Here is a 112919-nt window from a genome sequence, read left to right on the forward strand (position 1 = left end):
GCGCATCAGCGCCGGCGCCCGTTCGGGCTTGCCTGGCGCCTTCGAACGCGTCCGTCCGACGGTGCGGCGGTACAAGAGAACGCGACGCCTGCCCGCAGGCGTCGCGCCCCCTACACCTGGAACTCCCGGTCCACCGCCACCTGCATGCCGGTGACGAGCGCGTTGGTGTGGTTCGCCATCCCGATCACCGCCAGCAACTCGCCGTACTGCGCGTCGGTCATGCCCTTGGACCGGGCGACGGCGGTATGGGAGTGGATGCAGTAGCTGCAGCCGTTGGCGGTCGAGACCGCAATGTAGATCAGTTCCTTCGTCAGCGGATCGAGGGCGCCGTCGGCGGCCATCACCTGCTTCAGGTCGGCCCAGGTCCGCTCCAGGACCGTCGGCTGATTGGCGAGGGCACGCCAGAAATTGTTGATGAAGTCCGCGCGGCGCACCGCCCGGATGTCGTCGAACACCGCCTTGACGCGGGGATCGGCATCCGCCTCCGCGTCGGTCCAGAGCCTCACGGTCGCCATCGGCGTCCTCCTCATGTCGGGAGGCGCATGATCCGGGACGCAGGCGCGGGCGTCGAGATCAGGAGCGGCGCTCGTTGCTGGCGACCGGACGGGTGCCGGCCTCGCGGTCGGCCTCGTGCATCACCTGCCGGCAGGCCGGGCTCAGCTTCGGCTTCTCCCGCCGCAGGCAGGCGGTGATTCCCGAGACGTTCGGGATCTCGCCGGCGCACAGGCGCCAGACGTCGGGCGTGCAGGCCGCGCGCTGAGCGCTGGTGCCTTCGGCGAAGGCCGGGCTCGCGCCGCAGAGCGTCAGGGTGATCAGGCTGGTCCGGATGAACGACGTCCTCATGACAATTCCCCACAATGCGAGATCAGCATTCGGACATCGACGACTTGTGACGATCGGCTTGATTGCTGTCATGCGCCGTCTCTCTGTCCACAAGTGAATTATGACCCACGGCCGATGGGGGTCAATCGCAAGTCGACGAGAGATGAGCTGATGTCCCGTTGCAGCGTGTGCTGGAGCACGCAGGCCCTCGACATGGCACCGGACCACAGGTGCGACGGCACACGAGTGGAAGGGCGTGCGCTCGAGGGGATCGATTGAGGAACGATTGAACGGCGGCCGGAACTTGAAGCCGGCACTGGGGGGCCGCGAGACGGGTCCGGTGCCGGTGCGCCCCGGCCGAGCGAGCGCCGGCCGGGGACGGTGTGCGGGAGGTCGGCGCGGGAGGGCCGCCTCAGCCCCGCCTGGCCGCGGCGTCGAACCCGTCCGGCACGCGGCCCGAGGGCGTCGCGAGCGCGTAGGGGCCGCGGGCGAGGAAGCGCCCGGAGCCCGGCTCGGCCAGGACCTGGCCGTCGCGCACCGCGACCTCGCCACGCCGGATCGTCGTCACGGGCACGCCCTTGAGGCGCATCCCCTCCCAGGGGGTGTAGTCGATGGCGTGGTGCAGGTCGGCGTTGGTGAGGACCCGCTCGGCATCCGGGTTCCACAGCACCAGGTCGGCATCGGCCCCCGGCGCCAGCGTGCCTTTGCGGCCGGCGAGGCCGAACAGGCGGGCAGCGTTGGTCGAGGTCAGGCGCACGAAGGTCGGCAGGTCGATGCGGCCCGCCGAGACGCCCTCGGAGAACAGCACCGGCAGGCGGGTCTCGATCCCCGGCACACCGTTCGGGATGGCGTTGAAGGCCGGCATCCCGTCGGGCCGGGCCTCGGCCCCGCCCTGGCCGTAGCCGCTGCTGCCCGGATCGCGCTTGGCGGTGGCGAAGGAGAAGCCGCAATGGTCGGAGGAGACCACGTCGAGGGTGCCCTCGCGGATGCGGGCCCAGATCCGTTCCGATTCGCCCGGCGCCCGGAGAGCCGGTGAGCACACCACCTTGGCGCCCTCGAAGTTCGGCTTGGCGAGGTCGTCGGTGGAGAGGGTCAGGTATTGCGGGCAGGTCTCGCCCCAGACCTTGACGCCCCGGGCGCGGGCCCGGGCGATCTCCTCGGCCGCCTCGTCGCAGGAGACGTGGAAGACCTGGATCGGCTGGTCAACGAGTTCGGCGAGCGCGATGGCGCGGTGCGTCGCCTCGCGCTCGACCACCGGCGGCCGGGCCCAGGCGTGCTGGAGCGGGTCGGTGAGGCCGGCCTCCAGCAGGGCGCGGATGCGCCAGCCGATGGCGTCGTAATTCTCGCAATGCACCGTCACGAACGCGCCCAGCCGCCGTGCGGTCGCCAGCACCTCCAGGAACTGGCCGTCGGTGAGGCGCAGGGGATCGTAGGTCAGGAAGACCTTGAGGCTGCGGATGCCGCGGGCGACCAGCGCCGGCACCTCCCGCTCCAGCACGTCGGGCGTCGGGTCGGTGATGATCTGGTGGAAGCTGTAATCGGCGCGCGAGGCCCTGGCACGGGCCTCGTAATCGGTCGCCGTGGCGGCGATCGGGTGCCCCTTCCATTGCGGCACGAAGCAGATGAACGAAGTGGTGCCTCCGGCGAGCGCCGCGGCCGAGCCGCTGGCAAAGCTCTCCTCCTGCACGCCGCCGCCCTCGGAGGGCTCCTCGATGTGGCAATGTGGGTCGAGGCCGCCGGGCGTGACGACGAGGCCCTTGGCGTCGATCTCGTCGCGGCCGCGCCGCAGACCCCGGCCGACCGCCGCGATCATCCCATCGCGCACGCCGAGATCGCCCTCGAACACTTCTGCCGGGCCGGCGAGCGTCGCACCGCGCACCACCAGGTCGTAGTCGAAATCGTGGCTCGGCATCGCGGCTCCTCCCTCGTTGCGAGGGGTGTAGGAACCGCCCGGGAACACTGTCAATTCCGGTACCGGCCGCGATCGGCCCAGGTGCCGGGGGTCTGAGCAGGAGGCCCGCAATTCGAGCGGGGATACCGGGATCGTGCTCGCGCGGGGGGCAGCTGCCCCTGGGATGGGTTTGACAAGATTTCCCGGCCGGCGGACAAAGACGGCACCGCAGAGGTTCCGGCCGCGTTCGAGCCGACGGGGATCCCGCCGGCTCGAACGCGCGCATAAAGGCGCCCGCGGCACAGCGTGGAGGAACCCTCGATGACGATTCGGTTGGATGCCCCGAACCGGCGCGGACTGATGCTCGGCGCGGCCGCCGCCGCAGTGACGGCCGGGCTGCCGGGAGCGGCCGGCGCCAAGGCGCCGATGCTGCGCAGCCAAAGCCCCTATTACTATCGCTTCACCCTCGGCGACGCCGAGGCGACGATGGTCTCCGACGGCACCCTGCCGCTCGGCGATCCCCACGCCAACTTCCTCGGCCTCACCCCCGCCGAGATGGACGCGCAGCTCAACTCCAACTTCCTGCCGCTCTCGAACGCGGTGCTGGAGCAGAACATCCTGATCCTCAACACCGGCAGCAAGCTGGTGCTGTTCGATACCGGCATGGGCTCGCTCAAGCTGTTCGGGCCGACCACCGGCAAGCTGCTGACCACGATGCGCCAGGCCGGCATCGACCCGAAGGACATCGACGCCGTGGTGATGAGCCACGCCCATGTCGACCATTGCGGCGGCTGCGTCGCCGACGACGGCACGCCGCACTTCCCCAACGCCCAGTACTACATCTCCCAGGCCGACTTCGATTACTGGACCGATCCGGCCAAGGTGCCGGCCTCGTTCGGCGCCTTCCTCGATACGGCACGCAAGAACCTGCTGCCGATCCGCGACCGGCTGGTGTTCGTGAAGGACGGCCAGGAATTCCTGCCCGGCATCCAGGCCCTGGCGGCCCCAGGCCACAGCGTCGGCCACATGATCTTCATGATCACCTCGGGCAAGGACAGCCTCTGCTACCTCGGCGACCTGACGCACCACCCGGTGCTGCTGATGGAGAAGCCGCTCACCGAATTCGCCTACGACACCGATCCGAAGCAATCGGCCCAGACGCGGCTCAGGATGCTGACCATGCTGGCGAAGAACCGTATCCCGGTGCTGGCCTACCACTTCGCCTGGCCGGGCATCGGCCACGTCGCGGATAACGGGCAGGGCGGGTTCCGGTACTATCCGCAGGCGATGAAGATGGAGCTGTAAGGAGGTGCGGCCGGCGCGGTGAAACGCGCCGGCTCATCCCGTCAACGGCTCCGGCCGCACGACGCTCGCGGGGCCGGTGCGGTCGACGATCCAGATCGTGTGAGGGCGTGAACCTGCTTTAGACAGGACGGGCGCGCCTCACCCCGCCTTGGGCCGCGGCCCATACGACTTGAACCGCTCCATCGCCTCCGCCACCTCGGCCTCGCTCAGGATGTGCGGCCGGCCGACCTGAAGCGCCACGGCGTATTGGCGGCACAGGGTCTCGAGCTCGACCGCGAGCCACAGGGCCTTCGCGAGGCTCGGCCCGGTGGCGATCATGCCGTGATTGGCGAGCAGGCAGCAGGTGCGGTCCTCGAGCGCCTCCAGCGCCCGCTGCGACAGGTCCTCGGTGCCGAACAGGGCGTAGCCGCCGCAGCGTACGGTCGGCCCGCCGGCGGCGGCGATCATGTAATGCGCCGCCGGGATGTCCTTCCGGCACATCGCGAAGGCGGTGCAGTAGGTCGGGTGGGCGTGCACGATGGCCGCGACATCGGGGCGGGCCCGCAGGATGTCGCGGTGGAAGCGCCACTCCGAGGAGGGCGTCAGGGCGTGGTCGGCCCGGCCGTCCATGGTCATCGGCACGATGTCGTCGGGCGTCATCTGCTCGTAGGGGAGCCCGGAGGGGGTGATGAGCAGGCCGTCGCCGAACCGCACCGAGACATTGCCGGAGGTGCCCTGGTTCAGGCCCTGCTCGGCCATGCTGCGGCAGGTCGCGACGATCTCCTCGCGCAACGTCGCCTCGGTCTCAGCCATTCCGCGCCTCCGCCGGTGTCTCGGCTCCCTGCCGTGCCGTGGCGTCCTCGGCCATAGCCTCCTGCCGGCGCCCGAGCCAGAGACCATTAGCGAGCCAGGCGAGCGACAAGGGCACCGCCAGGACCGAGAGGGCCGTGGCGCTCATCCCCAGCCACCCCACGAGGCCGTAGGACCAGGCGCCGACCTGGTCGCCGAGGCGGTACACCACCGTGTCGATGAAGGCCTTGGCCTTGTAGCGATCCTCCCGCGGCAGCACGGTGAACAGCACCTCGCGCACCGGCCGGGCGATGGCGAAGTTGCCGGCCCGGCGCAGCACACCGAACACCACCACGCTGGCGATGGTGGGCGCCACCGCGAGCAGCCCGAAGCCGAGCGCGCTGACGAGCGGCAGGATCGCCAGGGTGAGCCCGACGCCGAGCCGGCGCACGATCCGCCCGGTGAGGAAGAGCTGGACGCCCAGCGTCAGCACGTTCACCGCGAGGTCGACGCTGGCGAAGAACGCCGTCTGCGACCCGCGGTCGGGGAAGCTGCGCTTCGCGATGCCGGCCTGCTCGAAGTACAGGAAGGTCGAGGTGATCGAGAACAGCAGCAGGAACAGGCAGATGCCGAGCAGGTAGGGCGAGCCGAGCACCCGGCTGATGCCGGCGAACGGGCTGCCGCCGATCGCCTGCGTCGCCGCTCCCGGCTCGCGCGACAGCGCGTCGGAGATCCGGGAGAGGCCGCGCATGCTCATGACGGCGACTTCGAGGAGCGCGGCCGCGGCGAGGAGCAGGAAGGGCGTCGGCACGTCCCGGGCCAGCACCGCCGTGAAGGCCGAGCCGGTGATGGCGCCGAGCGTCGCGCCCGCCGCGATGAAGCCGAACAGCCTTTTGCCCTGCTCGGTGTCGAAGACGTCGACGATCGTCGCCCAGAAGATCGAGACCACGAACAGGTTGAAGATCGACAGCCAGACGAAGAACACCCGGCCGATCCACACCGCCTCCTCGGGCCCGCTGCGGTAGAGGATCACCGCGAAGATCAGGATGTTGGCGGCGAAGAAGCGGTAGGTGATCGGGATGAAGCGGGCCCGCGGCAGCTTGCGCACCAGCCAGCCGAACGGCACGTTGAGCACCAGCATGCCGATCAGCGTGGCGGTGAAGAGCCAGGGCAGGTTCTCGAGCCCGCCGGCCAGCCCCATCTGGTCGCGGATCGGCCGCATCACGTAGTAGGACGAGAGCAGCGCGAAGATGTAGAGCCACGCCCAGCCCAGCGCCGGTACCTCCTCGGGCCGCACGTCGGTGAGCCGGCGCAGCCAGGCCGGCACCTTCAGGCCGGTCTGCGCCGCCTGCGCGGCGGCGCCCGGGTAGGGGCTCATTCGGCGACCCCGAAGGCCTTGCGCGCGTCCGGCGCCGTGGCATCGTGGCCGAAGCCGGGGCTGCCCATCTGGAACTTCCTCGCGGCGTCGAGGCCGCCGACCACCACCGGCTCGAAGCCGGCGTCGCGCACGAGCATCGCCGCGACCCCGAGGGCCTGCCGGTCGTCGCCGGCGATCGGCACCGCCATCGGGGCGCCGCTGCGATGCGCGTTCTGGGCGAAGAGGCGGTAATTCGCGGCGTTGAAGGCCCGCACCAGCCGGGCGCCGGCTAGGTACTTGGCCGAGGTGGCGCCGATGCCGGCGCTCTCGGCCTCCGCCGCCAGCTCGCCGTCCCGCGCCCTGGTGGCGTTGCCGGCGTCGAGCACGACCTTGTCCTTCAGGAGCCCGCGATAGGCCTGTCCGATCTCCGGATAGGCCTTGTACGGCACCGCGATCAGCACCGCGTCGCCGAAGGCGAGGGCCTGCTCGACGGAGCCGGCCCTGGCGAGCGGTCCCAGCTTCTCGACGAGGGGCTTCAGCTCCTCCGGATGGCGCGAGGCGAACATCACCGGATGGCCGGCCTTGACCCACAGGCCCCCGATGGTGCCGCCGATATTACCGCCGCCGATCACCGCGATCGGGATCTTCGCGTCCTGCGCCAAGGCATCCCGCGTGAAGGCGGGGCCGGCGGCAAGCGCCAGGGCGAAGAGTCCGGCGCGCAGCAGCGTGCGGCGATCACAGGCCATCGATGAACTCCTCCATCTTGCGGCGGGTGGCGGTGTCGGGCAGGCGGCCGCGTGCGGCGCCGAGGTTGTCCTCGACGTAGCGGACCTGCGCCGTGCCCGGCACCGGGCAGGTCACCGCCTCGTGCGACAGGACGTATTTGAGGAAGAATTGCGGCCAGGTCCTGCAGTCGAACTCTGCCGCCCAGGGCGGCAGCTCGCGGCCGCGCACCAGGTTGAACAGTCGCTCGCGGCCGAACGGCACGTTGACCATCACGGCGACGCCGCGGTCCTTCGCCAGCGGCAGGATGCGCTCGGCGGCCTGGCGGGCATCGACGGCGTAATTGACCTGGATCACGTCGAGGGTCTCGGCCTTCATCAGGGCTTCGAGGTCGCCGTACTGCTTCTCGGCCCAGGTTGTGGCGCCGAGATAGCGGATGCGCTTCCGCTCCTTCAGCTCGCGCAGGAGCGGCAGCTGCGCCTCCGGGTCGATCAGGTTGTGGACTGCGATCAGGTCGATCCGGTCGGTGCCGAGGCGGCGGAAGGACTGCTCGATCTGCGCCTGCCCCGCCTCGCGCCCCCGCGCCGCCACCTTGCTGCACAGGAAGACCTTTTCGCGAAGCCGCGTCTCGGCGAGGATCCGGCCCAGCACCTCCTCGGCCCGGCCGTAATCGGGGGCGGTGTCGATCACGGTGCCGCCCGAGGCGACGAATGTCGCCACCGTCTCGCGCAGCGGGGCCATGGCCTCCGAATCCGGCGCCACGTCGTAGCGCCGCGAGGTGCCGATGCCGATCGCCGGCACCGTCTCGCCGGTCGAGGGGATCGGGCGGCGGATCAGCCCGCGCTCTTCCGCGACGGACCGTCCCGGGAGGAGGCCCGCGGCCAAGGAGCCCGCCAGGGAGCCGGCCAGCATGGCGCGGCGGTGGAGCATCATGCGGAATCCTCTCGGCTCGTCGATCGCCGGCGCAAGACTAGGGCGCGGCGGCGCGCCTGCCCACGCCGCACCCGCACACAAGCGCTTGAGGGAAAGCGGCTGCCCGTGATGGGATGGCCCCGGGGGACGATCCCGGCGCCTGGTCGACTCGCGGGGACGGAACCGCGAGGATCGGCGCCATCTCCGATCGCCGGCGCCTCAAGACGAGGTCGCCGGCGGGATCACGCACGCCCCGTCACGAGGAGCCCGTCTTGACCACGACCCAGGATACGAATCCCCCGAACGACATGCTGCCCTACCGCCTGATCACCGGTAAGGACGACGCCAGCTTCTGCCGCCGGATCTCGGAGGCGCTGGCGCTGGGCTACCGGCTGTACGGCTCGCCCTCCTGCACCTTCAACGGCACGGACGTGATCGTGGCACAGGCGGTGGTCTGGCCGTCGGTCGTCAAGGACCGAGACTAGGGCAAGGAGAGGCGTCGCGGCGCATCGCGCGGACGAGGGCGGGATTGGATGTCGAGACCGTCCTCGATCAGCCGGTCGTAGGAGAGGTCGGCGAGGGTGCGCGCCTCGTCGATGATCCGCCACGCTCCATCGGCCAGGATCACCACCACGTCGGCGTCGCTCTCGGGCCCGGCATCGCCCCGGGCGCGGCTGCCGAACAGGGTGAGATCGAGGAGGCGCGGGCCGTCATGCCGGCGCGCATCCGCGGCGAACCGCACCAGGGCGGCGGCCGTTTCCGCGTCCGTCGGCGGACGCAGCACCTCCTCGATCGTCCTCATGCCGCCCTCCCCTACTGGCTCACCGTCCAGGTGGTCGTCCCGTCCTTGCTGTCCTTCACGGTCACCCCGAGGGCGGTGAGCGCGCCGCGGATCCGGTCGGATTCCGCCCAGTCCTTGCGGGCGCGGGCGTCCTTGCGCTCGGCGATCAGCCGCTCCACCGCCGCCGCATCGACGCCGGAGGCCGCCACCGCCGCCCGGTCGCGCTCGGACTTCGTCTGCCCGAGAAGCCCGAGCAGGCCGGCACCGGCCCTCAAGGCCGCCGGGTCGTCGAGGCGGTGGACCTCGCCGAGCGCCGCCGGGGTGTTGAGGTCGTCGAGGAGCGGTTCGAGCACGCTGTCGGGCGCGGGGCCGGGGGCCACGTCGCCGGCGGCCTCATACCAGCGGTCGAGGGTGCGGCTCGCCTCCTCCAGGCCGCGCAGGGTCCAGTCGATCGGCTGGCGATAGTGGGTGCGCAGCATGGCGAGGCGCACGACCTCGCCGGGCCAGTCCGCCAGCACCTCGCGCAGGGTGACGAAGTTGCCGAGCGACTTCGACATCTTCTCCCCCTCGACCTGCAGGAAGCCGTTGTGGAGCCAGATATTGGCCATCACCGGCGTGCCGAAGCAGCAGCGCGACTGCGCCACCTCGTTCTCGTGGTGGGGAAAGACCAGGTCGATGCCGCCGGCATGGATGTCGAAGGTCTCGCCGAGATGCTTCCAGGCCATCGCCGAGCACTCGATGTGCCAGCCCGGGCGCCCCGACGCCGCGATCCCGGCGGGCGAGGGCCAGGACGGCTCGGCCGGCTTCGAGGGCTTCCACAGCACGAAGTCGAGGGGCGAGCGCTTGTAGGGCGCGACGTCGACCCGGGCGCCGGCCTCCATCTCGTCGAGGGGGCGGCGCGACAGCGCGCCGTAATCGGGCATCGAGGGCACGTCGAACAGCACGTGGTCCTCGGCGACGTAGGCGTGGCCGGCGGCGACGAGCCGGTCGATCAGCGCCGTCATCTCGACGATGTGGTCGGTCGCCCGCGGCTCGATCATCGCCGGGGGCTGGCCCGGCACGTTCACGGTCTCCGGCATCAGGATGCCGAGGCGGCGGATGTCGTCGTGGAACTGCGCCAGCGTGCCGTCGGTGAGTTCGCGGATGGTGATGCCCCGCTCCGCCGCCCGGGCGTTGATCTTGTCGTCCACGTCCGTGACGTTGCGGGCATAGGTCACCGCCTCCGCCCCGTAGACGTGGCGCAGGAGCCGGAACAGCAGGTCGAAGACGATCAGCGGCCGGGCGTTGCCGATATGGGCGGCGTCGTAGACGGTCGGGCCGCAGGCATACATGCGCACCCGGCCCGAATCGATCGGCCGGAGCGGCTCCTTGGCCCGGGAGAGCGTGTTGTAGAGGCGCAACAGCGAGGCCATGAAACACCTGCGGGACGGGGTCGGGCCGGGCCGCCGCGTGGCGCTCCGGCCGAGGTTCTAAGTCGTTGCCGGGTCGAGGATCGGACCCGGCCTTGCCGGTCCCCGGGCGCCGCCGGAGCGGGCGACCGGGCGGCCGCCTGTTGCACGGGTGAGACGCCACGGAGGGCCGATCCGGGTTAGCCCAATTCCGCGAGCAATTCGAGACGGCAGTCGCCGCGGGTCCCAACCCCCCGCCGGACCCTGCGTAATCGGTGCACGCGCACGATGCGTAGAGAGATTGTTTACCACCCACGCCCAGTGTCGGGCCGGAGCCGGATGCCGGCGGCTCCGTTCAGAAGGTTAGCCCCATGCGTCGCTCCCTCGCCGTCCTCAGCGCCCTCGGTGTCCTGGTCTCCGTCGCCGTGCCGGCGCTGGCCGCGTCGCCGACGGCCGGCGTGGAGAAGACCTTCCTGATTCCCTCCAGCGACGGCTACGGCGTCGCCGAGTGCCTCACCACCGGCGGCGAGTGCGGCCAGGTGGTGGCGGATGCCTGGTGCGAGTCGCAAGGGTATGCCAAGTCGGCCTCGTACGGCATCGCCGCCCAGGACGAGTATACCGGCGCGATTGAGACGGCCCCGGCCGTGAAGACCTCGGACCGCCCGATCCGGATCACCTGCCGCGATTGATTTTTCCAAGGGGTAGGCCGCCCCTCTCCGCCGCAGAGGCAACGCCTGCTCCGTCCCACCCAACCTCATCCTGAGGCGCCGGAGCGAAGCGGAGGCACCTCAGGATGAGGTCATGAGTGGGCCAGGGAAGGTCAGCCAAGCCGGGCCGCGAGATATCGCGGACCGCTGATGGATGCACCTGACCCCAAGGCACGACGACCCGCTGGCGCACGCCCCGGCTTCGCCTATCTCGGTCCGTCTGGGGCAGCAGCGGAGGCGGCGGGGAGACCGGGTCATGATTCGAAGCGTCGTCGTCATCGCCGCGGCCCTGATGCCGGCGCTGGCGCTCGCCGCTCCGCGGTCCCGCGAGCCGGCACCCATCGGCCCGGTCGTCTCAGGCCCGCCCGGCTACGATTGCCGCCTCCGGACCCCGTTCGACCACGACGTCGTCGGGCCCATCCCGCGCCCGGGCGCCCGGCCGGTGCGGGCCGCGAGCGGCTGGGACGGCACCGCCTACGGCTACGGCACCGGCGGCGCCTCGGCCTCCGGTGCCGTCGCGTTTCCGGTCGACAGCGCGGCCGAGTGCGACCTCGGCGCGCTGACCTTCGGTCGCGCCGGGCTGGACATCCTGCCGCGCTGAGGCGCCTCAGGTGCCGGGCTGGCCGTGCACCGCCTTGTAGAAGAAGTCCTTCCACTCCTTCGGACGGTTCTTCAGCACGCCGGCCTTCACCAGGTGGTCGGCCTGCAGCATCGTGCCGTAGGGCGTTGTCGAGAAGACGACGCCGGGCTGCTTCATCATGCCGACGAGCTCGTCGGGCTCGAACTTCTCCTTGGTGGCCGCGAGGTAGATCTCGGCAGCCCGCTTCGGGTCGTCGCGGATGAGGGCGTTGGCCTCGTCGATGGCGGCGAGCACCGCGGCGGTGGTCTTCGGGTTCTGCTCCATGAACTTGCCGCGGCCGAACACGATGGCGTTGCTCAAGGGACCTCCGACCACGTCGTAGGAATTGAGCACGACGTGGATCTTCGGGTCCTTCAGCTCGATCTGCTGGTAGGGCGGCAGCGAGAAGTGGCTGTTGACCTCGCTGGTTCCCCCAAGCAGGGCCCCGACCGCATCGGGGTGACCGAGCTGCACGGTGATGGCGTCGAGCTTGTTGCGGCCGGCCTCGCCGAACTGGCGCTCGGCGGCGATCTGCAGCATCACGGCCTGGGCCGAGACCTTCACGGTCGGCACCGCGATCCGGTCCTTGGCCGAGAAGTCGGCCAGCCCCTTCACCGCCGGGTTGCGGGTGACGAGCATCATCGGTGCACCGGCCGAGGCCGCCAGCCCCTTCACCTCGCCCCTCGTGCGGTCCCAGGCGAGCAGCAGGTTGGTGGCGCCGCTGGTGACGAAATCGACGTTGCCGGAGATCAGCGCGTCGACCGAGGCGCCGCCGCTGGTCAGCGTGACCCAGCTCACCTTGACGTCGCCGAGGCCGGCCGACGCGACGTGCTTCTCGACCAAGCGCTGCTGCTCGGCCAGCACCATCGGCATGTAGATCAGGCCGGGCTGGCGGGTGAAGCGCACCTCGCTGGTCTCGGCTTTCGCGGGAGAGGCGGCGAGGCCGAGCGCGACGGCCAGCGCGCCGACGGCGCGCCTGAGGAACGGCATGGGCGAATGCTCCCTGGTTCTCGGCCCTTGTCCGGACGCTCGGGAAGCCGAGCGCCCGCCGGGGCCGTGTCGGGAGCCAGGGTCCGGAAATGCTCCGGACACGTCAAGCCGCGACGAAGGAAGGGGGGTGGGGGCGTCAGGCCGAGACGGAGGCGGCCTCGGCCCGGTGCTGGGCGGCCCGGGTGCGGTTCGCCACCATGCGGTCGTGCAGGCGGTTGATCGTGCGCGAGCCGGTGCTGGTGAAGGCGAAGGGCAGGATTCCGTGCACCAGGCAGGCCAGGCCCCCGGCGATCATGCGAAGGCCGAAGCCGGTGGCGACGCCCATATGTTCGAAATAGGTCTCGCCGACGGAGGCCGGATGCTCGGAGAAGGACAGCTTCGACATGGGATCCTCGGGAAGTCCTCGGGGACACTCGAAAGGCACCCTCAGGATCGCACGGCTCCCGCGCAGACGGATTGCGAAATGTCCCCGTTCCCCGCATGGTCGCGCAATGGGATTTCGCGATCTCGCGAGAGGTTGGAAAATTTTCGCGTGGACGAGTTCGACCGGAAAATCCTGTTGTGCCTGCAGGAGAATGCGGCCGAATCGCTCGAGGCGATTGCCGCCCGGGTCGGCCTGTCGGCCTCGCCGTGCTGGCGGCGAATCCAGAAGCTGGAGGCGCAAGGGGTAATCCAGCGCCGGGTGGCCCTGCTCGATCCCGACCGGATGCGGGTCGGCGTCACGGTGTTCGTCTCGGTGCGCACCAACCGGCACAATGCCGATTGGGCCGAGCGCTTCTGCGCCGCCGTGGTGACGATCCCCGAAGTGGTCGAGTTCTACCGCATGAGCGGCGAGACCGATTACCTGCTGCGCATCGTCGTGCCCGACATCGCGGCCTACGACCGGGTCTACAAGCGGCTGATCCACTCGGTCGAGCTTTACGACGTCAGTTCGGCCTTCGCGATGGAGCGGATCAAGTACACGACGGCACTGCCGGTGACTTACGCCGAGTAAGCAGCGGTCGGGCCGTGATTGCGCGGGTCTGGCTTGCGCCGGGCGCCGGTTGCTTTCCGGCCCGATCGGTTTAGCTGCGCCGGAAGGCCCCTCCCCTGCCTCGAAAGCCTCGCCGAGAAGAGCCACCATGACGACCTCCCGGACGACGCACCGTCCCCTCGTGATCGCCGCCGTGATGGCCGCGATGGCGATGGTGGCGATCGAGGCGACCATCATCTCCACGGCGATGCCGGGCATCGTCGGCGAACTCGGCGGGCTGTCGCTCTACGCCTGGGTGTTCTCCGGCTTCCTCCTGACCCAGACCGCCGCCACCATCGTGTTCGGCAAGCTCGCCGACATCCACGGAAGAAAGCCCGTGCTGCTCGCCGGCATCGCGGTCTTCCTCATCGCCTCGGTGCTCTGCGGCTTCGCCTGGTCGATGCCGGCGATGATCGCCTTCCGGCTGATCCAGGGCATCGGCGCGGGCGCCATCCAGCCGGTCTCGCTCACCATCGTGGGCGACCTCTACACCGCGCAGGAGCGCGGGCGGATCCAGGGCTTCCTCGCCAGCGTCTGGGCGGTCTCGGCGGTGGTCGGGCCGGTGGCCGGCGGCTTCATCATCGCGCATGCCTCGTGGTCGTGGATCTTCTGGATCAACCTGCCGGTCGGCCTCGTGGCGTCCGGCCTGTTCATCGCCTTCCTGCACGAGGGCGAGCGGCGCGAGCGCCGGCCGGTCGACGCGGCGGGCGCCGCCCTGTTCACCCTGACCGTCGCGGCCCTGATGGTGGCGCTGACCGAGGCCGGCGAGGCGCGCTGGTCCGTCGTGGCCGTCGCCGCCGGGCTCGGCCTCGTCGCGGCCGTGCTGCTGGCCGTCCAGGAGCGCCGGACGCCGGAGCCGGTGATCGACGCCGCGCTCTGGCGGCGCCGGCCGATCGCCGCCGCCAACGCCACCTCGCTCTTGGCCGGCATGGCGCTCATCGGGCTGACCACCTTCCTGCCGATGTACGTGCAGGGCGTGCTCGGGCAGACGCCGATCGTCGCCGGCTTGGCGCTCACCGTGATGGTGCTCGGCTGGCCGTTGGGCGCGACGCTGGCAGCGCGCAGCCTGCACCGCTTCAGCCTGCGCCGCATCCTGGTCACCGGCAGCCTGATGCTGCCGCTCGGCGCCATCGCCGTCGTGACGCTGCAGCCCGGCAGCCACCCGGTTCAGGCCGGGGCCGGCTCGCTCGTCATGGGCTTCGGCATGGGGCTGGTGAGCAACGCGTCCCTGATGCTGATCCAGGAGATCGTGCCCTGGACCCAGCGCGGCAGCGCCACCGCCTCGAACATCTTCTCGCGCAACCTCGGCAGCACGCTCGGCGCCACGGTCTTCGGCGCGGTGCTCAATCACGGGCTCGCGGCGGCGGGCAGCACCGTCACGGCGGACAGCCTGCAGCAGGCCCTGGCGGCGGGCGGCCTGCCGGGTGAGGCGGAGAGCGTGCGCTTGGTGCTGCAGCACGCCCTGCACCAGACCTTCTGGGCGGTGCTCTTGATCTCCGCGGCGGCCTTCGCCACCGCGCTTCTGGTACCGCACGTCACCCTCGGGCGCGCCCGCGAGGTGCCGGCAGAGTAGCCACCCGTCAGGAGGCGCGCGCCCGCGGATGCGCGGAGTCGAACGCGTCGAGCAGGCGGGCGGCATCGACCTTGGTGTAGACCTGCGTCGTCGCCAGGGAGGCGTGGCCGAGCAGCTCCTGGATCGCCCGCAGGTCGCCCTGGCGGCCGAGCAGGTGGCTGGCGAAGGAGTGGCGCAGGGCGTGCGGCGTCGCGGTGTCGGGCAGGCCCAGCGCCCCGCGCATCGAGGCGACGGCGAGCTGCACGATGCGCGGCGAGAGCGGACCGCCCTTGGCGCCGACGAAGAGCGGCCCGTCCGGCGGCAGGGCGTAGGGGCAGAGCTTGAGATACTCCGCCACCGCGGCCTGAACCTGGGCGATCACCGGCACGCTGCGGGTCTTCTGGCCCTTGCCGACCACCGTCACGGCGTCCGTCCCATCGACCGGTGCGTCGCGCCGCGTGAGGCCGAGCGCCTCCGAGATGCGCAGGCCCGAGCCGTAGAGGAGCGCCAGCACCGCGGCGTCCCGGGCCAGCACCCAGGGCGGCCGCTCCTCGCCGGCCCGGATGTCGGGGCTCGCCATCGCGACCGCGGCGGCCACCGGCAGCGGGCGGGGCAGGCGCCGCTCGACCTTGGGCGAGCGCACCGCGGCGAGGGCCGCGACGCTGCCGTGCCCCTCCCGGTCGAGGTGGCGGGCGAAGGAGCGCAGGCCGGCCAGCCCCCGCATCAGGCTGCGCCCGCCGACGCCCTCCTGGCGCCGCGCCGCCATGAAGCCGCGCAGGTCACGGGGCTTGAGCCGGATCAGGGCCGGGATGTCGGGATTCGTGCCCTGCCGGGCGAGATGGGCGAGGAACTGGCGCAGGTCGCGCCGATAGGCCTCGACCGTGTTGGGCGACAGCCGCCGCTCCGAGGCCAGCCCCTCGAGCCAGGTGATCGCCGCCGCCCGCACGTCGGGCGCGCCGGGCAGCAGCAGGTCGGCGGGTTCGGCGTCGGACATGGGGCCGGGCTCCGGGTCAGGGGAGGCGAGTAGGCCCCGAAGCCGGTTGACGACCGGTTGACGCGCGCCCTCGTCAGTCCTGGGTGAAGCGCAGGGTCACGCCATGGCGGGCGCTCGATCCCGGCGTCAGCAGGCGCTGCGAGTCGCGCTCGGCCAGCTCGCCGGAGAAGCCCGCCCAATCGGCGTGGCCGGTCCAGCATTCGAGGGACAGGAACGGCGCCGTCGGCCGGGTCCAGACCGCGAGATGGGGAAAATCCTCGGCGTCCAGAGCGATCGCGGCGCCGGAGGGCGCGGTGAAGCGCATCGTCCTGCTGCGGGCGTTCAGGAACACCAGGGCCTCGGTGAACATCTCCGGGTCGAGGGGCAGGGTGTCGCCCTCGAGCGGCAGCGCCCGCTCGCTGCGCACCAGCAGGCCGCCAGGCCCGACCTCCGGCACCGCCGGCCGCTCCGGCCGCTCGAAGCGCACGGCGTAGCCGCCCCCGGCGGCCCGCTCGCCGCCGGCGAAGGGCCACGGGAAGGCGGGGTGGAAGCCGAGCCCGTAGGGCAGCGGCTCGGAGCCCGGATTGTGGACCTCGCAAGCGAAGGACAGCGCGCCGTCCCGCACCGTGGCGGTGATGTCGAGGCGGAAGGCGAAGGGATAGTGCGTCCGGGTTTCCGCGGTATCGGTGAGGCGGAGCGTCACGCTCTCCTCGGCCTGCGCGACCACCGTGAAACGGCTGTCGCGGGCGAAGCCGTGCTGCGCCATCGGATAGGCGCGGCCCGCCACCGTGACGGCGCCTCCGGCGGAAGCGCCGACGACCGGGAACAGCCAGGGCGCGTGCCGGTTCCAGTGCGCCGGATCGCCCGACCACAGATACTCGGTGCCGCCGACCCGCCAGGAGACCGGCTCGGCGCCGGCGAGGGCGAGGCGGGCTGTGGTATCGCGGTGGCGGATCTCGACGGTGTCGCTCATCGGGGCCTCGTTCGGTACGAGGCCCCTGTTACCGGCTGAAGGCCGGTCCGGGAATGGCCCTCATCCCCGCCGGGCGGTGTTGCGCCGGGGCTGGCGCGGGCGCGGCGGCACGTCGGCCTCGCCGGCCAGGGCCTCGACCTGGAGGTCGGCCGGGCCGGTGCGGGGGAAGGTGTGGGCGAAGCGCTCGGCGGCACCGCCGCGGACCTCGAACTTGGTCTCGCGGTCGAAGATGCGGATCGCGCCGATCTCCTCGCGGGTCACGTCGCCCCGGCGGCACAGCATCGGCAGCAGGCGGCGCGGGTCGGCGTTGTCGCGCCGGCCGACATTGAGGCGGAACCACACGCTCGACCCGAACGGCGCGCGCGGGCCGTCCCGCGTCGTGGTCTCGCGCCGGGGCGTGACGCCGCGGCCGGTGGCGAAGCCCGGATCGGTGACCTCCTCGGGCGAGGGCATGCGGGCGCGGTAGGCCCGCACCAGGGCGGCGGCGATGTCCTCGGCCGAGCGCTGGGCGAGCAGGGACTGGGCCATCGCCCGATCCTCGTCGCTCACCTCGTCGGTGACGAGGGGATCCTGGAGCAGGCGCTCCTGGTCGAGGGCGCGGATCTCGTCGGCAGGCGGCGGGCCGGACCAGACCGGGACGACGTTCGCCCGCACCATCAGCTCCTCGGCCCGGCGGCGGCGGGACGGCGGCACGAGGAGCACGCTGATGCCCTTGCGCCCGGCCCGGCCGGTGCGGCCCGAGCGGTGCTGCATCACCTCGGCGTCGTGGGGCAATTCGGCGTGGATGACGAGGCCGAGGCCCGGCAGGTCGATGCCGCGGGCAGCGACGTCGGTGGCGACGCAGACCCGGGCGCGGCCGTCGCGCAGGGCCTGGAGGGCGGCGTTGCGCTCGCCCTGGCCGAGCTCGCCCGAGAGCGCCACCGCCTGGAAGCCGCGCTCGGTCAGCACCGCCTGGAGGTGGCGCACCGAATTGCGGGTGTTGCAGAACACGATCGCGGTGCGCGCCTCGACCTGGCGCAGGGTGTTGACCACCACGAGCTCGGTCTCCCGCGGCAGAATGCGGAAGGCGCGGTACTCGATGTCGGCGTGGCCCTTGGTCTCGCCGGCCACCGCGATGCGCATCGCGTCGCGCTGATAGGCCTCGGCGAGGGCCACGATGCCCTTCGGCAGGGTGGCGGAGAAGAGCAGCGTGCGCCGCTCGGCCGGCGTGGTGCCGAGGATGAATTCCAGGTCCTCGCGGAAGCCGAGGTCCAGCATCTCGTCGGCCTCGTCGAGCACCGCGGCGCGCAGGGCCGTCGGGTCGAGGTTGCGCCGCTCGAGGTGATCGCGCAGGCGGCCCGGCGTGCCGACCACGATGTGGGCGCCGTCGGCGAGCCAGCGGCTCTCGCGCCGCGGGTCCATGCCGCCGACGCAGGACACCACGCGGGCGCCGGCCGGGCCGTAGAGCCAGGACAGCTCGCGATGGACCTGGAGCGCCAGCTCGCGGGTCGGCGCGATCACCAGCGCCAGCGGCGCGCCGGGGGCGCCCAGGGTCTCGGCGTCGCCCAGCAGCGTGCGGGCGAGCGCGAGACCGTAGGCGACGGTCTTGCCGGAGCCGGTCTGGGCCGAGACGACGAGGTCGCGGCCTTCGGTCTCGGGCTCGAGGACGGCGGCCTGGACCGGCGTCGGGTCTTCGTAGCCGCGGCCGGACAGAGCCTGGGCGAGGGGGGCGGGCAGAGCAGGAAAAGGCACGTGGATTCGATCCCGGATGAGGCGACGCGCGGGGATCGAATCGGCTCCGGAGGCCCAAGGCTTGGTAGCACATGGCCTCGTCTGAGGGCCGGCCGCATCGGCGGCGGGCGCTCGCGGCGCGCGGGGAATCCCTACGGTCTTTTCGTGGAGGAGCGTGCGTTTACAGGGGTTCGGGCCGCAGGTCCACCCCGCGCCTCGCATGGGGGATGGGCTCCGGGGAGATGGTTCCCCTCGGGATCACGCCTCGATCATCGCGCGGATGCGCCGTGCCAGCAGGTCGACCGGGAAGGGCTTCGTGATCATCTGCATGCCGGGCGCGAGGAACCCCGCCATGGCGGCGTTCTCGGCGTAGCCGGTGATGAAGAGCACCTTGAGCCCCGGGCGGTGCTCGCGGGCGGCGTCGGCGAGCTGGCGGCCGTTGAGGCCCGGCAGGCCGACATCGGTGACGAGGAGGTCGACGCGGCCGGCCGCGCGCAGGGCCGCGAGGCCGGCCGGGCCGTCCTGCGCCTCCAGCGCCCGGTAACCGAGGTCGCGCAGCACGTCGACGATGAGGCTGCGCACCGCCGGCTCGTCCTCCACCACCAGCACGGTCTCGCCGCTGCCGGCGGCCGGGGGTTCCGCGGAAGACGGGGCCGGGCTCTCCGCCTCGGCGAGCGGACCCGTATGGCGCGGCAAGTAGAGCGCCACGGCGGTGCCGCGCCCGACCTCGGACGAGATGACCGCGTGGCCGTCGGACTGGCGGGCGAAGCCGTAGATCATCGACAGGCCGAGTCCTGTCCCCTGGCCCAAGGGCTTCGTGGTGAAGAACGGGTCGAAGGCGCGGCGCACCACCTCCGGCGGCATGCCGGTGCCGGTGTCGGTCACGGCGAGCCGGATATAGGCGCCCGGCGCCACGTCACCGTGGGCGGCGGCGAACACCGCATCGAGCTCGACGTTGCGGGTCTCGATGATGAGGCGCCCGCCCTCCGGCATCGCGTCGCGGGCATTGATCGCGAGGTTGAGGATCGCGCTCTCGAGCTGGTTGGCGTCGCAGAGCGTCGGCCACAACCCCTCGGCGAGGCGGGTCTCCAGGGTGACGGTCTCGCCGAGCGTCCGGCGCACCAGGTCCTCCAGGGAGGCGACGAGGGCGTTGGCGTCGACGGGGCGCGGATCGAGGGGCTGCCGCCGGGCGAAGGCGAGCAGCCGGTGGGTCAGCGCCGCGGCCCGGTGGGCCGAGGTCAGCGCCGCATCGATGTAGCGCTCGACGACGTCGGTGCGGCCTTGCGCCAGGCGGGTCGACAGGAGGTCGAGGGAGCCGACGATGCCGGTGAGCAGGTTGTTGAAATCATGGGCGATGCCGCCGGTCAGCTGGCCCACCGCCTCCATCTTCTGCGACTGGCGGAAGGCCTCCTCCAGCTCGCGCTGCTCGGTGACGTCGCGCCCGACCGCGTGCAGGTGCTCCTCTCCCGGCACCGCCGTCCAGGACAGGGTGCGGTAGGAGCCGTCGGCATGGCGGTAGCGGTTCTCGAACAGCAGCGTCGCCCGGCCCTCTTCGACCTGCCGCGTCTCCGTGAGGGTGCGCTCGCGGTCGTCGGGATGGACGAGGTCGAGGAAGGAGCGGCCGACGAGATCGTCGGTGTTCCAGCCGAGGACCGCGTGCCAGGCCGGGTTGAGCGCCGTGACCGTGCCGTCGAAGCGCGCGACGACCATCACGTCCTTCGACAGGCGCCACATCCGGTCGCGCTCGCGGGTGCGCGCGGCGACCTGGGCCTCCAGGGTCTCGTTGACCCGCCGCAGGGCATCCGCCGCTTCGTGCCGGACCCGGGCGAGGCGCAGGTTGGTCTCGACCCGGGCCAGGAGCTCGCGGGCCGAGAACGGCTTGATCAGGTAGTCGTCGGCTCCCGCGGCCAGGCCCTCGATGCGGGCCTCCTCGCCGGCCCGGGCGGAGAGCAGGATCACCGGGATGCCCCGGAGCGCCGGGTCGGCCCTGAGGGCCGCGAGCAGCCCGAACCCGTCGAGGCCCGGCATCATCACGTCGGAGAGGACGAGATCGGGGGCGTGGCGGCGGGCCGCCTCCAGCGCCGCGTGCCCGTCGCCCACCGCCTCGACGACGTGGCCGCTGTCGCCGAGCAGGCGCCGGACGTAAGCACGCATGTCGCTGTTGTCGTCGGCGAGCAGCACCCGGCCGGTGAGGCCGGGGGGAGCGAGGCGGGGCGCCTCGCCGAGATCGGGCGGAGCTACGGTCTCGTCGTCGAGCCAGCGCGTCGCCTCCTCGACGAAGACGTGGGAGCGGGTGGCGGTCGAGATTCCGGCCCGGGCGGCGCGGATGCGGTCCTGCGGCAGGTGGGCGTCGCCCAGGGGCACGCTCACCGTGAAGGTGCTGCCGCGACCCAAGGTGCTCTCGACCCCGACCGTGCCGCCATGCAGCCGGACCAGCTCCTGCACCAGGGCGAGACCGATGCCCGATCCCTCGAAGCTGCGCCCCTGCGCACCCTCGACCCGGTGGAAGCGCTCGAACAGCCGCGGCAGCTCGGCCGCCGGGATGCCGAGGCCGGTATCCGCCACCGAGAGCACCGCCCGGGCCCCCTCCGCCCGCAGCCGCACGGTGATCCGGCCGTCGAGCGTGAACTTGAAGGCGTTGGAGATGAGGTTGAGGACGATCTTCTCCCACATCTCCGGGTCGACGAAGGCCGGCTCCGGCAGCCCCGCGCAGTCGACGTCGAGGACGAGGCCGGCCTTGTCGGTGGCCGAGCGGAAGCTCGAGGCAAGTTCCGCGGTGAACCGGGCGAGGTCGACGGGCTCGAAGGCGGCCTGGGCCCGGCCGGCCTCGATGCGCGAGAAATCGAGGAGCGCGTTGACGAGCTTCAGGAGCCGCAGGCCGTTGCGGTGGGCCAGCTCCACCAGGCGGCTTGTATCGGGGTCGATGGTGGCCGGCGACGATTCCAGCACCTCGGTCAGTGGCCCCAGCATCAGGGTCAGGGGCGTGCGGAACTCGTGGCTGACATTGGAGAAGAACACGGTCTTCTGCCGGTCGAGCTCGGCGAAGGCCTCGGCCCGGCGCCGCTCGGCCTCGTAGGCGTTGGCGTTGGCCAAGCCCGTGGCGATCTGGCCGACGAACAGGTCGACGAAGCCTCGGTACTCGTCGTCGAGGGGCCGGTAGGGGTTGAGCCCGGCGACGAACACCCCGGCCGGACGGTCCTGGCCCTGCTGGGCGATCGGCACGACCAGGGCATGGGTGGGGGCCCGGTCCCACGGGCCGACCGGCAGGTCGGCGAAGAGGAACCCGAGCGCTCCCACCGGCACCAGAGCCGACGTCTGGCCGGCGGGGTCGAGATGGTCCATCGCCGCGGCCGCGGCTTCGCCCGCCCGCCCGGCGGCCGGGTGCTCCGGCCCGATTCCCGCCCGGGCCAGCAGGGCCGGCTCGTTGCCCGCCAAGTTGCCCGCCAAGTCACCCGCCAAGTTGCCCGCCAAGTTGCCCGCCAAGTCACCCGCCAAGTAGGCGAGCGCCACCGGCAGGTCTCGGGTGCCCTCCCCGAGGCACGCGGCGACCACCGCGCCGACCTCCGCCGCGGTGCGGGCCGCCGCCATCCCGGCGCCGAGGTCGCGCAAGCAGCGCAGGCGCCGCTCGCCGATCACCCGCTCGGTCTCCTCCGAGACCACGCAGAGCATGCCGGTCACGGTGCCGGTGTCATCCGCCAGCGGGCTGTACGAGAAGGTGTGGTAGGTCTCCTCGGTGAAGCCGCGCCGCTCCAGGAACAGCAGCAGCGCCTCGTCCCAGGTCGCCTGGCCCGTGCTCAGGACCTGGGCGATGCGCGGACCGATATCGGGCCAGATCTCGGCCCAGACCACGTCCGAGCGTGAGCCGAGCGCCCAGGCCTCCTTGACGCCGAGGGTCGGCCGGTAGGCGTCGTTGCAGAAGAAGGTGAGATCGGGTCCCCACGCCATCCACATGGCGAAGCGGGAGCCGAGCATGATCCGCACAGCCGTGGTCAGCGATTGCGGCCAGTGCTCGACCGGGCCGAGGGACGTCGCCGCCCAGTCGCGGGCCCGCAGGCGGGCACCCATCTCGCCGCCGGGAAACAGCGTCTCGTAGGCGGGGAGCGGGTTACCCGGCATGGAAGGCGTCCAGCATGCCCCGGCGATGGCACGGGCGCCGCGAAGTGTCAAAAACCAGGCATAAAGGAAGCCTCATTCCGCGGGCCGGGAGACCGCGTCTTCCGCGAGAATCCTCTGGATCCGATCTCGCGAGTCCGCGCGATGCCGAAGGGCCTGTGGATCAGGCGCCGTGCATCGCTCGCCCGGTCAGAGCCTCGCCGATCTCGGCCACGATCGCCTGCGGGGTGCCGCCGACCGAGACCACCAGGGGGTTCTCGTCGGGCGACGGTTCCTGCAAGGTGCGGAACTGGCTGTCGAGCAGGCTCGTCGGCATGAAGTGGCCGTGGCGGGCGGCCATGCGCCGGCCGATCAGTTCCCGATCTCCCTTGAGGTAGACGAGGCGCACGTCCGGACGATCCCCGACCAGGATCTCGCGATAGGCGCGCTTGAGGGCCGAGCAGGTCACGACCCCGTGCCGCCCCTCGGCGCGGACCTTGTCGATCCAGGCCGCGATGGCGGCGAGCCAGGGCCAGCGGTCCTCGTCGGTGAGGGGGGTGCCGGCCTGCATCTTCTCGACGTTGGCGGGCGGGTGGAAATCGTCGCCGTCCTCGAATTCCCAGCCGAGCCGGCCGGCGAGCAGACTCGCCACCGTGGTCTTGCCCGAACCCGCCACGCCCATCACCACGACGACCGCCGGGGGTGTCGCCTCCCCGCTTCCTGCCGCACCGTCCATTGCCGCCGGTTCTCCCACTCCGTTTGTTCGACCTATCCTCAGCCCGGCCGTCGCGTCCAGCTCTCCGCGTTCACCGCCCCCTCCGGCACCCGGCCCGCCAGGAGGGTGCGGACCTGCTCGACGGTCTCGAGGGCCTGGGCCGCCACCGCCGGGGGCGTGAGGCCGCCGACATGCGGGGTCGCCACGACCTGCGGCAAGGCGGCGAGATCGGGGCTCGGCATCTCGTCGGGCGCCCGGCCGACATCGAGGGCGGCACCGGCGAGGCGTCCGTCCCGCAGGGCCGCCGCCAGGGCGCCTTCGTCGACGAGGCTGCCCCGGGACAGGTTGAGGAGGTACGCGCCGGGCTTGCACCGCGCCAGGGCGGCGGCGTCGATGAGGTCGCGGGTCTCGGCGCTGGCGACCGCGAGGCAGACCACGTAATCGGACCGCGCCAGCAGGTCCGGAAGATCGACCTGCGCCAGACCCGGCTCCGTCACCCGGGCGTAGGGGTCGCTCACCAGCACCTCCATGCCGAGCGCGGCGAGGAGGGCGCCGAGGCGCCGGCCGATGGCGCCGTAGCCGATGATCCCGGCGGTGCTGCCCGCGAGCTGACGGCCCATGCGGACCTCCGGCGCCGCGCCGGCCCGGTAAGCGAGGACGGAGCGGGAGAGGCCGCGCGACAGGTCGATCATCATTCCGAGGGCGAGTTCGCTCACCGCGGCGACGAAGCCGGGCCGGGCCCGGGTCACCAGCACGCCGGCGGCGCTCGCCGCCGGGACATCGATGGTGCGGATGTCGACGGCGACGCGCAGGACCGCCCGCAGGCCCGGCAGGCGCTCGAACACCGCCGCCGGCACCGCGGTGGCCCGGTCGGCGACGATCAGGTCGACATCCGCGGCGGCCGCGACCAGGGCGTCGGCATCGAGCGGCGCGTCACCCTGGTGCAGGCGGACCCCGGCGACGCCCTGGAGGGCGTCGAGCGCCTCGGCGCCGTAATACTGCGCCCGGGCCTGGGGCGTGTGCGTGAGGAGGAGCTTCATCGCGCAAGCCTTCTCAGGCCGGAGCCGTCCCGGACCCGGGGCCCGGGACCACGAGGTCACATATGCAGCGCGCGCTTCTCCACCGCGAGCGCGGCTTCCTTCACCGCCTCGGTCAGGGTCGGGTGGGCGTGGCAGGTGCGGGCGATGTCCTCGGACGAAGCGCCGAACTCCATCGCCACCGCGACCTCCATGATGAGGTTGCCGGCATCGGGGCCGACGATGTGGACGCCGAGCACCCGGTCGGTGGCGGCGTCGGCCAGCACCTTCACGAAGCCGTCGGTGGTGTGGTTCACCTTGGCGCGGCCGTTCGCGGTGAACGGGAACTTGCCGATGTTGTAGGTGATCCCGTCCTTCTTCAGTTCCTCCTCGGACTTGCCGACCGAGGCGACCTCCGGCGTGGTGTAGACCACGTTCGGGATCACGCCGTAATTCACGTGGCCGGCCTTGCCGGCCAGGATCTCCGCCACCGCGACGCCCTCGTCCTCGGCCTTGTGGGCGAGCATCGGGCCGGCGATCACGTCGCCGATGGCGTAGATGCCGGTGACGTTGGTGGCGTAGCGGTCGTCGGTCTGGATCCGGCCCTTGTTGTCGAGCTGGACGCCGACGGTCTCGAGGCCGAGGCCGGCGGTGTAGGGCACCCGGCCGATCGCCACGAGCACCACGTCGGCCTCCAGCGTCTCCGACGCGCCGCCCGCGGCCGGCTCCACGGTGACCTTGGCGCCCGAGCCGGTGCGCTCGACGCCCGTGACCTTCTGCGACAGGCGGAACTGGATGCCCTGCTTCGAGAGGATGCGCTGGAACTGCTTGCCGACCTCGCCGTCCATGCCCGGCAGGATGCGGTCGAGATACTCGACCACGGTCACCTCGGCGCCCAGCCGCCGCCAGACCGAGCCGAGTTCGAGGCCGATCACGCCGGCACCGATGACGACGAGCTTGCCCGGGACCTTGGTCAGGTCGAGGGCGCCGGTGGAGGAGACCACCACCTCCTCGTCGATGGTGACGCCCGGCAGGTTGGCGACGTCAGAGCCCGTCGCGATCACGACGTTCTTGGCTTCGAGGATCTGGTTGCTGCCGTCCTCCGACTTGACCTCGACCCGGCCGGCGCCGGCGAGGCGCCCGGTGCCCTGGAAGGTCTCGACGCCGTTCTTCTTCAGGAGGAACGCGACGCCCTTGGTGTTGCCGTCGACGCCTTCCTGCTTGAACGACATCATCTTGGCCAGATCGAGCTTCGGCTCGCCGACGGTGATGCCGAGCACGGGGAAGTGCTTGGTCGCCTCCTCGAACGCCTCGGAGGCGTGGAGCAGGGCCTTCGACGGGATGCAGCCGACATTGAGGCAGGTGCCGCCATGGGTCGGGCGCTTCTCGACCACGGCGGTCTTCAGGCCGAGCTGGGCGGCGCGGAGCGCGCAGACATAGCCGCCGGGGCCGGTGCCGATGACGACGAGATCGTAGGAGGACATTCAGGACTCGCGAAGTTGGGAGCGGCGGGCCGGTGAGGCGCCGCCGCTGGGATGATGAATGGGTGTGGGGGCGGCTAGCGGCCGCCCGAGATCGTCAGGGTCGCGCCGGTGGCGTAGGAGGCCTCGTCCGAGAGGAGCCACAGCACCGCGGCCGCGACCTCGTCGGCGGTGCCGGCGCGCTTCATCGGCACCAGGGGGCTGAGCCGCGCCAGCCGGTCCGGCTGGCCGCCGCTGGCATGGATCTCGGTCTCGATCAGGCCGGGGGCGACGCCGTTGACCCGGATCCCCTCGGCGGCGACCTCGCCGGCGAGACCGGTGGTGAAGGTGTCGATGGCGCCCTTGGACGCCGCGTAATCGACGTACTGGCCCGGCGCGCCGAGGCGTGCGGCGACCGACGACAGGTTGACGATGACGCCGCCCTGACCGCCGTGGCGGGTCGACATCCGCCGCACCGCCTCGCCGGCGCACAGGAACGAGCCGATGACGTTGGTGGTCATCATCCGGTTGAGGCGGGCGAACGTCATCTCGTCGACCCGCGCCGCGTAATCGACGACGCCCGCATTGTTGACGAGACCGCCGAGGGGCCCGAGGCCGTCGGCTGCCTCGAACAGCGCCGGGATGTCGGCCTCGACGGCGACATCGCTCTTCACGGCGAGAGCTTTGCCGCCCGCCGCCGCGATCTCCTGCACCAGAGACTCGGCGGCGTCCTTGGCCGCGACGTAGGAGAAGCAGACCCGCCAGCCCGCCCGCGCCGCCCGCAAGGAGACGGCGCGGCCGATGCCGCGGCTGCCGCCGGTGACCACCAGGACCTTGTCCGTCATCATCGCGCTCCCCGATGCGAGAGGCCCCTCCCCCGGGCGGGGGAGGGGCTGGTGTCAAGCTGGCCTTAGAGATCGAGCACGAGGCGCGCCGGGTCCTCCAGGGCCTCCTTGACCCGCACCAGGAAGGTCACGGCCTCCTTCCCGTCGACGATGCGGTGATCGTAGGACAGGGCGAGGTACATCATCGGCCGCGCCTCGATCTTGCCGCCGCGCACCACCGGACGCTCCTCGATGCGGTGCATGCCGAGGATGCCCGATTGCGGTGCGTTGAGGATCGGGGTCGACATCAGCGAGCCGTAGATGCCGCCGTTGGTGATCGTGAACGTGCCGCCCTGCATGTCCTCGATCGACAGCTTGCCGTCGCGGGCCTTGCGGCCGAAGCCGGTGATGGCCTTCTCGATCCCGGCGATCGACAGCTGGTCGGCGTCGCGCACCACCGGCACGACCAGGCCCTTGTCGGTGCCGACCGCGATGCCGACGTGGTAGTAGTTCTTGTAGACGATGTCCTGGCCATCGATCTCGGCGTTCACCGCCGGCACGTCCTTGAGGGCGCCGATCACCGCCTTGGTGAAGAAGCCCATGAAGCCGAGCTTGGCGCCGTGCTTCTTCTCGAACACGTCCTTGTACTGCTGGCGCAGGGCCATCACGGCGCCCATGTCGACGTCGTTGAACGTCGTCAGCATGGCGGCGGTGTTCTGCGCGTCCTTGAGGCGCCGGGCGATGGTCTGGCGCAGCTTGGTCATGCGCACCCGCTCCTCGCGGGAGGCATCGTCCGGCGCCGACGGGGCGCGGGCGACCTGCGGGGCCGGAGCCGGAGCGGGCGAGGAGGCGCCCGACGAGATCGCCGAGAGCATGTCGCCCTTGGTCACGCGGCCGTCCTTGCCGCTGCCCTTCACCGACGACGGGTCGACGCCGGATTCCTGGGCGAGGCGCGCAACGGCCGGGCCGTTGTCGCCCGAGGCGTGGCCCTTCGGGGCGGCGTCGCCGTGGCTGCCGTAAGAAGCGGACGAGGACTTGGCGGGCGCCTCGGCGGCGGCCTTCGGGGCCTCGGCCTTGGGGGCTTCCGCCTTCGGAGCGGCCGCGCCGTTGCCGGCGCTCGCGCCGCCCTCGACGATCGAGCCGAGGAGCGCGCCGGGCTCCACCGTCTCGCCGTCCTTGGCGACGATGTCGCCGAGCTGGCCGGAGGCCGGGGCGTTGACCTCGAGGGTGACCTTGTCGGTCTCGAGCTCGACCAGCGGCTCGTCGGCCTTCACGGTGTCGCCGGGCTTCTTGAACCAGCGGCCGATCGTGGCCTCGCTCACGGACTCGCCGAGCGTCGGGACGCGGATTTCGGTGGCCATGTCTTCCGTCAGGGTTGGGGCGGTGGGGGTCCCGCCCGAAAAAGGATCAGGCGGCGCCCCGGGAGGGGCGCCGGTGAAGGGTGATCAGACCGCCAGGGCCTCGTTGAGGAAGGCCTGGAGCTGGTCGAGGTGCTTCGACATCAGGCCGACGGCGGTCGAGGCCGAGGCCGGGCGGCCGATGTAGCGCGGGCGCTTGGAGGCGGAGCCGGCCTGGTTGAGAACCCACTCGAGGTAGGGCTCGACGAAGGCCCACGAGCCCATGTTCTTGGGCTCCTCCTGACACCACACCACCTCGGCGTTGCGGAACCGGGAGATCTCGGTGGCCAGCGACTTCAGCGGGAACGGGTAGAGCTGCTCGACGCGCATCAGGTATACGTCGGAGATGCCGCGCTTTTCGCGCTCCTCGTACAGGTCGTAATAGACCTTGCCCGAGCAGAGCACGACGCGCCGGACCTTGTCGTCCTTGGGCAGCTTCACGCCGTCCTGCGCCTTCTCGGCGTCGTCCCACAGCACGCGGTGGAAGGTCGAGCCCTCGGCGATGTCGGAGAGCGGCGACACCGCCCGCTTGTGGCGCAGCAGCGACTTCGGGGTCATCAGCACCAGCGGCTTGCGGAAGTCCCGCTTCAGCTGGCGGCGCAGGATGTGGAAGTAGTTCGAGGGCGTCGTGCAGTTGGCGACCTGCATGTTGTCCTCGGCGCACATCTGCAGGTAGCGCTCGAGCCGGGCCGAGGAGTGCTCCGGACCCTGGCCCTCGTAGCCGTGCGGCAGCAGCATCACCAGGCCGGACATGCGCAGCCACTTGCGCTCGCCGGACGAGATGAACTGGTCGACCACGACCTGCGCGCCGTTGGCGAAGTCGCCGAACTGCGCCTCCCACAGCACCAGGGAGTTCGGCTCGGCCAGGGAGTAGCCGTACTCGAAGCCGAGCACCGCCTCCTCCGAGAGCATCGAGTTGATGACCTCGTAGCGGCTCTGGCCGTCCTTGATGTGGTTGAGGGGCGTGTAGCGCTCCTCGTTCTCCTGGTCGATCACCACCGAGTGGCGCTGCGAGAAGGTGCCGCGCTCGACGTCCTGGCCCGACAGGCGGACCCGGTGGCCTTCCGTGAGGAGCGAGCCGAAGGCCAGCGCCTCGGCGGTGGCCCAGTCCAGGCCCTCGCCGGTCTCGATCGCCTTGGCGCGGTTGTCGAGGAAGCGCCGGATGGTGCGGTGCAGGTGGAAGTCCTGCGGCACCGTGGTGATGGCTTTCCCGATCTCCCGCAGGGTGTCGGCCGGCACGCCGGTGCGGCCGCGGCGCGGGTCGTCCTCGTCCTCGCGCACCGCCTTCAGGCCCGACCAGCGGCCGTCGAGCCAGTCGGCCTTGTTGGCCTTGTAGGCCGTCGCGATGTCGAACTCGCTGTCGAGGGTCGCGCGGAACTCGGCCTTGCGGTCCTCCAGCTCCTTCTGGCTCACCACGCCGCTCTCGGTCAGCCGCTTGCCGTAGCTCCCAAGGGTCGAGGGGTGCTTGCGGATGATCTGGTACATCTTCGGCTGGGTGAACGCGGGCTCGTCGCCCTCGTTGTGGCCGAAGCGGCGGTAGCAGAGCATGTCGATCACCACCGGCTTGTGGAACTTCTGCCGGTACTCGGTGGCGATCTTGGCCGCGAAGGTGACAGCCTCGGGGTCGTCGCCGTTGCAGTGAAAGATCGGCGCCTCGACCATCTTCGCCACGTCGGACGGATAGGGCGAGGAGCGCGAGAAGCGCGGATCGGTGGTGAAGCCGATCTGGTTGTTGATGATGAAGTGGATCGAGCCGCCGGTGCGGTGGCCCTTCAGGCCCGACAGGCCGAGGCACTCCGCCACCACGCCCTGGCCCGCGAAGGCGGCGTCGCCGTGGATGAGGAGCGGCAGAACGTTGGTGCGCTGCTCGTCGTTCTGCTGGTCCTGCTTGGCGCGCACCTTGCCGAGCACCACCGGATCGACGATCTCCAGGTGCGACGGGTTGGCGGTCAGCGACAGGTGGACGGTGTTGCCGTCGAAGGCCCGGTCGCTCGAGGCGCCGAGGTGGTACTTGACGTCACCCGAGCCCTCGACCTCGGCAGGCGACGACGAGCCGCCCTTGAACTCGTGGAAGATCGCCCGGAACGGCTTTGACATCACGTTGGCGAGCACGTTGAGGCGGCCGCGATGGGCCATGCCGAGCACGATGTCGGTGACGCCGAGCGCACCGCCGCGCTTGATGATCTGCTCCAGCGCCGGGACCATCGCCTCCGAGCCGTCGAGGCCGAAGCGCTTGGTGCCGGTGTACTTGAGGTCGAGGAACTTCTCGAAGCCCTCGGCCTCGATCAGCTTGTTGAGGATCGCCCGCCGGCCCTGCTCGGTGAACGAGATCTCCTTGTCCTTGCCCTCGATGCGCTCCTGGATCCAGGCCTTCTCCTCCGGATCGGAGATGTGCATGAACTCGACGCCGAGGGTCTGGCAATAGGTCCGCTCCAGGATCGCGACGATCTCCCGGATGGTGCCGAATTCGAGGCCGAGCACGTTGTCGAGGAAGATCGGGCGGTCCCAATCCGACTCGGCGAAGCCGTAATGCTGCGGGTGCAGCTCCTCGTGGTCGCCGCGCGGCTGCAGGCCGAGGGGATCGAGCTTGGCGTGCAGGTGGCCGCGCATGCGGTAGGCGCGGATCAGCATGATCGCACGCACGGAATCCTTGGTCGCCTGCAGCACGTCGGCCGGGGCGACGGGCTGGCCCTTGGCCTCCTGCTTGGCCTTGATCTTCTCGCCGACGGCCTTCTCGATCGTCGCCCAGTTGCCGTCCAGCGCCGAGACGATCTCGCCATTGGCGGCGACCGGCCAGTTGGGCTTGGCCCAGGATGCGCCCTCGGCGTTCTTGACCACGATCGCGCTCTCCTCCTTCAGGCCGGAGAAGAAGCTGCGCCACTCGGGATCCACCGCGTTGGGATCCCGGGTGTAGGTCGCGTACAGCTCCTCGATGTAGTCGGCGTTGCCTCCGTAGAGGAACGAGGTTCCGAGGAGGGCGTCGTTCGCGTCCTGGCGTGCCATGGCGATCTGTCTATCCGCGCTGGTCGATCGATGCGCCGGCTTCTCTCCCTCGGTTGGGGCGGGAGGATGGCGATCCGTCGACGGTGGGGGCGCCCGAATGTCCGGGCGCCGGGATGTCTTACGAACTCAAGAGAGTTGACGTTTGCTTGCGATGTGGGTGCGGGACCTTAATCCCGCACGCCACCCCTGCCATGCGCGAGGCGAAGGGCATCGGCGTCCCGCAGGACGACTCAGCCCTTCAGGACCTCGACCAGGGTCTTGCCGAGGCGCGCCGGCGACGGCGAGACGCGGATGCCGGCCTCCTCCATCGCGGCGATCTTGTCCTCGGCGCCGCCCTTGCCGCCCGAGATGATCGCGCCGGCGTGCCCCATGCGGCGGCCGGGAGGGGCCGTGCGGCCGGCGATGAAGCCGACCATCGGCTTCTTGCGGCCGCGCTTGGCCTCGTCCTTGATGAATTGCGCCGCCTCTTCCTCGGCCGAGCCGCCGATCTCGCCGATCATCACGATCGACTCGGTCTTGTCGTCAGCGAGGAACATATCCAGCATGTCGATGAACTCGGTGCCCTTGACCGGGTCGCCGCCGATGCCGACCGCGGTGGTCTGGCCGAGGCCCTCGTTGGTGGTCTGGAACACCGCCTCGTAGGTCAGGGTGCCGGAGCGCGACACAATACCGACCGAGCCCGGGCGGAAGATGTTGGCCGGCATGATGCCGATCTTCGACTCGCCGGCGGTGACGATGCCGGGGCAGTTCGGGCCGATGAGGCGCGACTTCGAGCCCTCGAGCGAGCGCTTCACCCGCACCATGTCGAGGACGGGAATCCCTTCCGTGATGCAGACGATCAGCGGGATCTCGGCGTCGATCGCCTCGCAGATCGCGTCGGCGGCGCCCGGCGGCGGCACGTAGACCACCGAGGCGTCGGCGCCGGTGGCGTGACGCGCCTCCTTCACGGTGTCGAACACCGGCAGGCCGAGATGGGTCGCGCCGCCTTTCCCCGGCGAGGTGCCGCCGACCATCTTGGTGCCGTAGGCGATCGCCTGCTCGGAGTGGAAGGTCCCGTTCTTGCCGGTGAAGCCCTGGCAGATGACCTTGGTGTTCTTGTCGATAAGGATGGACATGCGTATCTTTCCGGCGTGCGTGTTCAGATCGGACGGAACGGGTTCACCACACGGACCGAGCCGTAGGTCTGCCCGTCGTTGAGGTCTTCGCTGTAGACGACCGGGGCACCGAGCCGCTCGGCCGCCGCGACGATCGCTGCGTCCCAGTAGTTGATCCGGTAGCGGTCGCAGATCTCGGCGGCCCGCGTGACGCTCTCGAAGGTGATGGACGCGACGTGGCGGTCTCGCAGGATTTCCATCCACGCGATCGCCTCCGCCGAAGTGAACGGCGTCTTCGACTTGCGCGTGGCGTTGTAGAAGAATTCCTGCAAGACCTGTCCTGAGATACCGAAATCCGTCTCCGCGATGAGCAGGCGGGCGCGCTCGTGTTTGCTGGGTGCCGAGAAGCGGCCGAGGGCCGCGTAGATCAGCACGTTCGTGTCGAGGAAGCAGTCAGGGCTCATAGGAGCGCGTCCTGCTCCAGACGTCGGACCCGAGGTCGCCGGTGGTGGCGTCGATCAGGGCGAGCAGACGCCGACGGTTGTCGGCGTAGGTCTCGGCCCTACCCCGGCGCCGGTCGTGGAGGGCGGCGCGGCCCTCCTCCGGCGGCTCGTCCAGCACGGCCATGAGTGCGCGGTGGCCGGGATTGTGGATCTCGATCGGAGCGAGAGCGACGAGGTCCCTGGCATGCTGCTGGAGCAGATCCTCGATCGAGGTCTGCCGCGCCCGCGCCACGCTGGCGACGCGGTCGAGGGTCGTCTCGTCGAGGTCCAGGATCACCTTCGTCATCGCTCGCTCCGATTTGTTCGGGTCGGTCCCGACGCGCCGCTTCAGCCCTTGCGCACCGCCGCGACGATCTTCTGCGCCGCGTCGTCGAGGTCGTCGGCCGGGATCACGTTGAGGCCCGAGGAGCGGATGATCTCCTTGCCCTTCTCGACGTTGGTGCCCTCGAGGCGCACCACCAGCGGGACCTGGAGGCCCACCGCCTTGACGGCCGCGATCACCCCGTTGGCGATCACGTCGCACTTCATGATGCCGCCGAAGATGTTGACCAGGATGCCCTTCACGTTCGGGTCGGCGGTGATGATCTTGAAGGCCGCGGTGACCTTCTCCTCCGAGGCGCCGCCGCCGACATCGAGGAAGTTCGCCGGCTCCTCGCCGTAAAGCTTGATGATGTCCAGGGTCGCCATCGCGAGGCCGGCGCCGTTCACCATGCAGCCGATGGTGCCGTCGAGGGCGATGTAGGCCAGGTCGTACTTCGAGGCCTCGATCTCCTTCTCGTCCTCCTCGGTGATGTCGCGCAGCTGCACGATCTCCGGGTGACGGTAGAGGCTGTTCGAGTCGAAAGAGATCTTGGCGTCCAGGCACTTCAGGTGCCCGTCCTTGGTGACGATGAGCGGGTTGATCTCGAGCATGCTCATATCCTTGGCGGTGAACGCCTTGTAGAGCTTAGCTGTGAGGTCCTCCGCCTCCTTGGCGAGCGGGCCGGTCAGGCCGAGCGCCTTCGCGACCGCGCGGCCGTGATGCGCCATCACACCGGTAGCCGGATCGACCGAGAAGGTGATGATCTTCTCGGGGGTGTCGTGGGCGACCTGCTCGATGTCCATGCCGCCCTCGGTCGAGACCACGAAGGCGACCTTGCCGGTCTCGCGGTCGACGAGCATCGACAGGTAGAACTCGGTCTCGATGTCCGAGCCGTCCTCGATGTAGAGGCGGTTGACCTGCTTGCCGGCCTCGCCGGTCTGCACCGTCACGAGGGTGCGGCCGAGCATCTGCTCGGAGAAGGCCTTGACCTCCTCGACCGACTTGGCGAGGCGCACGCCGCCCTTCTCGCCGGCCTCGGCCTCCTTGAACTTGCCCTTGCCGCGCCCGCCGGCGTGGATCTGGGACTTCACGACCCAGAGCGGGCCACCCAGCTCGTTGGCGGCGGCCTCGGCCTCGGAGGCCTTGAAGATGGCGCGGCCGTTCGAGACCGGCAGGCCGAACTCCTTGAGGACGGCCTTGGCTTGATACTCGTGGATGTTCATGGGGCGACAAGCTTTCTTTGATCGGGCGGGGCAGGCGAAGGCGGCGCGGAGAGCCCCGCGCCGCCGATCAGGCCTTACGCCAGCGCGCCGTTGATGCCCTTGCAGGCCTCGACCAGGCCCTTCACGGAATTGACCGACTTCTCGAACATCGCCTTCTCCTCGCCGGAGAACTCGACCTCGACGATGCGCTCGACGCCGTTCTCGCCGATCACGATCGGCACGCCGATGAACAGGCCGTCGACGCCGTACTGGCCGGTGAGGTGGGCCGCGCAGGGCAGGACCCGCTTCTTGTCCTTGAGGTAGCTCTCGGCCATGGCGATGGCCGAGGCCGCCGGGGCGTAGAAGGCCGAGCCGGTCTTGAGCAGGTTGACGATCTCGCCGCCGCCCTTGCGGGTCCGCTCGACCATCGCGTCGAGCTTCTCCTGGGTGGTCCAGCCCATCTTGACGAGGTCGGGCAGCGGCACGCCGGCCACCGTCGAGTAGCGCACCAGCGGCACCATGTCGTCGCCGTGGCCGCCGAGCACGAAGGCGGTGACGTCCTCGACCGAGACCTGGAACTCCTCGGCCAGGAAGTGGCGGAAGCGGGCCGAGTCGAGCACGCCGGCCATGCCGACGATCTTCTTCGGGTCGAGGCCCGAGAACTTCTGCAGCGCCCACACCATCGCGTCGAGCGGATTGGTGATGCAGATCACGAAGGCGTTCGGGGCGTGGGTCTTGATGCCGGTACCGACCGCTTCCATCACCTTCAGGTTGATGCCGATCAGGTCGTCGCGGCTCATGCCGGGCTTGCGCGGCACGCCGGCGGTGACGATCACCACGTCGGCCCCGGCGATCGCCGCATAGTCGCTGGCGCCGCTGTACTTGGCGTCGAAGCCGTCGACCGGAGCCGACTCGGCGATGTCGAGGCCCTTGCCCTGGGGCACGCCATCGGCGATGTCGAACAGCACGACGTCGCCCAGCTCCTTGAGGCCGGCGAGGTGCGCGAGCGTGCCGCCGATCTGTCCAGCGCCGATGAGCGCGATCTTCTTGCGTGCCATGTGAGAACCGATCCTTCGCGGTATGGTGGAACCGTCGGGGGCCGGGGTCCGCTCGCGAGGAGCCCGCGCCGGCGGTTGCCTCTTTGGCGAAAAAAGCCGGGGCCGACAACCCGAAGGCCTTGCGCGTCGCGCCGAGGCGCTGCCAAGGCCGCGCTCACGGCACGTCATGCGATCTGGATTTATCTTCCAAATCAGTGACTTGTCTTGGTGGCCAACCGTGCGTTACATTTTCGCCAGTTTGTCAGCGACCTACAGGGTCCCGATGCGCAGGATCCGCAGCATCGCCCGGATGACCGCGCCGAGGCGAGCTTCGATCAGGTCGCGGGGCACCTCGGCGTCGAGCTGGATCGAGACCGGGTGCAGGAAGCGGTGGCTGGTGTCGAAGATGAAGGCGATGCCGCGCTCGCGGTCGCGCAGCGAGAAGGTGCCGGCATTCATCCCCTCCTCGATCACCCGCTCGACCAGCTGGCGCAGGCGGCCGCGATGGCGCCGGGCGATCGGCCGGGATTCGACCGTCGCGTCGCGGTGGACCGCGAACAGATGCGGGTCCCGCGCCAGGACCTCGCGCTGCATCGAGGCGAGCGCCAGGAGCAGGCGTTCGAGCTTGTCGTCGGCGGGGTCCGGCGCGTCCGCGATGGCGCCGAGCTCGGCCTCGACCTCGCGCAGCCAGCGGCCCGCCACCGCGTCGACGAGCGCGGTCTTCGAGGGAAAGTAGCGGTAGACGTTGGCATGCGTCATGCCCGCCTCGGCCGCGACCCCGACGACCGTGACCTGCCGGTGCCCGAGGCGGCGCAGGTGGTCGGCTGCGATCGCGAGCAGCCGGGCATCGGCGGAGGGCGGTGCCGGCCGGGCGCGGGAACTCGGGCCGACGGTGAATGGCCCGTCCGCCGGGTGCGTCTCGTCGCGGGACTGGGCGCCGGAGCGGCTGCGGGGCATGGGACTCGGAACGGTTCAGACCGGTGGCGCGACGATCCCGCCAGGGTAGCGGCACGATGCCCGCGGGAGAAGCCCCGCCAGAGCGCCGCACAGCCGCAGTCTCAGACCCGGTAGCGCCGGTGCAGACTCGACACCACGTCCTCGGCGAGACCCAGGCGCTCGGCGAGATATGCCAGATACAGCTGGTTGACCCTGCGACGCTGGTCGACGGCGAGCAGCGAGGCGACGTAGGCGTAAGCGCCGAGATCGGCATCCTGGATCGCGTCGAGGAGGTCGCCCAGCGCCAGGGGCGCCGCGAGCGCCTTGTCGAGGCGCTGGCGCTCGGCCTCCGCGGCGCTGATCCGGGCGAGCGCGTCGCGCACCGGCGCCGGGTCCTGCCGGCGCCCCTGCGCCAGGAAGGCCGCCGCCATCGCCTGGATGACGAGGTCGCGCTGGGCCGGCTCCAGCACCCGGAGGTTCAGGGTGAGCGGCACCAGGGTCTGGTGGCGGTTCTGCAGGAAGGCGTGCAGCACCTTCTGGCCCAAGGCCTCGGTCAACACCGCATCCGCGCGGCCGGCCCGCCGGTCGCGCCGCGAGGCCCGGGCCGGGGCGGTCTCCGGCTCCTCGACCTCGTCCGGCGCGTCGCGCCCGAAGGCGCGGGTGAGGAAGGCGAAACTCATGCGAGGTCTCGATTGGGCAATTCCGCACCAACGTGCGATCGCGCGGCAAGCTCCGCCGCCGGCTCATCCCACGGCGATCGGGCGCAGGACCGGCACGTCGAAATAGACCCGGTCGAGAGCGATCTCGAACTCCACGGCCTCGAACCGCAGGACGTGGTCCGGTGCGGTGAGCACGTCGCTCACCCAGCCCTCCGGCTCGCGCCGATCATGCTCCACCCGCATCTGATCCTGATAGACGAGGACGAAGTGCCGGAGCGTCGGCAGGGACTTATAGAAGGAGAGCTTGTAGAAGGAGAGCTTGGGCCCGCGGTCGCGATCCATGGTGCTCGGCGACAGCACCTCGACGATCACCAGCGGGTCGGTGACGAAGGTTCGATTCTGCCGCGGCCCGCAGCGCACGTCGATGTCGGGCTTGGGCTTGTCCCGGCCGCGCCCATCATAATCGCGCAGCACCCGCATCCCGCCCCGGTAGCTGCGGCAGCCTTGGGCATCCATCGCGAGCTTCAGCGGCGCGCCGAGATTGCCGGCGATCTGCTCGTGGTTCTCCGTCGGGTTCGTCATCATGACGATGCCGCCGTCGACGAGTTCCCAGTCGTGCTCGTCCTGCTGGGCGTCGACGAAGCGGTCGAACTCGGCGACGGTCAGCCGGCCGGAACGAGGGACGCGGTCTTCCATGACCGGCTCCTTCGGGGCGGCACCGAGCCTAAACGGGGCCACCGTGCACGCAAAGGCGCGAGCTCAAGCAAACTCTTCACGCCCGCCGCCCTGGGCAGAGCCCCGCACCACCCAATCTAGGGAGGCTCGCGACCCCGCATCAGGATCACCTCCCGGCATGACACGCCCCCGCCCCTCCGCCCGGAGGGCCCGCGCATGACCCTCGACCAGGGCCTCGCCTTCGGCCTCATCGGGGTCACCGTCCTGCTCTTCATCTGGGGGCGGCTGCCCTACGACCTGGTGGCGCTCCTCTCCCTCGTCGCCGGGGTGGCGCTCGGGCTGGTGCCGGCCTCGAAGGCGTTCGACGGCTTCGCCGACGACGTGGTGATCATCGTGGCGAGCGCGCTGGTGATCTCGGCGGCGGTGTCCCGCTCGGGCGTCGTGGAGAGCGCGATGCGCCCGCTCCTGCCCTACTTGCGAAAACCCCGCCAGCAGGTGCCGGCATTGGCCGGCGCCGTGATGGGGCTCTCGGTCTTCACCAAGAACATCGGCGCGCTCGCGATCTTCATGCCGGTGGCGCTCCAGCTCGGGCGCAAGACCGGCACGCCGGCCTCGATGCTGCTGATGCCGATGTCCTTCGCCTCGCTGATCGGCGGCCTCGTCACGCTGGTCGGCACCTCGACCAACATCATCGTCGCCAAGGTGCGGGCCGACGTCACCGGCCAGCCGTTCGGGATGTTCGACTTCACCCCCGTCGGCCTCGGCCTCGCGGTGGCGGGCCTCGCCTTCCTGTCGGTCGGCTACCGGCTGCTGCCGCGCGACCGGCGCCCGGCGGGGTCGCTCGCCGCGGCCTTCCGGATCGAGGCCTACACGACCGAGGCCTGCCTCTCCGCGGAGTCGCCCCTCGTCGGCGCCACGGTGGGCGAACTGGAAGCCTTGGGCGACGGCGACGTCACGGTGGCGACGGTCATCCGCGAGCGCTTCCGCCGCTACGTGCCGGGGCCGGACTGGCGGCTTGCCGTCGGCGACATCCTGCTGCTGGACGGCGAGCCGGAGGATCTGGAGCGCCTGGTGGCACGCGCCAAGCTCACCCTCGTCGGCACGCAAGCCGCCGGGGGCGAGGTCACGGTGATCGAGGCGGTGATCCCGGACGGCTCGGCCCTCGCCGGCACCACCGCCGCCGGGGCCGACCTCGCCGGGCGCTACGGCACGGCCTTGCTCGCGGTCAGCCGCAGCGGCGCGGCGATCACCCGGCGCATCGGCAGCGTGCGCCTGCGGGCCGGCGACGTGGTGGTCCTGCGCGCCGAATCGGAGCGGCTGGCCGACGTCCTGTCCGAGTTCGGCCTCCTGCCGCTCGCCGAGCGCAAGCTGGCGCTGGGCCACAGCCGGCGCAGCTACATCCCGATCGCGGTGCTGGCCGGCGCCATGGCCCTTATCGCGCTCCACGTCGTGCCGGTGGCGATGGCGTTCTTCGGCGCCGCGGTGCTGCTTCTCGTGCTGCGGGTCATGACCATGCACGAGGCCTACGAGACCATCGAATGGCCGGTGATCGTGCTGCTCGGCGCCCTGATCCCGGTGAGCGACGCGGTGCGCACCACCGGCGGCACCGACCTGATCGCCAGCACCCTGTCGGGGCTGATGCAGACGGTGCCGCCGATTCTGGCGATCGGCCTGCTCCTGATCGCCGCCATGGCGGTGACGCCGTTCCTCAACAACGCCGCGACGGTGCTGGTGATGGGACCGATCGGCGCCAGCCTGGCGGTCAAGCTCGGGCTCAACCCGGACCCGTTCCTGATGGCGGTGTCGGTCGGCGCGGCCTGCGACTTCCTCACCCCGATCGGCCACCAGTGCAACACCCTGGTGATGGGCCCGGGCGGCTACCGCTTCGGCGATTACGCCCGCCTCGGCCTGCCGCTCTCGATCATGGTGATCGTGGTCGGCACGCTGCTGATCAGCCTGTTCTGGCCGGTGGCGCCGCGCTGAGGCGGGGCCGGTCCCTCAAGAAACCGACTCCTCAAGGGATTGTGCGTCCGTGACACCGTGTCGCCACGTCACCGAATCGTGTCGCCCTGGGCGGGGCGATACAGAAGCGGCATGACGGCGATCTGGTTCATCTTCGCGCTCATGACCGGCCTGGCGGTGCTCGCCCTGCTCTGGCCGATGTCGCGCCGCCCGGCGCTGGCGACCGTGCCGGAGGGCGAGGCACGGATCGCCACCGAGACCGGGTTCTACCGCGACCAGCTGCGCGAGATCGACCGCGACGCCGCCCGCGGGCTGCTCGCCGCGCCGGAGGCCGAGGCCGCCCGGGCCGAGGCGGCGCGCCGCCTGCTGCGGGCGAGCCGCGAGCCCGGCCGCACCGCCGGGGCGATGGGCGAGCCGGCCCTGCGCCGACGTCGCGCGGCCTCCGCCTTCGCCCTCTCGACGGTGCCGCTCGTCGCGCTCCTCGTCTACGGGATGTACGGCTCGCCGGACCTGCCGGCCCAGCCCCAGGCCGAGCGCCTGGCCCATGCGCGGGCGGCCGGCAACGACCTCGCGGCGGCAGTGGCGCAGATCGAGGCTCATCTCGCCAAGGCGCCGGAGGACGGCCGCGGCTGGACGGTGCTGGCTCCGGTCTACCTGCGCCTCGGCCGCACCGAAGACGCGATCAAGGCCTACGAGAACTCGTTGCGGATCCTCGGCGAGGATGCCGGGCGGCTCGCCGATTACGGCGAGGCCCTGGTGGCGGCGAGCGACGGGGTCGTCTCCTCGAAGGCCCGCGACGCCTTCGAGCGGGCGCTCAGGCAGGATGCCAGGGCGGTCAAGCCGCAATTCTACTTCGCCCGCGCCGCCGAGCAGGACGGCGACCGCGACAAGGCCCGCGCCCGCTACGCGGCGCTCGCCAGTGCCGCTCCGCCCGAGGCGCCCTGGCTGCCGATGGTGCGCGATAGCCTCGCCCGCCTCGACGGCACCGCGCCACCTCCCCCCAGCAAGCCCGCCATGGGTGAGGAGCAGCGCAGCATGGTCCGCGGCATGGTCGAAGGGCTGGCGCAACGCCTCGCCGCGCAGGGCGGCACGCCGGAGGAATGGGCCAGGCTGGTGCGCTCCTATGGCGTGCTGGGCGAGCGGCCGAAGGCGGAGGAAACCCTGGCGCAGGCGCGGGCCGCGCTCGGGAGCGATGCCGGCAAGCGCGCGCCGGTGGAAGAGGTGGCGCGGGAGATGGGTCTGGGAGCCGCGACGGCGGCAGCGCCGTGAGGATCGCGACGGCCGAGCGCCTGACCCCTCCCCCACAGAGGGGGAGGGGTCAGGCGCTCGGCCGTCGCGGACCCGCCGGGCAGGCTCTGCTATAGAATGACAATCAACAGAGCCGGCCCCGGTGCCGGCCACCCCCGGGAGACGCCATCCATGACGCCCGCGACCCCCTTCCCCTATCGCCGGCCTTGAGACCCGCACCATGACGCGCCGGCGCCGCCGTTCCGTCCTCATCCTCGTCTGCGGCGCCGTGCTGGCGGCGGCCCTCGGGCTCGTCCTCACGGCGATGCGCGACACGATCGTGTTCTTCCGTTCGCCCACCGAGGTGGCGGGCCAGAAGGTCGCGCCCGGCACCCGCTTCCGCCTCGGCGGGCTGGTCGAGGCCGGCTCGCTCAAGCGCGAGGCCGACGGCAAGGTGGCGTTCGCCGTCACCGATACCGGCTCGACCGTGCAGGTGCGCTACCGCGGCCTGCTGCCCGACCTCTTCCGCGAGGGTCAGGGTGTGGTGACCGAGGGCGTGCTGGAACCCGACGGCGTGTTCCGCGCCGACACGGTGCTGGCCAAGCACGACGAGACCTACATGCCCCGCGAGGTCGCCGACGCCCTCAAGGCCCAGGGGCGCTGGCAGGAAGGCACCGGCAAGCCCGGGCAAGGCTCATCCGGGCAAGGCTCATCCGGGCAAGCGCAATCCGAGCCCGTCTCCCGCACCGCCGTCCAATAGTCCCGCCCCGTGCGGCGGAAGGTCTGGGCGGCGCTGGAATGGAACCGGACTAAGGTGACGCCGCGATCCGCCGCGGCGGGACGCCGGGTCGGGGGAGCCGTCGGCCGATCTCCCGTCGCGATGGACTTCACGCTCACCGAAAGGTCGTCCCGTTGCTGATCGAGGTTGGTCACTACGCCCTCGCCCTGGCGCTCGCCCTGTCGCTGACGCAGATGGTGATGCCGGTCTGGGCGAGCCGCACCGGCGACCCGGTCCTGCGCAGCATCACGGTGCCGGCAGCGCTCGCCACTTTCGCGTGCATCGCCTTCGCGTTCGGCGCGCTGACCTATGCCCACGTAACCTCGGACTTCTCGGTCCAGAACGTCGTCGAGAACTCGCACTCGATGAAGCCGCTGATCTACAAGATCTCCGGCGTCTGGGGGAACCACGAGGGCTCGATGCTGCTCTGGGTGCTGATCCTGGCGCTGTTCGGCGCCGTGGTGGCGCTCGCCCGCAATTCCGTGCCGCCGATCCTGCGCGCCAACACGCTCGGCGTGCAGGCCGCGATCACCGCGGTGTTCCTGCTCTTCATCCTGGTCACCTCGAACCCGTTTTCCCGGCTCAACCCGGCGCCGGTCGAGGGCCGCGACCTCAACCCGCTCCTTCAGGATCCCGGCCTCGCGATCCATCCGCCGCTGCTCTATCTGGGCTATGTCGGCTTCTCGATCAGCTTCGCCTTCGCCATCGCGGCGCTGATCGAGGGCCGGATCGACGCGGCCTGGGCCCGAGCGGTGCGGCCCTGGACGCTGGCGGCCTGGTGCTTCCTCACCGTCGGCATCGCCATGGGGTCGTACTGGGCCTATTACGAGCTCGGCTGGGGCGGCTGGTGGTTCTGGGACCCGGTCGAGAACGCCTCGCTGATGCCCTGGCTCGCCGGCACGGCGCTCGTCCACTCCACCGTCGTGATGGAGAAGCGCGACGCCCTCAAGGTCTGGACGGTGCTCCTGGCCATCCTGACCTTCTCGCTGTCGCTGCTCGGCACCTTCCTGGTGCGCTCCGGCGTGCTCACCTCGGTCCACACCTTCGCCACCGATCCGACGCGCGGCACCTTCATCCTCGGCATCCTGGTGCTGTTCATCGGCGGCTCGCTGGCGCTCTACGCCTGGCGCGCGCCCACCTTGCGCCAGGGCGGCCTGTTCGCGCCGATCTCCCGCGAGGGCGCGCTGGTGATGAACAACCTGTTCCTGTCGGCGGCCTGCGCCACGGTGCTGGTCGGCACGCTCTATCCCCTGGCGCTGGAATCGCTGACGGGGGAGAAGATCTCGGTCGGGCCGCCCTTCTTCAACCTGACCTTCCTGCCGCTCGCCGTGCCGCTGCTCCTCGTCGTGCCGTTCGGCCAGACGCTGGCGTGGAAGCGCGGCGACCTCGCGGCGGCGAGCCAGCGGTTGTTCATCGGCTTCGCCCTCGCGCTCGCCATCACGCTTCTCGCCATCGCCGTCACCTGGGGCGGGCCGGTCGGCGCGCCCCTCGGCATCGGGCTCGGCGCCTACCTGATCCTGGGCGCCGCCCTCGAGATCGTCACCCGGGCGCGGGGCAAGACTGTCGGCCTGTCGCTGCGCCGGGCCGCCGGCCTGCCGCGCTCGGCCTGGGGCACGGCGCTGGCGCATGCCGGCGTCGGCATCACGGTGATCGGCATCGCGGCCCAGGCCTGGAGCGTCGAGTCGCTCGCCACCATCCAGCGTGGCGGGGAGCTGCGCGCCGGCCCCTACGTCGCGGTGCTCGAAGGCGTCCTGCCCCGCACCGGGCCGAACTACACCGAGACCGTGGCCCACCTGACAATCCGTGAGGGCGGCGACCCGGTCGGCGTGATCGAGCCGGGCAAGCGCTTCTACGCCTCGCGCAACATGTCGGTGAGCGAGGCGGGCCTGCTCACCCTCGGGGTGAGCCAGGTCTATGCCAGCGTCGGCGAGACCGGGACCGACGGCAGCGTCGGCATCCGCCTGTACTACAAGCCCCTGGTGCTGCTGATCTGGCTCGGCGCCGTGGTGATGGCGCTCGGCGGCGGCCTCTCCCTCACCGACCGGCGCTTCCGCGTCGGCGCCCCGGCCCTGCGGCCGGCCGTCCGCGATACCGCCGGCCCGGTGCCGCCCCACTCGGTCCCTGCAGAGTAGGACGATCAGTAGTCCCGATGCGCGCCCTCCGCTCCATCCTCCTCGCCTTGGCTCTGCTGGCGCCTGTCGCCGCCGGTGCCGTCCAGCCCGAGGAGGTGATGAAGGACCCGACCCTCGAGAGGCGGGCCCGGGCGATCTCGTCCGGCCTACGCTGCCTCGTCTGCCAGAACCAGTCGATCGACGATTCCGACGCGCCGCTCGCCCGCGACCTGCGGCTGATCGTACGCGAGCGCCTGCGCCAGGGCGACGACGACGACGCGGTGCTGCACTACGTGGTGCAGCGCTACGGCGAGTTCGTGCTGCTGCGCCCGGTGGTCGCCTGGCACACCGCCCTGCTCTGGCTGACCCCGGTCCTGGTGGTCGGCCTCGGCGGCCTCGCCCTCTTCGCCGCCTCCCGCCGTCGGAAGGCCACCCCGCCCCGGGCCCTCTCGGCCGCCGAGGAAGCGGCGGTCGCCGACCTGGTGCGCCGGGCCGAATCGCGGTGAGCGGCAGCCTCACCGACATCCCCGGGATCCGCGTCGGCCACGCCGAGGAGACGAGAGCGCTGTCCGGCGTCACCGCGATCGTCTTCGACGCAGCCACGGTCGCGGCGGTCGATATCCGCGGCGGCGGGCCGGGCACCCGGGAGACCGACCTCCTCGATCCCGAGCGCACGGTGCCGGGGGTCGATGCCCTCGTGCTGTCCGGCGGCTCGGTCTTCGGGCTCGACGCCGCCGCCGGCGTCACCGCCTGGCTCGCCGAGACCGGCCGCGGCTTCGCGGTCGGCCCGGCGCGGGTGCCGATCGTGCCGGCGGCGATCCTGTTCGACCTGCTCAACGGCGGCGACAAGGAATGGGGCCGGTACCCGCCCTACCGCGACCTCGGCTACGCCGCGGCAGCCGCGGCCAGCGCCGGTCCGGTGGCGATGGGCTCGGTCGGGGCCGGGCTCGGGGCGCGGACCGCGAACCTCAAGGGCGGCCTCGGCAGCGCGTCGGCCACGGTCGAGGGCACGGGCGCCCGCGTCGCCGCCCTGGTGGCGGTGAACGCGCTCGGGCGTGTCACGGTGGGGGACGGCCCGCATTTCTGGGCCGCACCCTTCGAGGAGGGCGCCGAGTTCGGCGGCCTGGGGCCGGCGCCGACGACCCCGCCCGACGCCTTCGCTTGGCCGGCAAAGCCGATGCCCAGCGCCAACACGACGCTCGCGGTGGTCGCGACCGATGCCCGCCTGACCAAGGCCGAGGCCCGCCGCCTCGCCGTGATGGCGCAGGACGGCCTCGCCCGGTCGATCGTGCCGGCCCACACCCCTCTCGACGGCGACCTCGTCTTTGCCGCGGCGACCGGCGCCGTGCCGCTCGCCGATCCGGTCGGCGACCTCGCGCGGCTGGGTGATGCGGCGGCGCGGGTGCTGGCGCGGGCAGTGGCTCTGGGCGTGCACCGGGCGAGCGCCCTGCCGGTGGCGGGGGCGCAAGCCGCGTGGCGGGATCGGTTCGGAGATTGACGGGTCGTCCCACACCAACCCCAAACCCCTCCCCTTCCCCGGATCGCCTTCCGATATCGACGGGCGCCCGTTCCCGAGCGTCCGCCCACCCCTCAGAACCGGTACCGCAGCCCCGCCGTATGGAACCCGGTGCGGCGCAGGGGGCCACGGTTGCGCATAGCCGCGTCGCCGCGCGCGGTGCGCCGTGGCAGAAGCCTCGTGCGATCAACGGAGACGGCGGACCTGTGAGCTACCTGGTGGTCTTTCTCGGAGCCGGTCTCGGTGGGGCCCTGCGCCACGGCATCAACCTCTGGGCGGCGCGGGCGGGCAGCGGCTTCCCGTTCGGCACCATGCTGATCAACATCGTCGGCTCGATCATGATGGGAGTGCTCACCGGCTGGTTCGCCGCCCGGGGCGGGGGGCCGCAGGCCCTGCGGCTCTTCCTCACCACCGGGATCCTCGGCGGCTTCACCACCTTCTCCACCTTCTCGCTCGAGGCATTCCTGCTCTGGGAGCGCGGCGCGCATGCGGCGGCGCTGACTTACGTCGCGGTGTCGGTGGCGGCCGGCATCGCAGGCGTCGCGGTGAGCCTCCTGGTGCTGCGCCAGCTCGCGTGAGGCGGACGCCGCCGCAACCCGCGCGGGTTGACAAGCGGGGGGATCGGAGGCGGAGTCCGCCGTAAGATGAGCGACATCGCCCCCCGTCCAGAGGCCGAGAAGCCCCGCATCGCCATCACCTACTGCACCCAGTGCAACTGGCTGCTGCGGGCGGGCTGGATGGCGCAGGAGCTGCTCTCCACGTTCCGCGACGGCCTCGGCGAGGTGGCGCTGATTCCATCGACCGGCGGCGCCTTCGCGATCACCTGCGACGACGCCGTGATCTGGGAGCGCAAGCGCGACGGCGGATTTCCCGACATCAAGACCCTCAAGCAGCGGGTGCGCGACCGGATCGAGCCCGGCCGCGACCTCGGCCACATCGACAGGGCCTGACGCCTTGACCCTATCGCGTCGCCCGCGCGCCGCCAGGATCCTGCGCCAGGACGATCCCATGAGGACCGTGCCAAGGACCCTGCCAAGGACCCAGCCAAGGACCCAGCCAAGGACCCTGCCATGATCCGCCGCCGGCTCAACGCCCTGCGGCGGGACGGGCTGTCGACGCAGGTCTACCTGGTCGCCCTGGCGATCGCCCTGATCGGGCCGGGCCTGCTGTTCACCGCCGTGCTGCTCGGCCGCTACGCTGCCCTGGAGCGGATCCGCTTCGAGCAGGACGCCCGCGAGAGCGTGCGCGGCATCGCGCTCAGCGTCGACCGCGACATCGCCGGGCTGGTCTCGGTGCTGCAGACCCTCGCGGCCTCGCCACGCCTGCGCCAGGACGGCCTCGGCGGGTTCGAGACACAGGCCCGGGCCGTGACGGAGGCGACGGGCCTCCACCTCTCGCTGCGTCTGCGGGACGGGACCCAGCTGGCCAACACCGCCCTGCCCCCCGGCGCGCCGCTGCCGCAGGACCCGCATCCCGAGGATGCCGCAGTGCTGGCGACGAAGCAGCCGGTGATCGGCGGCGTCCGGGCGGGTGCGCCCGGGCGACCGCCGACCTACGACGTGGCGGTGCCGGTGATGATCGAGGGGGCGCCGGCCTACCTGCTCAGCGTCACGGTGCCGGTGGCGCGGCTGCACCAGATCCTGGTCCAGGATCTCGCGCCGGGCTGGACCACCGGGATCATCGACCGCAACGGCCTCCTGCTCGCCCGCTCGGAGGATCATGCCAGCCTCGCCGGCCAGCCGATGCAGGCCGCGTTGCGGGGCCACCCGACCGGCGCCGCCGACATCTGGGAGGGGATCGACCGGCGTCGGCGGCCGGTCCTCTACGTCGAGACCACCGCGAAGGCGGCGGGCTGGACCGTCGGCGCCAGCATTCCCAAGCAGCAGGTCGAGGCGCCGTTGCGCCACTGGGTCGTGGCCTTCGGCGGGTTCGGGCTCCTGGCGCTGGCGGTGTCCTCCATCCTGGCGGTGAAGCTCTGGGCGCGGGTCGCCGAGCCCCTGCGCCAGCTCGCGCAAGCGGGCGGGGCGCTCGCCGCGGGCCAGCCGGTGCCGCGGGTCTCGACGCCGATCCGCGAGATCCGCCAGCTCGCCGACACCCTGGCCGACGCCTCGCAGAGCCTGCGCCGGCGCATCGCCGAGCGCGACCAGGCGCTGAGCCAGCAGAGCCGCAGCCTCGCCGCCCTGCGCGAGAGCGAGGCGCGCTTCCGCCACATGGCCGATTCCGCTCCGGCCCTGATCTGGATGACCGACGGCACGGGCGAGGTGACCTTCGTCAACCTGCACTACGGTTACCTGTTCGGCCGCTCGACCGAGACGCTGACCGGGGGCCGCTGGCGCGAGATCGTCCACCCGGACGACCTTCCCGGCTTCGAGGCGGCGTTCGAGAGCGCTTTTGCCGCCCGCACGCCGTTCCGCCGCGCGACCCGGGTGATCGACCGGCACGGGGCGACGCGCTGGATCCTGTGCGAGGGCGTGGCCCGCCTCGACGATCACGGCCGCTTCCTCGGCTATACCGGCTGCAACGTCGACATCACCGAAGCCAAGGACGCCGAGACCGCCCTGCGCGAGGGCGAGGAGCGCCTGCGGCTGGCGCTCGCCGCCGGGCGGCTCGGCACCTGGGAGATCGACCTCGCCTCCGGGCAGCACCGCCTCTCGGCCCGCTCGGCCGAGATCTTCGGGCAAGCCCCCCTCTCGCACGAGGCCTGGACCCGCACCGTGCATCCGGAGGACCGGACCCGGATCGAGGCGGCGCTCCACGCCCTGCTGGCGGGCGAGGCCGAGTACCGCACCGAGTTCCGGATTCGGCCGAACGACACCCAGGGGCGCTGGGTCAGCGCCCGCTGGGTCAGCGCCCAGGCGATCGTTCAGCGCGATGCCGGCGGCCGGGCGCGCCGGGTGATCGGCATCCACCAGGAGGTGACCGAGCGCAAGCGGGCCGAGGAGCACCTGCGCCTGCTGGTGCACGAGCTGAACCACCGGGTGAAGAACACGCTGGCCACCGTGCAGTCGATCGCGATGCAGAGCCTGCGCGGCCTCGACGGGCCGCAGGCCGCCGCTGCCAGATCGGCCTTCGAGGCGCGGCTGATCGCGCTCGCGCGCGTCCACGACGTGCTCACCCGCGAGAGCTGGGAAGGGGCGGAGCTGGCCGAGGTGGTGAAGGACGCGCTCGCCCCCCTCGACGGGCCGGGCGCACCCTCGCGCTTCGCGATCGGCGGCCCGACCCTGCTCCTGCCGCCCCGCATCGCGCTCTCGATCGCCATGGCCCTGCACGAACTCGCCACCAACGCGGTCAAGTACGGCGCCCTCTCGGTGCCGGCGGGTCAGGTCACCCTGTCGTGGAGCGTCGCGGAGGGGCGGCTCGCCTTGCGCTGGCAGGAGCGCGGCGGGCCGCCGGTCGTCCCCCCGACCCGCACCGGCTTCGGCTCCCGCCTGATCGAGCGCAGCCTCGCCCGCGAACTCGACGGCACGGTGAGCCTGAGCTTCCCGCCGGAGGGCGTGGTCTGCACCATCGTGGCGCCGCTGGCCGAGCCGGGCGAGGTCCGGTCGGAATCACGGGAGGAGAGCGCCGCCGCGCCGGCCCGTCGCCGGGCGGCAGGGCATTCGTGAGCCGAGATCGCGGGCGGAAGTAGGCCGGCTGGTCGATGGCGACTGGGGAACGTCGTCCCATATCGCCGGGAGCCGAGGGCCCGTCCGCGCCCGGCGCCGGACGGACCCGCCGATGACGCCAGATCCGACGCCAAGCCCCTCGGCCCGCCGGCCGCTCCACGCCCGGCTCGGTCCCGTGCGCGGCCGGGCGGGGTTGACCACCGCCGGGGCGGCCCTGCTGCTGCTGGTCGGGTCCGCCAACGGGCTGCTGCTGGCCTGGCAGAGCAGCGTCCAACACCGCATCACCCACACGCTGTCGGTCGACCGGACCCTGATGCAGGTGCTGGCCGATCTCCTCGACAGCGAGACCGGGCAGCGCGGCTACCTCCTGACCGGCGATCCGGCCTTCCTGGTGCCGTACACCGCCGGACAGGCGCGGATCGCCGCCGAGCTGCCGGTGCTGGAGGGGGAGCTGCGCACCTCCCCGATCCAGGAGACCCGCCTCGCCTCCTTGCGCCCCGCCATCGCCCGCAAGTTCGCCGAGCTCGACCGGACGCTCGCTCTCGACCGTGCCGGCGACCGCGACGGGGCACTGGCCCTGGTACGGGCCGGCGAGGGCAAGGCGGAGATGGACGAGATCCGCCGGATCATCGAGTCGATGCGCGCCCAGGAAGACGAGCTGCTGATGGGCTACCAGCAGCACGCCCACCGGATCGAGGCGATGGTCGGGATTGGCAGCGTCGTGTCGGTCGGCATCATGGCCTTGCTCGCGGTCCTCGCCTTGAGGGAGGCGATGCGGCGGGCGGCCCTGTCGCGCTTCCTGCCGGCCGAGCTGGCGCCGCTGCTCGAGCGCGGCGGCAGCCTGGAGCAGGGCGGCGGCCTGCGGCTCGGCGAGCGGCGGCACGCGGCCATCGCCTTCGTCGACATGCGCGGATCCACTACGATCGCCGAGCGGGCCGACCCCGAGACGGTGGCGATCCTGGTCACGGGGTTCCGCCGCTGCGTCGCCCAGGCCGCCCGGGAAACCGGCGGCGTGATCGACAAGTTCATGGGCGACGGCGCCTTGGTGGTGTTCGGCGTGCCGGAGGCGCGCACGGATGCCGCCGCGCAAGCACTCGCCTTCGCGGAACGGCTGGAGGGGCTGGTGGCCGAGTGGAACGCGGGCTCGGCGCAAGCCCCCGTGCGGATCGGCATTGGGGTGCATTGCGGCGAGGTGTTCGTCGGCGTGGTCGGCGATGACGATCGGCTCGAATTCACCGTGCTCGGCGACGCGGTCAACGTCGCGGCCCGGCTCGAGCAGGCAACCAAGACCTTCGGGACCACCACCCTGGCGTCGCAAGCCGCACTCGACGCGGCGCGAGTCTCCGGCCCTGAATGGCGAGAGGTCAGCCGCTCGCCCCTGCGCGGCCGGCAGGAGGCGTTCCCGATCTACGGCCGGGCGGCCTGAGAGCTGTTCGAGAACGAGGCGGACGAAAACGGCGCGGGAAGGGGGTAGCGGTCCCGGCCGGCCTCTGCTATCGCAGCCGCCCCGGCCGGGTCGGCTCGAAGACGATCCGGCGGTGGAAGGCGCACCAGCTCTTGCCGTCCTGCACCGGCGCACCGCAGCAAACCGCACGGTCGTTCGGTTCGCCGATGATGAACTTGCACACGAAAGCGCCCGATTGGGCGAAGGGAACCCGGAGACTCGGAGAGGGCTCCTCGACGGCGTCTGCGGTCACGATATGCGACATGCGCACGAGCTGGTTCATCGGGTACTGACTCGCTGGCCTTGCGTCACCCTCGACCAGAAGGGCGCCGGGCCGGTTCGTGGCGGGCAGGTCCGTCACCGGATTCTCCACCCATGAGATCCGCGCCCTGAGACCCGTACGCACACGCGTCGCAGGGGCAGCGGTGATGACCTGAATTTGGGGTTGCGTCTCGCAGAACGCAAGCCCCCTAAGCATTTACGTGTGGTTTTCGACAGCCCGGACGGGTCCGGGACCGCGGCGGCCCGCCCCCTGGGGCGTCATCGACTTGCCATCCACCCATCCTATCCTTGGCTGACCCCTGCCGCCGTGAGTCCGCCATGTCCGACGCCGCCCTCATCCCCGACCATGCCGACGCGGCGCCTGGTCACGCCCGCCCCGGTCCGCGGCTCGACCACGGCGTGCACCCGGCGGCGGCGATCGGCTTCCTGGTCGTGCTGGCCGCGGGTCTGGCCTATGGCGGCACCAACCTCGTCGCCGACATGCACCGGGCCGGCCAGCCGCCGCTCGCCATCGGGGCCTTCGCGCTGCTCGGCCTCGCCCTCCTGATCGCGCTAGCCTTCGAGTTCGTGAACGGCTTCCACGACACCGCCAACGCGGTGGCGACCGTGATCTACACCCATTCGATGCCGCCCCTCGTCGCGGTGATCTGGTCGGGCGCGTTCAACTTCCTCGGCGTCATGGCCTCGACCGGGGCGGTGGCCTACAGCGTCGTGACGCTGCTGCCGGTGGAGCTGATCCTCCAGGTCGGCTCAGGCGCGGGCTACGCGATGATCTTCGCGCTCCTGCTCGCGGCGATCGTGTGGAACCTCGGCACCTGGGCGCTCGGCCTGCCGAACTCCTCCTCGCACGCGCTGATCGGCTCGGTGATCGGCGTCGGCCTCGCCAACCAGCTGATGGCACCGGGTCACGCCGCCTCCGGCGTCGCCTGGGGGCAGGCGGCGACCGTGCTCGAATCGCTGCTGTTCAGCCCCGTCGTCGGCTTCCTCTGCGCCGCCGGCCTGCTCCTCGTGCTCAAGCGCGTCGTGCGCCGGCCCGACCTCTACCGGGCGCCCGAGGGCGAGGCGGCGCCGCCGCTCTGGATCCGCGGCCTCCTGATCCTGACCTGCACTGGCGTGTCCTTCGCGCACGGTGGCAATGACGGCCAGAAGGGGATGGGACTGATCATGCTGATCCTGATCGGCGCCGCCCCCACGGCCTATGCGCTCAACCGCACCATGCCGGATTCGAGCACCCCGGCCTTCGTGCAGGGCTCGCAGGGAGCAAGCCGTGTCTTCCGCGACCATGCCGGCTCCGCCGACGTGCCGGACGCCGCCAGGGCCCGGGCCAAGGTCGGGGAGGCCCTGAAGGCGGAGGCGCCGGCCAAGGCCCTCGCCGCGCCGGAGGCCTTCGCGGCGCTCGCCGGCCTCGCGGACGACATCGCAACCCAAGTCAAGAATTACGGCGCCATCCGGCACGTGCCGGCGGAGGCGACGCCGAACCTGCGCAACGACATGTACCTCGCCAGCGACGCGGTGCGCCTGCTCACCGGCGACACATCGCCGTTCAGCGATGCCGAGAAGACGACGCTCAAGGACTATCAGCGCACCCTCGACGACGGCACCCGCTACATCCCGACCTGGGTCAAGGTCGTGGTCGCCCTGGCGCTCGGCCTCGGCACGATGGTGGGCTGGAAGCGGATCGTCGTCACGGTCGGCGAGCGCATCGGCAAGCAGCACCTCACCTACGCGCAAGGCGCCTCCGCCGAGGCGGTGGCCGCCGGCACGATCGGGCTCGCCGAGGCCTACGGGATGCCGGTCTCGACCACCCACATCCTGTCGAGCGGCGTCGCCGGCACGATGTGGGCCAACGGCACCGGCCTGCAGATGGCGACGGTGCGCAACCTGGCGCTGGCCTGGATCCTGACCCTGCCGGCAGCGATCACGCTGGCGGGCGGGCTGTACTGGGGGCTGCGACAGGTGTTCTGAGGCGCCCCGGACTGGCAACCCGTCCCCCGTCGGTGTAACCGCCCCGGGCGGGCGCCTTTCGGTCCGCGCCAGGGACCCGCCATGCGCTTCCTCGTGACAGGCACGGCCGGCTTCATCGGCTTCCATCTCGCCCGGCGCCTGCTCCGGGCCGGGCACGAGGTCGTGGGGGTCGACGGGCTGACCGACTACTACGACGTCGCCCTGAAGCGGGCCCGGCTGGCGCAGCTCGAGAGCCTGCCCGGCTTCTCGTCCCACGCCTTCCTTCTGGAGGAGCCCGGCGCCTTCATGAGCCTCATGGCCGAGGCGGGCCCCGAGGTGGTGGTGCATCTCGCCGCCCAGGCGGGGGTGCGCTACAGCCTGGAGCACCCGGAAGCCTACGTCTCGGGCAACGTGGTGGGCACCTTTCAGGTGCTGGAGGGATGCCGGGCGCATCCGGTGCGCCACCTGCTCTTTGCCTCGACCTCCTCGGCCTATGGCGGCAACCGGACGGTGCCGTTCCGCGAGACCGACCGGGCGGTGTGGCCGCTCACCATCTACGCCGCCTCGAAGCTCGCCGGCGAGGCGATGGCGCATTCCTACGCCCATCTGTGGACGATCCCGACGACCGCGTTCCGGTTCTTCACCGTCTACGGGCCGTGGGGCCGGCCCGACATGGCTTTGTTCCTGTTCACCCGGAAGATCCTGGCCGGCGAGCCGATCGAGGTCTACGACCACGGCCGGGCGGTGCGCGACTTCACCTACATCGACGACCTCGTCGAGAGCATCAGCCGGCTGATCGACGCCCCCCCTCCCCTGCCCGGCACCGGCCCCGTCTCGGCCGCCGATACTCTGAGCCCGGTCGCGCCCTACCGGATGGTCAATATCGGCGGCGGACGGCCGGTGAGCGTGGCGGCGATGCTCGACGCCCTGGAGGACGCTCTCGGCCGGAAGGCCGTTCGCCACCTGCGCGACCTGCCGCCCGGCGACGTCGAGCGAACGGAAGCGAGCACCGACCTCCTGCGCGACCTCGTCGGCTACGTGCCGGCGACGCCGCTCGCGGCCGGGATCCCGGCCTTCGTCGCCTGGTACCGGGAGCATTACCGCACGGGAGCGTGATCGCCGGCTTGTCATGGGGGCCGTGACAATGCTCAATTCCCCCATGCCCCGCAGCCTCGATCCCGAGACCGTGCCCGCCCCCGACGCGGCGCCGCGCCAGACCCGGCGCTACGCTCAGAAGCGCGACGCGATCCTCCACGCCGCCGCCGCCCTGATCAACGAGGCCGGCGTGAAGGGCACGACGCTCGCCGACGTCGCCCGCAGCGTCGGGCTGATGACGAACAGCGTGACCTATTATTACCGCCGCAAGGAGGATCTGGCGGCGGCCTGCTTCCTGCACACGATCGGGGTGCTCGACGGGCTGGTGGCGCGGGCCGAGGCGGCGCCCGACGGGCCGGCGCGGCTCGCGCTCCTCCTCGACCTCGCGGTCGCCCACCGGGCCGCCATGGCGGCGGGCGAGGAGCCGGACATCGCCGTGCTCCACGACGTGCGGGCCCTGCCGGCGCCCCAGGCCGAGAGCGTGTTCGCCGCCTACAACGCGCTCTTCCGCCGCTTGCGCGGCCTGTTCGACGAGGACGGCCTCGACCGGCAGGACCGCAACGCCCGCACCCACCTGCTGCTCTCGGTGCTGCACTCGACCCGGCTGTGGATCGGCCGCTACGAGCCGCGGGACTATGCCCGGGCCGGCGCCCGGATGGCCGACCTCCTCACCCGCGGCATGGCGGCGCCGGGCTCGGAGTGGTGCCCGGCCCTCCTGCCCGAACAGGCGCCGCCGGAGGAGAGCGAGGTCTCGCCGGAGGCGTTCTTGCGCGCCGCCACGATCCTCATCAACCAGCAGGGCTATCGCGGCGCCTCCGTCGAGAAGATCTCCGGCCTCCTCAAGGTCACCAAGGGCTCGTTCTACCATCACAACGACAACAAGGACGACCTCGTCGCCAACTGCTTCTCCCGCAGCTTCGCGCAGATCCGGGCGGTGCAGGACGCGGCGGACACCCGCGGCGGGAGCGGCTGGGACCGGATCTGCACCGCCTCGGCGACCCTGGTGCGCAGCCAGCTGGGGCCCGGCGGGCCGCTCCTGCGCGTCACCGCCTTCAGCGCGCTGCCCGAGGCCCTGCGCACCGAGACGCGGCGCACCATGAACCGCCTGACCGAGCGCTTCGGCTTCTGCCTCGTCGATGGCATGGCCGACGGCTCGGTGCGGCCGCTCGATGCCGGCATCGCGGCCCAGCTCGTCTCCAGCATGGTGAACGCCGCCGCCGAACTGCCGGCCTGGGTGCCGGGCGTCACGCCGGACACGGCAGCCGACCTCTACGCCCGGCCGCTGTTCCTGGGACTGTTCGCGCCGGCGGCGCGGTGATCTACCCCGCCGCCGAGAGGCAGATCCGCCGCGTCACCCGCCACGAGGCCGCGAAGGCCGGCACCGGCAGGAACTCGAACCGCGAGTGGAAGTTGTGGGCGCCGGTGAAGTAGTTCGGCGTCGGCAGGCCGCGGGCCGAGAGGGCCGCGCCGTCGGTGCCGCCGCGCATCGGGATCTGTCTTGGCGCGATGCCTTCCGCGGCGAGCGCGGCGAACAGCAGGTCGACCGAGCGGCGATCGTCGCCGAGGCTGTCGTGGATGTTGCCGTAGGTGTCGGTGATCCGGCACTCCACCCGGCCGGTCGGGTAGAGCGCGGCGATCTCCTCCGTCACCGCGTGCAGGCGCGCCTTGCGGGCGGCGAAACTGTCCTTGTCGAAGTCGCGGATCATCGCCTGCAGGCGCGCCTCGCCGGAATGGGCCTGGAGGCCGTTGAACCAGATGTAGCCCTCGCGCCCTTCCGTGTTCTCCGGCGTCTCGGCCCGGTCGAACCGGCCGATGAAGTCGTGCGCCATCAGGAGCGGGTTCACCATCACGCCCTTGGCCGACATCGGATGCGCGCTCACACCGGTGAACACGATCTCGGCGCCGGCCGCGTTGAAGGTCTCGATCACCACCTCGCCCAGCGCGCAGGCATCGATCGTGTAGGCGAAGTCGCAAGGGAGACGCGCGAGGTCGAGAGCCTTGGCGCCGCGCAGGCCGATCTCCTCGTCGGGCACGAAGGCGACCCAGATGTCGCCGTGCGGGTCGTCGGGGGTCAGGGTCGCGAGCAGCGTCATGAGGACGGCGATCGCCGCCTTGTTGTCGGCTCCGAGCACGCTGGTCCCGTCGCCGACGATCACGTCCTCGCCGGTATACGGCACGATCTCCGGATGCTCGGCGACGCGCAGCCAGATGTCCTGGTCGCGGTTGAGGCGGAGGTCGTGGCCGTCGAAGCGCAGCACCTGCGGGCGGATCTCGGCGGAGAGCCCGACATCGACGGTGTCGAGATGGGCGACGAAGCCGATCGGCGGCGCGTCGGGCCGGGTGCCGGCTTTCCGCGCCGTGAGGATCGCGTGTTCGTCGAGCACCACGTCGGAGAGGCCGAGGCCGCGGAGTTCTCCGGCCAGGAGCTCGGCCAGGGCGCGCTGGCCCGGCGTGCTCGGCAGGGTGGTGGCGCGGGCGTCGCTCTGGCTCGCCACCGCGAGGTAGCGGAAGAAGCGCTCGACCAGCTGGGCCCGGATGCCCGCCTCGTCCGCCATGTCGCCGTTCGCCATGTCGCGAGGTCCCCTCATCAGCTCAGCGCCACCGCGAAACCGCGCTGCACCGCCGGGCGCGCCATCAGCGCCTCGTACCAGCGCCGCACGTTCGGGTAATCGGCGAGGTCGACCCGGTGCCGGGCGTGGCGCCAGGCCCAACCGAGGATGGCGAAGTCGGCGATCGAGAGGTCGCCCGCGACGAACTCACCCTCGGCCAGCCGCCTGTCGAGCACGCCGTAGAGCCGGCGCGTCTCCTTCTGGTAGCGCTCGAGCCCGTAGGCGCGGTTCGTCTCGTCGACGGTGAGGAAGTGGTGGACCTGGCCCGGCATCGGCCCGAAGCCGCCCATCTGCCACATCAGCCATTCCATCGCCTGGACCCGGCCGCGCCCGCCCGCCGGCAGGAAGCGCCCGGTCTTCTCGGCGAGGTAGATCAGGATCGCGCCGGATTCGAACACGGAGATCGGCGCGCCGTCCGGTCCCTCCGCATCGACGATCGCCGGGATGCGGTTGTTCGGGCTGATGGCGAGGAAGGCCGGCTCGAACTGCCGGCCCTTGGTGATGTCCACCGGCTCGACCCGGTAGGTCAGCCCCATCTCCTCCAGCGCGACGCTGATCTTGCGGCCGTTCGGCGTGTCCCAGGCGTAGAGCTGGATCATGATGCTCTCCCTTCCGGTGCGGGCCGGACCGTAGAGCGCTTCGGCCGCGGAGTCGCGCCGGTTCTGCGGGGAGCGGATCACGGCTGGTCCGCTCCTGGAGCATGCGGGACCGGCCAGGACAGGAGGCGCTGGATTTCCCCTTTCCTTGCGGGGGAGACGAGAAGCGACGGGAGACCCGTCCGGCAGATCACCCGCCATGGCCCGGCATCGGTGGGGCGGTCATCCCCGCCCGCCCCACCCCGGCGCCATCAATAGCCGATAGCGCCGCGCTTGAAGCCGAAGCCCGGGACCTCGCAACCGCAGGACGAGTTGAGGGGCGCCGGACGGGTCGGGCAGTTGCCGCGGGCGGTGACACAGACCCGGCCGATGCGGCCGCCGCCATACTCGCCGCGGTAGCGCGGCCGGTCGTAATCGTCACGGCGGTAGCGCGGGCGGTCGTAATCGTAGCGCTCCTCGTAGCGGCGGCGCGGACGGTCGTCGTCGTAGCCGTAGCCGTACTGCGCGAAGGCGGGCGCGACGCCGAGGCCGAGGGTCAGGGCGGACAGGGCGGCGGTCATCACGGTTCTCACGGATCTCTCCTCACGGTTCGGACGGTGTGTCGGACCTTGTCTCACCGGTCACGCTAGGCGGTCCGACATGAACGCCGGCTGAGGCGAATCGGTGCCGTTGCGACAGGCGACCTCGCGCGGAATCGCGGGTTCCCGCCATCGATCGGGCAAAGGTTGTCGTCGGCAGGGGGCGTCGCTACCTACCCTTGGTATCAATCCGACAGCATGGGCCGCGCCGCTCGCAGGCGACCGGCCCCAAGCACAGGGACGCCGACAGTGAAGGACGCGGAGATGGAGCTCCTGAAGCTCGCTGCCCTCGACGCCGACGATCTCGCGGTCATCTCGACCCACCTTCAGGATGCGGTCCTGCGGACCGGAGACCTCGCCTACCTGCCCCGGGAGCGCCGCTTCGCCTTGGTGGCGCGGCGCTTCGACTGGGAGTGCCCGGACGGCGCCCCGCCACGACGGCGGCTGACCGGCCTGCACTTCGACCGGGTGCTCACTGTCCGCTGCCGCAACATCTCGCGCGACGAGCCGGACCGCCCGCTCGAACTCCTCGCCATCACCTTCGAGCCCGGCGAGGCGCCGTCCGGCACCGCGACCCTGGTCTTCTCCGGCGGCGGCGCCATCCGGCTCGAGCTCGAATGCATCGAGGCGGCGATGAAGGATCTCGGCCCGGTCTGGCAGGCCGAGAGCAAGCCGGTCCACGCCTCCCTCGACATGCCCCTCGACGCGGCCTGAATTTTTTGGCAGTCGGCGGGTCTCAATCGCGATCCTTTGCCCCGCCGACCACGAGACCGGACCCCGCATGCAGCGCCTCGATTCCCGCGATCCCGATTTCGAGGCGCAGTTCGCCCGCCTGCTCTCGGTCAAGCGCGAGGTGGCCGAGGACGTCGACACGGCAGTGCGCGACATCATCCGGGACGTGGTCGAGACCGGCGACGCTGCGCTGATCGACTATACCCGCCGCTTCGACCGGCTCGACCTGAGCCCCGAGACCATCCAGGTGTCGCCCGAGGAGATCGAGGCCGCGGTAGCGGCCTGCTCGTCGGACGCCCTCGACGCCCTGGTGCTCGCCAAGGACCGGATCGAGACCTATCACCGCGCCCAGGTGCCGGCGGACCACCGCGAGACCGACGCGCTCGGCGTCACCCTCGGCTGGCGCTGGACCGCGCTCGAATCGGTCGGCCTCTACGTGCCGGGGGGCACCGCGAGCTATCCCTCTTCGGTGCTGATGAACGCGGTTCCGGCCAAGGTCGCGGGCGTGCCGCGCCTCGCCATGGTGGTGCCGACGCCGGACGGGGTCACCAACCCGCTGGTGCTCGCCGCCGCGAAGCTCGCCGGCGTCGACGAGGTCTTTCGGGTCGGCGGTGCTCAGGCGGTGGCGGCGCTCGCCTACGGCACGGCCATCATCCGCCCGGTCGCCAAGATCGTCGGCCCGGGCAACGCCTACGTGGCGGCGGCCAAGCGGCGGGTGTTCGGCCAGGTCGGCATCGACATGATCGCCGGCCCCTCCGAGGTGCTGATCCTCGCCGATTCCTCCGCCAACCCGGACTGGGTCGCGGCCGACCTGCTCGCCCAGGCCGAGCACGACACCGCCGCCCAGGCGATCCTGGTCACCGACAGCGACGCGCTGGCCGACGCGGTGGCAGCGGCGGTGGACGGGCAGCTCAGGACCCTGCCGCGGACCGAGATCGCGACAGTGAGCTGGCGCGATTACGGCGCCATCGTGCGGGTCGAGCGCCTCGCCGACGCGATCCCGCTGGTCGACCGGCTGGCGCCCGAGCATCTCGAGATCGAATCGGCGGACGCTGAGGATCTCGCGGCGCGGGTGCGCAATGCCGGGGCGATCTTCCTCGGCGCCCACACGCCGGAGGCGATCGGCGACTATGTCGGCGGCCCCAACCACGTCCTGCCGACCGCCCGCTCGGCCCGGTTCTCCTCCGGCCTCGGCGTGCTCGATTTCATGAAGCGGACCTCGCTCCTCTCCTGCACCCCCGAGGCCCTGCGGGCGCTCGGCCCCGCGGCCGTGGCGCTCGGGCGCTCGGAAGGGCTGGAGGGCCATGCCCGCTCGGTGGCGATCCGGCTGAACCTTTAAGGGGCTGGATCACCCAACGTCCGGCTTGTGCGGAGGATCGCGCTCGCCTCTGCTGCACGCCCCGAGAAACGCGCGTTCACGACCCGCAAGAGGTGACCCGATGGCGAGCGACGCTCCCGATCCGCGACAGCGCCTGGCGGCGGTGACGCTCGATGAGGATTCGATCGGGCGCGGCAACCCCGACCAGGAGCACGAGCGCGCCATCGCGATCTACGACATCCTGGAATCGAACAGCTTTCGCGTGGCCAACCACGAGGGCGGGCCCTACGCCCTGGCGCTCGGCCTCGTGGAGAACAAGCTGTCCTTCGCGATCTCCACCGCCGACGGCCAGCCCGTGATGACCCATCTCCTGTCGCTGACGCCGTTCCGCGGCGTGATCCGCGACTACGAGATGATCTGCGACAGCTACTTCAAGGCGATCCGCACCGCCTCGCCGAGCCAGATCGAGGCGATCGACATGGGCCGGCGCGGAGTCCACAACGAGGCCTCCGAGCTGCTGCGCCAGCGCCTGGAGGGCAAGGTGGAGATCGACCACGACACCGCCCGCCGGCTGTTCACCCTGATCTTCGCCCTGCACTGGAAGGGCTGACCCGGTGTCCGGAAGCCCCCTTCCGGACAGCGCCGCTCCCGCCGGGGCCGACCCGTCGAAGCCGGATCCGGCGAAACCCGAGCCGCCTAAGCCGGGCAAGCGGGTGCAGTCGGTGCTGTTCGTCTGCAACTTCAACGCGGTGCGCTCGGCCTGCGCCGAGGCCCTGGCCCGGCACTATTTCGGCAAGTCGGTCTACGTGCAATCCGCCGGCGTGCGCAGCGGCGAGCCCACCGACCCGTTCATGGTCTCGGCCCTCGACGAGATCGGCATCGACGCCTCGCGCCACCGCCCCCGCACCCTGGAAGAACTGGAGGAGTGGGAAGGCCTGAACTTCGACCTGATCGTCTCCCTGTCGCCGGAAGCTCACCACGCGGCGCTGGAACTGACCCGCACGGTGGCGGCCGATGTCGAATACTGGCCGACCCCGGATCCAACGGTGTCGCAAGGGTCGCGCGAGCAGCGCCTCGACGCGTATCGCGACGTGCGCGATGGTTTGGGGTTTCGGATCCGGCAGCGGTTGCGGTGAGGGCGCTGGCCTTCCTCAAGACATTTCGATCCTTCGCTTTTTCCCACTCTCGACCTCATCCTGAGGTGTGAGGTCGAAGGTTGGATGAAGCTGCTCGGAAGGATCGGTCGGCTGTCAGAGCCCCAACGCCCGCCCGACCGCCACGACCCCCAATCCCGCTAGCACCGCCGCCAGCTCGAACCGGGTCAGCGCCATCACGCCGGCCGCCGTCACGAGGCCGAGCAGGCCCGGCAGGCCGGCGGAGAGGCCGGTGGGGAGCGCGGTCGCCACCACGATCGAGCCCGGCAGGGCGCGCAGGCCCCGCTCGACCCGGGGGGTGAGGCGCACCCGGCTCATCAGCACCACGCCGGACGCCCGGCAGAGATAGGTGACGAGGGCGAGCGCCAGGATGGCGATCCAGGGACCGGCGGGCCCGGCGAGGAGCGCGTCGATCATCGCGCAGCCCCGTCATCGACGAGGAGGCCGGTGACGAGTCCCGCCGCGGCGCCCGCCGCGATGAAGGCGTAGCCCGGCACCAGGCGCTGCACCAGGAGCGCCACGAGGCCGGAGGCGAGCCAGGGCAGGGCCGGCCGCACCCCGCGCCAGAGCGGCGCCAGCATCGCGGCGAAGAAAACCGGCAGGATCATGTCGAGGGCGTAGGCCCGGGGCTGGGTCACCAGGGCGCCGGCGAGGTGGCCGGCCGCCGTCGAGGCGACCCAGAGCGGCCACAGGCCGATGCCGGAGCCGAACAGCACGCCGAGATCGCGGCCGCCCTCCTGGCGGTGTCGCACGCCGATGAGCCAGCTCGCATCGACGAGCACGAACAGCGTCATCGCCGTGCGCCAGAGCGGCGTGCCGCGCATCCAGGGCTGGATCGTGGCGCCCATCAGGATCATGCGGGCGTTGATGAGGCCGGTGACCGTCATCGCGGCGAGGAGCGTGCTGAGCGTCCAGGGCTGGCCCCACACCTCGAGGGTCACCATCTGGGCCGAGCCGGCATAGACGAGAGCGCTGGCGCCGACGGCCTCCGCCAGGCTCACGCCGCGCTGGGCCGCCGCGGCCCCAAAGGCCGCGCCGAACACCGCGATGCTGGGCCAGAGCGGCAGGCTGAGCCGGATGCCCGTGAGGATGCCGGCCCGGGTGAACGGCGCGGCGGACGCGTGGGACATGAGAGCGGAAAGCGGATCGGGAGCGAGAGCCTCGTCTGTTGCTCCCCGGTCCGGCGGGCGTCAATCCACGGCCGTGCCTGCCAGGGTTGCGGGATCCGCGACCGCACAGGCCGACGTCAAGGTTGACGAAACCTGACCACGACGCATCGACCAGGCGTTTCCACGTGAAACAGCCGCGCTTCCCGCCTCACCGCGGCAGCGGCATCACGATGATGACCTGACGTTCACGCCCGGTCTCGGTGACGGTGGCGGCGGCGTGCAGGTCGTAGGCGAGCATCCGCTCCAGCATCTCGCCGCGCAGGGTCCCGCCGCTGCTCTCCATCGTCGCGTCGCGCCTCGCGCGCTCGCGCCAGATCAGGGCGAGATGGGTCGGCGTCGTGGTCCAGGTCGCGGCGATGCGGTCGTGGCCGTCGAGCACCGCACTCAGCACCAATTCGTGCAGGGCGAGCCCGAGCTTCTCGGCGACCTCGACCGGCAGTCGCACCGGCGGGCCGGTGAGCTCGCTCGGCTCGGGCAGGGCGTGGGCGGACAATTCGTCCCGGATCAGCACCTCGAGGGCGACGCCGGCCAGGGGCTGGCGCGAGACTTCGGCCTGGATGCGGGCCATCGCGGCCAGGCGATCGTCGACATAGGCCACCACGTCGTCGGCCGTCACCGCCGTGTCGGCGACGCGACGCACGATGCCGCGGATCACCGCGAGGTTGTTGCGGCCCTGGCGCTGCAGCTCGTGGATCAGGCGCGTCTGCGCCTCGCGCATCAGGTGCAGGGCGTGGATGTCGGTCGAGGAGCCGAACCAGGTGGTCGGCCGGCCGTCGCCGTCGCGCCAGGGGGTGGCCCGGGTGGAGAACCAGAGGTAGAGGTTGCCCTCGGTCCCGTCCGTCGGCTGGCGATGCAGGCGGTGCTCGATCGCCAGGTGACCGCGCCGGGACGCTGCCTGCCACGCCTGACGCGTGCGCTCGCGGTCTTCCGGATGCACGGCATCGAGCCAGCCGTGGCCGCAGCTGCGGCCGGGGCTCTGCCCGGTGAAGGCAGCCCATTGCGGGCTGGCCCAGATCCAGTCGCCGAGCGGATTTGATTGCCAGACGAGGTGCGGGATGCTTTCGACCATCCGTTGGAAGTCGGGCTCCGCCCCCACCGGTGCCGCGTCGGCCTCGAGCCGATCGGCCTCACGCCTCATTGGAATCGAGGTGCCGCCCTTCGCGGCCCAGATGGAGGTAGTTCGGGTTGAACTGCACCGCCCGCTGCAGCGCCTCGAGCCGGTGGATGGTGAGCTCGCGGCCGCGCAAGGAGATCAGCCCGACGCTGCGCAGCTCCTGCAACGTGCGGTTCACATGCACCACCGACAGTCCGATCGTGTCGGCGATCTCGGCCTGTGTCAGGGGCAGCTCGCAAGTATTGCCCTGGGTGAGTCCGACGGCGCGCAACCTCACATAGAGTTCGCAGAGCAGATGGCCGAGGCGCTCGAAGGCGGTGCGCTGACCGATATTCACCGTCCACTCGCGCTGGATCGCCGCCGCCACCAGAGATTCCCAGCACAAGGCCTGCGAGAGCCGAGCGTGGCCGGAGGTGAGCTGGCGCATGGTCTCCGTGGGGATCTCGGCCAGGGTCACGGCGGTGACGGTGCCGATCGAGTGGTCCATCTCGCGCAGGACCGAGACATTCTGGTCGCACAGATCGCCCGGCAGCAGATAGGCGATGATCTGGCGGCGACCGTCCTCGAGAGTCTTGTATCGGCAGGCCCAACCGTCGAGAATCAGGTTCACGCCTTGCGGAAGATCGCCTTCGTGGACGATATCGTCCCGCGAGCGGATGCGGCGCGTACGCTGGCGCGACGCCTGATCGAGCGCGTGTTTGTCATCGTTGGACAAACTCGTGAAGTGCTCGAGCTTGCGAATGAGAAACTCAGCCAAAGCGCCCCGCCATGCCACTTAGGTCTCAAGGTAGCACATTTATGCTCATAGTTTCGTAACATAAGTTAATTTCGCCCTACAGGTGAAACTGTTTTAGAGTAGCTATTGTTTGTTTGTCCCCAATCATCGCCAGCTACCGCACCGGATGGACATAGCGGTAGGGTCACATGCGGCGCCTGCACGGACCGCGGTGATCCCGTCGATATTGATGTCCCGGGGCGGCGCGCAGAGTGTTGCGGTCTCACAACATCGGGTTCGGAAGTGGAAGCTCGACCACAGAGCGGGGATTGTGATCCGCGTCCGGATGGGCAGTTTTGGCGACGAGGGCGGCTCCAGAGGCTTGAGGCTGCGATGATGTCACGGGCGATGCACGATCGACCCGGCGGGCCGGTTCCCGCCATCCTGCCCCCGGTCCAGCGGACCGGCGACGCGGGCCGCATGGCCGCATGCCTGGCTGCGTCCTTGGCCCCCGGTCTGCACGCCGCGTTCGACGGCTGCCTGGCCGAGGCGCTGCCGACGGACCTCGCCGATCTCCTGGGGCGGCTCGACCGTCCCGGAAGCTCGCAGAAGCCGGGATCCTCGCGCGACCGCGACGCGGCCGCGCGAGGATCCCGCAACCCCGATTCCTTCAAGCGTTCGTAGAGTTCCCATGAGCGAAATCGCCGCCGAAACCAACCGCATCGTCGCCTTCCCGCAGGCCGTGGCCGCGGCCCCCGTCGACGAGAACACCGCCTCGATGATCGAGGTGCTGCAGGAGCAGTTGCGCCTCGCCCGCGAGGGCAAGCTGCGTTCCGTGGCAGTGGTATCGGTCTCCTCCGACGGTGGAGCGATCGGCACGCAATGGTCCTGCACCCACGGCGACATCACCAGCCTGATCGGCAAGCTGACGGTGCTGACCCACGACATGATGGCCGCCCGCAAGTGACCACCCGGGCAAGTGACCACCCGGGCAAGTGACCACCCGCGAGTGACCGCAGTCCGAGGGGCCATCCTCCGCTCGTAGCGGCTTTCGGGACAGCCCCGTCCCCGGCGATCAGCCGCGAAGATGGTCCGGCGGCCGCGCCCGCTTCAGCCGCGGCTGAGCCTCCGGGCGTTGGCCTGGACCTTGCGGCGATAATCTCGCACTACCCGCTCGGCCGTGCCGCCGGTGGCGAGCGTCATCGCGGCTTCCGCTGCGGCCTCCAGCTTCTCCGTCACCATGCGCTGCGCCTCGGCCTGGGCCGCTGCGCCGCCGCACGAGAGCTTGGCCAGCCGCAGGGCGACGACCGTCTGGGCCTCGAGCCCGAGGCGAACCGTGTCGAAGCCGAGGCGCAGCCAGGAATCGTACATCGCGAGATGTCTCCGAGATCGGACCGTTGAGAGGAGGATCGGTCGCCCGGCGGACGAACGCCGCAACGGCCGAGGTGTTTCAGGTCGGAGACCGGGAAACCGTCAGGGAATCGCACCCTGCGGCAGCACGAGACCGCCGGGCGTCCGGGAGGGCGCGCCGTCGGGTGCCGCGGCCTTCTCGCGCCTGGGCTTGGCAGCCCGCTTGGGTGCCGTCTTCGGCGCATCGGCGGAAGGGTCGGCCCCCTCCGCCTGGAGCCCGTCCGCATTCGGCAAATCCGTTCTGGAGGACTCGGTCTTGGACGACTCGGTCTTCGCCGCCTTCGGGGCACCTTTGCGGGCGGTGGGGACGGGCTTCGGCGCTTTCGGCTCGGCCACCTTCGGGGCATCGCCGCAGGCCTGAAACTTGAGTTCGGCCAGGACCTGGCCGCCGTCGTCGGCGAGGATGCGCAGGGTCGGCGGCAGGGTGTCGGGGCTCCCGGCCCACTGGATCGTCGCGCCGTTCTGCGCCTCCAGGGCGGCCGGCGAGGGACCGCGGCGCAGGCCCGACAGGTCGGGGCCGTAGGCGGTCGCGAGCTTGTTGCGGATCACCACCTGCAGCACCTGCACGGTCTCGGGCGAGAGTGGCCGCAGCGGGTTGCTCCACGTCATGGTCCCCTGACGGGTGACCCACAGGCGAAACCCCTTCCCGCCCCCGAACTCGGCGGCCTGCGGCGCCGGACAGGCGGGCGCCGTCTCTCCGGGAGCCGCACGGGCAGGGACGGCCAAGGGAACGGCCAAGGGAACGGCCAAGGAGGAAGCCGAGAGGGCGGCCATGAGGATGGCCTGCACCGCGGCACGCTTCACCGGGATTCTCCGTCACGCTTGGAAGAGTCGAACTTGGAAGGATCGAACTTGGAAGGGCCGGTCGCGCGGGCGCCTGGCTCGGGCAGGCCGGGCTCTGCCGGGTCGTGATCGATGGTCATGCCGCCCCGCTGGCGGAAGCGCGGCGCCTCGGGCGCCTCCAGCCGCTCGGGGAAGGCGCGCTGCGCCGCCGGCTGGCGCGCCGCCTCCTCGAGCAGGCCGGCGAGGTCCTCGTCGAAGTCGCGAAACAGCTCGTCGCCCCGATCCTCCAGCTCCTGCTCATGCGGGAGCCGCAGGGACGGATTGCGGGCGCGGCCATGCGCGAACACGAACACCAGGCCGGCGAATACCAGGGCTGCCACGGCAGCCAGAATCACGATCATCTCCATCGTGATGCCAGCCTTAGAGCATTTCCGGCGGCATGTCCGGTCGCGCATGCGATCGCGGAGGTCCGCGCCGTTCCGTTCTGACGTAGCGTCAGGCCGGCAGGTAGCCCGCCTCGCGCAGGCCCGCCTCGATGGCGACGAGCAGGGCGCCCTCCGGCGGCGCCTCGGGCACCTCCTCGGTCCCGTCGTCGCGAGTCGTCCGCACCGGGGTGCGCTCCCCGATCAGCGCGGCGGGCAGGGTGGCTCCGACGAGGGTGGTGGCCGCGTTCAGGGCGGTTCCGATCGACATCATGGCGCGCTGCTCCGCGAGTCGGCATCTCCAGGTCGGTCAGTATGAGGTGTTAACATAATCTTAACCATTGCGCAGTCGGTGCCGGGTGCGCTTCCGGCCCGGGCTGTGTCTTCACGGCCGCAACGGGTCGCGCGGCGGCTCGCCACACGGGAGTGCCCGCACCGGGCAGGGTTCGCGACAATCGTCGCCGGTTCTGCGACAAAACCCTGCGACATGACAGAAACTCAAGCGGACGAAGCGTTGGCTCGCCAGCGCAACTCTGCTTAGAGCGTGGCTTGTGCGCAGCGGAACGCTCCTTGCGTCACGGCCCTTTGGCGCGAGCCCGCGCGCCGCTCGATCCGGACGGTGATCCGGCCACAGGACGAAGCGACCCGATGGACAGGCTCCAAGGAACCGACACCCGAGGCTCCGACACCCGGGGCTCCGGCCCGCACGCCGCAGCTTCGCTCGAGGCGGACCTGCTCGGGCTGGTCGAGGAGGCGCGCCGCCAGGCGAGCCAGGACCCGTTTCGCAACCCCGTCCTGACCGTGGCGCTGGCGATCAGTCGCCTGTTCGACCGGGGCGAGATCGACGAGGACGACTTGGGCGGCCTGTTCGTGCGCCTGCGCGCAGAGGCGCTGGAGGCGCGGGCGGCACGGCTGCGGGCCTATCTGGGCCTCGGATCCGAGCCGGACTCGTCCGCCGCGATCGAGGCCGTGGCGGCGGCGGCCCTCGGCGACCCGGAGATGGTGTTCGAGGCCGCCCGCACCCGGGTCGAGCGCACGCGCTTTGCCGCGGTCTTCACCGCCCACCCGACCTTCGGGATGCCGAAGGCGGTGGCGCGCCTCCTGGCCGAGGCCGCCTCCGAGCCCGACCCGGCGGCGCGGCAGGCGCCGGTCGCGGCCGCAGCCGCGCTCTCCGCCCGGGCCGACCCGGTGATCACCCTCAACGACGAGTTCGACCAGGCCCGCCACGCGGTCCAGCACGGCCGCGCCGCCCTCGACGGGCTGAACGAGGCCCTCCTGCTGGCCGCCCGCGAGCGCTGGCCGGATCGCTGGAGCGAGCTCGTCCCGAAGCCCGTCGTCATCGCCTCATGGGTCGGCTGCGACACCGACGGGCGCACCGATATCGGTTGGTGGGACACCCTGCGCTACCGGCTCGAGTCGAAGCGCACCCAGTTCGACCGGGTGCTGGCGCAATTGCCCGACGATCCGGCCGCGGCGCCCGCCCGGCGGCTCGCCGAGGAGGCGAGAGCGGCCGTCCTGCGCCAGCTCGCCGTGGCGCCGACGCTCGGCGACCAGCCGGGGCTCGAGGCGGTGCACCGCTTCGCGCTCGCCCTCATCATCGAGCGCGACCGGGCCCAGACCGAGGCCGGCCCCCTCCTCGCCCTCCTCGACCGGGCGATCACGGACGCCGCCGACGACACGGCGCGCCTGAAGCTCTGCGTCCTGCGGGCGGGCTGCGCCGCGCACGGGCTGCAGAACGGCCTGCCGCATTTCCGGCTCAATGCCAGCCAGGTCCACAACGCCGTGCGCCGGGCCCTCGACCAGGACGGCGACCCGACCGATCCGGCCCAGCGCCGCTCGCACCTCGCCTCGATCAACGCCCTCCTCGACGCGGTCGCGGCGGTGCCGGTGGATTTCGGGGCGCTCGCCGCCGAGCGGGCCTCGGCCGCCCGGCTGATGATGACGATCGCCCAGATCCTCAAGCACGTCGACGGCACCCACCCGGTCCGCTTCCTGATCGCCGAGACCGAGACCGGCTACACGCTGCTGGCCGCACTCTGGCTCGCGCAGCATTTCGGCATCGGCGACAAGGTCGAGATCACCCCCCTGTTCGAGACGGCGTCCGCGCTCGAACAGGGCGTGCACGTGATCGAGGATGCGCTGCGCTCGCCCCATTGGCGCGCCTATCTCAAGCGCACCGGGCGCCTGGTGGTGCAGTTCGGCTACTCGGATTCGGGCCGCTACGTCGGCCAGCTCGCCGCCACCTTCTGGATCGAGCGCCTGCGCTTCCGCATCACCGAGCTGATGGCGGCACACGACCTCACCGACATCGAGCTGGTGATCTTCGACACCCACGGCGAGTCGATCGGCCGCGGCGCCCATCCGACGAGCCTCGCCGACCGCCTGGCCTACCTCGCCCCCGACCACGCGCGGCGGCGCAACCGCGAGGCCGGGATCCGCACCAGCCTCGAATCGAGCTTCCAGGGCAGCGACGGCTACCTGATGTTCGGCACCAGGACCCTGGCCGAGGCCACGGTGGCGCGCATCGGCGAGCACATCTACAGCCGGCTCCAGCCGGCTCCGGACCCGATCTACGCCGAGGCCGACTTCGCCACCGAGTTCTTCACCGGCGTGCGCCAGGACATGGAGACCCTGGTCAACGATCCGGGCTACGCGGCGCTGCTGGGCACCTTCGGGCCGAACCTCATCGACCGCACCGGCTCGCGCCCGGTGGCGCGGCAATCGGACGGCGGCGGACCCGTCGCCATCACCCATCCGCGCCAGATGCGGGCGATCCCCAACAACGCGATCCTGCAGCAGCTCGGCTTCCTGGCGAACAGCCTTCACGGCGTCGGACGGGCTGCCGGCCGGGCGCCCGACCTGTTCGTCGAGATGCGCGAGCGCTCCGAGCGCTTCGCCCGCGCCTTCCGGCTGGTGCAGGAGGCCACCGCCGTCGGCGATCTCGACGTCTTGCGCGCCTATATCGACACCCTCGACCCCTCGGTCTGGCTGGAGCGGGCGCGGCGTGCGACGCGGGACGGGCGGCGGGAGGAGATCGTCGCGGTCGCCGCCGCCCTCGACCGGCTCAACCTGGCTCCCCACCTGCGCCGCTTGTTCGGCCGGCTGACCCGCGACCACCTGATGCTGCACATGGTCGCCCCCGACCTGCCGGGGATGACGCCGCGGCTCGCGCTCCTGCACGCCCTGCGCCTGGCGTTGATCCACCGGATCTGGTTCCTGGCTGTGCACATCCCCGGCTTCCGGCCGCAGAACGGCATCACCCGCGAGATGCTGATCGAGCGCATTCTGCGCCTTGACGTCGAGAGCTGCCTCAAGCTCCTCGACGACATCTTCCCGGTGACGCCGGACCCGACGCTCGGCCTCAATTTCGGCGAGCCGGCGGGCCCGCGCGACGTCGGCACCTACGAGGCCGAGCACCGCACCCTGTTCGCGCCGATCCGCCGCCTGTTCGTCCTCGTGCGCGAGATCAGCGGCATGATCCAGCACGAGGTCGGGGCGTTCGGCTGAGCGAGGGGGAGGCAGCGGGTTCCAGGTGACGTGGGACTGTCCGGGGAAAGAAGTGGCACTGGTCTCCCCTCTCCAGGCGATGCCGGGCTCGCCCGGTATCGCTGCAAGGTGTGGGAGAGGGGCCGTGGCGATCGAAGATCGCACGTGAGGGTGGCGACGGTTCTGGGTGAAACCCCGAACGTCCCGCTGCCAGCACGACGTTGAGAGCCTCACACTGAAGCGCGCCACCCTCGCGCGATCTTCGATCGCTCCTACCCCTCTCCCACACCTTGCAACGATACCGGGCGAGCCCGGCATCGCCTGGAGAGGGGATCCCGCGCTTGATCTTTCAAAGAGCTTTTCCCCCGGACAGCCCTGCCACCTGCGGGGGGAGGAGTGATCCCGCGCCTCGTTCTTCCCCCGTAGGGCTCGGCGAGCATCGGAAAGAATTCCTGTCGATCGGGCCGAGTCGCCCGCGACTGGGCGTGGCTCTTGACGTAATGTCAGGCGGGATGAACCTGAGAGCCGCGCAGCCATGGGCCCGACCGACGATAGGCTCCGCTGCCTCGACGGCAGACTCGGCGAGGCGGCCCTCGATCCGTCGCGCTGGAGTGCCGTGCTCGCGGAGGTCTCCAACCTGGTCGGTGGCGACGGCGCGATGCTGCTGCAGAGCCATCGCCGGACGCCCGGCGTCCCCTGCACCCCCGAGGTCGACGCACTGGTCGCCGAGTATTTCGGGCAGGGCTGGCACGTGAACGACCTGCGGACCCGCGCCGTGTCCCGGGTGATGCGGGGCGAGGTCGTCACGGACCACGACATCCTCACGCGCGAGGAGATGGCCCGCGCCCCGTTCTACAACGACCTGCTGCGGCCGCACGGCTACCACTGGTTCGCGGTCGCGGGCTTCCGGGCCGGGGCGGAGCACTGGGCCGTGTCGGTGCAGCGCAGGACGCGTCGCGGCCCGTTCGAGGCGGCGCAGGTGCAGCCGCTGGCCGGCCTGATGCCGCGGCTCGGGCAGGCCGCCGCCCTGTCCGAGGCCCTCGGCCGCGCGGCCCTCGACGGCACTCTGCGCGGGCTCGATCAGGTCGCCCAGGCAGCGCTCGCCCTCGACGGGGCCGGCCGGGTGATCGGCGTCAACAGGCGGGCCGAGGCCGTGTTCGACGCCGCGTTCCGGGTCGGCGACGGCGCCTTGCGGATCGCCGATCCGCGGGCCCGGGACGAGATGGCGGGCCTGATCGAGGCATTGTCCCCGCGTCGCGCAACCCCGGCCGGCCCGATCCTGGTGCCGCGGCGCGACCGCCGGCCCCTGATCCTGCGCGTCCTGCCGTTGATCGAGGCCGCCCGCTCACCGTTCCTCGGCGCCCGCGCGCTCCTCCTCGTCACCGATCTCGAGGCGGAGCGGCGGCCCGATCCGGCCCTGCTGGCGCCCGTCTTCGGCCTCACCGCGGCGGAGGCGCGGCTCGCCGCCCTCCTGGCCGGCGGCGCCTCCCTGGACGAGGCCGCCGAGGCGCTCGGCATCGCGGTCGAGACTGCGCGCAGCCAGATCAAGGCGGTCTTCGCCAAGACCGGTACCGGCCGGCAGGGCGCCCTGGTGGCGCTCCTCGGCGCGCCGGGCCTGCGATGAGGCCGACGGTCGTCTTCAACGACCGTCGGCCTCATCAGGGCTTGGCCCAGATCCCGAGCTTGCCCGCGCGCGCGTGGCGCTCGGCCTCGACGAGGTCCGGCGTCGCCTCGGCGGTGGCGCGGCCGCCGCCGTTGTAGAGTACCACCTCGGAGAGGTCGTGCCCGTCGACGGTGCAGATCCAGGCAGTCTTCGCCGGGCTGGGCTGGCAGTTCACCGGGCGTCCGCCGAGATAGCCCGAGAGGTCGCTGGCCTGCGCGCCCCTGGCCGATTCGACGCCGTAGAGGCGCAGGGTCCGACCGCCGAGCCGCAGGGTCGCGGTATCGAGCACCTCGGCGACGCCGGCGAGCGGACCGGCCGCCTCCGGCACCAGGGCGCCGGTCTCGACCGGCTCGCGCTTCGTCTCGGCCGGCTTCGATTCCGCCGTTACCGGTGCGGGCTTCTTCTCGGCCGGCCTGGCCTCCGCGGGCTTCGCCTCGACGGTCCGCGCATCGGCGGGCTTGCCCTGACCAGCCCCTTGGCGGATCCCCTGTGCGGGTGCCTGCGCGACAGCGGCCTCGCGGGCGGGCTCCTCGCCGCCGCGGAGCACCACGTAGCCGATGCCCAGCACGGCGAGCCCTCCGAGGGCGGCATAGGCCGGGCGGCGGGACGAACCGCGACCGGGCAGCGGCTGCGGCCGGGCGAGGCCAGGCTTCAACCCCTCGCCGGGCGGCGGCGGCACTACGACAGGGGACACCGGCGCGGCGGCCGGGGCCTCCGGCTCTCGCACCGGCCGGCGCAGGCGCGCGGTAAGCCCGGCCAGGGCGTCCCGCAGGCGCGAGGCGCGGGCGGGGCGGGAGGGCGGCTCGGGTGCGGCTGCGGGCTTCACCACGATCCAGTCCCGCGGGGCCTCCGCCGGGGCCGGGGCGGCGGGCGGTTGGAACAGGGTGGGGTGCTGGCGGCGCAGCTCGTCGACGAGATCGGCCAAGGTCAGGGGCAAGGCCTCGCCCTCGACGGTGCGGGTGCGCGGGCGCCCGTCCCGGTCGACGATCTGGTAGCCCGGCGGCGCGTCGAGGCGGCGGATCGCGGATTCCACCAGGAGTTCGAGGGTGCGACGGGCCACCGCGACGGGGCGCTGCCGGTCGATCTCGGCCCGGATCAGCGCCTGCAACTGCTCACGCGAGGTCATGTCCGCATCGTGTCCCATCACCCCCGGCCGCGGGGTCTGCCTGAGCCGCCCGCCCCTTCGGCGGGCGCTCGCCCTCTTCATCTAGGTCCTGACCGGCGCCCTGTCACAGGGCTGCGGATCCTCAGCGGCTCGCCACCGCGTCGCGGTGCACGACCCGGCTGTTCTCGGACACGATCACCGGGCGCCCGCCGGCGAAGCTCACCGCGAGTTCCAGGTCGACGGTGCCCTGCGAGCGCACGCCGCGATCGGGGCTGAAGGCCGAGAAATCGACCGTGGCCTGGACCCGGCAGGTGGCGAGCCCGGCATTGCAGGCGGTGCGCAGGGAATCCGGCCGCGGCCGGTAGCGGCGCTCGGGCCAGCGCTGCACGAAGCGGCGCTTCTCGGACATCAGGCTGGCGAGGCTCATCGGCCGGCCGTGGAAGACGACCCGATCGCCGTAGAAGCCCGGCGCCGCCGCGAGGGCCGCTCCGTTGGACCCCGAGATCGACGCCAGGTAGTCGCGGGCGAGGCGCTGCGACGCCACGGCCCAGTCGCGCACCTGCCCGTCCGAGACGGCGATGGGGGCGGGGGCGGGGGCGGGAATCTGAACGGGGAGCGGGCGCTCGTCCCGGGCGAGCCGCGCAGCGCGGCGGGCCGCCGTCGCGGCGTGGAGCCCGCTGCGGGCCGGCCGGCGCGCCTCCTCGGCGACCCGGCGCGGGGTGTGGGCCTTCGGCGCCTCGGCCCGGGCGGCCGGGGCGAATCTAGGTGCGGGGGCTGGGGGGGTGCGGGCCGGAGCGGGGTCCTTGGCAGCGGGGCTCTGGGCGGTCCGGTTGGGCGGATCGACCCAGCCCTGCGCCAGGGCGGCCGGGGACAGGAGGATCGTCAGGCCGAGGCCGAGCAGGGCGGCCGACGGGCGGGAGAGGCTGAACCGAAGGGAACGGAGCATGGGGGCGGCACCCGGGGGGAGGAGCACGATCGGGCAAATGACTACAAGCGAGTGAACGTTCGTCGCCGCGGTTACGGTTCCATTGCGGGCCCGGCGCCCTCCCCGCTACCCACGTTCCCCACACCCTCGAAGCACCATCGGGCGGCAGGTCTCGCAGGCAGCAGGTCTCGCAGGCGGCAGGTCTCGCGCCAAGGAAACCCCCGGGGACCTTGCCAAGCGCGGCCGCGACCCCACCTCATGGGCTCCCCGGGTCCGGGCCCCTCTGGCGGTTCGAGGCGTCGACCGCGATGTCGGACCCCTTCGCTGCCTTTGTGCTGACGCGGCACGATCGCACTGGAGGGCCCGCAGCCTTGCGCGTCATCCCGACTCCGTTCCCCTTCCTCCGTGCCGGAGGCGCCGATGTCCGGCGCTGAGGCGACCCGGCGGGCCCTGCTCGTCGTCAACAAGAAGGCCCGCAACGGCGGCCTCGACCTCGAGGCCGTGAAGGGCGTGCTGCGCCGCGGCGGCATCGAGCCGGTGGATCCGCCGCCGGACGAGAGCGACTGCAAGGCGCTGATCCACGCCCATGCCGCCACCTGCGACATGGTGATCCTGGGCGGCGGCGACGGCACCCTCAACGCCGCCGCCCAGGCGCTGGCCGAGGCGCAGCTGCCGCTGGGCATCCTGCCGCTCGGCACCGCCAACGACCTCGCCCGCAGCCTCGGCCTGCCCGCCGACCCGCTGGAGGCGGCGGAGGTGATCGCCACGGTGCCGGCCCGGCCGATCGACCTCGGCTGCGTCAACGGCCACTACTTCTTCAACGTCGCCAGCATCGGCTTCTCGGCCGATCTCGCCGGCGAGCTGACGGCGGACCTCAAGCGCCGCCTCGGCACGATCGGCTACGGCGTGGCGGCCTTCCGGCTGCTGCGCCGGGCGCGGCCGTTCACGGTCTATATCGAGCATGACGGCACGGTGGAGACCGTGCGCACCATCCAGGTCTCTGTCGGCAACGGCCGCCATTACGGCGGCGGCATGACGGTGGAGGAGAACGCCACCGTCGATGACGGCCTGCTGAACTTCTACAGCCTGGAGGTCGCCCATTGGTGGCGGCTTCTCGCCCTGCTGCCGGCCCTGCGCCGGGGCACGCAAGGAAAGGCCGCCGACGTGCGGGCCTTCCAGACCACCGAGGTGGTGCTGCGCACCAAGAAGCCGCGCCCGGTCAACACCGACGGCGAATTGACGACCTACACCCCCGCCCATGTCCGGGTGCTGCCGAAGGCCGTTCAGGTCCACGCGCCGCCGCTGTCGGCGCCGGCCCGCCCCTCGATCTTCCCATAAGGAGGACCGTCCGTCGTGGAGTCCCTCGTTCAGCTCGCCGCCGACCCGACGGCCTGGGCCGCCCTCGCGACCCTCGTCGTGATGGAGGTCGTGCTCGGTATCGACAACCTGATCTTCATCTCGATCATCACCAACAAGCTGCCGGTGGAGCAGCAGTCGCGGGCCCGGCGCATCGGCATCGGCCTCGCCCTCATCCTGCGCCTCGCGCTGCTCGGCACCGTGGCCTACATCGTCCACCTGACCCAGCCGGTCTTCGAGATCTTCGGCAAGGGCCTGTCCTGGCGCGACATGATCCTGATCGCCGGCGGCCTGTTCCTGCTCTGGAAGGCCACCAAGGAGATCCACCACAGCCTCGACCCGGACCCGCAGGAGAAGACCGGCGGCGGCGCCTCCCTCGGCTTCACCGCGGCGATCGGCCAGATCCTGATCCTCGACCTGGTCTTCTCGATCGACAGCATCATCACGGCGGTCGGCATGACCGAGCACGTGCCGATCATGGTGATCGCGGTCCTCGCCGCGGTGACCGTGATGCTGCTCGCCGCCGATCCCCTGTCGCGCTTCATCGCCGCCAACCCGACGGTGGTGATGCTGGCCCTCGGCTTCCTCATCATGATCGGCATGACGCTGATCGCGGAAGGCTTCGGAGCCCACGTGCCGAAGGGTTACGTCTACACCGCCATGGCCTTCTCGGCCGGCGTCGAGGTGCTCAACATCCTCGGCCGGCGGGCGCGGCAAGCCAAGCGCAAGGCGGCGTGACGCCTGTCATTCCGGTGCTCTGACGGCAGCGCCCGATCGTGATGCGGTCGGGCGCTGTTTTCGTTTGGGGTGTCTGCGTCGCCATTCGACTCTGATACGCCCGTCCTTTCCCGGACGAGTGCAGCGAAGCGGAAGGAGATCCGGGATCCAGGAGAGAAGTGCCGCGAAGCGGCTCTGAATGGTGCAACGTTGCAGACATACGGACGCTTCGCGCCATTCCATGCTGGATCCCGGATCTCCTTCCACTTCGTTTCAATCATCCAGGAAAGTGTGGCGGCTGACGAGAAGCGATCTGTGTGTTCGGACCGGATCCGCTCCCAACGGACCCCGTCCTACCCGAGATCGATCCGAAAGCACGCCCCCGGCCCTTCCTCCGCCACGACGCCTATGCGCCAGCCGTGCAGTTCGGCGATGCGCCGGCAGATGCTGAGTCCTAGGCCGACACCGTTCGGCGCGCCCCCGTTCGGCACCCGGGCGAAGGTCTCGAAGATCGCCTCGTGGAAGCTGGGCGGCACGCCGATCCCGGTGTCGCGCACGGTGATCCGGCCCGGCTCCCCGGGCCAGGCCCGGACCTCGATCCGCAACGGCCGCTCCGGCTCGCGGTAGCGGATACTGTTGGCGATGAGGTTCTGAAACAGGTTGGTCAGGAGCGCCGGAACGCCGTTCACCACCGGCAGCTTTCCGACATCGAGGTCGGCCGAGGCGGCGCGCAGGTCGAGGTCGAGGTTGCGGGCCGCGTCCGTGACCACCCGGCCGAGATCGACCGGCGCGAAGGTGTGGCTCTCGGCACTCAGGCGGGCATAGTCGAGCAGCCCCGTGGTCATCCGGTTGAGGCGGGCGGCGCAGCCCTCGATCGTGTCGAGGCTGTCGCGCACGATCGGTCCCGCCCCGTCGCCAAGGGTAGTGCGCAGGATGCCGGTGAAGGCCGCGATCTGGCGCAAGGGCGCGCGCAGGTCGTGCGCAGCAACGGAGGCAAAGTCGCGCAGGTTGCGGTTCATCCGCTCCAGCTCGCGCGAGGCGGCGATGATCTTCTCCTCCAAGAGGCGCTGCTCGCGGCGCTGCTGGAGCACCCAATGGTCGATCGGCCGGTCGACCTGGTCGACGGTGGTGAGCACCGCGTGCTCGCGGCGGCCCGCCTCCCACGAGATCGCGACGTCGCAGCGCGGGGCGCCGCTCACCATGGCGAGGCGGATGCCGGGCAGCACGATCGGGTCAGGTGCGGTCCGCTGCTGGGCGCGCATGTCCTCCTCGAGACCCGACAGGATCGGGCTGTCGAAGGCGGAGCGCCCGGGCTCGGGCAGCCAGTCGCTCAACGAACCGGTGCGGCCGCGAATGCGGCCGTCGGGATCGAGCGCCGCGACGCCGACGAGTCCGGCCTCGAGAAGGTGGGCCAGGGTGCGGGAGAGGTCTGCTCCGGCCGGGAGCGCGAGGGCGGCGCGCATGGCGCTTACAGGCTCCGGCGCTCGATCGTGGCGGCGAGCTCGGCGAACAGGCCGGCGACCCCGTGCCCGGTGCGGGCGCTCGCGAGCGCGACGACGTCGGCGCCCCGTGCCCGGGCGAGGAGGTCGGGCGGCGGCCCCGAGCCGGGCTCGCCGGATATCCCGGCCGCTTCTCTGGCGACGAGGTCGCTCTTGTTCAGCACCGCGGCGCAGGGGCGGCCCGGCAGCGCCTCGCGGAACCCTGAGATCAGCGCCGCCATCTGGTCGAGGGAGGCCGGCCGCGTGACGTCGGCGACGATGAGCGCCCCGCTCGCCCCCTTGAGATAGACGGTGCGGAAGATGCTGAGGCCGAAATCGCCGTCGGTGTCCCACAGGACCAGCGGCATGGGTTTGCCCCCGCCCTGCAGCGGGGCGGTCGTGGTGTAGATGTCGACCCCGATCGTCGCCTTGTAGCTGGTCTCGAACCGGCCGAAGGCGAGCCGGTTGGCGAGCGAGGTCTTGCCCACGCCGATCGCCCCCAGGATCATGATCTTGCGCGCCGCCACGAGGTTACTCCGCGCTGTAGGCGAGCTCGAACACGACGCGCCGGTTGCCGGTGACCCGCTCGTCCGTGATCGGGAATGGCGGGCGCGAATTGACGACGACGAGGCGGGCGCGGGGGATGCCGCGGCGCTCCAGATCGGCGGTGATGCGGTCGGCGCGCAGCCGCGCCGCCTCGAGGTTGGCCCGGACGGTCCCGGTGCCGTCGGCGTAGCCGACGATGCGCAGGCGCGCGCCCTCGACCGCCGCCAGCGCCGCGGCGAGCGTCGCGAGGTCGCGCTCGGCGGCGGCCGGATCGCGGTAGGTCGCGTCGGGCCCGAAGAAGATCGCCGTGCGCTTGACCGCGTCCTCGAGCCGCTGCAGCGGCGTGTCGGTGCGGGCCTCGAGCCGCGCCACGGCCTCCTTCGGCGCGAGCGTCGGCAACGTCGCCTCGACCGCGCCGGTGCGGGTCTCGAGGGTGCCCAGCCGCGCCCGGGCCTCGTTCACCGATCCCTCGACGGCATCGGTGCGCCGGTCGAGAGTCGCGACCGCCTCGCGCCCCGGGGCGCCATCGGAGGCCACGGCGATCCGGGCGGCGACCGGCCAGGCCGGGAACGAGGCGGCGAGGCGGTCGCGCAAGGCGGCGGCGGCCTCGCGGGTCGGCAGCACGCCGGTCGCCCGGATCACGCCGGCCTCGCGGTCGAAGGCGAGCTGGAGGGGAGAGTCGCGCAGGTCCGGCGCGTCCTCGATGGCTGCCAGCGCCGTGGCCTCGGCGGCGCGCTGCCGGGCCGACAGCACGGCCCCGGTCGTCCAGGCGGCGAGCGCCAGGGCCACCAGCCCGCCGGCGACCGCCACCGGTCGCACGCGCCGGGGCGGAGGGGCGAGGCGCGCGGCGATCGCCCGGTGGAGCGCGGCGAGCGGGGTGGCGTGATCGGCTCCGCCGTTCGCCGCGTCCCGGGTCTCGTCTCTCGTCTCGTCTCCGTGCAGGACCGCATCGAGGAAGGGCAGGAATTCGGCATCGACGACGCCGGCGAGCCGCCCGGCGCCGCGGCCGGCCTCGGTGAGGCCTGCCACGATCAGGAGGGGCGAGACCCGCAGCAGCACGGTGCGGCCGCCGAAATCGAGGGAGCGCAACTCGCCGTTGACGTCGCTCAGCGCCTGGCCGGCGAACTCGACGATGGCGGTGACGAGGCCGCCGATCAGGTGGAGCTGGCCGTCCGGATCGGCCTCGGGCTGCCCGTCGCGGTCGGTGGTGGCGAGCACCGCGCCGGTGCTGCGGTCGATCAGGATCAGGCGCTCGAGCCGCCCCTGCGCCAGCTCGGCCAGCACCAGGGCGGCGTAGGATTGGCCGGTCAGCAAGGCCTTCAGGCGCAGCCACATCCGGCGCGGCCAGCGGATCAGGATGCCGTTGATCTCGTCGGTGAGCTGGCGGAAGGCTGCCGCGACCGCCGCCGCCACCATGCGCCCGGCGATGGGGTAGAGCGTCTCGACCATCAGGTCGCGGGATTCGGCGATCTCGCGCCGGATGCCGGCGACGACGAGAGGAGCGATCACCTCGGTCAGCGCGCGGTGGTTCTCGATCTCGACGACCTTGAGGGCGACCACCAGGCTGTCGGCGACCGCGCGGCAGAACCGGTCCTCGGAGCCGACCCGCCGGTCGAGCCGTGCCAGCTCGGCCTGCAGGCCGGCGAGGTCGCGGTGCTCGTCGCGCAGCAGCAGCAGCTTCAGGTCGCGGAAGGCCGGATCCTCGGCCGGCGCCGCTCTCATCCCGGCTCGGGCCCGCGCTTCACGGGTTGCGGTCGGCCAGGGCGGAGATCTGCCGGCCCATCTCGGTCACCGCGCCGCCGATCGCCCGCACGGCGTTGCTCTGCTCCATCCGCAGCGACAGGGCGAGGGCGTCGATCGACTTCTGCATGTCGTTGAAGCGCTGAACCATGCGCTGCTCGAGGTCGGTCATCGCCTCGCGCAGATCCTCGACCCGGCGGCCCTGCGAGCGCATCGCGTTGCCGTAGAGGAGCTCGCGCACCTTCTCGATCGTGTTCGAGGCGTCGGTCGGGGCCGGTTCCATGGTGGTCTGCTCGCTGCCCGGTCCGGCGTTGAGGTAGGTGATCTGGCCGTTCATCGGTCGCATCTCCCGGTCTGGACGATGGTGAGGCCGGGCCTCCCGTAGCGGGTCGGCTCGGCGGAAGGAGAGCGGAAGGCGCGCGGGCCAAGCACGCCCAGGATCGCGGCCTCGAACGCCTCGCCGGTGAGGCTGGCCTTGTCGAGGAAGCGCACGGCGCCGGCGCTCCCGCACATCTCGCGCACGTCCGGCATGCTGAGCCCGGTCAGCACGATCGCCGGCAGGCCGGGCATCCGCGCGCCGAGCTCGGCGAGGAAGCGCAGGCTCGATTCGCAGCCGAGCCAGAAATCGAGGATCGCGAGGTCGATCCGCTCGTGGTCGACGTGCTCGCGCGCCTCGGCGGTGGAGCGGGCCCGCAGCACGCGCATGTCGAGCATCCGGAAACCGGCCGCCTGCAGGGCGATCAGCTTGGCATCGACGTCGTCATCTTCGAGAAGAAGCGCGTTGATCGTGCGCGCCTGGGAGAGTCCACATCCGCCTTCATGTCGGACAGCACGCATGGAACAGTCATCCAACCCGGCAAGCCGGATTTCAAGTCTTTGAAAGCAGCTTCGGTCACCCGATCAGCGTTGAGACAAGTGATAACGATTCGGCCACGAAAATCAACGACTCGTTATCGTTGCGGCAATGATACGTCAATATCGAGCAAGCCCAGTTGCGAGCAATTTATCGACTTGAGATTGAAGATCCGCCTCGGGCGAGACCGGCGGGCCGCGGGCGGCCCCGGACAAGCGCATGACCCAACGTCATAATTCCGGAATAAAGTCCTGCATCGTCCGCAGCTGTGGCCTCATGGCAACGGTGCCGCCTTCTCGCGGGCGCAGGCCGCTGGCTCGGGCGCCGGTCCCGACGGCGCGGTGGCGAACTCGGCCCGGGCACGGTCGAGGTCGGCCCGGAAGGCGGGATCGCCGACGAGGGCGGCGAACAGGGCGCTTCCGGCGAGGCGGCCGGCCTCGACGTCGCTTGCCCAGTGCACCCCGCAGACGATCCGGCTCTCGCCGTAGATCCGGCCGCGGTCGAGGAGCGCCGTGGCGCGCTCCCGCATCAGGGCGGCGAGGACGAGGCCGAAGGTCCAGCCCTCGGTGGCGTGGCCGGAGGGATAGGCGAAGCTCTTGTCCAGGGCCTCGGTGCGGTCGACGCAGAGAGGGGCGTCGTTGCCGAGATGCGGCCGGAGACGGGCGAAGTGCGCCTTCGCATCGCGCACCACCGTCACCACGTCGCGGCGGGTGCGGGCGAGGAGCGCGGCCAAAGCCGGCAGGCGGGTGGGATCGAGCTGCCGGCCGGCGGCGCAGGAGAAGTCGCCGAGAAGGGCGCCGACGCCGGAGGGGACGTCGGCGGTGGCGAGATGCCAGCGCGGCGAACCGGCGAGGGCCCGGGTCGCCGCGTAGGCCGCCGCATCGGCGTCGTGCCCGGCGCTGCCGGGCTTCGGTGGCGGGGGCAGGATCGCGCCGGCGTCGAGGGCGCCCGGCTTCAGGTAGGGCTGGGGCGCCGGCTCGGCCGCGGCGATGCTCGCAGCGAGCGCCAGGCAGAGGGCGAGCGGCGCCCACATCGCCTCATGCCTCCGCCGAGAGGATCGCGGCCGCGACTGCCTCGGGGCATTCCTCGTGGGCGGCGAGCGCCCCCGGGATCGCGACGGCGCGCACGAGGCCGGCCTCGGCCAGCGCCGTCATCTCGGCGCCGGAGCGGCGCGGCGCGCCCTTCGGCTGCAGCATCGTCACCGGCGGCAGGTCCGGGCCGAACAGGGCGTGGAAGTCCTCGCGGGTCCAGACCGGGTCGAGGCCGCCGGTGACGAAGGCGGCGGTGCCGAAGCGGGCCCGGGGCTGATGCGTCACCCGCCGCTTCTCGGCCAGCAGCGCCGGGGTGACCCGGGCCGGATCGGCATAGACGTGGGCCTGCATCATCCGGGACACGACCGGCGTGCTGACGTTGAGCCGGTAGAGCAGGTTGCCGAAGACCGGCGCCTCGACCGCCCGGCGCAGGCGCCCGAAGAACGGCCGGCGCTCCTCGCCCATCGCGGTCGGCAGCGGGCCGCGCCAGGTCGGCGCCACGAGGACCAGCCGCCGGAAGGTGCCGGGATGCCTGGCCGCCGCGGCGACGAGGTAGCCGGCCGCGTGGCCGGCCGCGACTCCGAGCGCGTAGGGGCCGGGCTCCTGCGCCAGGAGGGCGTCGAGGAAGGCGTGGAGCGTGTCGGGGGCGAGCGCCACCCGCGCCCGGGGTTGCGCGCCGAAGCCGGGCCAGTCCGGCACCAGGCAGCGATGGCGGGCGGACAACCGCGTCGCCAGGGGCCGCATCTCCTCGCGGGTGGCGATGGAGGACAGGGCCGGGAGCAGCAGGGCCGGCGGGCCGGCGCCGATCCGGTCCACCGGCAGGCTCAAGGCACGCCCGGCCAGGGTGAAGGAGAGGGTCTGCGTCTCGATGCCCGCCATCACGTGCTCCCTCAGAACGGCTTCACCACCACCAGGATCACGATGAGGATCATCAGGAGCGTCGGCACCTCGTTGAGCACCCGGTAGAATTTGGGGCTGCGGGTGTTGCGGTCGGCGGCGAAGTCCTTGACCATCCGCGACAGCCAGCCGTGGATGCCGCTCATCGCGAGCACCAGGGCGAACTTGGCGTGCATCCAGCCCTGGGTGTAGGCGCCGCTCATCACCGCGAGCGCGATGCCCAAGATCCAGGTGGCGATCATCCCCGGCAGCATGATCGCCTTGGCGAGCCGCCGCTCCATCACCTTGAAGGTCTCGCCCTGGGGCGACCCCGCCGGCAGCGCCGCGTGATAGACGAATAGCCGCGGCAGATAGAGCATCGCCGCCATCCAGGCGATGAGCGAGATGATGTGGGCGGCCTTGATCCAGAGATACACGGTGAGATTGTCCCTGTCGGAGGATTTTGGATCGTTTGATTCAGATCATCCACCTGCGGCCTCATCCCTCGGGGCTGTGCGGTCGAAGATCACGCAGCCCCGAGGGAGGGATCCCGATGCCGCCGCGATCCCTGGACGCCTCCTTCGAGGCCTCCGCTTCGCTCCGGCACCTCAGGACGAGGTCGCGCGTGGGATCGCCGGGATCACGAATGGCGGAAGCGTCTCCGCATCGCACCAAACCGCGCTACCCCCGCAACCGTGCCAGCATCCTCTCGACATGGGCGATCGGCGTCTGCGGGGTGATGCCGTGGCCGAGGTTGAAGATGTGGGGCGTGCCGGCGGTGGCCTTGAGGATGGCATCCACGGCCGCGTCCAGGGCCTCGCCGCCGCCGATCAGGGTTTCGGGGTGGAGGTTGCCCTGCGTGATGACCGAGGCCGGCAGGCGGGCGCGCAGGGCGCCCAGATCCACCGCCCAGTCGACCCCGACCGCGTCGGCGCCGGTCTCCTCCGCCACGCGGGCGTGGCCCTCGAGGCCCGACCCGCGGGCGAAGACGATGATCCTGGCGCCGGGCACGCGGGCGCGGATGCCGGACACCATCCGGGCGATCGGTTGGAAGCTCCAGCGCGCGAGCGCGTCGCCGGCCTCCCCCCCCGGCACGTCCGGCAGGCTGCCGGCATGGCTCTCGAAGATCTGCACCGCGTCGGCGCCGGCCTCGAACTGGCGCACCAGGTACTCGGTCGAGACCGCGACCAGCCGGTCGATCAGCGCGTCGAGGAGGGCAGGGTCGCGGGCGGCGAGCGCCCGGGCCGGCGCGAGGTCCGGGGTACCGCGCCCGCCGATCATGTAGCTCGCCACGGTCCAGGGCGCGCCGCAGAAGCCGAGCAGCGTGGTCTCAGGTGGCAGTTCCGCCCGCAGGCGCCCGACGGTCTCGAAGACGGGGTTGAGGTGGCGCATCACCCGCGGGTCGCCCGCCTCGATCAGCGCATCGAATTCGGGCCGGCCAGCCAGCGGGTCGAGGCGGGGCCCCTCCCCTTCCACGAAGCGCACGTCCTGGCCGAGCGCATGGGGCACCACCAGGATGTCGGAGAACAGGATCGCCGCCTCGAAGCCGAAGCGGCGGATCGGCTGCAGGGTGACCTCGGTGGCGAAGTCAGGGTTGTAGCACAGGTCGAGGAACGAGCCGGCCTCGGCCCGCACCGCCCGGTATTCCGGCAGGTAGCGGCCGGCCTGGCGCATCATCCAGGCGGGAGGCGGCGACAGCGCCTCGCCGTTCAGCACCCGCAGGAGCGGCCGCTCCGCGCCTTCCCGTCCGGCTCCCGCGGTCCCGCCCATGCTCTCCCCCTCGAAAACCGAAAATCTTGAAGCTTGCGCCACGCCGGTGGCCCGCTTCCCTATGCCGAGAACCGCCTCTCCGCGCCAGCCCGGCGCGTGGTCGCGACCCCCGGCGATGGCCGTCCCCACCCAGGCTCCTGAAAAGAAAAGAGAGATTCTAGGAATCTGTTTTTTCTATTGGGGGCAGGCGTCGCGGGGCTCCAGCGGCATCCACAGCCCGTCCCCACCGCCAGTGCGTTAAGAGGCCTTTAACAGATTTGCTCCATTGTCGAAGGATCACGAGAGTCGCGAGGGGCTTGGGCCTCGCGGGACTCGCATCGGCGGTCCCACGTCCCGGATTCTCCCACGGGCGGCCCGCCACGAGTGTTAACGGCCGGCCTGTTGAGGCGCGGAGCCGTTAACCCACACCCCTCGCGCCTGGACCTGGCTTCGCCGGCGCATTATCCACACTCATCGACTCCGCGCGACCGATCGGTGGACGACCCGCCGGACGCCGGAGTCGGGTGTGTCAGCCGCGCCCGCGGCGAGCCCGGGGAGCCCGCGTGGTCCGCAGCTACTTCCACCTCCACCTCGTGTCGGATTCCACCGGCGAGACCCTGATCAACGTCGGCCGCGCGGCGGCGGCGCAGTACGAGGGGGTCTCGGCGATCGAGCACGTCTATCCCCTCGTGCGCTCCGGCACGCAGCTCGAACGGGTGATCAACGAGATCGAGCAGGCTCCCGGCATCGTGCTCTACACCCTGGTCGGGCGCGAGCTGACCGAGCGGCTGGAGGAGGCCTGCCGGGCCACCGGCTCGCCGCTCCTCTCGGTGCTGGAGCCGGTGCACCGGCTGCTGCAATCCTATCTCGGCACCCACTCCACGGCGCGGCCGGGTGCGCAGCACATGCTGAACGCGGAGTACTTCAAGCGCATCGACGCGATGAACTTCACGCTCGCCCACGACGACGGCAACCTGCCGCACGACCTCAACGAGGCGGACGTGATCCTGCTCGGGGTGAGCCGCACCTCGAAGACGCCGACGGCGATCTATCTCGCCAATCGCGGCCTGAAGACCACCAACATCCCGCTGATCCCCGGGGTGCCGCCGCCGCCGGTGCTGGAGACCCTGCGCCTGCCCCTCATCGTCGGGCTGATCGCCTCGCCGGAGCGGATCGTGCAGATCCGCCAGAACCGCCTGCTCAGCCTCAAGGCCGACGATTCCTCCTCCTATGTCGACCGCGACTCGGTGGCGAACGAGATCGCCTCGTCGCGCCGGCTCTTCGCCCGCAACCGCTGGCCGGTGATCGACGTCACGCGGCGCTCGATCGAGGAGACGGCGGCGGCGATCGTCGATCTCCACCGCGAGCACCGGCTGAAGTTCATCGCCGACTAGACGACGATGCCGCACGCTTCCTCCCTCTGGCGCGGCCTCGCGCCGCTCCTCCTCGCCTCGACCAGCCCGACGCGGCGCGCGCTGCTCGACGCCGCAGGGCTCACCGTGGAGACCCGGGCGCCGGGCGTCGACGAGCGCGCCGTCGAGGCCGAGGCGGCGGGCCTGCCGCCCGCGCAACTCGCCGAGCGCCTGGCCGCCGCCAAGGCGGCGGCGGTCGCCGCGCGGGCGCCGGACCGGGTGGTGATCGGGGCCGACCAGGTGCTCGACCTCGACGGCGCGGTCTTCCACAAGCCCGCCGACCGGGCGGGGGCGGCCGCCCATCTCGCGCGGCTGCAGGGGCGCACCCACGCCCTGCACTCCGCCGTGGCGCTGGCCGTCGGCGGCGCGGTGGTCGACCGCTTCGTGGCGACCGCGCGGCTCGCGATGCGGCCCCTCGGCGAGGCCGGGATCGCGGCCTATCTCGACGCCGCCGGGCCCGCCGTCACCGGCAGCGTCGGCGCCTACCAGCTCGAGGGCATCGGCATCCACCTGTTCGACCGCATCGAGGGCGACCACTCGACCATCCTGGGCCTGCCGCTCCTGCCCCTGCTCGCGCGGTTGCGCGGGCGGGGATTGCTGGCGTTCTGAGACGACTTCGCGATGACGACCCCGTACCCCAGAGCCTTCGTGGTGGGCCACCCGATCGCCCATTCCCGCTCGCCGCTGATCCACGGCCACTGGCTCGCCGAGCACGGCCTGCCGGGGCGTTACGAGCGCATCGACGTCCATCCCGATGCCTTCCCGAACTTCGTCCGCAGCCTTCGGGCCGAGGGCTGGGTGGGCGGCAACGTCACCATCCCGCACAAGGAGGCGGCCTTCCGTCTGAGTCAGGTGCTGACGCCCAGGGCGGAGCGAATCGGCGCCGTCAACACGCTGTGGTTCGAGGACGGGCGCCTGCACGGCGACAACACCGACGCACCGGGCTTCCTCGCCCATCTCGATGCCAGCCTCGGCGCCGGCTGGCCGGAGGCGACGGGCCTCGCGGGCGGGCGCGCCACCCTGGTGCTCGGGGCCGGCGGGGCGGCCCGCGCCATCCTGGTCGGCCTGCTCGAACGCGGCCTGGACCGCCTGATCGTGGCGAACCGCAGCGCCGAGCGGGCCGAGGGCCTGACCGCCCTCGATCCGGCCCGGATCACCGCCATTCCCTGGGATTCGGTGCCGGCCCGCCTTCCCGCCACCGGGCTCCTCGTCAACACAACCGCCCTCGGCATGGCGGGCCAGGACCCGCTCACCCTCGACCTCGCGCCCCTGCCGGGCGAGGCGGCGGTGGCCGACATCGTCTACGTGCCGCTGGAGACGCCCCTGCTCGCCGCCGCCCGCGCCCGGGGTCTCGCGGCGGTCGACGGGCTCGGCATGCTGCTGCACCAAGCGGTGCCGGGCTTCTTCCGCTGGTTCGGTCGGACGCCCGAGGTCACCCCTTCTCTCCGCGCCCGCATCGTCGCCGATCTCGGGGGACACGGGTGAGCCGGCCCTTCATCCTCGGCCTCACCGGCTCGATCGGCATGGGCAAGAGTGCCACGGCGGCGATGTTCCGCGCGCGTCGTGTGCCGGTCCACGACGCCGATGCCTGCGTGCACGCCCTCTACGGTTCGGGGGGAGCCGCCGCGGCGGCCATCGGTGAGGCCTTCCCTGGCACGCTGGCCCCCGACGGGTCGGTCGACCGCGCCGCCCTGCGCAACACCGTGCTTGGCGACCCCGAGCGCCTGCGCCTCCTCGAATCCCTGGTCCATCCGCTGGTGGCCCGAGCGCGGGACGACTTCCTGGCCGCCCATGCGGCGGCGCCCCTCGTCGTGCTCGACGTTCCGCTGCTGTTCGAGACCGGCGGCGAGGCGGGGTGCGACGCCGTCGCGGTGGTCACCGCTCCGCCCGAGGTGCAGCGCGCCCGGGTGCTCGCCCGGCCGGGCATGACCGAGGAAACCTTCGCGCAGATCCTCGCCAAGCAGATGCCCGACGCCGAGAAGCGCCGCCGTGCCGACCATCTGATCGAGACCGACCGCGGCTTCCCCGAGGCCGAGGCGCAGGTCGACGCGATCATCGCCGCCGTGGCAGCGGGGCGGGCCGGTTAACGCTTCGTCGCTACACCGGTCGGAAGACCTTTCTCCAGGGAGCCGCACGATGCTGCGCGAGATCGTCCTCGACACCGAGACCACCGGCACCGAGGCCAAGACCGACCGGCTGATCGAGATCGGCGGGATCGAGCTCCTCAACCACATCCCGTCCGGCCGCGAGTTCCACCGCTATATCAACCCGCAGCGGCCGGTGTCGGAGGGGGCGTTCCGGGTCCACGGCCTGTCCGACGCGTTCCTGGCCGACAAGCCACTCTTCGCGCAGATCCTGCCCGACTTCCTGGAGTTCTGCGGCGACGCCACCCTGGTGATCCACAACGCCGCCTTCGACGTCGGCTTCCTCAACGCCGAGTACGCCCGCCTCGGCGACAAGGCCCCGCCGGCGATCGAACTCGCGGGCGTCGTCGACACCCTGGCGCTCGCCCGCCGCAAGCATCCGGGCGCGGCCAACAACCTCGACGCGCTCTGCTCGCGCTACGGCATCGACAATTCCCGCCGCACCAAGCACGGCGCGCTCCTCGACGCGCAGATCCTCGCCGAGGTCTATATCGAGCTGCTCGGCGGCAAGCAGACGACCCTCGGCCTGACGGTGGAGGGCACTACCGGCCCGGCCGGTCCCAGCTTGCGGGCCGCGCCGATCGAGCACGGCCCCCGCCCGACCCGCAGCCGCCTCACCGACGCCGAGCGCGCGGCGCATGCTGCATTTGCGGCGGGGCTGGGGGAGAAGGCGATCTGGCGGGATTACAGAGGGGAAGAGGTGGCGGGCTGACCCCTGCCTGGAGGACGCGCGACCCTACGCGATGCCGGCGCGGCGCTTGTCCCCGCGAGACTCCCGATAGATGGCTGCTCGCCATGGCAGCGCCCGCACGGCGGGAGCCTCGTGAGCTGCACTTATTCCGCGATCGCCTGGTCCGCCGCCTCGCGGACGCCGTGCTGGTCGACGTCGCGCGCATTCGCGGCTCGCAAGTCGCGTTCCAGCACCTCGATCTTCTCGTTGAGCGCGCGGATCTCGTCCTGCGCCGCGGCCAGGCGTTGCCGGGCTTCGGCGATCAGGAGAAAGTCCTCCGTCCTGTCGCTCCTGTTCGCGACCTCGTCGGAGCCGAGCGTCCTGACATTGTAGGACGTGAAGCCGTTCGAGAGGCGCTCGCCCGGAGTCGCCAGCTCCGGCGGGCATTTCTGGAAAATCGCGACGTAGTCGTTCCAATTGTCATTCTTCCGGCCGGCGGTGAAGCTCTCGATCAGCGTGCACGGCAGGCCGTTGGCATTCGCCCAGTCCGACAGCGCGAGACCGGCCTCGGGATAGAAACGCCAACAATCGATGGGATACGAATGGTAATCGCCATTGGACGGTGAGCTGATGTAGATATATCCGCCGTTCTTCGTGACTCGGATTAGTTCGAGGAACGTTTTCCAGAAAAACTTGTCGTGCTCCATCTGCGAGCTCGACAGCACGATGTCGGCGAAGCCGTCCCGCAGCGGCAGCGGCTTGAGCGGATCGATCACCAGATCCACGCTCTTGCCGTGCTCGACGTCCAGGCCAAGGTAGACGTCGCCCGCATCGATGTGGTCCCGCAGGCTTCCGTTGACATCCATGCTGCCGATCTCGACGACGACGCAGGGATGTCGTTTGATATATTCGCGAATGAAAGCTCCGCCGATTTCATAAGCCGTATCGTGCATGAGAAAGCCGCCGTAACGCCGAGAGATACGCGTAGGTTAATGAATTACGTGATCCATAACCCCGGCGCAAAGCGATCCTGGATTGTCGACCGAGGATTTTTTGCCCGTCTACGTTGTGTCATCACCCAGCATGCGGAAGGGCCGGTGCCGCCGGAGGGAGCGGCGGCACCGGCCCGGGTATCGTCGTCCTACTCCGCCGCCTTCATGTAGCTCTCCACCGGCGGGCAGGCGCAGACGAGGTTGCGGTCGCCGTAGGCATTGTCCACCCGGTTGACCGGCGGCCAGTACTTGTCGACCCGGAAGGCGCCGGCCGGGAAGCAGGCCGCCTCGCGGGAATAAGGCCGCTCCCACGGGCCGATCAGGTCTTCCACCGTGTGGGGGGCGTTCTTGAGCGGGTTGTCGGCCCGGTCCATCCGGCCCTCCTCGATCGCCCGGATCTCGTCCCGGATCGCCAGCATGGCGTCGCAGAAGCGGTCGATCTCGCCCTTGGTCTCGGACTCGGTCGGCTCGATCATCAGGGTGCCGGCCACCGGCCAGCTCATCGTCGGCGGGTGGAAGCCGCAATCGATCAGCCGCTTGGCGATGTCCTCGACGCTGATTCCGGCGCTCTTCATCAGCGGGCGGGCGTCGATGATGCACTCATGCGCCACCCGGCCGTGGGTGCCGGTGTAGAGCACCTCGTAGGCGCCGGCGAGGCGCTTGGCGATGTAGTTGGCGTTGAGGATCGCGATGCGGGTGGCCTGCGTCAGTCCGCGCCCGCCCATCAGCAGGCAGTAGCTCCAGGAGATCGGCAGGATCGCGGCGGAGCCGTACGGCGCGGCCGAGACCGAGAACTCGCGCCCGTCGGTCTCCGGGTGGCCGGGGAGGAACGGGATCAGGTGCGCCTTGACGCCGATCGGCCCCATGCCGGGCCCGCCGCCGCCATGCGGGATGCAGAAGGTCTTGTGCAGGTTGATGTGGCTGACATCCGCCCCGATGTCCCCCGGCCGGGCGAGGCCGACGAGGGCGTTGAGGTTGGCGCCGTCGAGATAGACCTGGCCGCCATGGGCGTGGGTGATGTCGCAGATCTCCCGCACCGCCTCCTCGAACACCCCGTGAGTGGACGGGTAGGTGATCATGCAGGCGGCGAGGTTGGCCCCGTGTTTCTCGGCCTTGGCGCGGAAGTCGGCCACGTCGACGTTGCCGTTGCGGTCGGCGCCGACCACCACCACGGTCATGCCGCACATCTGCGCCGAGGCCGGGTTGGTGCCGTGGGCCGAGGATGGGATCAGGCAGACCGTGCGGTGACCCTCGCCGCGCGAGAGGTGGTAGGCGCGGATCGCCAGCAGGCCGGCATACTCGCCCTGCGCGCCGGAATTCGGCTGCATCGAGATCGCCGCGTAGCCGGTGATGTCGGCGAGCTTCTGCGAGAGATCGGCGATCATCTCGGCGTAGCCCTCGGCCTGGTCCTTCGGCGCGAAGGGGTGCAGCTCCGAGAATTCCGGCCACGAGATCGGCAGCATCTCGGCGGTCGCGTTGAGCTTCATCGTGCAGGAGCCCAGCGGGATCATCGCCCGGTCGAGGGCGAGGTCCCGATCGGCGAGGCGGCGCATGTAGCGCGTCATCTCGCTCTCGGCCCGGTTCATGTGGAAGATCGGGTGGGTCAGGTACTCGGAGGTGCGCACGAGGTCCGCCGGCAGCCGCGGCTCGGGCCAGGACTCGCCGTAGGTCAGCGCGTCGCCCCCGAAGGCGCGCCACACCGCCTCGATGATGTCGGGCCGGGTGCGCTCGTCGACCGTGATGCCGATGCGGTCGCTGCCGACCTTGCGCAGGTTGATCCCGTTGGCGACGGCGTTCTTCAGGATCACGCCCTGGAACGGCCCGACCGTGACGGTGATCGTGTCGAAGAAGGCGTCCGGATGCGTCTCGAAGCCGAGCTGGTTGAGGCCCGCGGCGAGCCGCGTCGCGTCGCGGTGGATGCGCATCGCGATTGCCTTGAGCCCGCGCGGCCCGTGGAACACCGCGTACATCGAGGCGATGACCGCGAGCAGCACCTGGCTGGTGCAGATGTTCGAGGTCGCCTTCTCGCGCCGGATGTGCTGCTCGCGGGTCTGGAGTGAGAGCCGGTAGGCGCGGTTGCCGCGGGAATCGACCGAGACGCCGACGATGCGCCCGGGCAGCGAGCGCTTGTGGGCGTCCCGCGTCGCCATGTAGGCGGCGTGCGGACCGCCGTACCCCATCGGCACGCCGAAGCGCTGCATCGAGCCGACCGCGATGTCGGCCCCCATCTCGCCCGGCGGCTTGAGGACGGTGAGCGCCAGCGGATCGGCCGCCACCACCGCGATGGCGCCGGCGTCATGCAGCTTGGCGATCACGTCGGTGAAGTCGTGGGCCGCGCCCTCGACGCCCGGATACTGGAAGATCGCGCCGAAGACTGACGCGGGGTCGAGGTCGGTGAAGGGGTCGCCGACGACGATGCGCCAGCCGAACGGCTCGGCCCGGGTCTTCAGCACCGCGATCGTCTGCGGCAGGCACTGCGCGTCGACGAAGAAGGTGTCGGATTTCGCGCTGGCGATTCGGCGCGCCATGCCCATCGCCTCGGCGGCGGCGGTCGCCTCGTCGAGGAGCGAGGCGTTGGCGATGTCGAGCCCGGTCAGGTCGCTGACGCAGGTCTGGAAATTGAGCAGAGCCTCGAGCCGGCCCTGGCTGATCTCGGGCTGGTAGGGCGAGTAGGCCGTGTACCAGGCCGGGTTCTCGAAGATGTTGCGCTGGATCGCCGGCGGCATCGTGGTGCCGTGGTAGCCCTGGCCGATCAGCGAGGTCAGCAGCTTGTTCTTGTTGGCGGTGGCGCGCAGGCGCTCGATCGCCCGCCGCTCCGACAGGGCGGCGCCGAACTCGGTCGCTTCCTTCTGCCGGATCCCCGCCGGCAGGGTCTCGTCGATCAGGGCGTCGAGGCTCGGGGCACCGACCACCTCCAGCATGCGGGCGATCTCGTCCACCGACGGGCCGATATGGCGGCGGTTGGCGAAGTCGTAGGGGTCGTACTTGTCCATCGGCATGGAGGGGGTGCCCTGGTCGGAGCCGTGCGATGCGGCTCGAATGCGAATGGCGGAGCTCATCGAACTCCGCCCGTCGAGAGTGTCAGACGATGTCAGCCCAGGAAGGCGCGGTAGGCCGCCTCGTCCATCAGCCCGTCGAGCTGGGACGGATCGCTGAGGCGGACGCGGTAGAGCCAGCCGGTGCCCTGCGGATCGGTGCCGACGCTCTCCGGGCTGCTCACCGCGGCCTCGTTGACCTCGGTCACCTCGCCATCGACCGGCGCGTAGACGTCGGAGGCCGCCTTGACCGATTCCACCACCGCGGCGGCGGCGCCCTTGGTCAGCGTGGCGCCGACCTTCGGCAGCTCGACGAAGACGAGGTCGCCGAGCTGCTCGGCGGCGTGGTCGGTGATCCCCACCGTCGCCACGTCGCCCTCCAGGCGCAGCCACTCGTGCTCGTCGGTATATTTCAGCATGAAGACCATCCTCTTGATCAGGAACGCTTGAAGCCGGCGGGCCGAAACGGCAGCGGCACCACCGCGCAGGGCAGGCGCTGGCCGCGCACCTCGGCGAAGACGGAGGTGCCGGGCACCGCGAGCGCGCTCGGCAGCACCCCCATGGCGATCGGCCCTTCCAGGCTCGGCCCGAAGCCGCCGGAGGTCACCCGGCCGACCGCCTCGGTCGCCTCGGCGGAGTCGTAGAGCGCCGCACCCGCCCGCACCGGGGTGCGCCCCTCCGGCCGCAGGCCCACCCGGAGGCGCGCCGGCCCCTCCGCTACCTCGGCCAGGATGCGCTCGGCGCCCGGAAAGCCGCCGGCCCGGGCGCCGCCGAGACGCCGCACCTTCGGGATCGCCCAGGACAGGCCGGCCTCGACCGGCGAGGTCTCGTGGTCGATGTCCGAGCCGTGCAGGCACAGGCCCGCTTCGAGCCGCAGGGAATCGCGGGCGCCAAGGCCGATCGGCTTCACCTCCGGATCCGCCAGCAACGCGCGGGCGAGCGCCACGGCGGACTCGGCCGGCAGCGCGATCTCGAACCCGTCCTCGCCGGTATAGCCGGAACGGACGACCACGCCCTCCTCGCCCGCGAACGCGATTCCGCGCGCATCCATGAAGCGCATCTCGGCGACCACCGGCAGGTGGCGGGCGAGTGCCGCTTCCGCGCCCGGGCCCTGGAGCGCGATCAGCGCCCGGTCGACCGGCTCGACGATGCACTCGGTGCCGATCGCATCGAGCAGGTGGGCGAGGCCGGCGGCCTTGTTGGCGGCGTTGACGATCAGCAGGTAATGGTCGCCGAGGTTCGCGAGCATCAGGTCGTCGAGGATGCCGCCGCCCTGGGTGGTCAGGAAGCCGTAGCGCTGGCGCCCCACACCGAGGCCGACGACATCGATGGGCAGCACCGTCTCGAGGGCGCCGGCGGCGTCGGCGAGATCGCCGGAGCGAGGCCGCACGGCGATCTGGCCCATATGCGAGACGTCGAACAGCCCGGCCGCCTTGCGGGTGTGCAGGTGCTCCTTGAGCAGCCCGAGCGGATATTGCAGCGGCATCATGTAGCCGGCGAAGGGCACCATCCGGGCGCCGACCTCCTGGTGCAGCGCGTGCAGGGGGGTCTGGAGCAGGGTGAGGCCGGAGGCCGTGTCGGCGGTCATCGGAGCTGAGGTTCCCGAGCGCGTCCGGACGCAAGCGGGCCGGCGACCCCGTTTCCCTGGCCGAGATGGCTTCGACGAGGGGAGAGCGACGGGAAGGCCGGCCCCGCACGGCCCGACTTCGGCCGGGACCATAGGACAAAGGTGCCATTGACGCTACCCGGTGGACGGTGAGGGCACGCGTGGCGTCCGATGGATCAGAGCGGGCGACGCAGCCCGGCGAGTGCGGCAAGAACGACCGCGTGCGACCGCTCCCGCGAAAATGTTTTGCGCCGACGGCCGAAGTGGCGGCAAACGAAGCAGCATCTGCCGCGACCGGGGGATTATCCTGGCGCCATCAATGGGAGGACGTCAGGCCATGAGCGCGAGCGCCAAGCCGATCCCGGCCGTGCCGGTCAACGAGAACGATCGCCCGAACGGGCAAGGAAACGGTCAAGCCATTCTGGGCCCCCGCGGGGTGGCCGATCCGGATCCGGCCGAGACCGCGGACTGGCTCGCCTCGCTCGAGTCAGTGCTCCACCACGGTGGCGCGGCCCGGGCCCGCTTCCTGCTCGACCGGCTGGAGCAGAAGGCGCGGGAGATCGGCGTCGTCGAGGAGGCGCCGCCCTACTCGCCCTACCGCAACACGATTCCTCTCGAGAAGCAGCCGCCCTATCCGGGCGATCTCGGAGTCGAGGAGCGCCTGACCTCGATCATGCGCTGGAACGCGCTCGCCATGGTGGTGCGGGCCAACATGGCCTATGGCGAACTCGGCGGCCACGTCGCGAGCTACGCCTCGGCGGCCGAGATCTTCGAGCTCGGCTTCAACCACTTCTTCCAGGCCGGCGACGCCTCGGGTGCAGGCGCCGACCTCGTGTTCTTCCAGCCGCACTCGGCGCCCGGCGTCTATGCCCGCGCCTTCCTGGAGGGGCGGCTCTCCGAGACCAACCTGAAGCATTACCGCCAGGAGATCGCCGGCGAGGGCCTGTGCTCCTACCCCCATCCCTGGCTGATGCCGGAATTCTGGCAGGTGCCGACCGGCTCGATGGGCATCGGGCCGATGAACGCGATCTACCAGGCGCGCTTCATGCGCTACCTCAGCGACCGCGGCCTCGCGGACACCGCCGGCCAGCACGTCTGGGGCGTGTTCGGCGACGGCGAGATGGACGAGCCGGAATCGATCGGCGCCCTCACCCTGGCGGCCCGCGAAAAACTCGACAACGTCACCTTCGTCATCAACTGCAACCTGCAGCGCCTCGACGGGCCGGTGCGCGGCAACGGCCAGATCATCCAGGAGCTGGAGAGCGTCTTCCGCGGCGCCGGCTGGAACGTCGTCAAGGTGCTGTGGGGCTCGGAATGGGACGCGATCTTCGCCCGCGACACCAACCACGCTCTCTTGCGCCGCTTCGCCGCCACGGTCGACGGCAAGTACCAGACGCTGGGGGCCAAGGACGGCGCCTACAACCTCGCCCACTTCTTCGGCGAGGACGAGGAGGTGCGGGCGCTTGTCTCCCACATGTCGGATGCCGACGTCGACAAGCTCAAGCGCGGCGGCCACGATTTCCGCAAGCTCTACGCGGCCTTCGCCGCCGCCAAGGCGACCAAGGGCCGCCCGACCGTGATCCTGGCCAAGACCAAGAAGGGCTACGGCATGGGCGGCGCCGGCGAGTCGCGCATGACCGCCCATCAGGCGAAGAAGCTCGACACCGACGCCCTCAAGGCATTCCGTGATCGCTTCGCCCTGCCGCTCACCGACGCGCAGGTCGAGCGTCTGGAATTCTACAAGCCCGATGAGAACAGCCGCGAGCTGCGCTACCTGCGCGAGCGCCGTGAGGCGTTGGGCGGCTTCCTGCCCAAGCGTCGGCGAACCGCTGCTCATGTGAGCGTGCCCGACCTCTCGACCTATGCGGGTTTCGCGCTCGAAGCCGACGGCAAGGAGATGTCGACCACCACCGCGGCGGTGCGGCTGTTCAGCAGCCTGATCAAGCACAAGGAGCTGGGCCCGCGCGTCGTGCCGATCGTCGCCGACGAGGCGCGCACCTTCGGCATGGCCAACCTGTTCCGGCAGGTCGGCATCTACTCGCCGCTCGGCCAGCTCTACGAGCCGGAGGATGCCGGCTCGATGCTCTACTACAAGGAGTCCCGCGACGGGCAACTGCTCGAGGAGGGCATCACGGAGGCCGGCGCGATCTCGTCCTGGGCGGCGGCCGCGACCTCCTACAGCGTCCACGGCCTCGCGATGCTGCCGTTCTACATCTACTACTCGATGTTCGGCTTCCAGCGCGTCGGCGACCTGATCTGGGCGGCGGCGGACCAGCGCGCCCGCGGCTTCCTGATCGGCGCCACCGCCGGCCGCACCACGCTCGGCGGCGAGGGCCTGCAGCATCAGGACGGGTCGAGCCACCTCGTCGCCGCGACGATCCCCAACTGCCGCGCCTACGACCCGGCCTTCACCTACGAGATGGCGGTGATCCTCGACCACGGCGCCCGCGACATGATGGAGCGCGACATCGATGCGTTCTACTACGTCACGGCGATGAACGAGAATTACGCCCAGCCGTCGATGCCGGAGGGCGTACGCGACGGGATCATCCGCGGGATGTATCGTTTCGCCGGCTACGGAAATGGTGAGCCGGCTATTCGTCTTCTCGGCTCGGGGGCGATCCTGCCCGAGGTCGTCGCCGCCGCGAGGCTGCTCGCCGAGGAATGGGGCATCGCGGCCGAGGTCCACAGCGTCACGAGCTTCAGTGAACTCGCCCGCGAGGTCCGCGAGGTCGAGCGCGCGAACCGCCTGAACCCGGGCTTGCCGCAGCGGCGCAGCCTGGTCGAGGAGTCGCTGTCCGGTTCCGCTCCGGTGGTCGCCGCCACCGACTACGTCCGGGCTTACCCGCAACTGATCGCGACCGCGATCCAGGCCCGCTACGTGACGCTCGGCACCGATGGCTTCGGCCGCAGCGACACCCGCAATGCGCTCCGCGCCTTCTTCGAGGTCGACCGGCACCACGTCGCCGTGGCGGCGCTGGCGGCGCTGGCCGACGAGGGCAAGCTCGATCGGGAGAAGGTGGCGGAGGCGGTCGCGCGCTACGGCATCTCCTCGAACCGTCCGGCGCCCTGGACGGTGTGAGGATCATCTATCGAGGTGTGCGGGCGCTTCTTCACAGGACGCCCTCTCCTCTCCCGCGTGCGGGTGCCGCCGTTCCGAGTGAAGCGAGAGGCCGTCGCGCGACAGTGCGACGGCCTTCCATTTGACCAGTAGATCGTCGCCGAGCGCATTTCGGCGAAGCCAGTACCTGGATCGTCGCGCGGCCTGGCGGAGGCTCACGGCCCGGTCGGACCGATCCGGGAACGGCTTTGCCGTACATTGTCAGCGGTGAGCCTTCCGATCTGAAAATCCCGCAACGTCAATATTTTAGCGATTTTACGAAGGCTCGCGACAGCCCAGATCCCTGATGTTTTGTAGCGTATGCGCTACATGGATACATGCCTAGGATCCAAGAGACCGATGAGGGACACGCGTGGGCCGCGAAAGTGGCGGCGTCGGGAGACCGCGGACTTAAGCACACCCCTCCCGCCCCACCCACGGGATTGACGCCCCCCGCGAGACGAGGCCTGATCCCCTCAAAGCCGGCACGCGAAGCACCGGCCCCGAGGGAGACGCACGGGATGGCGCGAGGCGCGGAGCAGGCCGTGGCGCGGAGCGTCACGAGGACCGGCCTCGACGGAAAGGCGCCCGACGACCCGGTGCGCGCGCGGCTCCACGCCCTGCGGACCGGCCTGGAGGCGGGGCTGATCGGCGCCTCCGGTCTCGTCGAGCGGCTGCTGATCGGGCTCCTCACCGGCGGCCACCTGCTGATCGAGGGCGCGCCGGGCCTCGCCAAGACCCGGGCGGTCAAGCGCCTCGCCGAGGGGCTCGACACGGGCTTCGCCCGCATCCAGTGCACCCCCGACCTGATGCCCGCCGACCTCACCGGCACCACGGTCTGGCGGCCCGACGGTGGCCGGTTCGAGTTCCTGGCCGGCCCGCTCTTCCACTCATTGGTGCTCGTCGACGAGGTCAACCGGGCGCCGCCCAAGGTACAGTCGGCCCTGCTCGAGGCGATGGCCGAGCAGCAGGTCACGGTGGCGGGCACCACCCACCCGCTGCCCGATCCGTTCATGGTGGTGGCGACCCAGAACCCGATCGAGCATGCCGGCACCTTCCCGCTGCCGGAGGCGCAGCTCGACCGGTTCCTCCTCCACGTCGTCGTCGAGATGCCGGACGAGGCGTCCGAGCGCCGCATCCTCGACCTCGTCGAGGGCGAGATGAATCAGGAGGCCGCCGCGATGCCGGTGCGCCTGACGGTCGACGAGCTGCGCGCCGCCCGCGCGGCGGCGCTCAAGACCCACGTCTCGCCGGCTCTCAAGGATTTCCTGGTCCGCCTCGTCGCCGCCACCCGCGGCGGGCCGGCGGCGCCGGACTTGCGCGGCGCCATCGAGCACCCGGTCTCGCCCCGCGGGACCCTGGCCTTGATGCTCGCCGGCAAGGCTCGGGCCTACCTGCACGGGCGCGACCACGTGGTTCCGGACGACGTCGTGGCACTCGCCGGCGACGCGCTGGCCCACCGCCTCGCCCTGACCTGGCGCGCTGCGGCGGAAGGGCAGACCGCCCGCGCCCTGGTGGCCGGCCTGCTCGACCGGGTGCATCCGCTCTGAGGACGTCCTTCACCGTGGCACGCCCGCTGCCTGAGTCCGACCCGCTCGCACAGCCCGGCATCGCCCTTGAGGCCGGAGCGCTCATGGGCCTGCGCCACCTTGCCCGCCGCGGCGCCGGGGCGACGACGAAAGCACGCTCGGGGCTGCCCGGCGGCATCGTCACGCGGCGGCGCGGGCGTGGCACCGAGCCCGATGACGTGCGGCTCTGGGCCGAGGGCGACGACGTGCGCCACATCGACCGCAATGCCACCGCCCGCACCGGCACGCTGCACGTGCGTACCCACCACGATGAGCGCGACCGCGCCGTGGTGCTGCTCGCCGATTTCCGGCCCTCGATGCTGTTCGGCACCCGCCGCGCCCTGCGCTCGGTCGCGGCCGCGGAGGCGCTGGCGCTGCTCGGCTGGCGCATTGCCGGCGACGGCGGCCGGGTCGGCCTCTGCGTCGCCGCGCCCGAGCCGGTGGCCCTTCCGCCGCGGGGCGGGGGGCGCGGCATGGCGGCCCTGTGCCAGGGCCTCGCCCGGGCGCACGAGGCGGCCCTCGCGGCCCCGCCCCATGCCGACCCGCTCCATGCCGACCCGCCCCTGGGCCCAACCCTGGAGCGGGCGCGGGCGCTGCTGCCGGCGGGCGGTCACCTGGTGCTGGCGAGCGCCCTCGACGCACCCGGCGACGGCTTCGCCGAGAGCGTGGCAGCGCTCGCCGAGCGGATCTCCCTCAGCCTGATCCTGGTGAGCGACCCCTTCGAGCGCGCCGCGCCGCCCGGCCTCTACCCCTATGCCACCCCGGATGGCCGCCGCGGCACGGCCCGGATCGGCCGGACGCGGCCGACGCCAGTGGACCGCCTGGCGGCCTATACCCGCCTGGGCCTCGCGGGTCTCCGCCTCGACACCGAACTGGGACCGGAAGGGTTCGCCCCCCTGATGGAGCGGCTCGATGCCGTGCTGTGAGGAGGCACGAGCAGCCCTCGCGGGCCTTCGCGGCCTGCATGCCCCGCCCGATCCGGAGCTGGTCCGGCCCGAGATCCTGGTCGCCGTCGCGATCGGCCTGGCGCTGGCCGGCCTCGCGGCTTGGCTCCTGCCCCGATGGCGCGCCCGCCCGATCCGCCGGGCGGCGCTCGCCGAACTCGCCGCCGCCCGCGCCCTGCCGCCGGACGAGCGCCGCGTCGCCCTCGCCCGCTTGAGCCTGCGACTCGCCCGCAGCCTCGGGGTCGAGGGACCGGCGGGGCTCGACGCGGCCTTGCGCACCGATTTCTTCGGACATGGTCCCGGCCGGGCGCTGACCGAGAACCTCTACGCTCCGGGTCCCGCCCCCGATCTCGCCGGGGCGGAAGCGGGCCTCGCCCGGCTCCTCGCCCGTTTGCGGGCTTAGACCATGGCCGGCTTCGCCTCCCTCGATTTCGCGGCGCCTCTCGCCGGCCTGCTCCTGCCGCTGCCGCTCCTCGCCGCCCGCTTCCTGCCACCGCTGTCGGGCGGCAGCGGAGCGCTCGCGGTACCGCCCTCCCTCGTCGCCGGACTCGATCGCGGCGGGCCGCTCGCCGTCGGCGCCCGGGGGAGCGCGGCCCTGACCTGGCTGCTCTGGGTCTCGCTCGTCGCGGCCCTCGCCGGCCCGCGGCTGGTGCTGCCCGGCGCCGCCCTGCCGGCCTCAGGGAGGGACATCGTTCTCGCCCTCGACCTCTCCGGCAGCATGGAGCGGATCGATTTTTCCCTCGACGGACGCACCACCTCGCGGCTCGCGGCGGTCAAGCGCGTCGGGGCCGAATTCATCCGCCGCCGGGCCGGCGACCGGGTCGGCCTCGTGATCTTCGCCGACCAGGCCGACGTAGCGGCGGCTCCCTCCTTCGACACGCGGGCGGTCGCGCGGGCGCTGGAGGAGGCGCAGATCGGCCTCGTCGGCCGCTCGACCGGCATCGGCGACGGGCTCGGCCTCGCCCTGAAGCGCCTCGACGCTCTGCCGGGCCCGTCCAAGGTGGTGGTCCTGCTCTCCGACGGCGCCAACAATGCCGGCCAGACCACGCCGCGGGACGTGGCCCTGCTCGCCCGCGACCTCGGCATCCGGGTCCACACCATCGCGCTCGGTCCCCGCGACCTCGCCGACGCGAACGGCGAGCAGGACGTGGTCGATTCGGAGGCCCTGCGCGACGTGGCGACGACGAGCGGCGGCCGCTTCTTCCGGGTGCGCACCACCGAGGATCTCGCCGGCGTGGCCGACTCGATCGATGCCCTGGAGGGCGGGCGCGATCGGGCTCCGCCGGTCCCCTTGCGCCGCGATCTCTGGCCGTGGCCGGGCGGGGTGGCGCTCCTCTCGGCCCTCGCCCTCCTGCTGACCCGGAGGGCGGCGTGACCGAGGCCTTCACCCTGCTCCGTCCCTGGTGGCTCCTCGCCCTGCCGCTCCTCGGGCTCCTGGCGTGGCGCGCCGCCCACCGCTCCGCCCCCTTGGGCGACTGGGTCAGGGCGGTGGAGCCGCACCTGATGGCCGCGCTCGCGGCCCGCGGCGCGGTGCGGCCGGGGCGCCGCGTCGGGCAGGGGCTGCTGGTCGTGGCGAGCGCCCTCGTCGCCCTCGGCCTCGCCGGCCCGGCGCGGGAGCGCCGCGACGTGGCGGGGTTCCGCAACCTCGACGCCACGGTCATCGCGCTCGACCTGTCGCGCTCGGTCGCAGAGGGCGGGCGCCTCGGCGAGGCGCGGGCGCTGGCGCAAGCGCTGGCCGAGGCCGCCGGCACCAGGGCGGTCGCCGTCATCGCCTATGCGGGCGACGCCTACCTCGTCGCGACGCCGACCACCGACCGCGACTCCTTGAGCACGATCCTGTTCGCGCTGGACGGCGCCACCGTGCCGGATCGCGGCAGCCACCCGGCTCGCGCCCTGGCGCTCGCCCGCCGGACGCTCGCCGAGGGTGCGGTGGTGACCGGCGACGTGGTGCTGGTGAGCGACGGCGGCGGCCTCGGCGCCGCCACCTCCCGCGAGGCGGCGGCGCTCCGGGAAGAGGGCCACCGGCTGCACACCGTGCTGGTGCCGGGCCCCGCCCTGCCGCCCGAGGCGCCGCGGCCGGATAGCAGCGGGCTGTCCCGCCTCGCGACCCTCGGCGGCGGCAGTGCCGGCAGCCTCGACGCGCCGGGCCCGGTCCTGGCGGCGATCTCCGAGACGGTCGCCCGCCACCTGGCGGACGGCGGCTACACGGTGCTGGCCTGGCAGGATCTCGGCCGCTGGCTCGCCGGTCTCGCATTGCTGCCGGTCCTGCTGCTCTTCCGGCGGAGCGCCTGATGCGGATGCTCCTCTTCGCGGCCGGGGGCCTCGCCCTCGCGGGGCTGATCGTGGAGCCCGCCGCCCTCGCCCGCCTCCTCCTCGGGGCTGGCCTGCCGGGGCTGGCGGCCCGCGTCAGCGACGATCCAGCCTGGCGCGGCACCGCCCTCTACGCGGCCGGCCGCTACGCCGAGGCCGCCGAGGCCTTCGCGGGCTCTCCCTACAACCGGGGCAACGCACTGGCGCTGGCCGGAGACCTCAAGGGGGCACTCGCAGCCTACGACGCCGCACTCGCCCGCGACCCGGCGGACGAGGACGCCAAGGCCAACCGCGAGCTGGTGGCCCGCCTCCTCGATACGCCCGACGCCCCCGGCGGCCGCACCGCCGGCGAGGCCAATGCCCAGGCCGACGCCGCCACCCGCTACGCCACCAAGACCGAATCCGATGCGAACGACGCCGGCACCGCCTCCACCGGCGACGGTCTCGCCGGCCACCGCGAGGCCTCCTCGGCCGCCGATTCGCCGGGCAACTCGAAGGCTGCCCGCACCGGCCGGGCCGAGCAGCGGGCGGTCGATCCCGGCCGCGGCCAGGCGCGCGGCTCGGCCAGCGATGCGGAGGGCGGCGGGCGCCAGGGCGGCGGCAATGCCAGCGTGGCCGAGGTGGTGGAGCGCGAGGTGCGCCGGGTCTCGAAGAGCTTCGAGGCGCGGGAGATCCGCCCCGACCGGCACTGGCTCGCGACCCTGACCGACGATCCCGGCCGCTTCGTCGCCTTGCGGATCCGCGCCGAGCAGAGCCGCCGGCGCGAGGCCGGCACCGCCGTGCAGCCGGGGAGCAATCCATGGTGAGATGGTGTCTCGTCGCCCTGGTTCTGGCCGCGACGCCCGCTTTCGCCCTGGAAGACGGTGACCTCAGCCTGACCGTCACGGCCGAGGTTCCAGGCGGTGCCGCACCGTACCCGCGCGAGATGGTGCTCCTGCGCATCCGCGGCACCTACCGGGCGCAGATCGCTCTGGAGGATCTGCGTCAGCCGAGCCTGCCGCATTTCGGCTGGACCCAGCTCGGCCGCGACCGCTGGTTCCGCACCACGATCCAGGGCCAGGAGGCGCGCGGCTTCGAACGCACCGTGGCGGTGTTTCCGCAAGGGCCCGGCCACTTCGTCGTCGACCCCTTCTTGCACCGCCTGACGATCGTCGACGGCGGCGAGCGCCGTCTGATCGAGGTGCGCTCGAACCCGGTGCCGATCGCGGTCGCCGCCTGGCAGGGCCCGGGCGGGCCGGACGCGCCCGAGCCCTGGTGGCTGCCGGCGGAAGACCTGACGATCACCGACGTCTGGGAACCCGAGCCCGAGACCCTGAAGCTCGGTGAGCCGGCCCGGCGCACCGTGACGCTGGAGGCCCGGGGGCTCACCGCCGACGCCCTGCCGCCGCGACCGGTCTTGCGCACCCGCGGCATCCTCACCTTCGCCGGGCCGGTCGAGCGCCAGACCCGCATCACCCCGGCGGGCCCGGTGGCCCGGGTGACCTATCGCTGGGACGTGCGCCCGGGCGTGCCGGAGCCGATCACCCTGTCGGCGATTGCCATTCCGTGGTTCGATACCAGGGCACGGGTGATGCGCGGGGCCGAGATCCCGGCCCGCATCGTCGGCGCCCGCGCCGCGAGGACCGCGGAGGAAGCGCCCCCTCCCCCGGCCTCGCCCTGGCGGGCGCTCGCCGCGGGGCTCGCGGCCTTCGGGCTCGGCTTGAGCGCCTGGGGCGTCTCCCGCCGCCGCGAGGCGCCGGCTGCCCCGGCCCTGCGGGCGCTCGCCCGGGCCGCCCGGCGGCGCGACGCGCGCGGGTTCCACGCCGCCCTTGACCACGCCGCCCGTCGCGATCCCGGCCTCGCGGCGGCCTGGCGTGCCGATCCGAGCCTCGGCCCGCGCCTCGCCGCCCTCGACGCGGCGTTGTTCGGCCAGGGCGATGCCCCGGTGCCGGACCTGGCCGGCCTCGCCCGGGACCTCCGAACAATCCGGCCGCCCGCTGCGGTGCCGGACAGCCTCGCTCCCCTCGACGGCCCGCGCCCGGCGATGCGCTGACGGTCCGAGGACATGCTTCGCGCCCGGTTGCCTCGGCCGGCATCGACCCTGCATACCGCCGGCTCGAAGCCTTGCAGGGTCGCGACCACCATGACCGAGACCACCCCCCGCCTCGGCGCCCGCGTGATGGCGCTGATCGACGACCTCGCCCGCCACACCGACGAGCCCGGCCGGCTGACCCGGCTCTACCTCTCGCCGGCCCACCGGGCGACGGCGGAGGCGGTGCTCGGCCTGATGCGGGAAGCGGGGCTCGCAGCGCGGATCGATGCCGCCGGCAGCGTGGTCGGGCGGATGGAGGGACGGGAGCCGGGGCTGCCGGCCCTGGTGCTCGGCTCGCATATCGACAGCGTGGTCGATGCCGGGCGCTACGACGGCCCCCTCGGGGTGGCGGCGGGGCTGGTGGTGGCGGAGGAAGTGCGCGCCCGCGGCCTCGCGCTCCCCTTCGCCCTGGAGGTGGTGGCCTTCGGCGACGAGGAGAACGTGCGTTTCCCGACCTCGCTCTCGACCTCGAAGGCCTGGGCCGGGCAGTACAAGTCCGAGTGGCTGGAGGGCCGCGACGCCGCCGGCACGACCTTGCGCGAGGCGCTGACCCAGTTCGGCGGCGATCCGGACGGCATCCCGGCCCTCGCCCGCTCACCGGCTGAGATCGCCGGCTACCTCGAGGTCCATATCGAGCAGGGACCGGCGCTGGAAGCGGCGGCGCAGCCGGTCGGCGTGGTCTCAGGCATCGTCGGGCTCACCCGGGCGCGCTGCGCCGTGACCGGCGAGGCCAACCACGCCGGCACCGTGCCGATGGGCATGCGCCGGGACGCGCTCGCCGCCGCCGCCGAGATGGCGCTCGCGGTCGAGCACCTGGGCGAGGCCGTGCCGGGGGCGGTCGCGACGGTGGGGGCCCTGTCGGTGGCGCCTGGGGCCGTCAACGTGATCCCGGGCCGGATCGATTTCAGCCTCGACCTGCGCGCGCCGGAGGATGCCGACCGTCACAGCCTGTTCGCGGCGATCCAGGTCGAGTGCCGGACGATCGCACAGCGGCGCGCGGTCGGCTTCACCTGCGAGACCTACATGGACAACGCGGCGGTCGCCCTCGATCCGGGGTTCCAGGCCGCTTTCGACCGGGCGGCGCGGCACCTCGGCCACGCGCCCCTGCGGCTGCCCTCCGGCGCCACCCACGACGCGGTCGCGATGGCGGCCCTCGGTCCCTCCGCGATGCTGTTCGTGCGCTGCCGCCGCGGCATCAGCCATAACCCAGCCGAATCGATCACCCTGGAGGATGCCGACGCGGCGACGCGGGTGCTTCTCGGCACGGTGCTCGATCTCGCCGGCCTGACCCATTGAGCGAGACGAGACAAGATCGATGCAGCAGGACGAACAGACGGCCGACATCGTGGTGGTCGGCGGCGGGATCGTGGGCCTGTCCTCCGCCATCGCCCTGAAGGATCGCGGGCAGGACGTGGTCCTGTGCGACCCCGGCGAGGCCCGGGCGCGCACCTCCTACGGCAATGCCGGCGTGGTCAGCCGCGGCTCGATCTTCCCGATGTCGAGCCCCGCCCTGTGGGGCAAGCTGCCGGCCTACCTCCGCAACGCCGATCCAGGCCTTCGCTTACGCCACCGCCACCTGCTGCGGGTGATGCCCTGGGCGGCGCATTTCCTGGCGAGCGCCCGTGCGTCGGCCTGGCGCCGCGCCGCCGACGCGCTGGCCCCGCTCACCAACGCCGCCTATCCGGAGCACCGGCGCCTCGCCGACCGGGCCGGCGTGCCGCACCTCCTGCGCGAATGCGGCTGGGTGAAGCTCTACCGCACGGAAGCGGCCTTCGCGGGTGCAGCCCTGGAGCGCGAGATCTTGAGTCGGCACGGCGTTCCGTTCGAGATCGTCGAGGGACCGGCGATCCAGGCGCTCGAGCCCGCCCTGATCCGCCCCTTCGCCCGGGCGATGCTGCTGCCGGAGACCGGCGCCGTCGGGGATCCCGGTGGTCTCGTCGAGGCTGCCGAGCGGCTGTTCGCCGGCCTCGGCGGCCGCACCGTACGCACCACCGTGAGCCGCCTGGAGCCTCAGGCCGATGGCTGGCGCGTCGTCCATCCGGGCGGCACCATCCGGGCGCGCCAGGTGGTGCTGGCGACGGGGGCGGCGGCGAACGAGCTCGCCCGGCTCCTCGGCTACCGCTTCGCCTTCGCGGCCGAGCGCGGTTACCACCGGCATTACGCGCTCCAGCCCGGCAGCCCGGCCCTCACCCGCCCAATCTACGACACCGGTGCCGCCTCGATCCTGTCGCCGATGGGCGAGGGACGGGTGCGGGTGCTCTCCGGCGTCGAGGTCGCGGACCGCCACGCGCCTCCGGATTACGGACAGATCGAGGCGGCGGCCCGGGAAGCCGCCGGCACCGTGCGCCTCGGCCAGCCCCTCGACAACCGGCCCTGGCTCGGCTCGCGCCCCTCGACCCCCGACGGCCTGCCGGTGATCGGGCCGGCGCCCCGCCACCCCGGCCTGATCTTCGCCTTCGGCCACGGCCATATCGGCCTCTCGACCGGCCCGATCACCGGCCAGCTCGTCGCCGACCTCGCCACCGGCCGCGCGCCGGCGGTGCCGGTGGCGCCGTTCGCGCCGGAGCGGCTGCTGGGCTTGCCGCGGCTTTAGGTCGGCGCGGCGCTGTACCCGGTCGCGGACGATGGGCCGCTCGACGGACTTCAAGCACGATGCCGGTCATGCAGAAGGATGTTGAGCGAAGCGATCGTTGACCTGCTCCGCAGACCTGAGAACCCCCATCGTCATCCCGGGGCCGCGCAGCGGAGCCCGGGATGACGCGGTGAGACGTGAACGCGTCAGCGCATCCTGCCGACGGCCGTCGTCAGACCGGCTCGCCGAACCCGTACAGGCGCGCCGGATTCGCGACCAGCACCCGGTGCCGGTCGGCCTCGTCCGGCACCCACTCGGCCAGGAGGTCGAGGAGGTCGCCGACATTCATCATCGGCCCCCAATGCGAGACGTGCGGCCAGTCCGAGCCCCAGACGCAGCGCTCCGGACCTGCGTCGTGCAGGGCGCGGGCGAAGGGCACCGTGTCGGCGAAAGGAGGGCCGGCGACGGAGTTGCGGTAGGCGCCCGAGAGCTTGACCCAGGCGCCGTCGCGCACGAGCGAGACCAGGGTGCGGAAGCCCTCGTCCTCGACCCCGCAGGAGGTCGGGAAATGGCCCATATGGTCGATGCAGAACGGCACCGGCAGCCGGCTCAGGCGTCCGGCCAGCGGCGGCAGGCTGCGGGCATCGATCAGGAATTGCAGGTGCCAGCCCATCTCGCGGCAGAGCGCACCGTAGGCCTCCACCGCCTCGAAGCCGACCCCGCCGCCATAGAGCACGTTGAGACGCAAGCCCACGACGCCGGCCTCCTTCAGCGCCGCCAGCTCCGCCTCGGGCAGGCCCAAGGGGATGACCGCGATGCCGCGCAGGCGCCGCGGATGCGCCCGCAGGGTCTCCAGCATCAGCCGGTTGTCGGTGCCGTGGACGCTGACCTGGATCAGCACCCCGTGGGTCATGCCGGTGGCGTCGAGCATGCCGAGATAGGCCGCCGGCGTCGCCTCCGGCGGGGTGTAGCTGCGCGTCGCCACGAAGGGATAGGCCGGGGGCAGCCCGATCACGTGGGCGTGGGTGTCGACCGCGCCCGCCGGGACGGCGAAGCGGGTGGGCCCGCGCGGATGCGGGGCGGGCCCGGGACAGTCGCGGATCTCAGGCATCGGCGTGCAGCACCTTTCCGCGGGTTTCAGGAAGAGCGTAGGCGGTGAGGAAGAACACCCCGTAGGCGATGGCGGCGAAGATCGCGATGGCACTCGCCAGGCTCATGCCGGCCGAGAGGTAGCCGACGAGGGCCGGAAACAGCGCACCGATGCCGCGGCCGAAATTGTAGCAGAAGCCCTGGCCCGAGCCGCGCAGGCGCGTCGGGTAGAGCTCGGTCAGGAAGGCGCCCATGCCCGAGAAGTAGCCCGAGGCGAAGAAGCCGAGGGGAAAGCCCAGCACCCACAGCACCGCGTTCGAGAGCGGCAGCTGCGTGTAGACCAGGACCACCGCGATGGCGCCGAGTGAGAAGATCAGGAACAGCGGCCGCCGTCCGAGGCGGTCGGCGAGCCAGGCACCGGCGAGATAGCCGGCGAAGGAGCCGACGATCAGGGCGGCGAGGTAGCCGGTCGACGAGACGATCGACAGGCCGCGCTCGGTGGTGAGGAAGCGCGGCAGCCAGGTGGTGATGGCGTAGTAGCCGCCCTGGCAGCCCGCCGACATCAGCGAGGCGAGCAGCGTGGTGCGCAGGAGCGGGCCGGAGAAGATCTCCCAGATGGCCGGGCTGTCGCCGGCGGCCTTGGCGCGGGCCCGGGTCTCGGCGGCGACCTTCGGCTCCTCGACGTAGCGGCGCAGGTAGAAGACGAGGAGGGCGGGCGCGGCGCCGATCACGAACATCCAGCGCCAGGCGGTCTCCGGCGGCAGGACCGAGAACAGGACGGCCTGGGCCAGCACCGCCATGCCCCAGCCGATCGCCCAGCCCGACTGGACCGAGCCGACGGCGCGGCCGCGATACTGCGCCCGGATGGTCTCGCCCATCAGCACCGCTCCGGCTGCCCACTCGCCGCCGAAGCCGAGGCCGAGCAGCGCCCGGGCGATCAGCAGCTGGGAGAAGTCCTGCGCGAAGGCGCAGACCAGCGAGAAGAACGAGAACCACAGGATGGTGATCTGCAGCGTCAGCACCCGGCCGATCCGGTCGGCGAGGTAGCCGGCGAGCCAGCCGCCGAGCGCCGAGGCCAGCAGCGTCACGGTGGCGGCGAGGCCCGCGGTGCCGGCGTCCACGCTCCACAGCTTGATGATCGTGCCGATCACCAGCGGGTAGATCATGAAGTCCATGCCGTCGAGGGCCCAGCCGGCGGCGCAGGCCCAGAAGGTGTGGCGCTCGGGCGGGGTCATGTCGCGGTAGAAGGCGGTGAGGCTGGCATCCTCCACCGCCACCGCATCGCTGGCGGGCGTTGGCATCGGGTCGCTCCCTGGAACCATTGTTAGATCTTGCGGGCCGCAAAGGCCCGGGCGGGAGCAAGCACGATTTGCCGGCCTCTGCCACCGCATCCCGGCGGGATCGCCCTGAAAAAGCCGGCTAAGGAGATGGTTTCCCGAGGAAAACTCTGTTCCGCGGCGTCACTCTGCGAAGCGGATGCCGATCTCGCAGCCGTGCTGGCGCACCACCTCGCAGGAGCGCTCCGGCTGGCCCTCGGCGTGCAGCACGATCCGGGGCGTCAGCCGGATCGGGCGCTCGAGCGCGAGCTTGGCGCCGGACTTGGAGAGGTTGAGCACGAGGCAGGGCATCGTCTCCACCGGCCCAGATCCCGGCGGCAGCACGACCCGGCCGGACAAGGAGGTGCGCACCCGCTCGTCGACCCTCCGCTCCTCGATGCCGACCATCCACTCGTCGAGGCTGCCGGCGATCTCGGCCACGCCCGCGGCCGTCGTCTGGACGTTGGTGCTGACCTCGCCGGTGGTGCTGCGCTGGTGCTCGCTCGCCGCCGCCGTCTCGGCGATGAAGCCCTGGACGGCGTCGACTGCGCCGCTGATCGAGCCCAAAGCCTCGGCGACCTCGTGCGACACGGTCTGCATGGCGGAGATCTCGCCCGAGATCCGGCCGGTCGCCGCGCTGGCCTGGCCGGCGAGGTTCTTCACCTCCGCCGCCACCACGGCGAAGCCGCGGCCGGCCACACCCGCCCGCGCCGCCTCGATCGTGGCGTTGAGCGCCAGCAGGTTGATCTGCTCGGCGATCGTCGTGATCGCCTCGACGACGCCGTTCATCGCCTGGGCGGCCGCGTCGAGGCGCGTGGTGGCGGCGCCCGCCACGTCCACCCGCTCCTGGATCTCGCCGACGGCCTGACGGGACTGCCCCATTCGGGTCGCGATCGACACCGAGGTCCGGTGCATCTCCTCGGAGGCCTCCGCCACCGCCTGGACGCGGGTCAGGGTCCGCTCGGCCGCCGCGATCGCCCGCGCCCGCACGCTCATGCTGTGGGTGACGTCGGTGGCGAACTTGATCACCTTGCAGGGGCGCCCGTTGAGGTCGAGGACGGGCGTGTAGGTGGCCTGGATCCACACCTCCCGGCCGCCCTTGCCGAGGCGCTGGTAGACGGCGGACGCGTAGCGCCCGGCGCGCAAGGACTCCCAGAACTCGGCGTAGCTCTGGCTCTCGGCGTAGTCGGGGGAGACGAACAGGCGGTGGTGACGGCCGAGGATCTCGTCGAGGCCGTAGCCCATCGCCTTCAGGAAATGGCCGTTGGCATCGAGGATGGTGCCGTCCATGTCGAACTCGATCACCGCCTGCGAGCGGAGCGCCGCCTCGATCTTGCCGGCGGTGTCGGCGGCGTGCTGCTTGGCGGCGGTGATGTCGGAGGCGTACTTGACGATTCTGAGCGTGCGCCCGGCCGCGTCGAGGATCGGGTTGTAGGTCGCCTGGATCCAGATGTCGGTGCCGTCCTTCGCCCGCCGCCTGAACTCGCCCGTCTGGTACTCGCCGCGGGCGAGCCGGGCCCAGAAGGCGCGGTATTCCGCGCCGTCGGCCTCGTCCCCGGTCACGAACAGGCGGTGATGGCGACCGACGATCTCGTCCAGGCCGTAGCCCAGCACCGCGAGGAAATGTGGGTTGGCGTCGAGGATCGTTCCGTCGGGAGCGAAGTGGATCACCGCCTGCGAGCGGTTGATCGCGGTGATCTGGCCGGCCGCGTCCGCCGCCGCCTGCTTCTCGGCGGTGATGTCGAGGGCGAACTTCACGATCCGGACCGGCCGGCCGCGGGCATCGAGCACCGGATTGTAGCTGGCGCGGATCCAGACCTCGCGCCCGCCCTTGGCCAGGCGCCGGTACTCGGCGCTCTGGAACTCGCCCCGGCGCAGCGACGCCCAGAACGCCTCGTAGGCGGGGTCCGCCGCCTCGGACTGATCGACGAACAGGCGGTGGTGGCGCCCGCGCACCTCGTCGAGGCGGTAGCCCATCAGCCGGAGGAAATTCTCGTTCGCCTCGATCAGCGTCCCGTCGAGCCCGAAGGTCACGGTGGCCTGGGAGCGCTCGATGGCATCGAGCTTGGCGGCAGTGCTGGAGCGGCGCGCGGAGGCGAACATGTTGTGTCCCAGACGATCGTGGGCCTTTCGCCCCTTGAAGCACGGCGCCGTTAACGCCCCCTAACGCTGTGTAATCCCGTGTCAGAGGGCCGCAGGATCCCGCGTCTCACGGCCGGGCCAGCATCTCGCGGATGCACAGGGCCAGAGCCTCGACCGCGAAGGGTTTCGTCAGCACCTGCATGCCGGGCTCGAACTGCCCGGTGCCGAGCGCCGCGGTCTCGGCGTAGCCGGTGATGAACAGCACCTTCAGGCCGGGCCGCAGCGCGCGGCCGGCATCGGCCATCTGGCGCCCGTTCATGCCGCCGGGCAGGCCGACATCGGTGACGACAAGGTCGATGCGCACGTCCGATTGCAGCACCGTGAGGCCGGCCACGCCGTCGGCCGCCTCGATCGCCGTGTAGCCGAGATCCTCCAGCACCTCGGTCACCAGCATGCGCACGGTCGGCTCGTCGTCGACGATCAGCACCGTCTCGCCCCGTTCCGCCCGGGGCGCCTCCGCGAGGGTCGCGTGCGCAGCCTCCGTCTCGCAGGCGCCGTGGTGGCGCGGCAGGGTGATGCACACCCGGGTGCCGCGGCCGACCTCCGAGGCGATCCGCACCTGCCCGCCCGATTGCTGGGTGAAGCCGTAGATCATCGACAGGCCGAGGCCGGTGCCCTGGCCGATCGGCTTGGTGGTGAAGAACGGCTCGAACACCCGGGCGATCACCTCGGGCGCCATGCCGGTGCCGGTATCGGTCACGCAGAGCGACAGGTAGTCGCCGGGCGGGATGTCGTGGGCGCGCGCCGCCGCCGCGTCGAGGCGCAGGTTCGCGGTCTCGATCGCGATGCGCCCGCCTTCCGGCATCGCGTCGCGGGCATTGAGGCAGAGGTTGAGGAGCGCGTTCTCGAGCTGCGGCGGGTCGACGAGGACGGTCCAGAGGTCGGGGGCGCCCTCGACCGCGATCTCGATCGCCGGCCCGACGGTGCGCCGGATCAGCTCCTCCATCCCGGCCACCAGGTGGTTGACGTCGGTAGGCCTCGGGGCGAGCGTCTGGCGGCGCGAGAAGGCGAGGAGCCGGTGCGTGAGCGCGGCGGCACGCCTGGCGGCTCCCTGCGCGGCCGCCATGTAGCGGTCGACATCCTTGAGCCGTCCCTGGCCGATGCGGGTCTGCATCAGCTCCAGCGAGCCCGAGATGCCGGCGAGCAGGTTGTTGAAGTCGTGGGCGATGCCGCCCGTCAACTGGCCCACCGCCTCCATCTTCTGCGACTGGCGCAGCGCCGCCTCGGCCCGCATCAGCTCGGCGGTGCGCTCGGCCACCTGCTGCTCCAGCGTCTCGGTCAGCGCCCGCAGCATCGTGGTGGCGCGGTCGCGCTCCGCCTCGACGGCGCGGCGCTCGTCCACGTCGATGAGCACGCCCGGGAAGCTCAGCGGCGTGCCGTCGGGCGCGTGGTCGACCCGCCCATTCGCCTCGAGCCAGTAATACTGACCGTCGGCGCGCCGGGTGCGGTACTGGTGGGCATAGGCGCCGCCGCGGATCACCACCGCGTCGATCGCCGCGATCAGCCCGGCCCGATCGTCGGGATGCACCGTCTCGATCACCTGCTCCAGGCTCAGACCCTCGCGGCCGAGCTTCGGATCGAGGCCGAAGCTGCGGGCGAAGGCCTCGTCGATGGTGAAGCGGTCGTTCGGCAGGTCCCAGAACCAGGTGCCGATGATCGCGCCGGCCGCGAGCGCGAGCTGGACCCGCTCGATGTTCTCCCGGGCGATCGCCTCGCTCTCCCGCAGGCGCTGCGCCGCGATCACCTGGGCGGTGGTCTCGTTGGTGAGAATGAACAAGCCGGCGACGCGCCCCTCGCCGTCGACGACTCGCGAGTAGGAGAAGGTCCACCAGGTCTCGGCCTCGCCCCGGTCGGTGCCGAGCTTCCACGGGAGGTCGACGAAGCGCCGGCTGCGGCCCGCGAAGGCGTCCTCGATGATGGGCCTGGCCTGCTCCCAGCCATCGGCCCAGACCCGGTCGAAGCGCTCGCCCATCGCCCAGTCGAGCCGGGGGCCGAGCAGCGGGAAATAGGTCTCGTTGAAGAAGAAATGCAGGTCCGGCCCCCAGGCCAGGATCATGCTCTCGGGCGAGTTCAGCACCAGGCTGAGCGCCGTGCGCAGGGCCTCCGGCCAGGTCTCTGGAGGCCCGAGCGGGTGACCGGACCAGTCGCGCGCACGGATCATCGCGGCCGCGCGGCCGCCGCCGGCCAGGAACGGAAGGGGGTCACTCATCGGCGTGGCGGCGGGCTCACCTTGTGGGGGTTCACCTTGTGGGGGTTCATTTGGGTAAGGTCGGGCCCGCACCGCGGCGACACTGCCCCGGCGGGTCCCGACATTCGGTCCGGGCACCGCGCGGCGCCCGTGGCGCAGGGGAAGCACCGGCCCGGACGATTCGCATCTTATGGCCCGAAGCGGCCGATTCGGCAAAGCCGTTCGGCGCCTTCCGCGGGCATCTGCCCGGCCATGGCGGACCGGCCGCGCTTTT

104 protein-coding genes are annotated in these 112919 nt (G+C 71.7%); 44 read left to right on the top strand and 60 right to left on the bottom strand.

Annotated features, from left to right (window positions below; all coding sequences use genetic code 11):
• Nucleotides 1-110 precede the first annotated feature (110 nt).
• The 3 genes from MFF64_RS06595 to hydA all read right to left on the bottom strand — a co-directional run bounded on the left by MFF64_RS06595 (nt 111) and on the right by hydA (nt 2734).
• On the bottom strand, nt 111-515 hold the full coding sequence (locus tag MFF64_RS06595) for a carboxymuconolactone decarboxylase family protein (protein ID WP_099905523.1): 405 nt from the start codon (nt 513-515) through the stop codon (nt 111-113).
• Nucleotides 516-573: 58 nt separating this feature from the next.
• Complete coding sequence (locus MFF64_RS06600) at nt 574-843, bottom strand: hypothetical protein (protein ID WP_099905525.1); 270 nt, start codon at nt 841-843, stop codon at nt 574-576.
• Between the two features lie 391 nt (nt 844-1234).
• Nucleotides 1235-2734: a dihydropyrimidinase gene (gene hydA / locus MFF64_RS06605; protein WP_099905527.1), complete on the bottom strand. Its 1500-nt coding sequence runs from the start codon at nt 2732-2734 to the stop codon at nt 1235-1237.
• A gap of 300 nt (nt 2735-3034) precedes the next feature.
• Here hydA and MFF64_RS06610 point away from each other — a divergent pair, with 300 nt between their 5' ends.
• Nucleotides 3035-4018 (top strand): MBL fold metallo-hydrolase, encoded by a 984-nt coding sequence (locus MFF64_RS06610; RefSeq protein ID WP_238190154.1) that lies wholly within the window; start codon nt 3035-3037, stop codon nt 4016-4018.
• Between the two features lie 138 nt (nt 4019-4156).
• Here MFF64_RS06610 and MFF64_RS06615 read toward each other — a convergent pair whose 3' ends face one another.
• From MFF64_RS06615 to MFF64_RS06630, 4 genes are read right to left on the bottom strand one after another with little or no spacing between them, the layout of a single operon-like run.
• Complete coding sequence (locus tag MFF64_RS06615) at nt 4157-4810, bottom strand: class II aldolase/adducin family protein (protein ID WP_099901397.1); 654 nt, start codon at nt 4808-4810, stop codon at nt 4157-4159.
• Nucleotides 4803-6164, bottom strand: coding sequence for an NTP/NDP exchange transporter (locus tag MFF64_RS06620; RefSeq protein ID WP_238190156.1), 1362 nt, complete (start codon nt 6162-6164; stop codon nt 4803-4805). Before MFF64_RS06620 ends, MFF64_RS06615 begins: the two co-directional genes overlap by 8 nt.
• Entirely contained in the window at nt 6161-6889 is a 729-nt protein-coding gene (locus tag MFF64_RS06625) for an NADPH-dependent F420 reductase (protein ID WP_099905929.1), read from the bottom strand. The genes MFF64_RS06620 and MFF64_RS06625 overlap by 4 nt, the downstream gene beginning before the upstream one ends.
• Nucleotides 6879-7799, bottom strand: coding sequence for an aldo/keto reductase (locus MFF64_RS06630; protein ID WP_099905931.1), 921 nt, complete (start codon nt 7797-7799; stop codon nt 6879-6881). The genes MFF64_RS06625 and MFF64_RS06630 overlap by 11 nt, the downstream gene beginning before the upstream one ends.
• A 251-nt stretch (nt 7800-8050) precedes the next feature.
• On the opposite strand from MFF64_RS06630, the gene MFF64_RS06635 reads away from it, so the two are divergent.
• Nucleotides 8051-8263, top strand: coding sequence for a DUF1737 domain-containing protein (locus tag MFF64_RS06635; RefSeq protein ID WP_425324398.1), 213 nt, complete (start codon nt 8051-8053; stop codon nt 8261-8263).
• On the opposite strand, the gene MFF64_RS06640 is transcribed toward MFF64_RS06635, so the two are convergent.
• Entirely contained in the window at nt 8260-8580 is a 321-nt protein-coding gene (locus MFF64_RS06640; RefSeq protein ID WP_099905933.1) for a nucleotidyltransferase domain-containing protein, read from the bottom strand. The genes MFF64_RS06635 and MFF64_RS06640 overlap by 4 nt on opposite strands.
• Nucleotides 8581-8591: 11 nt before the next feature.
• Nucleotides 8592-9971 (bottom strand): cysteine--tRNA ligase, encoded by a 1380-nt coding sequence (gene cysS / locus MFF64_RS06645; RefSeq protein ID WP_099905935.1) that lies wholly within the window; start codon nt 9969-9971, stop codon nt 8592-8594.
• Between the two features lie 347 nt (nt 9972-10318).
• On the opposite strand from cysS, the gene MFF64_RS06650 reads away from it, so the two are divergent.
• A complete protein-coding gene (locus tag MFF64_RS06650; protein WP_099905937.1) occupies nt 10319-10636 on the top strand; it encodes a hypothetical protein in 318 nt (105 codons plus the stop codon).
• Between the two features lie 274 nt (nt 10637-10910).
• Complete coding sequence (locus tag MFF64_RS06655) at nt 10911-11255, top strand: hypothetical protein (RefSeq protein ID WP_099905939.1); 345 nt, start codon at nt 10911-10913, stop codon at nt 11253-11255.
• Between the two features lie 6 nt (nt 11256-11261).
• On the opposite strand, the gene MFF64_RS06660 is transcribed toward MFF64_RS06655, so the two are convergent.
• Entirely contained in the window at nt 11262-12263 is a 1002-nt protein-coding gene (locus tag MFF64_RS06660; RefSeq protein WP_099905941.1) for an ABC transporter substrate-binding protein, read from the bottom strand.
• Nucleotides 12264-12399: 136 nt separating this feature from the next.
• Entirely contained in the window at nt 12400-12648 is a 249-nt protein-coding gene (locus tag MFF64_RS06665; RefSeq protein ID WP_099902507.1) for a DUF6356 family protein, read from the bottom strand.
• Nucleotides 12649-12795: 147 nt separating this feature from the next.
• Between MFF64_RS06665 and MFF64_RS06670 the strand changes: the two genes are divergently transcribed.
• Both MFF64_RS06670 and MFF64_RS06675 read left to right on the top strand, forming a co-directional pair.
• Nucleotides 12796-13257 carry an Lrp/AsnC family transcriptional regulator gene (locus tag MFF64_RS06670; protein ID WP_099902505.1) on the top strand — a complete coding sequence of 154 codons (462 nt, stop codon included), beginning with the start codon at nt 12796-12798 and terminating at the stop codon, nt 13255-13257.
• Between the two features lie 127 nt (nt 13258-13384).
• Nucleotides 13385-14848 carry an MDR family MFS transporter gene (locus tag MFF64_RS06675; protein ID WP_099902503.1) on the top strand — a complete coding sequence of 488 codons (1464 nt, stop codon included), beginning with the start codon at nt 13385-13387 and terminating at the stop codon, nt 14846-14848.
• 7 nt (nt 14849-14855) lie between these two features.
• Here the strand turns inward: MFF64_RS06675 and MFF64_RS06680 are convergent, their stop codons facing one another.
• The 18 genes from MFF64_RS06680 to MFF64_RS06770 form a co-directional block, all read right to left on the bottom strand.
• On the bottom strand, nt 14856-15821 hold the full coding sequence (locus MFF64_RS06680) for a tyrosine recombinase XerC (protein ID WP_238190159.1): 966 nt from the start codon (nt 15819-15821) through the stop codon (nt 14856-14858).
• Nucleotides 15822-15894: 73 nt separating this feature from the next.
• Entirely contained in the window at nt 15895-16773 is an 879-nt protein-coding gene (locus MFF64_RS06685) for an aldose 1-epimerase family protein (protein WP_099901579.1), read from the bottom strand.
• Between the two features lie 60 nt (nt 16774-16833).
• Nucleotides 16834-18504: a DEAD/DEAH box helicase gene (locus MFF64_RS06690; RefSeq protein WP_238190161.1), complete on the bottom strand. Its 1671-nt coding sequence runs from the start codon at nt 18502-18504 to the stop codon at nt 16834-16836.
• Nucleotides 18505-18741: 237 nt separating this feature from the next.
• Nucleotides 18742-22599, bottom strand: a complete 3858-nt coding sequence (locus tag MFF64_RS06695) for a response regulator (protein WP_099908637.1) — start codon at nt 22597-22599, stop codon at nt 18742-18744.
• Between the two features lie 160 nt (nt 22600-22759).
• Nucleotides 22760-23311 carry a gluconokinase gene (locus MFF64_RS06705; RefSeq protein WP_099908635.1) on the bottom strand — a complete coding sequence of 184 codons (552 nt, stop codon included), beginning with the start codon at nt 23309-23311 and terminating at the stop codon, nt 22760-22762.
• A 38-nt stretch (nt 23312-23349) separates the two neighbouring features.
• Nucleotides 23350-24330, bottom strand: a complete 981-nt coding sequence (locus MFF64_RS06710) for an NAD(P)-dependent oxidoreductase (protein WP_099908633.1) — start codon at nt 24328-24330, stop codon at nt 23350-23352.
• Nucleotides 24331-24386: 56 nt separating this feature from the next.
• The gene (gene lpdA, locus MFF64_RS06715) at nt 24387-25790 is read right to left on the bottom strand and encodes a dihydrolipoyl dehydrogenase (RefSeq protein ID WP_099908631.1); all 1404 of its coding nucleotides are present in this window, start codon (nt 25788-25790) and stop codon (nt 24387-24389) included.
• A gap of 74 nt (nt 25791-25864) precedes the next feature.
• Entirely contained in the window at nt 25865-26611 is a 747-nt protein-coding gene (locus tag MFF64_RS06720; RefSeq protein ID WP_099908640.1) for an SDR family oxidoreductase, read from the bottom strand.
• A gap of 65 nt (nt 26612-26676) precedes the next feature.
• On the bottom strand, nt 26677-27951 hold the full coding sequence (gene odhB, locus MFF64_RS06725; RefSeq protein WP_099908629.1) for a 2-oxoglutarate dehydrogenase complex dihydrolipoyllysine-residue succinyltransferase: 1275 nt from the start codon (nt 27949-27951) through the stop codon (nt 26677-26679).
• An 84-nt stretch (nt 27952-28035) separates the two neighbouring features.
• Entirely contained in the window at nt 28036-30990 is a 2955-nt protein-coding gene (locus tag MFF64_RS06730; protein ID WP_099908627.1) for a 2-oxoglutarate dehydrogenase E1 component, read from the bottom strand.
• 230 nt (nt 30991-31220) lie between these two features.
• Entirely contained in the window at nt 31221-32105 is an 885-nt protein-coding gene (gene sucD / locus MFF64_RS06735; protein ID WP_099908625.1) for a succinate--CoA ligase subunit alpha, read from the bottom strand.
• Nucleotides 32106-32128: 23 nt separating this feature from the next.
• Nucleotides 32129-32548, bottom strand: coding sequence for a PIN domain-containing protein (locus MFF64_RS06740; protein WP_099908623.1), 420 nt, complete (start codon nt 32546-32548; stop codon nt 32129-32131).
• A complete protein-coding gene (locus MFF64_RS06745) occupies nt 32538-32873 on the bottom strand; it encodes a hypothetical protein (protein ID WP_099908621.1) in 336 nt (111 codons plus the stop codon). Before MFF64_RS06745 ends, MFF64_RS06740 begins: the two co-directional genes overlap by 11 nt.
• Before the next feature lie 41 nt (nt 32874-32914).
• Nucleotides 32915-34111, bottom strand: coding sequence for an ADP-forming succinate--CoA ligase subunit beta (gene sucC / locus MFF64_RS06750; protein WP_099908619.1), 1197 nt, complete (start codon nt 34109-34111; stop codon nt 32915-32917).
• A 74-nt stretch (nt 34112-34185) separates the two neighbouring features.
• Nucleotides 34186-35148 carry a malate dehydrogenase gene (gene mdh, locus MFF64_RS06755; RefSeq protein WP_099908617.1) on the bottom strand — a complete coding sequence of 321 codons (963 nt, stop codon included), beginning with the start codon at nt 35146-35148 and terminating at the stop codon, nt 34186-34188.
• Between the two features lie 249 nt (nt 35149-35397).
• Nucleotides 35398-36084: a TetR/AcrR family transcriptional regulator gene (locus MFF64_RS06760; RefSeq protein ID WP_238190163.1), complete on the bottom strand. Its 687-nt coding sequence runs from the start codon at nt 36082-36084 to the stop codon at nt 35398-35400.
• Nucleotides 36085-36185: 101 nt separating this feature from the next.
• Nucleotides 36186-36743 (bottom strand): DUF533 domain-containing protein, encoded by a 558-nt coding sequence (locus tag MFF64_RS06765; RefSeq protein WP_238190165.1) that lies wholly within the window; start codon nt 36741-36743, stop codon nt 36186-36188.
• A 63-nt stretch (nt 36744-36806) separates the two neighbouring features.
• The gene (locus tag MFF64_RS06770) at nt 36807-37418 is read right to left on the bottom strand and encodes a Uma2 family endonuclease (protein ID WP_238190167.1); all 612 of its coding nucleotides are present in this window, start codon (nt 37416-37418) and stop codon (nt 36807-36809) included.
• A gap of 195 nt (nt 37419-37613) precedes the next feature.
• Here MFF64_RS06770 and MFF64_RS06775 point away from each other — a divergent pair, with 195 nt between their 5' ends.
• From MFF64_RS06775 to MFF64_RS06820, 10 genes are all read left to right on the top strand, one after another.
• Complete coding sequence (locus MFF64_RS06775; protein ID WP_099904325.1) at nt 37614-39380, top strand: SLC13 family permease; 1767 nt, start codon at nt 37614-37616, stop codon at nt 39378-39380.
• A 111-nt stretch (nt 39381-39491) separates the two neighbouring features.
• Nucleotides 39492-40628 (top strand): c-type cytochrome biogenesis protein CcmI, encoded by a 1137-nt coding sequence (gene ccmI, locus MFF64_RS06780; RefSeq protein WP_099904327.1) that lies wholly within the window; start codon nt 39492-39494, stop codon nt 40626-40628.
• 199 nt (nt 40629-40827) lie between these two features.
• The gene (gene ccmE / locus MFF64_RS06785) at nt 40828-41346 is read left to right on the top strand and encodes a cytochrome c maturation protein CcmE (RefSeq protein WP_238190169.1); all 519 of its coding nucleotides are present in this window, start codon (nt 40828-40830) and stop codon (nt 41344-41346) included.
• 152 nt (nt 41347-41498) lie between these two features.
• Nucleotides 41499-43496, top strand: a complete 1998-nt coding sequence (locus MFF64_RS06790) for a heme lyase CcmF/NrfE family subunit (RefSeq protein ID WP_238190171.1) — start codon at nt 41499-41501, stop codon at nt 43494-43496.
• A gap of 17 nt (nt 43497-43513) precedes the next feature.
• Nucleotides 43514-43981 (top strand): cytochrome c-type biogenesis protein, encoded by a 468-nt coding sequence (locus tag MFF64_RS06795; RefSeq protein WP_099901083.1) that lies wholly within the window; start codon nt 43514-43516, stop codon nt 43979-43981.
• Nucleotides 43978-44973, top strand: a complete 996-nt coding sequence (locus MFF64_RS06800) for a P1 family peptidase (protein ID WP_238190173.1) — start codon at nt 43978-43980, stop codon at nt 44971-44973. The genes MFF64_RS06795 and MFF64_RS06800 overlap by 4 nt, the downstream gene beginning before the upstream one ends.
• Nucleotides 44974-45197: 224 nt before the next feature.
• Nucleotides 45198-45569: a fluoride efflux transporter CrcB gene (gene crcB, locus MFF64_RS06805; protein ID WP_099903862.1), complete on the top strand. Its 372-nt coding sequence runs from the start codon at nt 45198-45200 to the stop codon at nt 45567-45569.
• A 66-nt stretch (nt 45570-45635) separates the two neighbouring features.
• Nucleotides 45636-45941 carry an Rdx family protein gene (locus MFF64_RS06810; protein WP_099903864.1) on the top strand — a complete coding sequence of 102 codons (306 nt, stop codon included), beginning with the start codon at nt 45636-45638 and terminating at the stop codon, nt 45939-45941.
• Between the two features lie 120 nt (nt 45942-46061).
• Nucleotides 46062-48596, top strand: a complete 2535-nt coding sequence (locus tag MFF64_RS06815; protein WP_238190175.1) for a sensor histidine kinase — start codon at nt 46062-46064, stop codon at nt 48594-48596.
• Between the two features lie 112 nt (nt 48597-48708).
• Entirely contained in the window at nt 48709-50022 is a 1314-nt protein-coding gene (locus tag MFF64_RS06820) for an adenylate/guanylate cyclase domain-containing protein (RefSeq protein ID WP_238190176.1), read from the top strand.
• 67 nt (nt 50023-50089) lie between these two features.
• Here MFF64_RS06820 and MFF64_RS38135 read toward each other — a convergent pair whose 3' ends face one another.
• Nucleotides 50090-50518 (bottom strand): GcrA family cell cycle regulator, encoded by a 429-nt coding sequence (locus MFF64_RS38135; RefSeq protein ID WP_342352954.1) that lies wholly within the window; start codon nt 50516-50518, stop codon nt 50090-50092.
• A 122-nt stretch (nt 50519-50640) separates the two neighbouring features.
• Here MFF64_RS38135 and MFF64_RS06830 point away from each other — a divergent pair, with 122 nt between their 5' ends.
• The 3 genes from MFF64_RS06830 (at nt 50641) to MFF64_RS06840 (ending at nt 54679) form a co-directional block, all read left to right on the top strand.
• On the top strand, nt 50641-52287 hold the full coding sequence (locus MFF64_RS06830) for an inorganic phosphate transporter (RefSeq protein WP_099903263.1): 1647 nt from the start codon (nt 50641-50643) through the stop codon (nt 52285-52287).
• An 81-nt stretch (nt 52288-52368) separates the two neighbouring features.
• Nucleotides 52369-53382, top strand: a complete 1014-nt coding sequence (locus tag MFF64_RS06835) for an NAD-dependent epimerase/dehydratase family protein (RefSeq protein WP_238190178.1) — start codon at nt 52369-52371, stop codon at nt 53380-53382.
• 28 nt (nt 53383-53410) lie between these two features.
• Complete coding sequence (locus MFF64_RS06840) at nt 53411-54679, top strand: TetR/AcrR family transcriptional regulator (RefSeq protein WP_238190180.1); 1269 nt, start codon at nt 53411-53413, stop codon at nt 54677-54679.
• 1 nt (nt 54680) lies between these two features.
• Here the strand turns inward: MFF64_RS06840 and pepT are convergent, their stop codons facing one another.
• From pepT to MFF64_RS06855, 3 genes are all read right to left on the bottom strand, one after another.
• The gene (gene pepT, locus MFF64_RS06845; protein ID WP_238190182.1) at nt 54681-55931 is read right to left on the bottom strand and encodes a peptidase T; all 1251 of its coding nucleotides are present in this window, start codon (nt 55929-55931) and stop codon (nt 54681-54683) included.
• A gap of 17 nt (nt 55932-55948) precedes the next feature.
• On the bottom strand, nt 55949-56569 hold the full coding sequence (locus tag MFF64_RS06850) for a glutathione S-transferase family protein (protein ID WP_425324378.1): 621 nt from the start codon (nt 56567-56569) through the stop codon (nt 55949-55951).
• 248 nt (nt 56570-56817) lie between these two features.
• Nucleotides 56818-57138 (bottom strand): hypothetical protein, encoded by a 321-nt coding sequence (locus MFF64_RS06855; RefSeq protein ID WP_309296444.1) that lies wholly within the window; start codon nt 57136-57138, stop codon nt 56818-56820.
• Nucleotides 57139-57408: 270 nt separating this feature from the next.
• Between MFF64_RS06855 and MFF64_RS06860 the strand changes: the two genes are divergently transcribed.
• The 4 genes from MFF64_RS06860 (at nt 57409) to MFF64_RS06875 (ending at nt 60330) form a co-directional block, all read left to right on the top strand.
• Nucleotides 57409-57858: a DUF2948 family protein gene (locus tag MFF64_RS06860; protein WP_165795757.1), complete on the top strand. Its 450-nt coding sequence runs from the start codon at nt 57409-57411 to the stop codon at nt 57856-57858.
• Between the two features lie 67 nt (nt 57859-57925).
• Nucleotides 57926-59215 carry a histidinol dehydrogenase gene (gene hisD, locus MFF64_RS06865; protein WP_238190184.1) on the top strand — a complete coding sequence of 430 codons (1290 nt, stop codon included), beginning with the start codon at nt 57926-57928 and terminating at the stop codon, nt 59213-59215.
• 100 nt (nt 59216-59315) lie between these two features.
• Nucleotides 59316-59804, top strand: coding sequence for a UPF0262 family protein (locus MFF64_RS06870; RefSeq protein WP_099903247.1), 489 nt, complete (start codon nt 59316-59318; stop codon nt 59802-59804).
• Between the two features lie 103 nt (nt 59805-59907).
• A complete protein-coding gene (locus MFF64_RS06875; RefSeq protein ID WP_099903245.1) occupies nt 59908-60330 on the top strand; it encodes an arsenate-mycothiol transferase ArsC in 423 nt (140 codons plus the stop codon).
• Nucleotides 60331-60444: 114 nt separating this feature from the next.
• Here MFF64_RS06875 and MFF64_RS06880 read toward each other — a convergent pair whose 3' ends face one another.
• The 4 genes from MFF64_RS06880 to MFF64_RS06895 form a co-directional block, all read right to left on the bottom strand.
• Nucleotides 60445-60765, bottom strand: a complete 321-nt coding sequence (locus tag MFF64_RS06880) for an AzlD family protein (RefSeq protein WP_099903243.1) — start codon at nt 60763-60765, stop codon at nt 60445-60447.
• Nucleotides 60762-61478 carry an AzlC family ABC transporter permease gene (locus MFF64_RS06885; protein ID WP_099903240.1) on the bottom strand — a complete coding sequence of 239 codons (717 nt, stop codon included), beginning with the start codon at nt 61476-61478 and terminating at the stop codon, nt 60762-60764. Before MFF64_RS06885 ends, MFF64_RS06880 begins: the two co-directional genes overlap by 4 nt.
• Nucleotides 61479-61665: 187 nt before the next feature.
• Complete coding sequence (locus MFF64_RS06890; RefSeq protein WP_238190187.1) at nt 61666-62586, bottom strand: PAS domain-containing protein; 921 nt, start codon at nt 62584-62586, stop codon at nt 61666-61668.
• A 58-nt stretch (nt 62587-62644) separates the two neighbouring features.
• The gene (locus MFF64_RS06895) at nt 62645-63388 is read right to left on the bottom strand and encodes a Crp/Fnr family transcriptional regulator (protein ID WP_099899522.1); all 744 of its coding nucleotides are present in this window, start codon (nt 63386-63388) and stop codon (nt 62645-62647) included.
• A 366-nt stretch (nt 63389-63754) separates the two neighbouring features.
• On the opposite strand from MFF64_RS06895, the gene MFF64_RS06900 reads away from it, so the two are divergent.
• Nucleotides 63755-64030 carry a hypothetical protein gene (locus tag MFF64_RS06900; RefSeq protein ID WP_099899524.1) on the top strand — a complete coding sequence of 92 codons (276 nt, stop codon included), beginning with the start codon at nt 63755-63757 and terminating at the stop codon, nt 64028-64030.
• A gap of 7 nt (nt 64031-64037) precedes the next feature.
• Entirely contained in the window at nt 64038-64313 is a 276-nt protein-coding gene (locus MFF64_RS06905; RefSeq protein ID WP_099899526.1) for a hypothetical protein, read from the top strand.
• A gap of 143 nt (nt 64314-64456) precedes the next feature.
• Here the strand turns inward: MFF64_RS06905 and MFF64_RS06910 are convergent, their stop codons facing one another.
• The 4 genes from MFF64_RS06910 to MFF64_RS06925 form a co-directional block, all read right to left on the bottom strand.
• A complete protein-coding gene (locus MFF64_RS06910) occupies nt 64457-64717 on the bottom strand; it encodes a hypothetical protein (protein ID WP_099899528.1) in 261 nt (86 codons plus the stop codon).
• 102 nt (nt 64718-64819) lie between these two features.
• Nucleotides 64820-65365: a hypothetical protein gene (locus tag MFF64_RS06915; RefSeq protein WP_207767864.1), complete on the bottom strand. Its 546-nt coding sequence runs from the start codon at nt 65363-65365 to the stop codon at nt 64820-64822.
• Nucleotides 65366-65556: 191 nt separating this feature from the next.
• Nucleotides 65557-65946: a hypothetical protein gene (locus MFF64_RS06920; RefSeq protein ID WP_099899530.1), complete on the bottom strand. Its 390-nt coding sequence runs from the start codon at nt 65944-65946 to the stop codon at nt 65557-65559.
• Nucleotides 65947-66034: 88 nt separating this feature from the next.
• Nucleotides 66035-66235, bottom strand: a complete 201-nt coding sequence (locus MFF64_RS06925) for a hypothetical protein (RefSeq protein ID WP_099899532.1) — start codon at nt 66233-66235, stop codon at nt 66035-66037.
• Nucleotides 66236-66609: 374 nt separating this feature from the next.
• Here MFF64_RS06925 and MFF64_RS06930 point away from each other — a divergent pair, with 374 nt between their 5' ends.
• Both MFF64_RS06930 and MFF64_RS06935 read left to right on the top strand, forming a co-directional pair.
• Nucleotides 66610-69468 (top strand): phosphoenolpyruvate carboxylase, encoded by a 2859-nt coding sequence (locus tag MFF64_RS06930; protein ID WP_238190189.1) that lies wholly within the window; start codon nt 66610-66612, stop codon nt 69466-69468.
• A 514-nt stretch (nt 69469-69982) separates the two neighbouring features.
• Nucleotides 69983-71071, top strand: a complete 1089-nt coding sequence (locus MFF64_RS06935; protein ID WP_099899534.1) for a helix-turn-helix transcriptional regulator — start codon at nt 69983-69985, stop codon at nt 71069-71071.
• A 34-nt stretch (nt 71072-71105) separates the two neighbouring features.
• Here the strand turns inward: MFF64_RS06935 and MFF64_RS06940 are convergent, their stop codons facing one another.
• On the bottom strand, nt 71106-72236 hold the full coding sequence (locus tag MFF64_RS06940; protein ID WP_099899535.1) for a thermonuclease family protein: 1131 nt from the start codon (nt 72234-72236) through the stop codon (nt 71106-71108).
• 121 nt (nt 72237-72357) lie between these two features.
• Nucleotides 72358-73161: a hypothetical protein gene (locus MFF64_RS06945; RefSeq protein WP_099899537.1), complete on the bottom strand. Its 804-nt coding sequence runs from the start codon at nt 73159-73161 to the stop codon at nt 72358-72360.
• A gap of 399 nt (nt 73162-73560) precedes the next feature.
• On the opposite strand from MFF64_RS06945, the gene MFF64_RS06950 reads away from it, so the two are divergent.
• Together MFF64_RS06950 and MFF64_RS06955 are read left to right on the top strand one after the other, a co-directional pair.
• Nucleotides 73561-74478, top strand: a complete 918-nt coding sequence (locus MFF64_RS06950) for a lipid kinase (protein WP_238190191.1) — start codon at nt 73561-73563, stop codon at nt 74476-74478.
• Nucleotides 74479-74493: 15 nt separating this feature from the next.
• A complete protein-coding gene (locus MFF64_RS06955) occupies nt 74494-75234 on the top strand; it encodes a TerC family protein (protein WP_238190193.1) in 741 nt (246 codons plus the stop codon).
• Between the two features lie 332 nt (nt 75235-75566).
• On the opposite strand, the gene MFF64_RS06960 is transcribed toward MFF64_RS06955, so the two are convergent.
• The 9 genes from MFF64_RS06960 to hemE all read right to left on the bottom strand — a co-directional run bounded on the left by MFF64_RS06960 (nt 75567) and on the right by hemE (nt 83507).
• Entirely contained in the window at nt 75567-76676 is a 1110-nt protein-coding gene (locus MFF64_RS06960; protein ID WP_099902286.1) for a sensor histidine kinase, read from the bottom strand.
• A 5-nt stretch (nt 76677-76681) separates the two neighbouring features.
• Nucleotides 76682-77218: a Rab family GTPase gene (locus MFF64_RS06965; RefSeq protein WP_238190195.1), complete on the bottom strand. Its 537-nt coding sequence runs from the start codon at nt 77216-77218 to the stop codon at nt 76682-76684.
• Nucleotides 77219-77222: 4 nt separating this feature from the next.
• A complete protein-coding gene (locus tag MFF64_RS06970; protein WP_238190197.1) occupies nt 77223-78959 on the bottom strand; it encodes an OmpA family protein in 1737 nt (578 codons plus the stop codon).
• Between the two features lie 19 nt (nt 78960-78978).
• Entirely contained in the window at nt 78979-79314 is a 336-nt protein-coding gene (locus MFF64_RS06975; protein ID WP_238190199.1) for a hypothetical protein, read from the bottom strand.
• A complete protein-coding gene (locus tag MFF64_RS06980) occupies nt 79311-79814 on the bottom strand; it encodes a response regulator (protein WP_238190201.1) in 504 nt (167 codons plus the stop codon). The genes MFF64_RS06975 and MFF64_RS06980 overlap by 4 nt, the downstream gene beginning before the upstream one ends.
• A gap of 290 nt (nt 79815-80104) precedes the next feature.
• Nucleotides 80105-80863 (bottom strand): acid phosphatase, encoded by a 759-nt coding sequence (locus MFF64_RS06985; RefSeq protein ID WP_099904115.1) that lies wholly within the window; start codon nt 80861-80863, stop codon nt 80105-80107.
• A gap of 4 nt (nt 80864-80867) precedes the next feature.
• Nucleotides 80868-81731: an alpha/beta hydrolase gene (locus MFF64_RS06990; RefSeq protein ID WP_099904121.1), complete on the bottom strand. Its 864-nt coding sequence runs from the start codon at nt 81729-81731 to the stop codon at nt 80868-80870.
• A gap of 20 nt (nt 81732-81751) precedes the next feature.
• On the bottom strand, nt 81752-82174 hold the full coding sequence (gene hemJ / locus MFF64_RS06995) for a protoporphyrinogen oxidase HemJ (RefSeq protein ID WP_099904117.1): 423 nt from the start codon (nt 82172-82174) through the stop codon (nt 81752-81754).
• Between the two features lie 244 nt (nt 82175-82418).
• The gene (gene hemE, locus MFF64_RS07000) at nt 82419-83507 is read right to left on the bottom strand and encodes a uroporphyrinogen decarboxylase (protein WP_099904119.1); all 1089 of its coding nucleotides are present in this window, start codon (nt 83505-83507) and stop codon (nt 82419-82421) included.
• Nucleotides 83508-84049: 542 nt separating this feature from the next.
• On the opposite strand from hemE, the gene MFF64_RS07005 reads away from it, so the two are divergent.
• From MFF64_RS07005 to dnaQ, 5 genes are read left to right on the top strand one after another with little or no spacing between them, the layout of a single operon-like run.
• On the top strand, nt 84050-84880 hold the full coding sequence (locus MFF64_RS07005; protein WP_099901386.1) for a pyruvate, water dikinase regulatory protein: 831 nt from the start codon (nt 84050-84052) through the stop codon (nt 84878-84880).
• 6 nt (nt 84881-84886) lie between these two features.
• Entirely contained in the window at nt 84887-85507 is a 621-nt protein-coding gene (locus MFF64_RS07010; protein WP_238190204.1) for a Maf family nucleotide pyrophosphatase, read from the top strand.
• A 12-nt stretch (nt 85508-85519) separates the two neighbouring features.
• Nucleotides 85520-86383 (top strand): shikimate dehydrogenase, encoded by an 864-nt coding sequence (locus MFF64_RS07015; RefSeq protein ID WP_099900863.1) that lies wholly within the window; start codon nt 85520-85522, stop codon nt 86381-86383.
• Complete coding sequence (gene coaE / locus MFF64_RS07020; RefSeq protein ID WP_238190214.1) at nt 86380-86985, top strand: dephospho-CoA kinase; 606 nt, start codon at nt 86380-86382, stop codon at nt 86983-86985. Before MFF64_RS07015 ends, coaE begins: the two co-directional genes overlap by 4 nt.
• A gap of 49 nt (nt 86986-87034) precedes the next feature.
• A complete protein-coding gene (gene dnaQ, locus MFF64_RS07025; RefSeq protein ID WP_099899592.1) occupies nt 87035-87754 on the top strand; it encodes a DNA polymerase III subunit epsilon in 720 nt (239 codons plus the stop codon).
• A 122-nt stretch (nt 87755-87876) separates the two neighbouring features.
• On the opposite strand, the gene MFF64_RS07030 is transcribed toward dnaQ, so the two are convergent.
• The 4 genes from MFF64_RS07030 to gcvT all read right to left on the bottom strand — a co-directional run bounded on the left by MFF64_RS07030 (nt 87877) and on the right by gcvT (nt 93327).
• On the bottom strand, nt 87877-88665 hold the full coding sequence (locus tag MFF64_RS07030; protein ID WP_133123011.1) for a methyltransferase domain-containing protein: 789 nt from the start codon (nt 88663-88665) through the stop codon (nt 87877-87879).
• 188 nt (nt 88666-88853) lie between these two features.
• Nucleotides 88854-91703, bottom strand: coding sequence for an aminomethyl-transferring glycine dehydrogenase (gcvP, locus tag MFF64_RS07035; RefSeq protein WP_238190339.1), 2850 nt, complete (start codon nt 91701-91703; stop codon nt 88854-88856).
• Nucleotides 91704-91795: 92 nt separating this feature from the next.
• Complete coding sequence (gcvH, locus tag MFF64_RS07040; RefSeq protein ID WP_099899600.1) at nt 91796-92158, bottom strand: glycine cleavage system protein GcvH; 363 nt, start codon at nt 92156-92158, stop codon at nt 91796-91798.
• 17 nt (nt 92159-92175) lie between these two features.
• On the bottom strand, nt 92176-93327 hold the full coding sequence (gene gcvT / locus MFF64_RS07045; RefSeq protein ID WP_099899596.1) for a glycine cleavage system aminomethyltransferase GcvT: 1152 nt from the start codon (nt 93325-93327) through the stop codon (nt 92176-92178).
• 355 nt (nt 93328-93682) lie between these two features.
• Between gcvT and mdeB the strand changes: the two genes are divergently transcribed.
• The 10 genes from mdeB (at nt 93683) to MFF64_RS07095 (ending at nt 105931) form a co-directional block, all read left to right on the top strand.
• Nucleotides 93683-96427, top strand: coding sequence for an alpha-ketoglutarate dehydrogenase (gene mdeB / locus MFF64_RS07050; RefSeq protein WP_099899598.1), 2745 nt, complete (start codon nt 93683-93685; stop codon nt 96425-96427).
• A gap of 539 nt (nt 96428-96966) precedes the next feature.
• Nucleotides 96967-97995 (top strand): AAA family ATPase, encoded by a 1029-nt coding sequence (locus MFF64_RS07055; RefSeq protein WP_238190216.1) that lies wholly within the window; start codon nt 96967-96969, stop codon nt 97993-97995.
• Nucleotides 97996-98078: 83 nt separating this feature from the next.
• The gene (locus tag MFF64_RS07060; RefSeq protein WP_099901430.1) at nt 98079-98939 is read left to right on the top strand and encodes a DUF58 domain-containing protein; all 861 of its coding nucleotides are present in this window, start codon (nt 98079-98081) and stop codon (nt 98937-98939) included.
• Nucleotides 98926-99360, top strand: coding sequence for a DUF4381 family protein (locus MFF64_RS07065; RefSeq protein WP_099901432.1), 435 nt, complete (start codon nt 98926-98928; stop codon nt 99358-99360). The genes MFF64_RS07060 and MFF64_RS07065 overlap by 14 nt, the downstream gene beginning before the upstream one ends.
• 3 nt (nt 99361-99363) lie before the next feature.
• Nucleotides 99364-100332, top strand: a complete 969-nt coding sequence (locus tag MFF64_RS07070) for a VWA domain-containing protein (protein ID WP_238190219.1) — start codon at nt 99364-99366, stop codon at nt 100330-100332.
• The gene (locus MFF64_RS07075; protein WP_099906754.1) at nt 100329-101249 is read left to right on the top strand and encodes a VWA domain-containing protein; all 921 of its coding nucleotides are present in this window, start codon (nt 100329-100331) and stop codon (nt 101247-101249) included. Before MFF64_RS07070 ends, MFF64_RS07075 begins: the two co-directional genes overlap by 4 nt.
• Nucleotides 101249-102073, top strand: coding sequence for a hypothetical protein (locus tag MFF64_RS07080; RefSeq protein WP_238190221.1), 825 nt, complete (start codon nt 101249-101251; stop codon nt 102071-102073). The genes MFF64_RS07075 and MFF64_RS07080 overlap by 1 nt, the downstream gene beginning before the upstream one ends.
• Nucleotides 102067-103299: a BatD family protein gene (locus MFF64_RS07085; RefSeq protein ID WP_099906751.1), complete on the top strand. Its 1233-nt coding sequence runs from the start codon at nt 102067-102069 to the stop codon at nt 103297-103299. Before MFF64_RS07080 ends, MFF64_RS07085 begins: the two co-directional genes overlap by 7 nt.
• Before the next feature lie 90 nt (nt 103300-103389).
• The gene (locus MFF64_RS07090; protein ID WP_099906749.1) at nt 103390-104634 is read left to right on the top strand and encodes an allantoate amidohydrolase; all 1245 of its coding nucleotides are present in this window, start codon (nt 103390-103392) and stop codon (nt 104632-104634) included.
• A 19-nt stretch (nt 104635-104653) separates the two neighbouring features.
• On the top strand, nt 104654-105931 hold the full coding sequence (locus MFF64_RS07095; protein WP_099906747.1) for an NAD(P)/FAD-dependent oxidoreductase: 1278 nt from the start codon (nt 104654-104656) through the stop codon (nt 105929-105931).
• Nucleotides 105932-106142: 211 nt separating this feature from the next.
• Here the strand turns inward: MFF64_RS07095 and MFF64_RS07100 are convergent, their stop codons facing one another.
• The 4 genes from MFF64_RS07100 to MFF64_RS07115 form a co-directional block, all read right to left on the bottom strand.
• On the bottom strand, nt 106143-107021 hold the full coding sequence (locus tag MFF64_RS07100; protein ID WP_099906744.1) for an amidohydrolase family protein: 879 nt from the start codon (nt 107019-107021) through the stop codon (nt 106143-106145).
• Nucleotides 107014-108300: an MFS transporter gene (locus tag MFF64_RS07105; RefSeq protein WP_238190223.1), complete on the bottom strand. Its 1287-nt coding sequence runs from the start codon at nt 108298-108300 to the stop codon at nt 107014-107016. The genes MFF64_RS07100 and MFF64_RS07105 overlap by 8 nt, the downstream gene beginning before the upstream one ends.
• Nucleotides 108301-108459: 159 nt before the next feature.
• Entirely contained in the window at nt 108460-110418 is a 1959-nt protein-coding gene (locus MFF64_RS07110) for a PAS domain-containing methyl-accepting chemotaxis protein (protein ID WP_099903636.1), read from the bottom strand.
• Nucleotides 110419-110524: 106 nt separating this feature from the next.
• The gene (locus tag MFF64_RS07115; protein ID WP_238190225.1) at nt 110525-112666 is read right to left on the bottom strand and encodes a hybrid sensor histidine kinase/response regulator; all 2142 of its coding nucleotides are present in this window, start codon (nt 112664-112666) and stop codon (nt 110525-110527) included.
• Nucleotides 112667-112919: the final 253 nt, after the last annotated feature.

The sequence above is a fragment of the Methylobacterium frigidaeris genome, assembly GCF_022179185.1.
Classification (GTDB): Bacteria; Pseudomonadota; Alphaproteobacteria; order Rhizobiales; family Beijerinckiaceae; genus Methylobacterium; species Methylobacterium frigidaeris.

Coding starts and splice junctions, on each gene's coding strand:
- MFF64_RS06640 (WP_099905933.1), bottom strand. CDS start 8,580: ATGAGGACGATCGAGGAGGTGCTGCGTCCGCCGACGGACGCGGAAACG.
- MFF64_RS06630 (WP_099905931.1), bottom strand. CDS start 7,799: ATGATGCTCCACCGCCGCGCCATGCTGGCCGGCTCCCTGGCGGGCTCC.
- MFF64_RS06745 (WP_099908621.1), bottom strand. CDS start 32,873: ATGACGAAGGTGATCCTGGACCTCGACGAGACGACCCTCGACCGCGTC.
- MFF64_RS07085 (WP_099906751.1), top strand. CDS start 102,067: ATGGTGAGATGGTGTCTCGTCGCCCTGGTTCTGGCCGCGACGCCCGCT.
- MFF64_RS06915 (WP_207767864.1), bottom strand. CDS start 65,365: ATGACGTGGAGCAACCCGCTGCGGCCACTCTCGCCCGAGACCGTGCAG.
- ccmI (WP_099904327.1), top strand. CDS start 39,492: ATGACGGCGATCTGGTTCATCTTCGCGCTCATGACCGGCCTGGCGGTG.
- MFF64_RS06920 (WP_099899530.1), bottom strand. CDS start 65,946: ATGGAGATGATCGTGATTCTGGCTGCCGTGGCAGCCCTGGTATTCGCC.
- MFF64_RS06925 (WP_099899532.1), bottom strand. CDS start 66,235: ATGATGTCGATCGGAACCGCCCTGAACGCGGCCACCACCCTCGTCGGA.
- mdeB (WP_099899598.1), top strand. CDS start 93,683: ATGAGCGCGAGCGCCAAGCCGATCCCGGCCGTGCCGGTCAACGAGAAC.
- odhB (WP_099908629.1), bottom strand. CDS start 27,951: ATGGCCACCGAAATCCGCGTCCCGACGCTCGGCGAGTCCGTGAGCGAG.
- MFF64_RS06625 (WP_099905929.1), bottom strand. CDS start 6,889: ATGGCCTGTGATCGCCGCACGCTGCTGCGCGCCGGACTCTTCGCCCTG.
- MFF64_RS07030 (WP_133123011.1), bottom strand. CDS start 88,665: ATGCACGATACGGCTTATGAAATCGGCGGAGCTTTCATTCGCGAATAT.
- MFF64_RS06765 (WP_238190165.1), bottom strand. CDS start 36,743: ATGAGTTTCGCCTTCCTCACCCGCGCCTTCGGGCGCGACGCGCCGGAC.
- gcvH (WP_099899600.1), bottom strand. CDS start 92,158: ATGCTGAAATATACCGACGAGCACGAGTGGCTGCGCCTGGAGGGCGAC.
- MFF64_RS06815 (WP_238190175.1), top strand. CDS start 46,062: ATGATCCGCCGCCGGCTCAACGCCCTGCGGCGGGACGGGCTGTCGACG.
- MFF64_RS07115 (WP_238190225.1), bottom strand. CDS start 112,666: ATGAGTGACCCCCTTCCGTTCCTGGCCGGCGGCGGCCGCGCGGCCGCG.
- MFF64_RS06960 (WP_099902286.1), bottom strand. CDS start 76,676: ATGCGCGCCGCCCTCGCGCTCCCGGCCGGAGCAGACCTCTCCCGCACC.
- gcvP (WP_238190339.1), bottom strand. CDS start 91,703: ATGCCGATGGACAAGTACGACCCCTACGACTTCGCCAACCGCCGCCAT.
- pepT (WP_238190182.1), bottom strand. CDS start 55,931: ATGGCGAACGGCGACATGGCGGACGAGGCGGGCATCCGGGCCCAGCTG.
- MFF64_RS06770 (WP_238190167.1), bottom strand. CDS start 37,418: ATGGAAGACCGCGTCCCTCGTTCCGGCCGGCTGACCGTCGCCGAGTTC.
- MFF64_RS06595 (WP_099905523.1), bottom strand. CDS start 515: ATGGCGACCGTGAGGCTCTGGACCGACGCGGAGGCGGATGCCGATCCC.
- MFF64_RS06940 (WP_099899535.1), bottom strand. CDS start 72,236: ATGACCTCGCGTGAGCAGTTGCAGGCGCTGATCCGGGCCGAGATCGAC.
- sucD (WP_099908625.1), bottom strand. CDS start 32,105: ATGTCCATCCTTATCGACAAGAACACCAAGGTCATCTGCCAGGGCTTC.
- MFF64_RS06870 (WP_099903247.1), top strand. CDS start 59,316: ATGGCGAGCGACGCTCCCGATCCGCGACAGCGCCTGGCGGCGGTGACG.
- MFF64_RS06820 (WP_238190176.1), top strand. CDS start 48,709: ATGACGCCAGATCCGACGCCAAGCCCCTCGGCCCGCCGGCCGCTCCAC.
- MFF64_RS07065 (WP_099901432.1), top strand. CDS start 98,926: ATGCCGTGCTGTGAGGAGGCACGAGCAGCCCTCGCGGGCCTTCGCGGC.
- MFF64_RS06720 (WP_099908640.1), bottom strand. CDS start 26,611: ATGACGGACAAGGTCCTGGTGGTCACCGGCGGCAGCCGCGGCATCGGC.
- MFF64_RS06840 (WP_238190180.1), top strand. CDS start 53,411: ATGCTCAATTCCCCCATGCCCCGCAGCCTCGATCCCGAGACCGTGCCC.
- MFF64_RS06975 (WP_238190199.1), bottom strand. CDS start 79,314: ATGAACGGCCAGATCACCTACCTCAACGCCGGACCGGGCAGCGAGCAG.
- MFF64_RS06860 (WP_165795757.1), top strand. CDS start 57,409: ATGGAGCTCCTGAAGCTCGCTGCCCTCGACGCCGACGATCTCGCGGTC.
- MFF64_RS06680 (WP_238190159.1), bottom strand. CDS start 15,821: ATGTCCGACGCCGAACCCGCCGACCTGCTGCTGCCCGGCGCGCCCGAC.
- MFF64_RS06935 (WP_099899534.1), top strand. CDS start 69,983: ATGGGCCCGACCGACGATAGGCTCCGCTGCCTCGACGGCAGACTCGGC.
- MFF64_RS07015 (WP_099900863.1), top strand. CDS start 85,520: ATGACGACCCCGTACCCCAGAGCCTTCGTGGTGGGCCACCCGATCGCC.
- MFF64_RS06885 (WP_099903240.1), bottom strand. CDS start 61,478: ATGTCCCACGCGTCCGCCGCGCCGTTCACCCGGGCCGGCATCCTCACG.
- MFF64_RS07060 (WP_099901430.1), top strand. CDS start 98,079: ATGGGCCTGCGCCACCTTGCCCGCCGCGGCGCCGGGGCGACGACGAAA.
- MFF64_RS38135 (WP_342352954.1), bottom strand. CDS start 50,518: ATGCTTAGGGGGCTTGCGTTCTGCGAGACGCAACCCCAAATTCAGGTC.
- MFF64_RS07090 (WP_099906749.1), top strand. CDS start 103,390: ATGACCGAGACCACCCCCCGCCTCGGCGCCCGCGTGATGGCGCTGATC.
- MFF64_RS06740 (WP_099908623.1), bottom strand. CDS start 32,548: ATGAGCCCTGACTGCTTCCTCGACACGAACGTGCTGATCTACGCGGCC.
- MFF64_RS06655 (WP_099905939.1), top strand. CDS start 10,911: ATGATTCGAAGCGTCGTCGTCATCGCCGCGGCCCTGATGCCGGCGCTG.
- MFF64_RS06985 (WP_099904115.1), bottom strand. CDS start 80,863: ATGTGGGCGCCGCTCGCCCTCTGCCTGGCGCTCGCTGCGAGCATCGCC.
- ccmE (WP_238190169.1), top strand. CDS start 40,828: ATGACGCGCCGGCGCCGCCGTTCCGTCCTCATCCTCGTCTGCGGCGCC.
- MFF64_RS06730 (WP_099908627.1), bottom strand. CDS start 30,990: ATGGCACGCCAGGACGCGAACGACGCCCTCCTCGGAACCTCGTTCCTC.
- MFF64_RS07105 (WP_238190223.1), bottom strand. CDS start 108,300: ATGCCAACGCCCGCCAGCGATGCGGTGGCGGTGGAGGATGCCAGCCTC.
- MFF64_RS06795 (WP_099901083.1), top strand. CDS start 43,514: ATGCGCGCCCTCCGCTCCATCCTCCTCGCCTTGGCTCTGCTGGCGCCT.
- MFF64_RS06685 (WP_099901579.1), bottom strand. CDS start 16,773: ATGAGCGACACCGTCGAGATCCGCCACCGCGATACCACAGCCCGCCTC.
- MFF64_RS06650 (WP_099905937.1), top strand. CDS start 10,319: ATGCGTCGCTCCCTCGCCGTCCTCAGCGCCCTCGGTGTCCTGGTCTCC.
- MFF64_RS07070 (WP_238190219.1), top strand. CDS start 99,364: ATGGCCGGCTTCGCCTCCCTCGATTTCGCGGCGCCTCTCGCCGGCCTG.
- lpdA (WP_099908631.1), bottom strand. CDS start 25,790: ATGTCCTCCTACGATCTCGTCGTCATCGGCACCGGCCCCGGCGGCTAT.
- MFF64_RS07080 (WP_238190221.1), top strand. CDS start 101,249: ATGCGGATGCTCCTCTTCGCGGCCGGGGGCCTCGCCCTCGCGGGGCTG.
- MFF64_RS06695 (WP_099908637.1), bottom strand. CDS start 22,599: ATGCCGGGTAACCCGCTCCCCGCCTACGAGACGCTGTTTCCCGGCGGC.
- MFF64_RS06930 (WP_238190189.1), top strand. CDS start 66,610: ATGGACAGGCTCCAAGGAACCGACACCCGAGGCTCCGACACCCGGGGC.
- MFF64_RS06615 (WP_099901397.1), bottom strand. CDS start 4,810: ATGGCTGAGACCGAGGCGACGTTGCGCGAGGAGATCGTCGCGACCTGC.
- sucC (WP_099908619.1), bottom strand. CDS start 34,111: ATGAACATCCACGAGTATCAAGCCAAGGCCGTCCTCAAGGAGTTCGGC.
- MFF64_RS06710 (WP_099908633.1), bottom strand. CDS start 24,330: ATGAAGCTCCTCCTCACGCACACGCCCCAGGCCCGGGCGCAGTATTAC.
- MFF64_RS07110 (WP_099903636.1), bottom strand. CDS start 110,418: ATGTTCGCCTCCGCGCGCCGCTCCAGCACTGCCGCCAAGCTCGATGCC.
- MFF64_RS06660 (WP_099905941.1), bottom strand. CDS start 12,263: ATGCCGTTCCTCAGGCGCGCCGTCGGCGCGCTGGCCGTCGCGCTCGGC.
- MFF64_RS06810 (WP_099903864.1), top strand. CDS start 45,636: ATGAGCGACATCGCCCCCCGTCCAGAGGCCGAGAAGCCCCGCATCGCC.
- MFF64_RS06675 (WP_099902503.1), top strand. CDS start 13,385: ATGACGACCTCCCGGACGACGCACCGTCCCCTCGTGATCGCCGCCGTG.
- gcvT (WP_099899596.1), bottom strand. CDS start 93,327: ATGACCGCCGACACGGCCTCCGGCCTCACCCTGCTCCAGACCCCCCTG.
- MFF64_RS07055 (WP_238190216.1), top strand. CDS start 96,967: ATGGCGCGAGGCGCGGAGCAGGCCGTGGCGCGGAGCGTCACGAGGACC.
- MFF64_RS06890 (WP_238190187.1), bottom strand. CDS start 62,586: ATGGTCGAAAGCATCCCGCACCTCGTCTGGCAATCAAATCCGCTCGGC.
- MFF64_RS06970 (WP_238190197.1), bottom strand. CDS start 78,959: ATGAGAGCGGCGCCGGCCGAGGATCCGGCCTTCCGCGACCTGAAGCTG.
- MFF64_RS06760 (WP_238190163.1), bottom strand. CDS start 36,084: ATGCCCCGCAGCCGCTCCGGCGCCCAGTCCCGCGACGAGACGCACCCG.
- MFF64_RS06835 (WP_238190178.1), top strand. CDS start 52,369: ATGCGCTTCCTCGTGACAGGCACGGCCGGCTTCATCGGCTTCCATCTC.
- MFF64_RS07095 (WP_099906747.1), top strand. CDS start 104,654: ATGCAGCAGGACGAACAGACGGCCGACATCGTGGTGGTCGGCGGCGGG.
- MFF64_RS06665 (WP_099902507.1), bottom strand. CDS start 12,648: ATGTCGAAGCTGTCCTTCTCCGAGCATCCGGCCTCCGTCGGCGAGACC.
- MFF64_RS06610 (WP_238190154.1), top strand. CDS start 3,035: ATGACGATTCGGTTGGATGCCCCGAACCGGCGCGGACTGATGCTCGGC.
- MFF64_RS06830 (WP_099903263.1), top strand. CDS start 50,641: ATGTCCGACGCCGCCCTCATCCCCGACCATGCCGACGCGGCGCCTGGT.
- hemE (WP_099904119.1), bottom strand. CDS start 83,507: ATGGGCGGGACCGCGGGAGCCGGACGGGAAGGCGCGGAGCGGCCGCTC.
- hisD (WP_238190184.1), top strand. CDS start 57,926: ATGCAGCGCCTCGATTCCCGCGATCCCGATTTCGAGGCGCAGTTCGCC.
- MFF64_RS06620 (WP_238190156.1), bottom strand. CDS start 6,164: ATGAGCCCCTACCCGGGCGCCGCCGCGCAGGCGGCGCAGACCGGCCTG.
- hydA (WP_099905527.1), bottom strand. CDS start 2,734: ATGCCGAGCCACGATTTCGACTACGACCTGGTGGTGCGCGGTGCGACG.
- MFF64_RS06900 (WP_099899524.1), top strand. CDS start 63,755: ATGCACGATCGACCCGGCGGGCCGGTTCCCGCCATCCTGCCCCCGGTC.
- MFF64_RS07010 (WP_238190204.1), top strand. CDS start 84,887: ATGCCGCACGCTTCCTCCCTCTGGCGCGGCCTCGCGCCGCTCCTCCTC.
- mdh (WP_099908617.1), bottom strand. CDS start 35,148: ATGGCACGCAAGAAGATCGCGCTCATCGGCGCTGGACAGATCGGCGGC.
- MFF64_RS06950 (WP_238190191.1), top strand. CDS start 73,561: ATGTCCGGCGCTGAGGCGACCCGGCGGGCCCTGCTCGTCGTCAACAAG.
- MFF64_RS06850 (WP_425324378.1), bottom strand. CDS start 56,569: ATGATCCAGCTCTACGCCTGGGACACGCCGAACGGCCGCAAGATCAGC.
- MFF64_RS06905 (WP_099899526.1), top strand. CDS start 64,038: ATGAGCGAAATCGCCGCCGAAACCAACCGCATCGTCGCCTTCCCGCAG.
- cysS (WP_099905935.1), bottom strand. CDS start 9,971: ATGGCCTCGCTGTTGCGCCTCTACAACACGCTCTCCCGGGCCAAGGAG.
- MFF64_RS06600 (WP_099905525.1), bottom strand. CDS start 843: ATGAGGACGTCGTTCATCCGGACCAGCCTGATCACCCTGACGCTCTGC.
- MFF64_RS06945 (WP_099899537.1), bottom strand. CDS start 73,161: ATGCTCCGTTCCCTTCGGTTCAGCCTCTCCCGCCCGTCGGCCGCCCTG.
- MFF64_RS06910 (WP_099899528.1), bottom strand. CDS start 64,717: ATGTACGATTCCTGGCTGCGCCTCGGCTTCGACACGGTTCGCCTCGGG.
- dnaQ (WP_099899592.1), top strand. CDS start 87,035: ATGCTGCGCGAGATCGTCCTCGACACCGAGACCACCGGCACCGAGGCC.
- MFF64_RS06705 (WP_099908635.1), bottom strand. CDS start 23,311: ATGGACGGTGCGGCAGGAAGCGGGGAGGCGACACCCCCGGCGGTCGTC.
- MFF64_RS06980 (WP_238190201.1), bottom strand. CDS start 79,814: ATGCGTGCTGTCCGACATGAAGGCGGATGTGGACTCTCCCAGGCGCGC.
- MFF64_RS07100 (WP_099906744.1), bottom strand. CDS start 107,021: ATGCCTGAGATCCGCGACTGTCCCGGGCCCGCCCCGCATCCGCGCGGG.
- MFF64_RS06880 (WP_099903243.1), bottom strand. CDS start 60,765: ATGATCGACGCGCTCCTCGCCGGGCCCGCCGGTCCCTGGATCGCCATC.
- MFF64_RS06775 (WP_099904325.1), top strand. CDS start 37,614: ATGACCCTCGACCAGGGCCTCGCCTTCGGCCTCATCGGGGTCACCGTC.